Below are 82,755 nucleotides of genomic sequence, written 5' to 3' on the forward strand. Positions count from 1 at the left end.
GTTACTTGTCGGTCAGTTAAAAGATGATATGCGTTCTTTTCTCTTAAACATTACTTCTAATTCAGATTTTCAAATTGAAGTGTTTGAATCTGATTTAGACCACATCCATTTTCTTATTCGTTATATCCCTCGTGTTTCAATTACTTCTATTGTTCGGAAGTTAAAACAAGAATCTACTTATTACATTTCGCGTTCACCACACAGGTCATTCTTATTTAAACATTTTTGCAAAGAACATACTTTCTGGTCTGATGGTTATTTTGTTTGTTCAATAGGTGAAGCATCTCCTGATACTATTCATGAGTATATTCTCAATCAGGGTTAGTCGCTTACATCCCACAGGCTAAACACCTGTGGGTTTTACGCTCCGTTTTATAAAACTGCATTATTTTTTCCCAAAATGATAGTGGAATAATTTCCAATTCCAATTTTTCAATTTGAGTTTTTTGAAAAGTCTTATCCATATATAGTACCGCAGTGATGACAGTACGTCTTTTTGTATTTTGCACTTCTGGATTGATACCAAATTTGGCGAACATATTGAACATTTCTCTATCTGTAGTATATACGAATTCGGTTAAGTAGCTTGTGTCGAATGTTTATGAAGTTGATTCTCTTCCAGAATATTTCGTAGTAATACATGAAGATTGATTTTATAGGTGTCTTTACCTTTAATTTGCAATATTTTGCTATTACCCTTTTCTCGATAAACAAATAATTTCCTTGTATAAGCAAAACGCCTAATAATAGCATTATTTACACGTACCGCTTAATTTAAAATTTTATTTACCTTACATTCCGTATTTATAGTTTTAGGTATGAGTGAAGGTAATGTGTTTGGAACACATTGGGTATTTTTGTGATGCGATTGATTTCTCTGATGTTATAGACTATTAAAGTCTTGATTGCCGTCAGCTTTATTAACTAAATTAGTCTCTATTTTTGTATCGCAAAATTCAACTTCGTCTATACTTTCTGTTATAATATATAGTATACAGACACAAAAAAAATGTAATATATGATTACTAAATTTTAATTACTATCAGGTATTTTTTACAACCCTATTTTATTGTATACTAGAATAAAACTGAACGTTCTAGAAAATAATTTTATGGTTTTTACAACAGTGTTCTAAAGAAAGAAATAAACCTATTATCACATAAAATCTTTAATTTGCAACCGATTGCAAACTATGCACTTTTTGTGTAATTTAGAGTAAACCAAAAACCTAAAAATGGAGAACAAGGAAATAACAATTTATGACATTGCAAAAGCACTCAGTATCTCTCCTTCCACAGTAAGTCGAGGTCTGAGTAATCATCCCGCAATCAATGGGAAAACAAAGAATAAAATATTAAAAGTAGCTCGTGATTTGGGTTACCAATCCAATAAATTTGCCAGTAGTCTAAGAAAGAAAAAAACCAATACTATAGGTGTTATTATTCCAAGGCTGGATAGTTTATTTATGTCTTCCGTCATCGCGGGCATAGAGAAAGTAGTCAATACAGCAGGTTACAACCTAATTATAAGTCAATCGCTGGAATCCGAAAAAAAAGAAAAAAGTAATGCGATGATAATGTTCAATAGTCGTGTGGACGGATTAATCGTATCCCTTTCTAATGAGACAAAAGATTACAGTCATTTTGAAAAATTTATAAATAAAAATATTCCGCTAATCTTTTTTGATCGCATAGCCGAAGAATTACCCTCTACAAAAGTGATAATAGACAATCAAAAGTCTGGATATATTGCTACGAAACATCTTATAGACCAGGGCTGTAAGAAAATATTGCATATGACTAGTAACATCCATAGAAATGTATACCGTGATCGCTTTGCAGGCTACAAACAAGCATTACAAGAACACGGAATCCCTTTTGAGGAAGATCTTTGCGTACTGAATGACTTGAGCGAAAATGCTATTGTAAATTGTATCAAATCGAAGTTTATTGATACTGGCGAACAGCGACCTGACGGAATTTTTCTTACAAGTGATTCAGCTGCTGCAATTGCACTCACCACACTTCGAAATAATGGTGTCAGAGTCCCTGAAGATGTAGCCATCATTGGTTTTAATAATGATATAATTTCCAAGGTAACCGAACCAGCTATAAGCACGATAAATTATCCGGGAAATAATATGGGAGAAAGCGTAGCTCACATTTTATTGAATCATTTAAATGGAGTCGGAAATCTCAATATTACCAATACTGTCGTTTTAAATACTGAATTAGTCGTACGTAATTCAACGTTGCGGAAAAAATAACTTTTTGTTCGGATAATAAACGAAGATTAATAAAACAGAAACGGACATCATATTTGATGTCCGTTTCTGTTTTATTAGAATTACGTTGAACTCTAATAACCAGGATTCTGATATGCTTTTTTCTCTTCAGGAGTCATTAGCATAGATTCAATTTGACCTTGCGGTATTGGGCGTAAGTAATGATGAGGTGCAATAGTTCTATTTACGGTTACAGCTTGATGATCGCCTTTGTTTGTTCCTGCAATTCTGTAAGAAGAAGCGAGATCATTCCATTTCTGTGTACGTACCAAATCATACCAGCGGTATCCTTCACCGAAGTATTCACGTGAGCGTTCTGCCAATATATAATCAATAGTTATAGTAGCAGGAGTCAAATTAGTCAATACAGCGCTGTTGTCAGCAACTTTTGCGACATTACCATTATTATCCCAACTCCATTTTCCAGCACGTGCGCGAATCACATTGACCAGGTCTCTAGCCGATTTACCTGATTGAATATTAGCACCTTTTACTGCAGCTTCTGCCGCAACAAAATATAATTCTGAGAATTTTGCAATATTGAAAGGTCGAGTACTCGCTGCGTTTGGCTGCCCTAACCCATTGCCATTATCCGTACGATAAGGCCCCAATTTCCATAATCCTGGATATACAATTCGACTGATGCCTTGCGGACCAACAACATAATCTGCTCTTCCAGGTAATGTTCCTGCGCCAATATTGCTAGAGCCAGTTCCGGAAGGATAATTAATCGCAGTAGCAGGCTCATCGTTTAAGAATGTCAAAATAGGTTGACCTGGTGCTACCGGTAAATTATTGGCATTATACAAAACAGGGTTTGACACACCTCCTTTTGGCCAGTTACCTCTATATACAGTAACAAAAGTTCCATCATAGCGCGAGTCATTTGCTTTATCTGCAAAAGTATTAACAATTGCGCCAATGGTTGGTGCCATACGTGTCCAAGGTCGTCCCAGGTGCTGAGCAGCTTCTCGTTGTACCGAACTCACAGGTCCAGATCCATCTGAATTAGTTCCGCTTCGTATATCCGTATAATTCCAAGTCATCATCCAGCCTGCAAAATTCTCTGGAGCTCCGCCGTTAGAATAAGTTAAGCTACTACCATTATAGAATTCACTAGTTTCCGTATGATCGGCATACAAAAGAATCTCATTGTTGCGATCATTAGTCCCACGATTTACATCATAATATGTTGGCTGCAAACCAAAAGGTCCAGGGTTATTAATTGCTTCGACAGCGATATCATATGCCTTTTGGTAGTACCATTGTGCATTATGTCCATCGGGATCAACTCTATCCGTTTGCGGATATGTAGGAATATTATTCGGATTTTCGAGCCACCATGCATAGGTTAGATACGCCTTAGCTAGGTATAATCGCGCGAGTGTCTTTGTAGCTCCTCCTGTGACACGGGCTGTTGCAGGAAGTTCCTCAATAGCAATAAGAAGATCAGGAAAAATTCCTTGGGTATACACTTCAGAAACCGTATTACGAACAGATGTGCGTACCGGACTTGTATTGAATTTTAAAACTCCTGCTCCTAAATCCAAAGGCACACCACCAAAAGTTTGTACCAATTTAAAATAATCAAAAGCTCTAAAAAATCTTGCTTCTGCAATTAGCGCATTCGAAACCCCAACATCAGCAGCATTTTCAATAATACCACTTGCTGTATTGATATTTGAAAATGCGGCTCCCCATAACACGTCAGCTCTACTGCTGGCAGGTGTGATGTCGCCTACTCCAGACAAATCCATGTCTTTGAAATTACCATCGGCACTTTGTGCCCATGTTACTTCATCAGTACCTGTTAGCGTGGTATTATAAAAATATGCTTGACCGTATATATATCTTAGGTGGGCATACATGGATGTCAAACCACCATATACTCCTTTTTCAGTCTTAAAAAAACCAGGTTCATAAATGCTTCGAGGTTGCTCATCCAAAATCTTCGAACATCCTGATGAACACAGCAAAACAGCTGCTGCTAATATTGTTTTTGTACGTATATATTTCATGTCCAAAATCTTTAAAATGTTAAGTTGATACCCATCAAATAGGTTTTCGTAGCTGGTGCATTGGTACCGATCGTCAATAATCTTCTCAAATTCTGTGAATATGCGACTGCAGCGTTTTCATTACCAAAAGAATTTGTTTCTGGATCCATACCTGATACATCCTTATAAGGTGAGAAGAGTACAAATGGATTCTGTGCGGTAACATATAATCTTAGTTTTGAGACACCTAAATCTTGAATCCAACGGTTGTTATCAAAATTATAAGCTAGCGATATCGTTCGTATTTTAAGATATGAGGCGTCAAAATACCCCAATGTACTACCGTATTTCGGATTATCACCACTAGCAATTCCCCCAGGTTTTGGAAATGCAGCACCTGTGTTTTCAGGAGTCCAATAATCAACCTTTACATTGTTACGACGACCACTCATCATATTTAAATAGCCGGATGAAGAATAAAGTGTACTGATTAATGTACCGCCATTTTTGAAAGCCGCTACAGTAGACAAATCAAAACCTTTGTAGGAAACTCGGGTATTGAAACCACCTTGGAATTTCGGCTCAATACTCATGATTTGTCTATCATCAGGTCCGATAGCACGTACTGGAGTTCCATCGGCATTATAGTCTCCCGTATATTTCACTTTAATCATACCAACATTACCTCCTGGTTCTAAAACACTTAAATGTGGATCCCCTTCTTGCCATAATCCTATTTTTTCATAATCATAAATTACATCAATAGGGTGTCCTACAAACCACCAGTTGTTTTCATCTCTCTCAGCACCAGAAGCTAGACCTACCAATTTATTTCTATTTGCATAAAGGTTCAGTCCTGCCTCCCAAGTCCAACCATTTTTGTTATCCACTATTACTCCATTTAGAGACAGCTCAATACCTTTGTTTTGGGTCTGACCAACATTTGCTGTATAGCTTCCTACCCCTGATGTCGCAGGTAATCCAACACCAAGTAATAAGTCTTTCGTGTTAGTCTTATAATATTCAATCGTTCCTGATAAACGGTTGTTCAATATTCCATAATCAAGACCGTAGTTAAATGTCTCTGAATATTCCCAACCTAACGATGGATTTGGTAATTCAGTCACATAATAGCCTGTAGAATATTCATCACCAAAATTATACGGGCGCGTACTCAAGCGTCCAAGTGTAGCGTAAGGTGCAACAGATTGGTTAGATGTTTGACCATAACCTAGTCTAAGTTTTAATGAGTTTACTACTGAAGCATCTTTCATAAAAGATTCGTTAGCGATATTCCAACCAACTGAGACAGCTGGATAGGTATGCCATTGGTGTCCTTTTGCTAATCGAGATGATCCGTCCGATCGAAGTGTTGCGGAAACCATATAACGGTTGTCATATGCATACATTACCCTACCCATCACAGACATCAATCCGCTTACACGGTAATTTTGTTCATTAGGATTTACAGTGATTTCTCCCGCTGCCTGACCCAAGTTATAGAACTGAAATGCATCCGCAGGAATATCTCGCACATTAACGCGTGAATCGTTATATCTGTTTTCTGATGCAGAATATAAGGCTACTACGTTGAAATTATGTTTTTGGTTAAACGTACGATCATACGTCAAAATGTTTTCTATCGCCCAGTCCGTAGTCATTGCATTGCCTATAGAAGCGGTAGATTCCGTTTCAGGATTGGTACTATTAATTCCACTTCCTGTGTAGCTACCACTATTGCTTTGACGATAATTCAAACCAAGGTTAGCTCTATATTTTAGCCCTTCAATTCCTGGAACACTAAATTCTCCGTACAATGTGTTGTATGTACCATAGGCTCTATTTTGACTTAACCATTGCTCTTTCAAATTGTTTACCACATCTTTTGAATAAGACCAAGGTTCATCCAAAGGCATTCGAATTGTTCTTTTCCAACTGCCGTCTTCATTATAGGGGTTTGCTATTGGAGACATGCTCAGAATACCGTAAATACCTACATTGGATCCTTGATTAAGACTAAAATTACTATTCGTCGTAAAACCTACACGGATGTGACTACCGATATTTTGATCCAAACTTCCGCGGATAGAATAACGTTTGTAGCCTTGCGTAGGTATTACGCCCAAGTCATTTAAATAGCCAGCATTGAAAGCGTACATGCCACTCTGAGTTCCACCAGTGACACCTACGTCGTGGCTATTCATTAATCCAGTGGTATACAATAAATCTTGCCAATCGGTATCCGTATCATCCGATTCGTCCAATGAATTACTGTATTGTCCAGCTGCTTTACGCAAAGCAGCGAATTCAGGACCATTCATCATCGGGTAGCGAGCAAACAGCTCTCTTATACCCGCAAAACCATTATAGTTGAACTTTGCATTCTGTCCCATACTACCTTTGTCCGTAGTAACTAATATTACTCCATTTGCACCTCTTGAACCGTATATAGCTGTAGCAGAGGCATCTTTAAGTATGTCTATACTTTTTATATCATTGGGATTAATGTCTGCAATAGAACCTGGGAAAGGTATACCATCCAACACGATTAATGGATCGTTACTTGCTGATAGCGAACGAGAGCCTCTTATTCTTACTTGCATTACTGCTCCGGGCTGTGAAGAGGTCTGCGTCATTTCTACCCCAGGTAGACGTCCTTGAAGCGCTTGCGAAATATTAGCAGAAGGAACTTCTCTTAACGCATCTCCCCGAATGGAAGATACAGAACCTGTGACTGCTTCGGCACGTTGTGTTCCGTATCCAACTACAACAACATCCTCTAGGCTCGTAGTTTGTGACGCTAAGGTCACTACAATTTCTGTCTGATTATCAACAGTAAAATCTTGGCTTATGTAGCCGACATAAGAAATATTTAATATTGTTCTGCCAGAAGGAATAGTAAGTGTGAACGTACCATCAGAAGCACTTGATGTACTGGTCGTAGTGCCTTTTACCTGAATGCTGGCATTGGCTAGTGCTGTTCCTTCCTCGCTAACTACTTTTCCTCGAAGCGAGCGCTGTGCGAGGGCAAGATTAGGGATTAACAACACCAAAGCTATGACGAAAATCAGCCTTGATAGATTGTGGGTTTGTTTTTTTTTCATAAGGTAGTGTTTAAAATTTCATTAGCACCTACATTGCCCAATCAATATAATATGCTCACGAGTGAGATAGTCCCAATTGCTTAAAGTAGATGACTAAGGTTATAAAGTTTATAATCTTATTAATTGAATATTTTAACTGGTTATCCGCTAATAACAATCAATTGCTCTTTGACATTAAATTCAAAGGAATATTATATAGTAATACAACATTGCAACCGATTGCATTATTAAGATAAAAGTAATTTATATTCTCTATTGACCTAGCAGATTTAACAAAATAATTACGTAAACGATTGCATAGTATGCTAGGAGATTAAATTATGGAGATTACTAGCGAGGAATTGTTGTGAAAAGATATAATGGGAGAAAGGTTCATTTGCTAATGTAGATTATATAGCGATTGAACCTTAGAAAATCTTTTGGTATTTACGAAATCTGATTTAGTAAGTTAGAGAAAAAATTCTCTCAAAGAATCAGAAAGAGTAGCAGTTGGTCTCCCCAATAGCTTTTCCATTGTCTCATCCACAATTTCATACAGACCATTTCTGACATCTTTAATCGTACCGCTGTGTAGATATATTGCAAAATCTGTAAATCCTCGCTCTTTTAATTGCTGATGGTAAATGTCTGTTGAGATATCATTATAATCCACCTGCTTACACCTAATATCTTTTAAAGATTTAGAAATATCAGAAAAGGAAGAGGCATGACTTCCTGTAATATTTTAAATTACATTTTCATGATTTGGTTGTAGTAGTAAATTTGCAGTAGCCTCTCCCATTTCTCGACGTAATACAAACGAGTTGTAAAAGCTTGCGGCTTTAGCGAGACTAAAAATAGTTAATAGATATTTCACTTCGTTCAATATTACAATGATTAAATAAGGTTCTGCTAAGGCGATATTTAGGATTTGTAAGGATTGTACTGGTATTTAAAACTTTTAATGTCATTCCGACCAAAGGAGGAATCTCTCAATTAAATTTTTTAGTAGCACATGCCAGAAGAAACGGCCTAGGTTGGTTTGGCGTGAAGAAATCAACGAAATTAAAAAGCTTGCGAGTTGAGCGAGACTACAGAATATCGAAGGCTTTAGCAGAGCTAATTGTAATAAAAAAGGCTATAGATATTTCACTATAGCCCTTAAGGTTACTTTAGGTTTAAACAATAGATTCATTGCAATACTACCCATCGATTGAGGGTGTTATTTTTGGCTTTTAATACAACTTTATAAAATTTCTTATTTTGTAATGTAAGCGGTAGTTTAATTTCTGCTTTTCTAGCTTTACTCTCTATTGTATCTAAGCTTATGTACTCATCAGTGCCCTTTGATTTGAAGTTATTAGTCGTGCAGATTAGTATTTCAACGTTTCCTTCTACTTCTAGGGGGGTCCATTCGACAGCTAACGTATTGTCTTTTAAACTAGCCCGTCCATCGGCAATAGATACCTCATCAATAAAGGGTACGCCATCCAGTTCATATTGTAATTCTTGTGGAATGTCCAATTGCATATGTCTTGCTAAAGACGGATAGATGTCCACTATCCCTGGGTTATGGGCATGATAATGTTTATTCAATCGTGTAGAATTGGTCGAAAACCAAATTGTACGCTCTCTATCGGTTTGTCTGCCATGATTAAATCCCGTCGCGACATCACGGCCATGATCGGTTATTATCACGACCATCCAATCTTCATTATGGTACTGCTCTCTGTATTTTACAGCGTTATATATATCCCCGACTTGTCTATCAGCCTTATGGATGGCGTCAATCATACCTGCACCATCTCCAAACATATGGCCCGCATTATCGGTATATTGTAGATAGACCCAACTGAAATCGGGAGCATCTTTACGTATGCTTTTCGAAGTTTCTTCGACTACCTTCTCGTCAATTTTACTGATGTATTGACCCTTATTATCATGCGGAAATGCAACAGTATCGTACTCATAACCGTCATAATGAATATCAAATTTGAAATTGTTGGTCTCCGGTTTTTCAGCACCAACTAATTTAGTACGGTTATCAAGCCAAGTGGAGTAAATTGCTAATTTGGAATTCGGTTTCAAGTTACGCATAAGCTTATAAAAAGTAGGGTAATTGTAATTTGGCGCTGTCAATTCATTATTCCACACGTTGTGCTTATTGCCCCAAGTACCCGTAATCATGCTGGTATAGCATACGGCTGAAATAGTTGGTGTCTCCGAATAACCACCACGTTCGCCACCCATGTAGGCGCGTGTATAGCCTCCTATCTTGCTAATCGCATCGATATTTGGTGTTGCGGTACGTTCGATGAGATCCGCTGGGATACCATCAACGATTACCACTATAGATTTTTTAACTCTGTTATCTGATGTTTGCGCTTGTGCTGTAGCAAACAATGCAAAAAGACTGTATAGTATTGTTATTTTTTTCATTAGTTATAATTCCAAGTAAATTCACCATTTGAATAATTCACGATTAATGCGCCAGGTTTTGTACCGTGGTAGTCACCACTCCACCAATTACCCGATACTGCACCAGCCGTAATAAAAGTTGTGCCCTTTACTTTTATCTCTTCGTATAAATGCATGTGCCCTTGTAGCACTAATTTGAGATTGTGGTTTTTGAAAAGGTCAAAAACTTCCTTTTGGTTAGAAAAAGTATCTGTATCAGTATATTTACCTGTCAATACAGGGTAATAAACTGACAAAAAAGGCACATGTGTACTGATTACTATAGGCTGCGAAGTAGGGATAGTAGCGATAAGATTTTTTAACCAATCCAATTGTACTGAATCAATAGCATATTTACTATTCACCACTTGTACACTATTCAACACAATAAATCTAACGTGTTTGTGCTCAAATGAATAGTACGTCTTGCCAAACAAATCCACAAACAAACTATCTGAATTTGCTGTAATAGCAGAAGATAACCTATCGTGATTACCTATAGTGGGATAAAATGAAGTTCCCTCCTGTTGAAAGATTTTTTTTAGCCCTTTGTACCTTTCAATAGCTTGAGGCATACGCTGCGCATTTTGATTGTCTATGTCAACATTGTCACCACCAAGCATGATGAAATCAACATGAGCCTTTGTGTCTTTGACACGCTGATGCACCAAGCTTAATGTGCTATCGCTACTGATATGCATATCCGTGAAGAATGCAAATTTGAAATCTTGCGCACTACTTAGCTGTATCGTTATACAGTTAATAAGTACGAGTATGGATAATCTTAACATCATATTACCAACCAAATATTTGAGTTAAATTAGAATTTAATCGTGTATCTATTGCAGGAATAGGACGATAGTAATGCTTAGGGTGTTCGAATTTACCTACTTCACTTACCACATCAATATACCCTTTATTCCCTTCAGATAAAAATACAGATACATCTTCACCTATCTTACCCACACGGTAATAGCGCAATACCTCTCCTACAGAGTTTGTTTCTTTTTGCTCTGGAATAGATGCTGAAGCAGGCAATAGCTCGATGTCAGGCACTCCATCACCTGTCAAATCATGCTTTCCTAGACCACTGAAATATAGTCCTTGTGGCTTTTTCTCCAACAATGTACCAGCTTTCCATCGCATCAAATCATTAAAACGAAATCCCTCGAACGCTAACTCCACACGACGCTCGCGACGTATTTCTAATATTAAATTTTGTTGTGCGCCATTCACTAGAGTGTATTGATTCTTCAATAGCGGATCGACAGATACAGTAGTAATCAAATGTGGCATTCCAACGCGATCACGCAAAAGGTTTATAGTCTTGTCCAAGTCTTGCTGTGTCATCGTGCCTAATTCAGCTTTCGCTTCTGCATAATTTAACAAGACCTCCGCATATCGATATAGCGGGATATCATTGTTGCGTCGACGCTCTAGGCTTAAAGTATTCAGAAAGCCTTTTATTTGATGGTATCCAGAGAAATTTTTAGCCAATTGTTGTACATAGATACCCGCACCTTGGGAATAGGTACTCGAATAAATCAATTCCCAACCTGGGAAAGCATAGGTCTGACTTAAGCGAGGATCTCTATTTTCAAATTCTTTGACAAATGAATTCGTTTGGTAAGCATTAGAGCTTGTATACGGTGTGCCATCTTTCATCAAATAGCTTTGCAACAGATCTCTTAATGGATAGTATTCGTAATTGCCAAACATACCTGGCCATTCCGAACCATTCAAAACGTTATCTGAATAAAATCTTCCTAATACAACCTCCTTATTAGTCTCTAAGTTATCACTGAAGAATAATGAACCATAATCTTCATTAGGCTTACCCGTATTGTGGATCTGAAAACCACCGTTATCCATTATATTGTTGGCTAGGGTAATCGTTTTTTCTAAAAGCTCGTTTGCAGTACTTTGAAGATTGAGTTCGTCATGGTACTTTCTAAATGTTCCTTCGTACAAAGTAAAACGACTATACTCTTGCAAGACGACCCATTTGCTTACACTTCCAGTCGCGGCTTTGTGAAATACATGCTGAGCTGCAAACTCAAAGTCTTCCATAATCTTTTGTACTACAAAGTCTCGTGCATCTCGTTTACCCAACAAAATATCTTCATCTGTAGTGGTGACCACTCTATCCACCCAAGGCACATCCGAAAAACGCTGTACTTTTTCTACATAGAATCGTGCTCTAAAATAACGACCTAATCCTTCATAGTGATTTAATTCTTCTTCAGAAAGGCCCGTAGTGGGTAGATTTTCTAGTAGAAAATTAATATCACGTAACCTATTCCAAGACCATCCTGTGGTAATAGTTTCAGCTGTAGCTGTACCCAGCATAATATTTTTTATCTCCTTATTTCCTGTTGTACTTGCGTTGTCTGTCGTGGCATCAGACTCGTAAAATTCCGTACCCGAATAATTATAAAGGTTATAGATGTACATTTCTAAATCATTGGCTGATTTAAAAAAGTTTTCTTTTGTGATAGCCGTTTCAGGCAAACGCTCTAAGTAACTGTCATTACATGCGGTAGTGATTTGTAGACTGCTAACTACCAATGCAAAGTATATGTATTTTGATTTTATATTCATGATTAAAAAGTTAATTGTAATCCACCTGAAAAGCTTCTTTGGAACGGATAGGTTAAGCCATTTCCTGCACGACCAGGGCTGCTAGTGGGGTTGGTATATTGATTTTGATTAATTGTTTCTGGATCAAAATAGTTTTTGACAGCTGACCATTCGGTGATGTTCTCTGCACTGAAATAAATGCGTAACCCTTTGATGGAATATTTATTTAGCAATGTAGGTGGTACAGTATAGCCTATAGTTAAGTTTTTGAAACGTAAATAAGCCGCATTCAATAAGTAATTTGTTTGTGGTATTGCTAAACCTTGTGATTGATCAATACGTGTTCCCAAATTTCGATCGGCCAACCAAGACTGTAATATAGGATATTCGGCATTCAGATTCTGATCAGCTAAGCCCAAGTCAATATAAGATTGGGAATGTTTACCTCTGTCGATGTCCGAGTCATTTTCGGGTCTATAAAAGTCCAACAAGTGACCGTACATATTGCCATAAGGTTGTTGGTACGCTCCCCAGTATAAATAATCTAATGGGTAATAATCACGTTTCCCTATACCTTGAAAGAAGGTACGTACGTCAAATCCTTTGTAGTCAAAGCTTAAGTCCAAAGCGAACTGATAACGTGGAGAAGTATTGCCAATAATCTTGAGGTCCTTGGTGTCTGATAGCATATAGCCCTTTTCAATGATGCCATTGCCATCCTGGTCTACATATTTTGGCCAACCTGGCACAATTGATAAAGCTCCCCATGGAATAATAGAAGTCTGGTCTAATTGGGCGATCTCCGCGGTGTTTGTAAATAAACCATTGGACTCCAATCCCCATATTTCCCCTAGTTCCATTCCTTTGTAATACTGCAGAATGGAATTATTAGGGTTATCAAACTTCGTGATCTCACTGACAGAATTAGACAGTATAAATTTGGCTGAAAAGCCTAATGGACTATCTGCCACACTAAATCTTTTGTTATAACCGACAGCTAGCTCCCATCCTTTTGTAATTAAATCAGCAGCATTCTCGTTTGGTTCGGATGCACCTAAGATATTAGGCAAATCTCGGCCTAATGTCAACATGCCAATCGTACGTCTACTGTAGGCGTCTGCTGTCAAGGTGATTTCATTGTTTAAAAAAGCAAGGTCTAAACCAATGTTGCTGGTATTAACTTTTTCCCAGGTATAGTTATCCGATACTAATGCAGGACTGTATATGGATAATGGTTTTTTACCATCAATTAAATACCCCAATTCATATGTGCTCATCGCTGGAATATAGCCGTAATTGGAAACAGATTGATTACCCAATTCACCATATGAACCACGAATCTTAAACATACTCATCCATTGGACTTGGCTCATAAAATGCTCTCTATCTAAACGCCATGCTGCTGAAGCAGACGGGAAGAAACCAAAACGTTTATTTTTTGGGAAGCGGGATGATCCATCATATCTTCCGTTGAATTCAACTATGTATTTGTCATCATAGGTGTAGTTAAAGCGCATGAAAGCGCCACGCAAAGCATAAGAATTGATAGCTTCATCTACAGTTGCTAATCCAGTTGCTAACTTGATGGTCGGAAACTGATCGGATATTAAACCTTGCTTTTCAGCAATGAAAGATTCAATGCGGTAATCTTCTTGGTTAAAACCAAACAATGCGGATACTTGGTGCTTGACAGCATAGGTTTGGTTGTAACTACCAAATATATTGTACACATTGTAATAGCTGAAGGCCGCCTCTCTATAAGCCGAGCTTTGCCCCTCTGTTCGAATATCATTCGGTCCAAAACCTATGTTGTACTGTTTGGTAAACCAATTGTAATTCATGGAATTACGTTGATAAGTGTAGTCTGCACTGATTTTGAAGATGTTCTTTAAAATATCCAAATCAACATTAAAAGTTGACTGCACATCATTTCTTTTCACAGTACCCTCTCCTCCATCTATCATACGTGCTGCAATACGACCTACTTCTGAATTTGCCCATGTCCCATCTGGGTTTTTGTCGAATGATGTAGGGAAAGAATTATAGATGTCAAAAAGATTATACTGCGATGGATTCTTACGATTCGTATTGCTAATTATGGTGTTATTACCGAATTTTAAAAAGTCAGTAACGGTGTAATTTACTTTAGAGCGTATAGTATAACGGTCAAAGAAATCATCTGCCAGCTTGATCGGTGAGTTTTGTCTATTATATCCACCGCTGAAATAATAATTTACTTTCTCAGATGATCCCGACAGCGATAAATCATGGTTATGTGTAGAATTCCAATCCGACAAAAAATATCGCGACCAATCGCGATTCCCCATGTACTCCCATTCCTTAGGATTCGATGGGTTAATTCTTACGCCAGCTACACTTGGATTGTCCGAACGTTCTTTAGCATACGCATAGTATTGATCCGAATAATTGACGTTATCCCAAGGTGTATTATCCGTACTCAGTTCCAGAAGTCTTGAGAATACATACGGATCTACAATCTTATTAGGCATGACTGTGGGAGTATTCCACGTAAAATTATTATTATAGTTGACTTTTAGGCTGCCCTTACCAGATTTGGTGGTTATTATGATGACACCAAATGATGCACGTGCACCGTAGATAGCGGCGGCTGAAGCATCTTTAATGATCGAAAATGACTCAATATCTTGAGGAGATATTCGATTTAATTCTGCAGAGCTTACAGGTACATTGTCTATTAAAATCAATGGCGAACCGCCATTGATAGAGGTAATACCTCGAATATTGAAATTTGCAGCTTCCCCGGGCGCTCCAGAATTAAACTGAATATTTAAGTTGGGTACCAATCCTTGCAGACCTTGCGACACATTTGCTATAGGTCTACTCGCGATAGCTTTCGCATCTAGATAATCAACGGCCCCAGATAGATTAACTTTCTTTTGGGTACCATAACCAACCACTACCACTTCATCAAGACTATCCGTGCTTTCTATTAACACGAATTGAAGTTGCTTACCATCATAAGCTATAGTTTGGCTCAAATAACCTATCGAACTAAAAAGAATAGAATCACCGTTTTCGGCCTTTATAGTAAACTCTCCATTTGCATTAGATTCTACCGTTTGATTTGTTTTCTGATTCTTAATTGTCGCAAAAGCAATAGGTTTACCAAATTCATTAACTATACGACCATTCAAATCTAGTGTCTGCAAAGAAATATGCACTTTACTTGTAGACTCTGCTTTCAACTCTTGTAGTGAAGATAGACTTAAGAGCATAATCAAAAATAACTTTGATCGATTTCTGATATTCATTTTCGGGTTTTATTAATTAATCACAAATCAACATAAGCAGGATTATGTAAATATTACAGAGACGTTAATAAAACTTAAACATATAACAAACAGCTTAACAGAGTGTTAATGTAATCTAGGAAAAAAACATGTGTCAGTGGAGACTGGAGCGAGGTTAAAAAGAGTTTTGTCCGCTATACCAGACTACTAAAAGGCTCAAGCCAGACTATATGAAGTAAAGATGTTGCTTCATCATTTTTCATAGCAATGGCGCAGATTTAATACGCAATTGTGAACGCAAGAGATTATTTCATAATATACTTAGAACATAGTTTTATACATTTCACTACGTTCAATATGACATAATATTACTGAGCTTTCAGCAATAGAAATCCTTATTTATTCCATTTCTTAATTGTCCTTAGCAATAAGGGATAAGCTGGATAATCCATATCGTGTCCATAGCCATCCAACTCATATAATTCGACATTGGTATTGCCGTGAAGTTTTAGCATACGTTGTAGATACGCATTCTCTTCGTAACGTCCCATCATTTCCAATTCTCTATCGCCAGTCAATAACAGCATACGCGGTACACCCTTCCTTACCCAATACAATGGCGAGAGTTCATCAATCTTCGGTTGCAATTCAGGCATGTCCATCTCTTTACGGGCAGTAAAGTGCGTAATAGTTTGTGAGCTAAATGATACCACGCCAAATAACTGTTGTACATCTATTCCTCGTTTTTGGAGGTAGTCTTGATTCAAGGTTACCATTAAAGAAAGATAAGCACCTGCGGAATATCCTCCTATGATTATTTTGTGTTTGCTACCACCCAATCGTTCGATATTATCGAATGCCCATTTCACCGCATCCGCCGCATCTTCAATGATAGCAGCAACCTTGGCTTTGGGTGAGAAACGATACCCTACTGATATGACAGCAATATCGTTATTCTTCAAATAAGAAGGAATCTCTTTGTTTCCCCCGGTCAATCCTCCCCCATGAAACCACAGCACTGTAACAAAATCCTTTTTGTTCTTGGGATAATAAACATCCAACTTACACTGCGCCAAACTGTACGCATCCTTATTGGGCGTATAGGTAATATCATTTTGTTGGGTATAAGTTGTTTCCTGCGCATAAGTAATAGACATATTGGACACGAAACTCAACACTAGGCATATAAAAGCGATAGTAAAGATTCTCATAGGTGCAGTGTTATAACGATTCTATTTGTGAATATCTAAATTACGAATAAAATATTGAAAATGAATTTAAGTTTTTTAAGCTGATTCCGAACTAAATGGTTAGAGTTTTGTTCAAAATAAGAGAACTAAAAAAAGTATATTATGAGAAAATTAGATGGAAGACGAATCGCAATTTTGACAGAAGATGGATTTGAACAAATCGAATTGACAAGTCCAAAAGAGGCTCTAGTAGATGCGGGTGCTCAAGTTGATATCATATCTCCGCAAGAAGAAAAAGTACGGTCTAAAAAAGGCGATGATTGGGATGAGGACTTCAAAGTAGATTTTCCTTTAGCAAGTGCCAATGTAGACGATTACGACGGGTTACTAATCCCAGGTGGTGTGATTAACCCCGACAAACTACGTGTAAATCAAGACGCTTTATCTTTTGTAAAAGCATTCTTTAGTGCAGGAAAACCTGTTGCAGCTATTTGCCATGGGCCACAGGTACTCATAGATGCAGAAGTTGTAGAAGGACGTAAAATCACTTCCGTAGGCGCTATCAAAAAGGATTTAATTAATGCAAAAGCACTTTGGGAAGACAGTGAGGTGGTCACAGATCAAGGCTTGGTAACGAGTCGTACCCCGGATGACTTACCTGCATTCAACAAGAAGATCGTAGAAGAATTTGCAGAGGGTATTCATAAGGGTCAACACGCCTAATAATGAAAATATTCATTATCTAAATATATTGGTAAAAGCTGTTTCTTAATTGAAATGGCTTTTATTTTTAAGAAGTTTGTTACTTTGTAATTGCAATGAAAAATAAGCATACATTTGAAGCGACACTCACTTGGGAGAAAATACAGCAGACAGCAGCTGATGCGGTTGCAATTTCAACAAAAAGCCATACTGTTCATATCCAAGGGAAAGCTGATCTGGCAGTATCTGCCGCTAAAGCCTTCAAAGGTGATCCATCCATGTACAATCCCGAAGATCTACTCTTGAGCAGTTTGGTATCCTGTCATATGATGTCTTATCTCTATGTCTGCGCCCAACATCAGATTGAAATCATATCCTATACCGATCATGCACAAGCTATCCTTGAAACTTATCCAGATGGATCGGGCAAAATTATAGAAGTGATATTAGCTCCCAAAGTGGTTATACAAGATAGTGCTACCATTGAGCTAGCAAATTCCCTACATGCGAAAGCTAATAAATTATGTTTTATCGCTAACTCTTGCAATTTCCCTGTGCAGCACCAGTCACAGTGTACAGCGGAATACTAAAATGGCGCACATACCTAAAGATAAAGAGCTGAATTTCTGTACACTTAAGACAATGGAGATTTAGATTCTGAGAATTTTAATTCGCTGAATTAATTTAGCTTTGCATATCTTTACCGAGTCATGCAATGAAAGGTTGTTATAGCTAAAACTGCATGATCCAAATCTAACCTATTCTGTCTTAGAAAAAGTGAATACCGATAGTCCAAATATTTATGAAGAAGTTGATCTTTTGCTCGAACATTTAGCAAATGGCAATCAGACTGCTTTTGAATATATTTTCAACACCTATTATCCCCGTATTTGCCTGTATGCTGCTCCCTTTGCTACCGAAGATAAACAAGCAGAAGACATTGCCAAAGAAGCTTTTATACGCATTTGGAACAGCGACAAAAGATTTAAATCCATAGAGCATCTTAAAAACACGCTCTACCTGAGCACCAAACAAATAGGCATTAATCACCAAGTCGCGCATCAGCGCACGCTGCAACGTGAAGAAAAGTATTACAGCATACAGAAGCCCTATGAGGACCATCATCTGCAACATATGATTCAGTCGGAGGTAATGGGCGAACTGTATGAAGCGATAAATAAACTACCGGAGCAAGCAAAGGCTGTCATCGTCTCTACCTACTTGGAAGGCAAATCAAATCAAGAAGTAGCAGAGGAAATGAACATCTCTTTGCAGACTGTAAAGAATTATAAAATGCGCGCGCTAAAGCAATTACGGCAGCATTTAGCACCGGACACTTTTCAGCTATTGCTATCCGCATATTTTATTTTCGAAAAAATCACATCGGACTAGGTACTATTTCGTATTGGCGCGGTAATATACTACAAACAACTACCGCGTATGTACCTAAATGAAGATCCATTACGTATCAGTATACTCATCCAGAAAAAAATCAACAACAGTCTATCTGCTGCTGAAGAACAGGAGTTAGTAGAGTGGCTGGATGAGAAACCTGAACATGCAGCGCTATATGCCCGTTGTTTGGATAAGTCTGTGCAACAAGAATCTTATCGCTACTTTACTCATGTAGATACAAAAAGTGCTTGGAAAGACATTCTTCCTGCTATTGAAGCTAAAGAAACTAAAAGTAAGGCTATTCTTACGCGCAACTTGATACGCTATGTAGCTGCAGCTTGTGTGCTCATTATTGGGCTTTTTGTAGCACTACCCTACTTAACTAAAAATAGCATTACGGAAGAAACAGATCTAGCAACTGTGGATTATTCCCCTGCAGAGAATAAAGCCATATTAAAATTATCTGACGGTACGACATTAACATTAGACACGCAGCACGAAGAGGTAGCTATTGCTGGAAACAGTATCAAATACAGCGATGGCAAAGAGCTTGTTAATACGGATGACATCTCTTCCGCTGTTATATCTACACCTAGAGGTGGTTATTACCGCGTTGTACTACCTGATGGTACCAAAGTACAATTAAATGCAGGTAGCTCCCTGACCTATCCTCTTACATTTACGGGTAATACGCGCGAGGTATGGGCGACAGGTGAACTTTATTTTGAGGTTACACCTGATAAAGCGAAGCCTTTTGTGGTACATACAGAAGAGCAGGTGTTAAAAGTATTAGGAACTAAATTTAATGTCAATTCGTATGCTGAAGCGAAGACAGTTAAAACTTCATTAATAGAAGGAAAAGTACAAATCACTTCTCCAACACTAAAACCAATAGTACTTACCCCTGGACAACAGAGTATTGTGAAGCCTAATCGTATCCAAGTGAAAAACATAGACCCCGAGCAAGCAACAGCTTGGATTCATGGAAAGTTTAATTTTGATGGTAAACGTTTACGTGAAGTGATGCACGAACTAACGCTGTGGTATGACATTGATGTAGACATCGATGCAGATGTGCCAGAGGTCGAATTTTTTGGAGGTATCTATCGAGACAACAACCTATCGACTATACTATCGCTATTGGAACAAAACGAAATTGCCTATAAACTAACTAACGATAAAAAATTACTAATCACCAAAGTCAAACCGAAATAATATGAAGCAACAAATAAGAAAAGAATAATCTAAAAAATGGAAAAACAGAGAAGTGCTGCAACACCTCCCTGTTTAAAAGTTAGTTCAGTAAGTTATTGAGCTATCTACATGTGTAAGTAACAGAACTCAAAACTAAACCTTAACAAATTTAATGAATTTAAATTACTTATTACGAGTGATCAAATTAACCGCATTTCTGTATTTTATCGCATTCCTTCAGCTTAGTTATGCATCCTACTCCCAAACTATTACCTATACCTCTAATAGGGAGTCCTTGGAAAATATACTACAAGTCATCAAGAGACAGACACAATATGAAGTTCTGGGAACGAAGGCTATGCTGGAAGGAAGTAAAACTGTATCCATAGCGGCAAGAAATATGCCTTTGGATGCCTTTTTAAAACAAATATTTGATAAGCAACCTGTAGGTTACAAAATCGTTGATCGCACCATCGTATTGACCAAAAACAAAAATAGCTCCCCTATATCTATCTCCCTTCCCAAAGAAGAAGAAATCCAACAGGGAATTACAATCACGGTGACAGATCAAAAAAAAGCGCCTATCGCAGGTGCCACTGTGTCATCCACGCAAGCTGACTTGGGTAAGACTGACAATAAAGGGGTATTCAAATTAAACGAACGCCCACAAGATGGAATTGTCATCATCAAGATGCTTGGTTTCGAGAGTTTAAGTTATAAACTAAATGATAATCAGCAAACATTGCAGATTGCATTACAAGAAGATTTAAGTGAAGTGAGTGAGGTTATCATTACTGGCTACCAAACGATTAACAAAAACTCCTTTACAGGAACTGCAATCACAAAATCCGGGGAAGAGCTTAGACAAGTAAATCCACAAAACGTCTTGCAGGCCATGCAAGTATTTGATCCTTCATTCAAATTATTGGACAACAATCTTTTGGGATCGAATCCCAATGCAATGCCTAACATCACGGTACGTGGTACCTCTGCACTTCCTACGGGCAACAATGAAATCTTGCGTCGTGATAATATAATTACCAACACGAATATGCCGGCTTTTATTTTAGATGGCTATGAAGTTGGGGTAAGCAAAGTACTCGACTTGGATATGACGCGTATTGAGTCCGTAACGATTCTAAAAGATGCAGCTGCTACAGCAATCTATGGTTCAAGAGCAGCAAATGGCGTAGTAGTGATTACAACAAAGGTTCCACAAGAAGGAAAATTACGCGTAAGCTATTCGCACGAGACCAATGTGAATGCGCCGGATTTATCAGACTACAATTTGTTAAATGCAAGTGACAAATTGGAATACGAAAGATTAGCTGGACTATACAGTAACGTTAATCAAAACATCGCTCAGATCGAATTGGATAAAGTCTACAACAATAAGTTAGCGAATGTGGTTGGAGGTATCAATACGGATTGGATCGCTCAACCTGTACGTACTGCAGTAGGACAAAAGCATGCGCTATACCTTGAAGGTGGCGCATCGACATTCAGGTATGGTATTGATTTACGCTACCAGACACGTCCTGGCGTAATGAAAGGTTCTGCAAGAAATCAGTATTCGGGCGGTGTAAACTTAAGTTATAATCTGAATAATAAGATCAAGTTTCAAAATGAACTCACGATAGCAGCAGTACAAGGCATAGAGTCACCATATGGCAATTTTGCCAATTACGCACGTATGAATCCATACTACCGAATGACTGATGATAATGGAAATATACTGCAACAGGTGGACGAGTGGAACCGCTATTACAGCAATGGCTCTTCCTACGGTGAAAATGTTCTAAACCCTTTATACAATGCAACGCTAAGTAATTTTGATCAATCTAAATACACAGAGGTGATGAATAATTTGGCGGTAGACTACGAAATCACACAAGGTCTTCGTCTACGTGGTCAGTTAAGTTTATTAAAGCGTATGAGTCTTTACGACAGCTTCCTTTCGCCTAAATCAAACGAATTCTTTCACTACCCTACTAGCCAAACAGATCAAAAAGGAAGTTATACAAGTGGCAATAACGATGAAATCTACTGGGATGGAAACATCAGACTGAACTGGGTGAAAAACATCGGACAAAACAATATTAACATTGTAGCTGGATCAAATATCCGCAGTGATTTTTCGGATTACCGTTCATTCACAGCACATGGATTCGCTAACGATAGATTCACAAGTATTGGATTTAGTAAAGGATACCTTGAAAATGCAAAGCCCTACAGTAGTCTTAATCAATCTCGTCTACTAGGTGCATTCTTGAGCGCAAACTATTCCTTTGCAAACACGTATTTATTTGATGCAACAGTTCGCGCCGATGGTTCGTCAAAGTTTGGCTCGAACAATAGAGTTGCGCCATTCTGGTCAACAGGTATAGGTTGGAATGTTCACAATGAATCGTGGTTTGATGTGGCTTCGATATCTCAATTACGCTTTCGTGCGACTACTGGTGTGACAGGAGCTGTTCAGTTTTCACCTTATATGTCCCGTACGACTTACGCCTACCAACAAGACAATTGGTACTCTTCAGGTATTGGTGCTATTGTGAATAATTATGGTAATGACAACCTTAGCTGGCAAAAAACAAGAACTACGGATTTGGGTATCGATTTAGCCTTATTCAATGACAGAATTACTATTTCACCTCGCTATTACTACAAGCTTACCAAGGATATCTTAGCGGATATAAACATTGCACCATCTACAGGCTTCGTATCCTACAAAGAAAACTTAGGTGATATGCAGAATAAAGGCTATGAATTAAACTTTAATGCATTCGCGCTTAAAAAACAAGATTGGACATTAAGTTTTATGGCCAACTTTGTACGCAATGAAAATAAGATTGTAAAAATATCTAATGCACTGAAAAGTTATAATGACCGCGTTGATGATGCCCAAGGAGACAATTCATTGATGGGTGTTCCCCTATTACGTTATAACGAAGGTCAATCTATAGATGCAATTTATGCTGTACCGTCATTGGGTATAGATCCTGAAAATGGTAAAGAAATCTTCTTAACAAAAAACGGGACACTTTCCTACGATTGGGATGCTAAAGATATCACTGTAGTAGCAGTAGCTACTCCAAAGGCAGAAGGCTTCTTCGGAGCTACATTGCGCTACAAGCAGTTTACAGCAGTGACATACCTTCAATTACGTGTAGGTGGTAAATCTTATAACCAAACAATAGTGGATCGTGTGGAAAATGCTGACCCACGCTACAATGTTGACGATAGAGTATTGGCAGAAAAATGGAAGCAACCTGGAGATCATACATTCTACAAAAGTATCAGTGACCTCGGACAGACACGTGTATCTTCGCGCTTCATCATGGATGATAATTTACTCAATCTGCAGTCTCTGTTTATATCTTATGAAGCGAATCCAGAGTTTGCACAGAAACTAAGGTTATCAAACTTAAGAATCAGTGCGACAACGAATGATTTAATGCGATGGTCTTCTATTCAACAAGAACGCGGAATAAGTTATCCATTTGCTCGTAGCGTTAGCTTCGCATTACAAGCCGCTTTTTAACCACTTAAATTGTATGAAAATGAGAAAATCACTACCAATATATATTCTGCTCACGCTTTTACTAAGCACATCATGTGCAAAATGGTTAGATATACAACCCGAAACAGAAATCGACAAATCGGCACTATTCACAACAGAAGATGGGTTTAAAGAAGCCCTGTTGGGTGTTTATATCCGAGGGAGTAAAACCGATCTCTATGGCAAAGAATTGACTGTAGGTACGCCAGAAGTCCTAGCACAAAACTATACCATCTCTTCATTTGATCCGTATCGCTACAAAGCGACAGCAGAATTCAAATACGATGATCAATATTTCGTGGGCAGAAAAGATAACATTTGGAAAGGCTTATACCACGGTATTGTCAATGCCAATTTGATATTAGAGAACATAGATCAAAAACGTAACCTATTTAGAGGAGACAATTACAACCTTATCAAAGGTGAGGCCTATGCATTACGTGCGTATATGCATTTTGATTTGTTACGTCTGTTTGCACCTAGCTTCAAGCAAAGCGCTACTGCGGAAGCTATTCCTTACGTAACTTCATACTCGAATCTATCTACTCAGTTCGCTACTGTAACAACGGTTATTGATTCGGTAGTAAATGACTTAGAGAAAGCTAAGGTATTACTAGAGAAAGACCCAATAATATCAAAGCTTTACGTTATCGGGTATCCCAATGAAACCGATACATTGGCCAATTCAGAAATGACCAATCCGGATTTGTTCCTACAAAATCGTAGGCACCGCATGAATTATTATGCCGTATGTGCATCTTTGGCTCGCGTATATTTGTATAAAGGAGATTATACCAAGGCGCTTTTAAATGCGAAAATCATCATTGATAGCAAGAAATTTCCGTGGACAAATGCCACCGACTTTATTGCTGTTGAAGAAAAAAATAAGGATAAAATTCAATACAAAGAACTTCTATTTGGCTGGTATATTCCGACATTGAATGACGACCTTAACACCTATTGGTTTTCCAATGGAACAAGTGGAATGCACCTGGATCAGAATGATACACGCACAATCTATGAAATTTCTACTGTTGGTGCTACAGATATGCGTTATACGCAGTGGTTTTTGACAGTAAGTAGTGGAACCGACTATGTATCTGAAGTGGTTAAATACCGTAGAAATTCTCTTTCGGATGGTGCTGCTGCAAACTTACATTTCTTGATGGCCCCAGCTATCAAATTGAGTGAGGTGTATTTGATAGCGGCAGAAAGCAGTTTTGATACTAACCCTACCCAAGCGCGTCAATATTTGGATGAACTGCGTATCAATCGCGGAATTGAACAACCTACGACCATTACAACAAAGGATGCCTTTATTACTGAAATTTTGAAAGAAATTCGAAAAGACAATTACGGTGAAGGTCAACTTTTCTATGCTTATAAAAGATTGCATCGTGCAATAAATGGTCTAAAAGGAACTTTAATACAGCCAGACAACAAATTCTTTGTATTACCGCTGCCTGATGACGAGATCATATATGGTAACCAAAAAAAATAGAGTATGAAAATTGAAACTATAACTACCTACATATTGATAAGTATAGCTTTAAGCATACTTACTTTTTCCGCTTGCAAACAAGCCGAACCTTTACTATACGACCGTGATGCGAATATTTATTTTGATTTGCCTTCGGCACAGAAAGACAGTATAGTCTACACATTCGCATATAATATGAATAAGGCTTCTGATACGATTTACATACCAGTAAGCCTATCTGGAATTCGTGAACCAAAAGAGCGATTTTATTCGGCATATGTGGAGCAAGACTCCTCTACAGCTGTGGAAGATGTGCATTTTGAAAAGCTAGCTCTACAGTACAAATTAGATGTTGGAGCGGGTAAAACATTCTTACCCTTGGTGATTTACAATGTCCCTGATTTGGAAGAAAATTCCGTTTCGTTAATCATCAAATTAAAGGAATCAGCTGATTTTAATATTGAGAATCCTAAAATCATTAAAGCTAAAGTTGTTTTTTCAGCCCGCTTGGAACAACCTATTTGGTGGAGCATGTGGCTGCAAGAATATTCCAGAACTAAACATCAATTATTTATAATTGCTACTGATCAAACAACCTTGACCACAGAAGGTCTTGACGCACCGAAGAACCTATATTTTGCCGACATGTTACGTGCGATGCTGAACAATCCTTTTCAATGGGTGGATAGAAATCCGCAAAAAGGATATGAATTATCTACAAAAGATAATGGTGCTACCTATGACTTTTACCATAAGGATAACCCAAGTCGTACGATTACCTTGAAGAAAAATGTTGGATCTGGACAATATCAATTTATTGACGAATTAGGAAGGGAGGTTAGATAATGATAATACATGTAAACTATAAACTAAAACTAATTGCTGCGGTATGTTTGAGCGTATTTATCACACTCACGGCATGCTATAAAGACAAAGGTAATTACGAATACGATATGCCTGTTATTCCCAAAGTAGAGGGACTCGACACCTTGTATTATGCAAATGTAGGTGACAGCCTTATTATTAGTCCTATTTATAAAGATATAGCGCCTGAAGACATTGAAGCAAATTGGGAAATAGCGGTACCTGAAGCGGTAAACTACGATCAATACAAGTATACGGGAAATTCACTGCGCACGATTTTTGGCTTGCAAGCTAAACTATACAATGCGCGACTTACACTAACCAATAAATCAAATGGAATTAAATATTTCTACGACTTCAAAATTCAAGGGAATACCGAATTTTCTAAAGGAACTTTGGTTTTGAGTTTAGAAAATGGAAAGTCTCAACTTTCTTTTATCAAACCAAATGGAGACGTCCAGGCGCGCATTTACGAGTCCATTAACCTAAAGCCACTTCCTGATAATCCTTTGTCAATTCATTACATGACAAATAAATTTACAGGTAATACCCCATTAGGCTATTGGATCATAAGCAAAAATGGAGGCGTACGATTGAATGTGAATAACCTTGTACAAGAAGAATTAAAGCCTGGAACGTTGGAAGATAACTTCTTCCTGGCTCCTAGTCCATTAGAAGTAGGTAGTTTGCAAATGACACCCAACGGCGTACTTATGGGTGTGATAAATGGCAAATTCTATGGAGGTACCACCAATACATGGGATCAAGCTAATACCTACGGTATGTTTGGCTCCTATGCGGATGGCGACTATGAACTTCACAACAATTTTATTTTGACGAATGTGAATGACAACCTCAGTATGATTGCTTTTGAGAAGAACAAAAAGCAGTTTCTTCGATTAAACAATTATGGCTCGCCGATGTATTTTGGAACACAATATTCGGTAATGGTAACTGATATTTTTGATCCAATGAATCTAGGCCTAGAATTATTGCATATGGTTCAAATTAATAATACGGACACCTATGCCTATGCAAAAAACCAAGCAGGTGTGGTATATGAATTGAAGTTTAATGTGAATTTTAATGGACCCTTTACATTTACACCGGTCCATAAGAAGACGTTTTCCAATCAGCAGATCATTACCCCTAACAGTAAAATCGTAGCCACACGTATTGGATATATTTTTATTGCCAGCGGTAATAAAGTATTTCGCTACACACCGCTTAACGGTAATATACTTGAGATAGAAACTAAATTTCAAGACAACGTAACGATGCTTAAGTTATCGGATGATGAACAAACATTAATTGTGGGATCAGGCTCTACACTATTTTACACAAACATTTCGACAAGAAATAATGGAATACTCCTGAAAAAAATTGAAGGTATTCCAGGTACAGCAGTTGATATAACTTGGCGATAAACACTATTTAAAAAATACATATTATGAAATCATTATATACATTACTTGCAGCACTTTTGGTTAGTAATCTGTCGCTGGCACAAGACAACAATTTCCAAATCGACGGAAAAGCACCTAAAAGTTTGGATGGTAAAAAAATATACTTAGACTATGTCAACAACGGCTATTCTGTTGCGGACTCTGCCATAATCAAAAATGGTAAATTCGCTTTCAAGGGTCAAGTAGAAGAACCTAATTATGCCCGTATGATACTAGACAAGGAAGGTCTTGGCAAAATGAAAACGCAATACAACGGTGATCGTCTTTACTTTTATATCGGAAATGAAAAGTATAAATTTTCGGTAGCTGATTCGATAAAAACTGCAGCAATTACAGGATCTCCACTACATCAAGCATTTCAGGAATACTTGGATTTTATTGGCGGCGATTTTATGAATATTATTGATAAAGCAAATGCTACGTTTAATGCTGTACCACAAGATGCAGCCGATAAAAATGAACAGTATGCAGCCATCAAATCAAAATTTGATAAAATATTTGATGATAGAACAGATAAACAATTGGAGTTTGCGAAGATTAATACCGATTCATTTTTTGCTGCAGAAGCATTAACAGAAGTAGCAAATAAAAAAGGTACTCAAGCTATAGAGCCTACTTTCCTTGAACTGAATCGTGCAGTCAGAACTTCTATAAAAGGAAAAGAATTAGAATCACGCATCCTAGCAGAAAAAAATATTGTTGTGGGTAGTATGGCCCCAAATTTTTCGCAGCCAGACAAAGATGGAAAAATGATTCAGTTGGCAGACTTCAAAGGTAAATTTGTGCTCCTTGACTTTTGGGCGAGCTGGTGTGCGCCTTGTAGAGCTGAAAACCCCAATTTAAAGAAGGCTTATATTAATTTTAAACCAAAAGGATTAGAGGTTTTTGCCGTATCAATAGATGAAAACAACGGTCGAGAAGCTTGGCTAAAAGCTATTAAAGATGATGATTTGCCGTGGGTACATGCTGCAGACTTAAAGGGTTGGCGAAATGAGGCTGCGGTATTATATGGAGTTCGAGGCGTACCACAAAATTACTTAATAGACCCATCTGGTAAGATCGTTGCTATAAATCTAAAAGAAGAAAATCTGCATAAAGTATTAGCAGAACTCGTCAAATAATAGTGTCCAAAAACATATTCATTGGTTGAAATGTTAACCAGGTTACAGGCTAAGTCCAGTAATCTGGTTTTTTTTTAGAGAACTTTTTAAGGCAAAGGTTGTTCGACATTAATAAACAGAAAGGATTGAGAATGGGAATAAATGGAAATACAAATAATACTTTAAACTCAACAAAAAAAAACCTATCAAGAAATAAGCGAATTCCAAAAATTCTTGAAAATCAAATTCTAAAGGCTTTATCTTATTATCCAGAGTTAAAGCGTACCAATATACGATTTGTTTTTACCCGAAAATTGAAGTCATCTATTATGGCAGCTAGGCCTGTTGTTCATACCTTACTTGGCCCCAGGGGTAAAAGAGCATATGAAATCCTGATTAAACCCGTATTTAAATTGACGCATACCATACAACCAATTCACCGTATATCCGATGAAGTCTTGATTGGATGGATAGGCCATGAGCTAGGACATATTATGGATTATGAACAGCGTTCTACATTCAGTGTAGCAAAATTTGGTTTATTATATTTGATTTCTAGACCTTATATCCGTAAAGCTGAACGTGTGGCTGATACTTTTGCTGTTAATCGAGGAATGGGATCCTATATTCTGGCAACAAAAGATTATATTTTGAGCAACAGTGAATTACCTCAGAAATACAAAGATAAAATAGCAAAGTTATATTTATCACCCGATGATATTGTAGAATTGGTAGCTAAGATGGAAAAGAAAAAATCAAATGCAAATCGAGAAGAGCTAATAAAAGAAGAAACCGATATTGTGAAAGAAATTAAATCATAAAATTTCTTATACAATATCAGTTTACTACTAATTATAAAGTCTTAATATAATTTTCAAATTCCTGGAAATCTTCTTCTTTCATGACACGAGGAATTTTTGTTTGTCCTCCCAACTTTTTAAATTTCTCACTCCAAGCGTAGAAATGCGTGACTGGTATTACATTTACCTGAATTTCATCTAACGCTTGATTTCTTGCTACTTTGTAATTTTTATTGGAATCTTTCAATTCTTGATCTAAAGTTTCTTTAATTTCCGAAGACACTAAGATCTTATCTGCTCCCAAATACCAACGATTAATGTTTTTATCGCCATCTTTTATCGAAGCAACCGTAAATTCACTAATGTGAAGATTAAATTTTTCTTCCAATTTCTGAATGGCATTATTCATTTGATGAACTGAAAGCTGTTCACCTACTACATTTAAAAAATGCTTGGTGCGTCCACTGATAATAATTTCAGCACGTTCTTTGTCTCTAAACATTACTGTATCACCAATCATATATCGCCAAGCCCCCGATACAGTAGAGATTAAAAGCACGTATTCCACATCTTCTTCTACTTGATCTATGGTCAGCACTTGCGCGGATGATTTAACAGAGCCGTCTTCATCCATATTTTCGTCAACAAATGGTACAAATTCGAAAAAAACACCATTATTAACTATAAGTGCCATTCCGTTAGTATCTGGCCTTTTTTGAGTTGCTAGGTATCCTTCAGATGCCAGATAAGTATCAATATAAATCATGGGATGCGCGAATAGTTTTTCAAAACTTTTGCGATAAGGACCAAATGCTACGCCCCCGGTCGTATAGACACGCAAATTCGGCCAAATGTCATGAATTGTTTCAACCTTATTGTAACTAATAATTTCCTTCAATAAAATTTCAGACCACGATGGAATACCTGTCATACTGCCAATATCCCAATTTTTAGCTGCTCTAATTATTTTACCAAGACGTTCATCCCATTCCTTACTAGCTGCAATGTGACGCCCAGGCTTATAAAATTTTCGAAACCATAAAGGAATATTGGCAGCTGATATACCACTAATTTCACCCTCTAAAAATCCATTGTTATGCTTCAATTGTGTACTACTACCAAGCATCATAATATCCTTTTCGAAGAAATCAGCGGGTAAATCAAAGTTTTTAAGACTAAGAATTTGCTGAATGCCTGATTTTTTAATTGCATCAATCATGTCATCGGTAACGGGAATAGCCTTACTATTACTAGTTGTGCCACTACTCAAAGCAAAATACCTCTGCCCTCCTGGCCAAGTAATATTTTCATGACCCTGATGAAGATAATGCCACCACTGCTCATGAATTTTGTCGTAATCATAAATGGGAACTTCTGATTGAAAGGCTTTGATTGGGTCTGTTTCCAAAAGAATATTTGAAAAATTGTATTTTCTTCCAAATGCTGTTTCTTTTGCTCTGTTGAGCAAAGAAAGCAAAACTTCTTGTTGCGCTTTTATTGGATTAGGATCTGAACTAATTATACCAGAAACGCCAATTGCTCGTTTTATAATCTCACCAATTATTGCCATAATATAGAATTTTACTATAGAACAATCAAATTTTATGGCGGTTGAGCTCTGTAAGTATAATAGTAATTACTAATAAAATAATAGCACACTAATCATTATTATTCTTCCCAACAAAATATACTTACTGGAAATATAAAGAACCATATAAAAACTTCGTATACCCTTATTGTCATACAATACCATAACTCAGGATTCCTCATTTAATATAACCTAAAAATGCCTAAGACTGTTCTTAAGACATAAATACTTACATTTTTAAAATTCAAAATAGATGGTTCTTTAATTTGAATTAGAAAGGATCTTAATTACCTTAAATTTTAAAAAAATATTTTTCAATTTAAGAATGGACTTATTTATAATTTTTCAATTCTTGATGTACGCTATCTTTAAAATTTCGGCTTATAAAAAGATATGACTGTCTTTTGTTCCTATTAGAAGTATATCCCTCATTAAAAGATTTTATATGCTTATACTTTTCTTCCAGGTCATCTTTAAGTGTTATATATTCTTGGTTACCTTTCTTTACTATTCCTTTAATAAAAAATTTATTTATCCAAATCCACCTGTTGCATTGCAGCATAAAATCACTGTTTTTCAGCTCATTAATAATATCCCTATTTTCATAAGACTCCCAGGTGCCATCATGTTTAAATATTATTGTGGATTCTTTATTTACCTTTAAAACCGCTAGATTTAATTCAAGCTCAGCAAATTCTCTTTTAAAATCATTTGAAGACCACAAATCATTTTTGATCTCTATTTTTTCATTATTTTGAGACTTTAGAGTTTCTTCATTAGTATTATTTAACTCGATCTGATCATGGCTACCTATTTTTGAACTTGTTTTACTAGTTTTTAAGATTCTATTTTGATCGTAAAAATAGTATACCAAGAGCCCTAGTGTGGTAATACATAAAATATTAATTACCATGTAGTATTCAGTTTGCATGTAGCCACTACTATTAAAATCTAGATTTAATAAGGAAAAAATAATTTCCATCAATGTTGTAAAGACAAAAATCGGAAATAATATCCCTACAGCTAACCTTGTTACAATAAATAGTAATATGTGTTGATTTTCAGAATGATGAATATTATGGTGAAACCTTAAGGAGAGTTTAAAGTAGTAATACAATAAGCCAACACCAATTAGGAACATATACCAGAATTGAAAACTCTGCATTGCTTTTAATATAGGAATTGATTGACGCGCAACTAGGATATAAAACGACAAAATTGTAGATAATATTAAAAGTATAATGTTAATATGAATTTTTCTACACATAAAATATGCTGCCATAGGTTAGAAGTATTAAAATATAATTAAATAATATACTTTTAACAAATTTTTCCCAATAAAACCTAATCAGTATTTAACTAAAGTAAGTTCCAAAATTGTATTTGAGTAGAATTCTATTTCCAAAAATATTTGAAATTTTCATCCTATCATTGATAACATGCATTTGGGGATAAAATAATGCATTTGAGGCTATAATCCGAGATGCAGAATAGATTATTGGGGGCCATGAGTGCTAATTTTATCCTAATAATTTCATTTCAAAACAACTACATTATGGAAAAACACCCATTAACAAATCTCGGAATTGCTCAGCTAATAGCTGAACTTTACGCTTTAAATGACGCTCAATTGCAAGTAGAAATTGATTCAATTCTATTAGATTTTGACAGCTGGATATTAAATCATATTGAGCTAAATATTCATCAGCAAAATTATCTCTCGCAGCTTCCTGTTGAAGTAAAAACTTGCATTCAGGTACAAGTAGCTAATAGTATGACTCTACGCTCACCTATTATTTTTACCAAAGCTGTTCCAATGTCGAATCCATCTGATCCAGAACCTCCTAAAGAAGGAAGGGGAAAGCTAATTGGACTTAAAAGTACTACAGCTAATAATTATAATAGTGTTATTGGATTAGTAAATCAAGACATACTTGAAATTGATATTAGTTACGCTAAAGAAGAGGATATCAAGTAAACAACGAATTTTAGCTGGGAGATTGATTTAATATCTCCCAGCTAAATTCTTACTGAGGAACACTTAATAGAAGGCCGCAATAGTATTAAATAATTTCTTATAAATTACTTTTTATACTGTAATCTAGAACCTAAAATATCATGGATTTATTAAAAAGTTACACCTATGATTTGATGAAGATCTGTGAAAATGTAATTTTTTATTAGGTGATTAAGGGTAAATTATATTTACTTAAAAGTTCTGTAAAATAATTACTAGAAATAATACTTATTAAGTATCTATAGATTTTTCAATAATCATGTTAATGAAAAGGAGTCATCATTTAAAGCACTGATTTTCTTTAGGGAAAGAAGAACTTAAAATTTTCGAAATTAAATAAATAAAAATTCACAACATTCTTTTTTTAAGCATTTCTTAATTAAGCGCTGAGCTATCAGATCGAGCATCAATCTTTAATTACTTAAAAGATAAAAACTAAAAAATAGAACCAAATAAAAACCATCAAAAATGGTAGTTATAAGAAATAACAATCCTACATTTCGAGCACTTTTAGCTTTTTGGAAAAAGCATAGTACTATTGAAATGCATCACATAGAGTGGATAAAGGAAAATATAGAAATAATAAAACCACTTTCTAAGGGAGATATTATCTACTTACAGGGTCAAAAGCAAAAATATGTCTATTTCGTATCCCATGGCGCAATTGCAAGAATTATTTATGATTCGAATTACAGAATACACATACTAAGTATAGCACTGCCTGAAATGGCTTTAATGAGTACTGTACATTTATTTAGTTCCACTCCTTCCGTAGGTAATATCATTGCACTACATCCAAATACTAGAATTATTAAAATTCCATATAAAGCACTAAAACATGTACAGCAGGATATTCCAGAAGTCAATACATTAGTCAGCATACTGAATAACAAAAAGAAAAAACAACTGGCTCAACTACGTATTTTGAGTAGCATCAGCAGCACAATCGACAGATACTTATATTTTGCTGAAAACATGAAAAATCTAAAAGCTTCATTAACCCATAAAAAAGCGGCACAGCTATTAGGAATATCAATAAACTCAATTTACCGGGCATTAATTAAATGGAGAAATAGATAAAGTACTCTAAATTAATCCCATTAGTGAGTAGTTTTTTCATATGATACAGTTTCGAAATTTGAATTATAGGTCCTATCTCCTATTTTATAAAATTAGAAACTATGAAAAAACAGACATATATACTTGTAGCTATTACGTTTCTTTTACTAATACTATGGGTTCCAGTTAGTTTAAACAAGATTGCTGATTTTGAAACTTTCAAGAACAATATTTATAATCAGCCATTTAACAAATACGTAGCTAAATTTATTATTTACAGTATTCCATTATTAGAAATTACTACAGTAATATTAATTGTCGTTCCAAAATATAGGTTGTGGGGATTCATATTATCGACTTTATTAATGAGCGTGTTTACATTATATATTGCTGCAGCGCTGCTAAATGTTTGGGATAAATTACCATGTGGCTGTGGCCTTATAATTTCTGGAATGAACTGGGATGAACATCTATTATTCAACTCAATCTTTTTAATCCTGAGTGTGACAGCTTGGTATATACAGTTCTCACTTCAAAAAACATCTTCAATTAAATTATAAAATATCATCAATGAAAATAAAACTTCGGAATCTAGATTCTAGGTTAATTTAGGTAAAGGGCATCGCCAGCCAAATGGTTTTCAGAATATCCAAATGTGAACTTTCAGGCATCGAACAAAAAATGAGAGTTGTTGGATAACAAAAATGGACTATCCTATTAGATAGCCCAAATAAGCAAATAAAATTTTACTAACAATGTAAATCAAACACTATGAAAAACATTAAAAACTATGCAATGGCTTTGGTAGCCTTAGTCATTGCTGCTACAAGTCTGACGCTTATGTCATTTGTTAAAAAGGAACAATCTTCGAACTGGTATCCTGTGAATACTTCTGGTATCATTTCATCAACTCCACTATCTTCCCCGCCAAGTAATAGCCCTGATGATCCATGTAGTACTGCTAAAAACACCGATATGTGCGCGATAGAAATTGAATTGAACCCAGCAAATCCCTTCCCAACATCTGTTACTCAAGCTCAAACCGATCATAATGTAACCGATGAAGCATATAGCCGATTAGTTGAGTAAAAATTAAAAGAGAGCTCCAATAAAATTTGGAGCTCTTCCTTTAATTATCTTATATTTTGTTGCACTCCAGAAAATTTAATGACATATTCAGGAATTGGCATAGTATACCTATTATCAAATGGAGGAAGTGTATAAATTTGATTATCTAATTTCCTTGTTAATATCATTTTTGCACCAGAGGTGTTATTAAATCTTTTCAAGTCTTCCCATCTATTTGATCGCAAGACCATTTCTTTACGCTTTTCTTTCAATATCAATTCTATCAATTGATCTTTAGAAACTTCATATTGAGGAACATAACTTAATTTATTTATTCGTTTAATTTTCAGATTATTATACAATGATAATGCTACATCTAATTTATCAATTCTTGCGGCTGCTTCCATTCCAATTACATAAACTTCATTAAGTGATATTCCAGAGAACATAAACAAATTACCTACATAACTACCTTTGAAAGTCTTATTTCCGAGTCCATTATCTCTAAAAAACATTCCCAATCTAAGATCATCATTAGAGTATGTTACTAATAAATTTGTATCAATACATAATCTACTTTGAGCTAATGCTGAGATAGATGGTTGCCATGAATTAAATAGAATTTCTTTATTATTTAAACCATATGCAGGAAATGGATAAGATCTAGATGCATCTAATTCATTATAATCAATTAATTCAGCATTCATTTTTAAGCAAAGATCTGCATTATGAAAAGCTTTCTCATAATCTTGAAAATACAAATATACTCTTGCCAAAAGTGCCAATACACTTTGTTTTGATGGTCTTTCAATATTATATTTAGAGTCATCAAATAAAGTTTGAGCATTATTTAAATCTTCAATTATAAAATCATAAGCTGCTTTTACGTTTTCACGTGTTACTGGTATAGTAATATCTGATTCTTTTCTTAGAGGTATTCCAATTTTGTTACTTAAATCCTGTGATTCGGAACCATACTCACCAAACAAAACTAAAATATTAAAGTGGTTCCATGCACGATGAAATAACGCTCTTGCCATCACATCGTTCCATTTCTTTTGATCATTTTCTGATGGCACAATCTTATTCAAACCTTCAATCGCAATGTTAGAATAAAATATCCGCTCATACCCATTATCCCAATCTGCTGATTGAGTTCCTTCGAAAATCTCCTTATCCCATATATATACATTACGTTGAAAGGGTGTAACAATCGTTTCCCACGAGCTTTTGGTTAAAAAATAATCATCACTTGAAATTAGTGCGAGAGACTGTGAACCCTTCTCATTAAATATCGCTACACGATCAAGTAAAGCTTCAAAATCTTCTATAGTTGATAATACAACCAGATTTTTAGCAGGTTTTATATCTAAGAAACCTTGTGAGCAACTTAGGGTCAAAATACTAGTTATGAACATATATAATATTTTCTTAATCATAATCATATAATTTAAAAGTTAGCTCTTAATCCTAATGAAAACTGTTTGGGAGGATTATAGTAGTAAAGATGATATTCTGGATCTAAACCTTGTTTATTTTTTGTCCAAATCAAACCAAGATTTTCCATTACCCCTATTACATCTAACTTAAATAAGTTATTCTTTAAGGGCAAACTATAATTTATCTGAATACTTTGTAACCTAATATAATCTCCTCTCTCAACTAATACATCAGAATTCATATAATATAGTTCTCTATTACGATCAACTGTAGTAGGAATTGCAGGTATATATGTTTTATCTTCATCCCCTGGTTGCTGCCAACGTAAATAATAATCGTTATGCATATTCCAACTATCTAAAAGTTCTTGGTAATTTATAGAGCTTCTCCTAAAATTGTACTTACCTTTCCAAAGAATCAATGCACTTAAGGATAGCTGTTTGTAACTCAATACAGCTCGAAATGAACCATTCCATATTGGAAAACTGCTTCCTATATTAATAAGGTTTTCAGGAAGAAACTTGGGAACATTAGTATAATTAGTAGTCAGATTACCTTCTTCCATAATTAATGGGGCTCCAGTTTGGCTATCAAGCCCATACCAAGGAAATGCATAAAATATATCACGTGACTTGCCTGCAACGGCAGGAACGATATATTGAAAATAGTCTTGTATACCCAATGGTACAACGTTATAATCGACTACTTTATTCCAATTTTTACTAATACTAAAATCAGTATCAATTATGAGGTTATTCCCTATGTTATTTTTGCTAAACAATCTTACATCAAAACCTGAACTTTCAAATTTGCCATAATTGATCATTTGTTTAACTCCCGATAAAATTGGATTGATTCCTGTAGTAGGATCTGCTTCTTTTAAGCCCATAAGATCGTATGCATCCTTCTTGAAAAAATCTATACTTCCACCTAATGAACGTTTTAGTAGTGCCCAATCTACACCAATATTCCAGGAAAGTACACGTTCCCATTTAAGTTGTGGATTTCCTGCGGTTTTTAAAAGTGCCTCTCTTAATCCAGTACTACTATTAGTTGTAAATACTGCTGTTGGATAAGCTGTCGCATTCTTGTTGATATTACCATTCTCCCCTATTGTAGCTCTTAATTTTAATTCTGACAACTTTGAATTATTCAAGAATTTTTCATTGTGTAAAAGCCAGCCAGAAGCTAAAGACCATAATGGAACTCCTTTCTGATTGGTTTTTACGCCAAATAAATTAGAACCATCCCAGCGCAAACTAGTTGTTAATAAATATCTGTTATCCCACATCAGCGTTCCTAAGCCATAATAAGAAATAAACCTATCTGTAAGCTCATAGATTTGACTATTTGATGAAGGGATTCGTTGAGCTCCATCAGGATTCACTGTATAGTATTTGGTATAATCAAATATATTTTGCCCTATATAATTATCCTTACTGAAATTATACAATATCTGTAAAGGATCAAATATGGAAATATATGAGCTAATTTCACCTCCAACTAAAGAATTTATCGAAAGTTTATTAAATATATTTTTATTAAAATCCAGTTGCATACGCCCACCATACTTACGCGAAGAATCAACAGTTTTATGTCTTATAGCACCATTTGGAATAATGAATGAACCAGGACCTTGCATAAATCTGTTGACTAAGTTTCTTGTATAATACGAATCTGCAGTAAAATGATTAATTCTGTCCCCATTTGTGCTATTAAATATATAATTAGCTGAGATCGTTAAATCTTTTGATAACTTATAATTTAAATTGCTAAACATTCGAATGGAATTATTTTTATAAGTATTATCTCTAATATCTAGTTCTTCCAAGGGACTAAATAACCAATCTCTATTATGAGATTGATTAAATGAATCTAAAAAGAATGGGTTAAATGCAATTGCGCTTCTAGTTGGTTCTCCATTAATATCAATCAGAGATGCATAAGGGTATATCATATTCTTATCTGCTGGAACTATTCCTGACTGATCAAATAACGATACACTATTATTTCGTTCCATTCTATGGATATAATCTATCGAAAACTGTGCTTCAAATTTAGATGTGATCCTTATCTTATTATCTACCCTTAGTGATAGTCTTGAATTAGAATTCCCTACCAAAACAGGTTTAACATCATCATAACCAATAGAGAACAGGTAGCTATGTAAGGATGAGCCTCCACTCATATTAATATTCATTATTTTATCTATGGCATTTTGATATAAGTATTGATCTGCTTGCTTTCTTATATCCTGTTCCATAAATTTTGATTTTTCAAATTGAAATTCGTTTTCATCAATTAGGCCCTTATGCTTTTTGGACAATAGATGTACATATGGAGATAACAATATTGTTTTTTCATCACGATAATAATTTCGATTAAACATAATTTCCTCGAAACCCATATATTCAGGAGCAGATATAAATCTATTGTTAGCATATAAATTAGGTTTATTACTGATACGAGTTGTAAATAATGCATTTATTGATTTACTTTCTCCTATTTTAGATTGTTTGAGCTGAATTACGATAACACCATTTGCGGACTTAGCCCCCCAAATTGCAGATGCGGAAGCATCTTTTAAAAAAGATATCGATTCAATGTCATTGGGATTAATGTCAGATAATTTGCCTTCAAAGGGAAAATTGTTAACAATAATTAATGGTCGAGCATCACTCATTAACGTACTCATACCTCTTAACCGCAGTGAAACATCCGTTTTCCCTCCTTCTGTTTGCATTGCTGCTCTCCGATCCAAAGCAAGTGATCCAGAAAGTCCATCCAATCTATCTAGAATATTCGATGAGAGTGATTGATTTAACTTTTTTTTATCAAAAATCTCAAAAGATCCTGCCGCACGTTCCTTAGGTATCAAAGTATATCCCGTAGCGTATACAGCTACCTCTTGGATTTCTCCTTCATTCCTTTCCAAATGAATAATTAATTCGTCCAATTTATTATTGATTATAATAGTTTTGGATTTGTATTGAACATGACTTATATGGAGCATCATTGAGTCCCTTACCTGTGGAATCGTAAATCTTCCTTGTTCACCAGTAACGTAAAAAATTGTACGCCCGTGTATTTGAAGCGTTACTCCAGCAATAGGCTCATTGGTGCCTTCTGAGCGAATAATTCCAGATACATCTCTTATTGATTGCCCCTTAATTCCTGTTGCTAATATGCTTAGGAACAATAAAAAAAAATAACATTTTAATTTCATCATATTATTAGGTTAGTCTTGAAAAGGTGAAGTATATATTGGTTCATAACGATTTTCTTTTGGTATGTAGTTGATGTGACCATCTTTTAATTGATTAACAAATTCATATGATTCCTGTATCGGGTTTGAAGCTCCCAAATAATATCCGTCTTTAATCCACACATTAGGACCAACAAGTGTTTGTTTTAGAAAATAATTTGCTAGAAAATAAGATGCCGGACCGATGACCTGTGTATTTTTCCAATTCCGATCTTTAGCATATCGTATGGCCCAAAAATCAAATTCCACATTTACAGCTAATACGCTGATATTATCTTTTAGTGATTTGTGATTTGTTTCCCAATGCACTACAGAAGCTAAGCAAGGTTTACACCAATAAGCCCAAAAATCTAATACAACTATGCGATTCTCACTTAACTCACGAAGTGTTACAAATTCACGATCCAGTGAATCATTAAAAACCCTAATACGCATATCTAAAACATAATCATCAATTTTAGACTCTACTGGGAGACTTTGAATTAAGTTTGCTTTCGCCTTATACGATTTTACAGGATATTTATTGAAATCAATGTCTGAATGCTGCTGACGAAGCTTATTTTCTAATCCAGTGTCAATTCTTTCTGAAAGGAAATATGTAAATGGAATTTTAAATGATGTAGTGTCCTGTCGTACGGCAGCAAAAACTGCATTACTACTAAAGATCAATAGAAAAATGATGGTCAACATATTCATGTTGTGCGTAGGGATAATATTATTAAAATATTTTATAACATTTTTAACGAAATCTAAGTCTTTAACTTCATCAGAAGCCCCCTCTTTCTGTGAATACATTTTTCCTTCCGCGTCTTTTGAATACTTCAATCGTAATTGATACTCATAAATTTGTGAAGCCAGATATGAAGTATACCCTTCTAAATCTTCTGCACAAATTTCTTCATCCATATGTTGCCTCTTTGCCTTAAATATTTTAAAAATCGCGGGTGATTTAGCGGAAGATATGTACTCTAATAAAGGCATACTTCTTCCCTCTTGATAAAAATTCTTCATTTTCAAGTGTAATATATTTGGTTAATCGTAAAATGCTGATGTAGGATTTTTCAAAAGGAATAAAATCAATTCAATTTAATATCCTACATAACTCCAGCCATTACTAACAAAAATTAAGATGGAATTGTAAAATGCCGACTTCACAAAAGTATATTTGAAAGACAATATGTGCTTCAAACCACTTGTAAGATTGCATAAGGAGTAGTAAATTTAGAGTGCGAACAATAAAATACGATATTGATTATTAAATCTTACTATGTATATCTTTATCTAGTACAGAAGTCGGCTACAGTATACATAAGGTAAATAGGCATATTCCATAAATCAGAATAGGCACCCTTTTTCTTTATGCGCTGTATATTTTAAATCATCAACTATTCTGGTGATCGTTTGATGTTCTTATAGATAAGATTTAATGAAATCCGTTGTTGATCATGGATCAACATCATGGACTTGATGGTAGTTGGTTTCGTTTTCATAATAGTTTTTTTATGTAATGGTTATGAATACGCTGCAACTCTAAAAGCAAAAGAGAAAGGCTGTATAGGTAGGTAAATACCAATAGAGCGAGGCTCAATGCTTCCGAACAGGCACCGTCAAGAGCCCCATAATCAAGATTATGTTTCCACAGAAGTCTTACATGAGCTTCGCCCTATTGAACTTATATCTGTAAAGATAAAAAAATTCAATAGAAAGCGAGCTCACGATTTACTCATGTGGAATTTGACGGTTTCGTTCATGAGTAACACCGTTGTTAGCAGCGAATCATCACTGCTATATGTGTCGCTATAATAATTAACTAGAACAAATATAACAATAAAAATTCAAATGGACAACATCTCGTCCAGTAATTTTTAAATAATTAAAAATGATAATAATATGGTTAGTAAAGTTCAAATAGAAGCATACCAAAGAAGCTTTATTGAATTTCTTAAGAAAAAATTCTGTTCTCCTTACAAAATTAGTGGTAATGAAGTTTCTAGAAACGACTATGCTAATAAAAGCGGTATTTCAAGAGGAACACTGACGAGAATCAATGATGGCTCCCCATATGACATCCCACTGTCAACAATCTACAAACTTTGCACATTTGAAAATATTTCTGTACCTGAATTATTCCAAGAATTTGATAAATCTTTAAACGAATGATTACACAAAAGAGATGTCTAAAGTGATCGGCTGATGAATTGAATTTAATATTAGCTTAGTAAATTCAATCTCTTAGTTTCGATTATGCCACGATTATTACTAACAATGACTGGACGAATTACTTCGGTTGCTGTAGTCACTTTTAAAATTTATCTATATTGCTAAATGATAAAAAACTATAAATTCTGGTTCAGAGACACAAAATTAATTTGCTTTGAAAAGAAACATTGAGATTTTCTATGTTTGAGAACTATTTTCCGATACATAAAAGTATTAAAGCTTTATTATCAATTAGTTATTTTAAAATAAATACAAATAAAATTCAATTTTGTAACATTTTATTATCTGAGAAGTCGTTTTTAATTTTAATTGAAATTAATGTTACTTTTTTAATATAATGTATGAGTAATTATCAAATGCATTCAATTCCAATATTTCATTAATTTCCGTTAATTCTAACTCTAATAATTGAGAAGTGTTGATGCAATTATTTACCCCATCACTTGAAATAATCAACATATCAAAATCAGTGTTTTTAAATTCTTGATATCCGAAATCAATAATCTCACGTTTACCTGAAATACTTCTCGTTACGATATGATTGTATTTTTGAATCATTTCAATAGGGACTACTTCTAATTGTTTTTTCAAATCTTGTATTAAAGTATGAGATTCTGTTTTATAAACTAATTCATTCCCTTTAAATAAATCAACTTGAACATCTCCTATCCAAAATATTTGTGTTATTTCATTGTTTATGATTACACCAGCTATTGTTGCACCAGATTTAACAGCCATTTTATCATTGAAATGTTTTACTGCTAAATTTGCTTTTTTAATGGCATTCTCAATATCATTTTTAGCATACGAATTATTATTTAATGCACTAAAATATGTGAGCAAGTTTTCAATTATCAGTTCTGCTGCTTGTTCTCCATATTCATAACCACCCATGCCATCCGCAATTATAGCGAATAAGGAATTTGGATGCAGCTCTTTTACAAGAACTGCATCTTCATTACTTTTTCTTTTTCCTATGTTTGAATACGTGAAATATTCCATTTATCTATCTGCTTTTAATGTAGCCCCACCATGTTTAGAAAACCTTGGTCGTGTACTTATTTTTTGAGGCTGATTTGTTATTGCATTTTCTGTAGCTTTTGAAGCCCATAAGAAACCTTCCCCAGGTTTTAGCATACTCATATCATTAGGCGTTAAAGCACTTAATTGGGTAATCGACTTTTGAATATGTTTTAACCACTGAGGTGAATTGAACTTATGAATTAAAACCACCGAACTTAACTCAATTATTTCATTAGGTAAACTTGGTGGATCCTGACTCGCAATCATAATACTTACTCCTTTATGACGCATTTCACGAATAGCAGTTACAATGTTATTCGTTAAATCTTTATTGTCCATGTACTTATGCGCTTCATCAAAAACAATGAACTTATTAAATGAATGTCCATCAATTTCTTTTACACCAGAGAAAATATTTAACATGATGACGAATAAACCTAAAGCTTCATCCTTTTCAATAAATTCATCTCTAAGATCTACAATTACTAAACGACCTGGTTTAATCGCATCTTTTAAGAAAAACTCATCGTTAATGTATTCTTGTGCAAAAGATAATCGTTGTTTTGCTAAAGCTTTCTGAGCGTTTGATAATAATAACGAATCCTCAACACTTTGCTTTAGTCCTTCAAGCGTAATGTTACGACGAATTTCTTTCATAATCGCTTTTAACTGCTTGATGTAAGAAGATTCATTTCCTATTGCCCCTAATAAAAACATCCAATCTTGTACATTTAGTTCTTTCGAATTAAATCCAATAGGTCTTACTTCTATTGAAGGAAATTCAGTTCTACGTTCTTCCACTTTATCAAATGGCGTTAAAAGAATAACATCTTCAATATTATTAGGTTCAGCCCCATATCTTTCTTTTAAAATCGCTGTTTCACGTTCTACATCATTAGGATAAATCATTGAAGTAAACTCAGGCTCATAATCCATGCTTTCACTGTAATGGAAAATTACTCCAGCTAATGGACGACTTAATTTATTGATATTATTTATTTGTTTTAATACCATTTCAGATAATGTTCCGATGGTATAACTTTTACCACCACCTTGCACTCCAAATAAACTGATCGTATTAGTTTCAGATAAATCAATAGCAATTTTTTTATTATGAATAGAAGTCCCTAACATACCGTATTGAGAAGAATCTGATGATTTTCCAATTAAAATATCGTATTTAGGAATAGCATATTCAACTTGTTCCTCAGCTACATTTTGTGCTGCTGTAGCAGCTCCCTCGTCAACCAATCCTTTCTCAGTAGTTTCTATCTGAACAATTGGTTCAGGATTTGAGCTAATAGGAGTTTCTGTAGTTGTAGGAATATCTATTTCTTTGTCATCTTTACCTTCCTGCGCAATCTCTACCTCTTCTTGAGTATCGTTTTCTTTCGCCTTAAGTTTCGCCTTGTATTTCCCAACGAATTGTTTTAATTTATCGTTGTAATCTAACGATTTAATTAATTCTTCTTTTAATTTAGAGTCTTCTAATCTTAATGTATTCAAATCAGAATTAGGATCTAAAATATCTTTAATTAACCATTCTCCAAACGTAAAAATGGTAGTATTGTCATCAAAAACTTGTTTTAAATGCTTTTGATCAAAAGAAAAATCGAAAATAAACCCAAGCCTATTGAATTTAATTGTAAATCCATTATCAAGCGTTTGAATAAAATCTAAATAAGCCCTGTATGAATTTTCTTCTAAGGTATTGTATCGAAAAGCTCTTTCGATGTAAAACTCTAGAAGATTTTTAAATTCTTTGTTTTTTATCTCACGATCTAAACGATCTTTTGTTTTAAAATTATTTGGGTCAAAATGTGATTTTAATGCAAAAATTGTATTGTCAATTTGCTCCAACATTTTCAGTTTTAAATCCTCTCTTTCTTGTACATTTAAATAAGTACGGCACTTGATTTCTAAAACTGAACAATTAATTTCTCTTGATTTTGGATCTATTCTAATGAATAAATTATCCGCTCTACTTTTAGAATTAGTCTCTAATTCATTGAATAGGTTTTGGTGTAAATCAATAGGAATAATAAATGCGTTTTTCAACAAATGCTTTTTATCTAAGACACGTTTAGAGAATGCAGACCCGATTACTTCAAATGCTCTATTCTTAGACGAATTCAATTGTAAAATTAAAGAGCTGCTTAACGCACGAACATCTTCAAGGATATTTTGTATAGAAATTTTATCTTCTTCCCTTTCAATATCTACATTAAATATTTCAAAATGAGGTGCGATTAAACTATAAATTTCTTCATTCGGTTTTGTTGTCAGATAAGACGAAATACCCGAAATTTCTTCCCCAGGAATATAATCAAGTAAGAAAGGAATCTTGTTATCTTCTGACGGTTGATCAAAAATTTGAGGACCTAAGAACTTATCAAATGTAATAACCCAATCCGAAAATTCATGCAAATTGCTTAAAAGCACATTGTCTCTATTGGAAAGATTTAATTCAATAGCAGGAATGGCATCGGTTTGATGCGCTGCTAAAGTTGCTGCAATATTCTCTTGAATATTCGCAAATGTAGTATTGATTACTTTCTCTTTTTCTTTGGCTATGTTTTGATAGTTTACCCATTTGAACCCATTCGTTATTTCATCGAAACTACCATCGGTATTCGATTGAAAAATCAACCCATTTAAAAACTCATTTTTAGTTTTAAATACAGGTTTAGTAAGCGTAATTTTAGGAGAAAAAGGATTTATAATAAAACTTACATGTGCATTAAAAACACTTGGATTCGCTAAGAAATCTTCAATGTTATTGATTGAAAATCTAAGTTTAGGAAACAAACGATTGATTGATGCTTGTGAGAAAGCTTCAGCCTCTTCAGATACGTTTCTTTCAGGGTTTATCAAATCCTTTAACGCATCACCAGGTTCAATGATATTATTTTTCGCTACGAATAATCTTACCTCAAATTTTATATCAACGTATTCTTTAATCTTGATAATATCAATAAACGCTTCCGCAAACTTATTTGCATCCCCCACATTAAATAAGTTTAACACTAATTTGTCAACATAAGGATGCTGTTGTAAGTAATTTTTAAGGTGTTTAATGATTAAACTTTTACTTACGTTTGTATCTACTTCATTCCCATTTGGAATGTTCAACAAATTCGCTACATACTGTTTGATTTGGTATGTTTTAGGCGCTAAAGAATCGTCTTTTCCTTTATTTGCTTCGTTGACATAAATTCCCCATCCAAAAGCAATTTCACCTAGATATTCGTAATTGTCAAATGACTTAGGATCAGCAAAAACGAAGGGATTATTCGAAGGGATTAAATCGCCTAAGAACAAATTTTGCAACGCAGACCATTCTTTGTCATGATCTTTATAGATCAGTGTTTCTTTGTACCAAAATTCAAAACGCTCGATTAACTCTAACATCCAACTTAATCTTAACGGATGTAATGGCGATAATAAAAGAATTTCAATAGATTCTTTTGTTGGTAATAGCGTTTTTACTTTTATTAAATCTAAAAATTGAATATCCGCATATAAGGACTTTAATTGCTCCTTATCTTCTTGTTCAATTGATTTATTAATTCTATTATTTAACTCTTTAATCCACTTATTATAAGCCTCTAAGTATGTTTTGATCTCTTCTTTTAATTCGACTAAATTTACTGTTTCAACAATACCATTTTCTGTTTCGTTTGATTCTTTTATCGCTTTAAACAACTTACTACGTGCCTCTTTAACTTTTTTAGGTACGACTTCATTTAAAGGCGATAATCTAAACTCACATCCATCGAAATTAAGCGCACTGAAATTAGGATTCAATTTTGCGTATAAATGTCCAAAATTACCTTCTTGTTTTAACAATTCATTTTCTAAATATCTTAACTTAGAAGATATAATGATTTGGTAATTAAACTTTATACCATAATTGATATAAAAAGTTGAATTTAATTTTGGTTTTTCATCGTTTAACCAGCTATTAGAACTTTCTGCAGGAATAGGAAAATCGGCTTCAATTCCATTTTTTAAATTATCTAAATTGAATTTAAAATGCGCTTGTGTAACGTTATTTAATTTATCCTTACGGATATTTTTTAAATCCTCTTCAGCTTCATCAATTGCAAAATAAAAATCTTCTGAATCAGACTTTAATTTAAAGTTTAGATCAGCTTTAGCCTCTGGGGTTTTCCCTTGTTCTTCCCAAGCTTTTTGTATGGCATCACTTGCAAAATCGTCGTTAGCATTTAGAATATTTCCGTGTTCATCTTCCGCATATACTTTGAAGAAATATGTCATTTCTTCTGTTGTATTGGAATTAATTTCGATATCAGCCGAGCGAAAAATAGATGCTGCTTTCGAGTTTTTTAATTTTCTTAACGTTGTAATTTCTTGACCAGCCCCACCATCTGCTTCCATTAACACGATTCTAAAACCATGTAAACTTTCCACCTGATTTGGTGGAGGCGTAGTTGTAAATTGTACTTTTACTTTGACATTTGTACCTTCATTTGCTTTTAAAACCTTTACTCCATCTTCCATTACAAAATTAGGAGATGAGATATTTGTTACTTCTAGATTAAGATTGTCAAAATTTAGATTAGGAATCTTCCAATTTCCAAAGCATAAATTTTGATATTTATTGAAAATGGTTTCAACAATATCTGATTTATTGGCAATATTTTTTTCTTCTCTAAAGAATTGAATTAACTCTTTTTGAATGGAATCTTTTTCGATTTCTAAACTATCCACACGTTCGTAGATTGATTTATTAAAAGAAGCTAAAATATTAAGACTCTTTTGGTTTAAAATCAATCTCGCACGCGCAACTGAAGGATCTTCTAATAATTTATGGTCTGGTAATCCACCAATTAAAAATAAATACTCTCCAATTGCTTTATCAGCATAATTATTCTCTTCAAGTAAGATTAAATATTTGGCTAAAGCAGGATTATTATTTTTATTGATATTGAATATTTCAACAATGGTTTGTATGCTTCTCTTCTTTTCTTCTGGTATTTTTTTGAATATTTTATCTACTAGAATACGATCTATATTTTCTAATTGTAAATCTTTGAAGGTTGCATTACCATAAGAATCTTCCGCAGCTGTTCTTGAATTTGAAGGAATTAAAATTAAAATTGGCTTGGATTGATTGTTTCTTAACTCAATTAATTTAGTTGCAGAAATGTATTTATCCCCCACTTCGGCATCATTAATAATAAAGCTATCCATCTTAGGATAGTGGGTTCTTATTTTATCTAGCAAAATAAATAATTGCTCATCTGCCAAGCCTGTAATTTTCATACAATGTCCAGGTTTCGCTTCGGCAAATTCATGTTGAAACTGTTGTAGAATAATGTCTACTATGAAATCATAATATGTATAGTTTTGAGTCGTTGTCATCGTTGTTGGTTATTTTAGTTCGTATCTAGGTCTAACCTTTTGTAAAATATAGGCATCACTCATGTCATTGTAAAACCCAATTTGTCTTAATTTAGATTTAAAGGCTTCTACATTTTCTTTGAATGCCAAGTTTGTATTTACATCTGCATTACGATATTCCTCTTCATTCAATCCATTAATTATTAATCCGTAACGATTTTTTAGATTTTCCATTAAATCTTCAATCGATACATTTTTGGTGACAAACTTTTCCTTTTCTAAATGAAGCACCTGAATTTGTACTAAAGCTTCTAACAAACGTGTGCCTAAAACAAAACGTCTTGGATGTTTCTTGCTTCGTCCTTGTGCTAAAAAACCACGGTCGTTGTTCTTTTGTGAAATACTATCTAAAAACTGAGGATAATATTTTAACTGATACGGTCCTTTCACTTTCATTAAAGCTTCTACATACTTATCAAATGAAGTAGTTTCGTATTTTACCATATCATCCAATAGCTCATTATCTTCCTCCGTTTGGTTATTCCTCAACATACTCCAGAAGGCTGTTAATGTTGCTTCAACCAATGTATTTTCATTATTCAATTTATTTATTGCTTGTTCTAAACTCGATGATTTTGATTTATCTAAACTGAATGCATTAATAATCGTGTTAATCTGAAAACCGGCTTTTATATAATTATAAAGTGCATTGTAATTGATTTCTGCATCTTTGATTGCAAATTGCGATATTTTACTTTCAAAATTATCCGTAACATCAACCACCACTTTCCAATCGTCATCCACTTCAATGGAATTTTGATCCAACATTTTAGGTAAGTAGTTTATTACTTTAAAACTATATAAAGCTAAGTGAAATGATGTTATGGTTTTGATGTATTCAATTAATACCGATCGTGGTATAATCTCTTTGTACACCAATAGACGGTGAATATCTTCACAAAATAACTCTGCCTGTTTTGGTAATAAAGGTTTAATTTGATTTAATGACGTATTACTTTCAATTATCCCAATACTAATATTTTTTATTAAATGAAGGATTCCTAAACTATCCACATCTAAGTTATTCCCTTGAAGGAACTCGTTGGTTTGCGGATCCCATCCTTGTACTAAATACTTTTTTAATTCTTCTTTGATTGCAGGCTTTTGTCCAAGCATTAGATAGACTTGATCTGCACTGAAATAATCACGTGTATTTTTTGCATTTCTAATTCTATAACTTTCTAAATGAATTGGTTTTAAGGATGAAATTTTTTCTTTTTCTAAATTTCCTCTATTGACCAAATTCGCTAAGTTTTGTCTGATCCAAATTTCAACTGCTTGTCTGTTTTCGCTAATTCCCTTAAAGTGACCTTGATCTTCCAATGCCTTAAAATAATGCATGATTTTATCTATGTCCACTTCTAATGATTGATTTTTAGCTGCACGTTGTTTAGGTCGAATCCCATTATGTTTTAATAGCATAAAAAGATTCACCAATGTATTATCTATATTGGTTACTTTGGCGTCAGAAGTTAAAATCAATTCATTTCTGAAAACCCCTTCGCTTTTATTTATTTTAATTGCCATGTCTATACTACTAAAGGATTGATTTCAATTTTATTCTCAACTGATTTACTTATTTTGAAGAAATCTTTATTATTAGCGGTTACTACCACTTCGTTGTAATTCAGATTTTCTAATAAGTTTTTGAATACGATCAATTCAATGAATTTCCCTTTCATGTCATTTAATGAAGGACTAAAACCTTTGTGAATAAAGTATAACATTTCATATAAATCTAATGAAATGGTTAAAGCAATATTCGGCATTTTCTTATGTCTAAATATCAATGCATCTGTTTCGTATTCCAGGTATTTTGTTAAATGAGTTGTGTCGTAAACAATTAACTCAAAATCCTTTAATGGCAATAATTTAAATGCTTTACCGTAAGGATCTTTAATGTCATTGGATGATAAAATCAAATACTTTTCAGCAATCTTGGTATTGTTCGCTCCTTCGTTTATAGAAATGGCTTTTGAAAGCGAAACTTTCAATTCCTCTAAATTATCGGAAGCCTTAATGCTTTGTACAAATTCAAAAATAGATTGATATGGAATTCTATTTAAAAATGTTGGTTTTAACTGAATTTGTTCCTTCTGTTTTATTTCATCAAAATTGATGTTTCCTTCAAAATACTGATGGCGTACAAATGTTTTGTGTTTTTCTTTGGTTAAAGCAATTGTTTCTGCATTTTGTTGATGCACAGGGCTTAATGCTTTTTGTTCATTGAATTCCTCCAATAGATTATTCTCTCTTTCTCCAAAGATTAGATAATCTTTTGGCCTATGTGGACTAAAAAATAATTGACGATCCAATTTAGGAATAGCCACTTCACCAATATCTGTTTCACGAATTAGTTTGATTAAACGATCGCTATTTCCAGAGTCTTGAATTTTAGGATTCGAAATATTGAAATAATATAGATTCCAATAATTTACAATATCTTCTTCTGTTAGACGAGGAATTAATTTTAATTCTTCGCAAGCATAATCACGGGTTATGATAAATGCAATGAAAGATCTTAAATCACGCATGGTGATGTGCAACTCTCTTTTTAGACTAACTGTTCTGATTAACCATTCTAAACGATTGATAATCTCTGGACCAGCGGCAGAATCATTGATTGAATCTACATTGTACTTGATAAAACAGTGATGAGCAAACTCACACCCTTCACATTTCGTCCATAATTGTTTGTGGGTTAATGCACGTATTTGTTTTTTGAATAAGGATTCTTCGTTTTCATCTTGTGCAACGACCGAACGCAAGTTTAGATTGATGACTAATACCCCCTCTGGTAATTGCGAATAGCCTTCTTCGTAGAAATAATTCTCGATCGCATAGGCCAAACCTTTGTGCTTTTCTGAAGTCGTTAAGAACTCCACTAAACGTCCTTCGTTGATTGCTATAATCCTTCCTTCAGAAGCTTTGTTATAGTTCTGTAAATTTTCGAAAGGACTAAAGAACTTATCTAATACATCATTGTTTTCAAACCCTTTTTCATCTTGAGAACCATCATAATTACTTTCGTAGTTAACTCCATTGATTTTAAACTGTGCGCCGTTTTTGTGCTCGAAATGAGTTAACTCTTTCACATTGGCATTTTGTTCAATTTTTTTGACAAATGCAGTTTTTCCATCTCCAGCATTCCCTGTAATGATGACTAATTTGTATTTTCCATCTACTATGGCAGGTATTAATTTACGATCTAATTTTGTTGACGTATAGGTATCGTTATCTAATGTATTTCCATTAAGATTGACACGTGTACCAAAATTCCCGTATTTGGATTGCGAATATAAGGAGTTTAGGTAATCGACCATATTAACTCCTTCTGTACTTATCTTCTTAACTTTTAGCTCTTCTTTGTTTTTATCAAATAGTTCTGTTAAAGCTTGGTAAATACGCTCTACATTTCCTTCAGTAAATGATTTCGCGCCACCTTGCCAAAATACTTCATTTATAATGAATTCATCATCTACTTTCAATACTAATTTGATTGGTTTCCCTAAATCAAGAGACGATTTGTAATTGGTCAATTTTTCTTTGAATCGACTTAATACGTTCTGAATAGATTCATGTAAATCTACATATGTATTATTTCTGTTGTAAAGTTTGACATCAAAACCATTTATTTCTTGACGGATCGAAATTTGTGTATGGTATAAATGGGCACGATTGCTCATTTCACCTGTATCTTCCGATAATTCTAAAATATCATTTTCTATGCGCAATAATTCTTCTAACATTTCCGCTGCATTATGGAAACGTGTTTCCTTATTGGTTTTAATTGCCTTTAATATGAAATCAGCAAAAGCTCTTGAAACATTTGGTTCAAAATCTTTTGGATCTTTTGGTTGCCCATGAATCAATGGTAACTTACTTGGTGTCCAAGGGTATTTTTTCGTCAATAACTCGTATAAAGTTACCCCAAGCGAAAATAAATCGGCCGTTAAATCCCATTTTACTCTGTATCCATCGTAAATTAAATCTTGTGCTAAATATGGATTAGTCCCTACATAATCTTGGTTATTGTCAATTGCAGTAGCCACATTAAAGTCTATTAATACAAAACGCTCCCCTTTGTCCCAAATGATATTCTGTGGTTTGATGTCACGGTGAATAATTGGAGGATTCACTTTTTGCATTTCGACTAATGCTGATAAGATATCTTTGGCTACATTATATACCTGATGGATTGGTAATTTAGCTTCTGTACGTGAATACACGCCTAAATTATCTCCTTCTAAATATTCCATTAAGGTATAGAACTGCCCCGAGAAGGTTGTTCCGTTCCATTTGAACTTCACGATATTGGGATGATGAACTTGTTCTAATGCTTTAAACTCATCGATTACCGAATTGACATTCACGCTTTCGTTGAACATCTTTAAGGTATAAAATTCGCCTTGTAATTTATGTTTTACTTTAAATACACGCGAATACCCACCTCTACCTAACGTTTTATAAATGGTATAATCGCCTATGTCGTCTCCTTCTTTTAGCTCGTCGAAAGGAACGGCTACTGGTATAGTTGCAGGTTCTTGATTCCCGTTAAATCCTTTGGTATGTAGATTCGTGGCTTCTTCGATAAATTCATATAATTTTTCGATTTGTGTTTCACGATCCATTTCATTGGTCTGAATGGTTTTATTGATGAACTCATCAATCCATTGTGGTAAATGCGGATTGATCGTTGTAGGCATTAAATGCTTTGGTAGATGACCTCCTAATTGATTTAACTCGTATGGTGATTTGAATGGTTCTTTTTCTAAAAACATCCAGTACGCTAATACCCCTAAAGCATAAATATCTGTAACCGCCGATACATCACCTACTGTTAATTCAAGAGGTTGGTAAGGCGTAACATTTTGCTCGGTAATACTTGGCATTACGGTATAACCTTCTTCTTCGTGCTCAAAGAAATAGGATTTTCCAAAGTTGGCTAAATAAGCAAAACCAGAATTTAAATAAATGTTATCTGGGCTAATGTCGCGGTGATAGATGTTCTGTTCGTGCGCTGAACGTAAAGCTACCATGATGTTTTTAAGAAACTGTACCTTTTCGTTGAAGGTAAAGGTTTTGATTCTTGCTTCTGCTCGTAAGGAACGATCGGCTAAAAAATCAGAGATTTCGTAGAACAAATGGTTTTCTGGATCGAAACGGAAATCTACATTTAAAATAAATGGTTTACCATTTAGATTTTTTAAAGCATTGTATTGGTTACGGATTTTATCTTCTCGATTTTTTAAATCCATAGGAGATAAACCCGCTACTTGTAAAGCAAATTCTTTGGCTACACGAAAGGTTGAAGAAGCCCCAGGGTATTTGATTAAATACTCTGTATAGAAATTGGTTTGATCTAAAACTTTTACGATTTCGTACTCAAATATTTGTGTTTTTTCCTCTACACGTTTTTTATTTTGGTGCCCCGTTAAGTAGTCAACAATTTTATGTTGGATATCTGCTATGGCATCTTCTGTTTTATTAACCTCGGATGAATCGGTTAGGAAGTCGATTAGACGTTTGTCTAAGTCAAAAGTTAGTTTATCGTCTTCTGGGGTTAGGTAACGTTCTAACACATTATCGTAAGAAATGGTAAGCATGTTTTGCACCCATGCCTTACCCCAATACGGATTTTGCTCCTTCAACTTAGAAGCTAAAATAGCCGTTTTTTGACGATTGGTACGTAATGGATTTCTACGTGGGCGGTCATCTAGGTACCAGTTGGTTTCATCGCCTTCGATACGGCCACGCCAATCTTTGTTTTCTATGTTGAACACGGCATGGGGAGCCACGACCACTAAGTCGTACTCCCAATACTGCGTTTGGTTGTTATGCGGATTGGTTGAGACCAATTCGATATTTGGTATTAGATAGAAATCGTCTGGTAAATTGACTTCTAAGAATTTTAGTAGTTTTTCTTCCCCGGCATTTACTTGCTGGTTGAAGTATGTTGGTTGTTTAGTTATTGCCATGCATCAATTTCGTTTTCGATTAGATTTATTGCTTGGTTTTCTTTTAAAATTGCCTCATCAATTTTGTTTTTATATGAGATTACATCTAAGTTAATCTCTTCCATCAATTTTTCATCAATAATTGGAATTGGAATTTTTTCTAAATGATGTGGTTCTATCTGTGGAATTACAGAACCATATGTAAAACTTTTTATGATTTCAACTCCAACATCAGATGATAAAAATGCAAATAAATATCCATTTAGAATTTTGTTTGGAACTACTCTCAAAATATGTTGAGAAGCTAACTTTTTAGACAAATAATTATTTACATATACTGACGTTCCAATTGTACCACCACAAGTAACTAAAATCCAATCTTCCTCAAGCTTTAATTCATTAATATTTGAAGTTTTAGTTGGAGAAAGCTTCTTTTCGCTATCAGGTATTGATTTTGTAATATCAGAACCACCTAAAAAATCTATTCCATTACTAACATAATTTCTTTTAAAAATACCTGGTCTAAAAATACGTTCGGATAATTCACCTAAAAGAACACAATTATTTTGATTAGCAATAGTATCTTTCAACTTACTTCCCTTTGAAGTATAAAATGAGCTTTCAAACCTTACTTGATGACTTCTTTTAATATCTGATAATTTTATACGATTTGGAATATTCGTATTTATTCTTTCTTCTAAATCCAGATTTGATATTAAAACACTTTGAGCCTCTTTCAATAATTTATTAGCCTCTACACGAAGGTTGGCGCTGTCCACAATTAATTGATGGATTTGTTGTTGTTTTTCTTCGGGTAGGATTGGGACTGGGATATCTTTTACTTGATCTTCAGAAATATATGGCTGTACACCTCCTGATGCTATTTTATGAAAAAATGTATTTCCATACTTAGAAACTAGGTAACTATATATATAACCTGATTTATCCTTGTCCTTAGCTACAATTCTGATAATATTATCAGATCCCATAGCTTTCATTTTTTCAAGCTCTGAATTGATATATGCTGTTTGCCCAATTGCACCAACACGCCCCGTAACAATCATACCCTCCTTTAAAAAAGATGGTTCATCGTATGCGTATTTTATAGAGTTGTACTTACAACTTTCAAACGGATTATTTTTAGCCACATCAGAATTACTTAAATATGGAAATCCAAATTCTTTTTCTGTGTAAATCCTTTTACTACGACCAGCGGTAAAGATTTCATCTACTAATTCATCTAAGATTTTAAAATCCATCTTCTTGATTTTCTTCTCAAAAATTACAGATTCAGATAAATGGAATCCTCCATCGAATCTAACAGATGATTTTAAATCTATATGTTTAATTGTACCTATTTTCATTTCTATTTATTTAAAAATTCATAATAGGCTTCCACAATCATCGGTAAATCGTCGTCTAACTTTCTTAGTTTTTCGGTACGTGCTTTTACGATGGCGTTTTCTTCTTTGTCCTTCACCACATATTCTGTAGTGGTTGGGAATAAGATTTCGGCACCGTCTTCGTCGCGTACATAAATTGGGTTTCCACGGCGGTCTTTTCCTAATTTTTCGGCAATTGCCATAAATACGTCGTAGTCTTCGCTTACTTCGTTGGCAATGTTGCGTTGTAAATCGGTTTTCTTTTCTAAAAACAATAAAGAAGCTTGTACCCCCACTTGTGGTAAGAAGGCTTCTACGGCTAAATCGACAGAGGCTAAGATTTTAAAGTTTTCTAAAATCCACTCGCGTACAGGCAACGTATTAGGATTCCCTAAAATACCATCAGGCAATACAATTGCCATTTTACCGCCTGGTTTTAATAGGTTGTAGCAGGCTTCGATAAACAATACCTCTGGTGCATCTGAATATTTGGATAAGAAGTATTTTTCAGCAATCTCTGTATCTACTTTTACTTTGGCTCCGAATGGAGGGTTAGTAAAAATCATATCGAACTTGCCACGTGCATCTGAGGTATAATTCTCGATTATGTCTTGCATACGTTCGACACTGGTATCGATGGCTGATTTGATTTTAGCAATTTCTTCTGGATGCTCCCATTGTGGATAGGCCAATGAGTTGACGTGAAAAATATTCGCGTGACCGTCTCCTGCCATTACCATATTCATACGCGCAGCTTTCTTTAAATCAGGATCAAAATCGAATCCAAAAATATTGGTTTCCGCGTATTCACGCACACGCTCATTCACTTCATACGTATTGAATTTATCTGCCAAAAGTACCCCATCTAACTCAGGGTATAAATCTTTGGCAATTTTTTTACGTACGTGGTCTAATACCATGACTAAAAATCCCCCCGATCCACACGCAGGATCCAACACACGTGTATTTTCGCTTGGATCTAACATTTCTACCATTGCTTTTACAATGTTACGTGGTGTAAAGAATTGACCTGCTTCTTGTTTTAAGGTGTTACTTACAATGGTTTCGTACGCCATACCTTTTACATCGACAGTGGCATCTAAGAAGTTGTATTTGGCTAATTCTCCAGCAATAAATGCTACTCCTTTATCTGTTAAGTCGATGGCTTCGTTTCCGTCGAATACATCCGAGAAAGTCCCTGATTGTTTTAATTCTTCGAAGATGCTTTTGATACGATCAGCTACTTGTTTACGTCCTTCGTCTGTATTTTGTTCTTTAACCCCAACCCAGAATTTACGGCGATAAGATTCGCCAGATTCGTAGGCTAAGAAACGACGTTTTTCATCATACAACTTACAGAAGATAAGGTATAGTAACTGCCAAAAAGCATCTTTTTTGCGGCCTTCGTTTCCGTAAATGTAATCGTGCGAACGTTTGAAGACTTTGATTAAGGAATCGTTGGCAGGTTTACGTGCGTGCGAACGATCGGCACGATCCATGTCTTCTATGGTTTCACCTTCACCAGGAAAGTCGGCTAAGTCGATAAAGTTTTCGTTATCAAACACATCATATTCACGTTGCAAATATTTGATGTCTTGCCCATTGGTCCATAAACCAAATTCACAACTTTCGACAGCCCCTAAAGCATTTTCTAAGGTTGGTGTTACCCCTTTCTTTTTGTCGTTTTCTTTAACTTTTTCGTCTTGTACTACTGCAATACGAATGATATTTTCTTGCAAATGGTCTGTTCCTTTTTCGAAAACAACCACTTCTATTTTTTGCTTTTTATTTTTTCCTGTATCTGGCTCTACGTAAACGATGTTAAAATCACGTGCCATATCTGCCATTTCGAATCCATACTCTTCGTTTAACATACGAATGATGGATTGTATGTTTTTTTCTTGAGAAGAAGCCTTCTTAATATTTTCGGTTAGAATACAAATTAATTGATTGTCTTCTAAGATGATGTCTTGCGTTTCCATTGGATGGTTATTGTGTTATTTTTTGTTTATAATTAAAATTTATAATCCTTTGTCAAGAATTATTTGAGCAGTTTCACGGTTACGATCATTATTAGTTCCCATTAAATCTGCATAAATCAATAATTTTGAAGCTATTCGATTGATATTGGTATCTGTTTCATTTACCCAAAACTTATTGTAGATTTTAAGGTTGCCGTTTGTATCTGGAATTAATTTGAATAGCTTTGAGAAGTCAATTAATTCATCTGAATAATAAATTTCGTAATCTCTAGGTTTAAGATAATTTGTTATTTCAGCTGCTGCTAATTCCCCACCAATTTCATACGATGCAATTGAATTGTTCATCACTAAATCTCTTGCATTTTTTATTTGGTAAGCTTTTCGGAAAAGTTTTGGTTTCAATACTTCATTGTAAGCTGCCACCCATTTTTGAAGTAATTCTTCTCTATTTTTAAGCTTACGTTCTTTTGAAGTTTTAATGATAAAGTTTTCTTCCTCTAATTCTTTCATAATATTACTTACAGATCCCAATGCAATACCTGCTTTTGCTGCTAGTTCTCTTAGAGAACATTTGCTTGCCTCTGGATTAGTTAGCAATACATAAATTAATTTGATCCCAGCTTCTTGAAAAATCTTAGCACTAGAATTATTTACCTCATTTCTGCTTTTCTTTCTACCCTCTATAAATACCCTTAGCTTCTTTGAAAAAATAAAAGCGTTACCCGAAGTATCTAAATAATTTATTTTGTTGTTTTTAAAAACTTCTTTTGATTCGTTTGCTATAAAATCTGAAACAACGATGTAATTTTTAGTTGTTTTATAATTTGGATGATTTATAATCTCATTGACAATAAGATTTGCATGAATTAACCTTGCATCTTTGCGCGCAAACATATAAAACTGTTCTCCCTCTATATCTACAATACCATCGTATTCTCCACGATTGCTATAAAACTCTATAGTAAGCTTCGAAGAATCTTCTAATGAAGCAATTGCCTCGTAGATATAATCATTATCCTTATACATTTTGTTCAATATTTAAATATGTTCACTGACAATGAACATTTGAATATAATGAACATTTTGGTGTTTGCAAAATAATACTAAACATTTCCCAACACGGATAACTGAATATAAATTAACAAGATAAAGATCTATAAAATAGAGTTATTATAAGTACGGTTTTCCGTAAAAACTAATTATAATTCGACAATCAACTCTTTATCAAAGCCGTTATAAGGTTCGTCGATATAGCCATGAGGATTACATATAACCTCAGTCCTACCAATAACATATCGATTTGGTGTATGGATATGTCCATGAATCCAAAAATCAGGTTGATGATTTAGAATAAAATCCTCCATATTAGATGCATAAGCAGCCGTTACTAAATCGTTTTTATAGTGAGCCGATTACCTCTATTAATCGGCTCAAGAGAACTAAAAATTAATTTACGACCACTCAGTATCACCTTTTTGTCTAAATTAAAACCACCTGTTTCATTCTTGACGATAGAATAATCTATTCCACGATTAGCAAACTGATTTCTAAGAGCTTCTAAAAAATAAGCACGTGCACTCACCCATCCACGATTACCGACTTCACGATTAAAACGCGCTACTAATTGCTCATCTGACAGTGTTGATAATTCAGATTCAAATTTATAGGGCGCAAAACAAAATCACAATAAAACCCAACACACATATACAATAAACTTTGTTTAAAACATCATTTCAAAAATACAATTATAAAGTAATTAAATACATTTCAGAAAGCATATAACCTAATCTTTGAATAATTATAAACACCTTTTAAAAATCATTTAAATCCACTTTAAAATAAATAAAAATAGGCTGTTTTATTACAGCCTATAATCCAACACATAAAGCGCGCTGTCAATTCAGCCACCTAGAAAAACCTCCTGGATTTAGAAGTCTAACAGCTTTACCGAGACTTTATATGACATTTTATTAAATCTTATCTTCTTCATCAATAAGAATAAAAATACTTTTCCCTGTATCCCAAATAATAACTAATGAATATATCAACGTACTTAATAAAGTTGATTGAAATAAAAGCTCCTTATAAGGAAAAACAATGGAATTACTATTATAAAAAATTAATGACACAACCGCTAAACTGATATTAACTATAAACTCTACCATTGAAAACTTCATTTCATAACTAATCTCTGTAATATCTATTGATGCCAATTGTTTCTTTACATCACTCAATTTTGTTATCAGAATTGATAAAATAGCGATATTCAATCCAAATAATGCAATTAATATTGTCAGCACATCCTTTTTAAGAAACTCCCCTAAAAATGTTGATTCAATAAAATTACCTCCCAATACAACAATTAGTGAAATAAAGCAATACAATAATATATTCTTAAATATTCGCATTAGTCAATTATCTCTTTATATATTTTTATAAGTTGCTCAGGAGCACCCTCTAAGTCCAGTTCTTTGATTTGTAAAATTACAGGTTTTTCTTCTGTATTTAGTTGTTTTCTTAATCCCTTAACTTTTAACACAATATTTCCACCACCTTCAGAAGAATATTCAACCATTCCATTAATCTCTTTATTTGCTTTACTTATTTTCTCTAAATACCCGTGTTCTGGAGCTTCAATTGTTACTTTAGCTTTATGTGCATTAGTTTTCTCCTGAAGTCTTTTAAACGCATTAGGAATTACCTTAGAGATATTTGCCAAATTAGGTTTAATAAATTCAAATTCGATTTTCTTTATTTCGTTTTGATGCTTCTGCACATATGACCAAAAGTCCTTAACATCGAAAAGCTTTTCTATCTCGATATTTAAACCATATGCTTTTAACTCCTTATTAAGGACTCTTGCAAGAAGATTCTTCGTACCATCCACGGCATAAAATGCCTCAATATTTTCACTTATTGCTATTTTTTGTACGGTGTTGGAGTTGTTAATTAATACATAAACATACGGTTCGTGTTCTAAAACACTTTTTTTGAAATTTTTAACAATTTTTGTTTTTTTTGGATTTGCTATTTTTAAAAGAAAATAATTGCCAGTATGATCATATAAAGTCATTGGGTTATTAGCCGTTCCCACACTTAATTTATCAACAATTATTTTTTCAAAAAATTCATTTTTTCTTTCTTTAATCTCTTTCCTAGACAATTTTTCACCTGTAAATAATTCAAGTTGTTTAGAATTACTTTCAATAGGATTTAAATGAAAACGATAAATATTAAAATTAACTAGCTTATTTTCCATTAATTCAGTTTTACTAAAAGGTTTCTATAAATATAAGATAAAATAGCAAATCGTATAAAAAAGAAGCCCTATCATTTTTCAGGATAGGGCTTCAAAATCTGAATTAAGATATATTAAATGTTATTTAAAATAGTTTTTAAAGTATTATTAAAATTACCTAATTCACCAATATCTTTTTGTAAAACTACAGGGCATCCATTTTCAAGAAATATTTTTGTGTATTCAATTTTCCCTCCTATTGGTGTATTTTCGGAATCATCTTTAGATATATCATAACACTTCATAATGAAATTATATAATTCATTCTGAAATAATATATCTTTTTGTTTTTCTATCATAGCAATTGCACATTCTTTCTCAAACGTACAATCATTGGTGTAATCTTCAGACAATAAAATATCGTCAAAACTTTTGATGTTTTCATTAATTCGATTAGATGCTTCTCTAACTATCTGTTTTTCTTGTGAAAAAGGAAGATTATCATAATGTATTTCACCAATTATAGGGTCGAGAATTGTTTCTAGGCAGCCAATAGATTTGATTTCATTTTTGTAGACTAAAATTGTTCTAACACGCATTTTTTTTGGTAACGAACTAAGTTGCAAAATTTGATTGCTAGAGCCTAGTTTGCTTACAATAGAATCATTTGAAATAGAACTTTGACCGTAGATTGTAATTAGCCCCATAAAACCATCATCAAAATTATTTTCCAACACATAAGGACGCTCATTCAGCCAGTCTAAAAAATTTAAATGAATGAGTTTAATAATTTCATCTACAGTGGACACCCAAGAATATTCCCTTAAAAACCTTTCAAATAAATATTGTAAATTATCGTATCCTTTATATGATATACAACATTGTGCAAAAGGGTAATTTTTAGTTTTAGAAGCGTGCGCTGCAATTTTATTTTCGCCATTGTAAACGGCTGTATCTGATGCAATATGAATTGCATTTTCTGTTTTTAAATATGCGTATACTGACATAAGTGTGTATTTTTAGAATGAATATTTTTTTAATGAATATTGTAGAATTGTAGGAGCAGCAAGTGCTAAGTATTCCTCATAAATTTTCTTTTCCTTTTCGAACTGTTCTATCAAGCTTTTAGTGTTCTGTTTGTATTCAAGTTGGGCATTAGCTTTAACCTCAATATCATCTATTTTAGAAGTATTTATTAAATCGACCTCAAACTTGTTTTTCTTATTTGCAGAAGTTATTTTCTTGTTTTCTTCTTCGATGATTTTTCTTAGGTCAGTAAATTTTTGTTTAAGAAGTTCCTTTTCTTTTTCATTATCCGATAATTCAACTATAGAATACTCTTTATCCAGTGAGTAGATTTTTGCCAATCCTTCTTCACTTATTTTAAGAATTTCCTCATATTCCTTTTTCAAGTTTTTAGTTGAGGTATTACCCCCTGTTTTTCCAAAAACAGAGATTCCCATTTTGTTAGCAATATCTTGTGCTTGTTGGTTGAATTTGTTTGCAATACCTAGTTGAACTTTTCGAGCATCTTCTGAAGCTTTTATTTCAGCATCCTTTCTATCTTGACGTTGTTTTTCTATTGTTCTTTGTTGTTGCTTCCATTGATCTTCAGTTCTAGCAGCTGGCATTGTTTCTGATATTCTATTTTCAAAATCAGAAAGCTCTTTTAGTCTTGATTTTTCAGCCTCCAATGCACTTTTAGCAGCTTCCTCTAAAGCTAAATTAGCCGCCGCCTTATACAACGTCATTCTAACATATTCTTCAGCATGATCTGCTAAAAACTTTTCTACCTCATAGAGGCTTTTTACCTCTCCTGTAGTTTTACCAATGGACTGATTATATTCTTCGACAACTTTCTTTTTATCTAAAACACCTTTTTTTGATAATTCTACAGCTACACGAAGATTATCTATGTCAATTACAGCCTGCTTTACTTCATTGTTTTTAAAAGCATTATCTAAATTTTCTTTAGAAACTGTTAAACGATCAATTGCTTCTTTGCCTTTAAATAGTCCCTTTACAAAATCTCCGATTTCTTTTCCATATACGGCTAATAAAGTAACTCCAACTGTAAGGGCTGTTTGCCATGACAACAAACCACCTAGTATTTGTCTCCAAATTGGCACACCTTTTTGACCTGAAGCTGTTAGAGCTTCATTCTCCTTACGAAGCCTTGCAACTTCGTCAGCAAACATTGGGATATTATTAGATATACCCATTGCAAAGGTTTGAAAGCCATATGTTATAGCTGGTAACTCACGCCCTATTTGATTAATACTATTTTGTAAACCATTCCAACCTGATACATTTTTAATATTTGCACCATTAGTAAGTTTATTCATTTCAGCATTCACCAAAGCTAATTTTTGACTGTATTTTTCAATATTATCAACTCTAGTTGCCTCTAACATTCCTTTTTTATACACTTCAGCTGCTCTTTGTAGACGTTGCAAAATGCCTTCTGTATTTTGGAGCTTAGTAGGGATTTTATCTGATTCTTTACCTACATCTGAAATACTATCTTTTATTTTTTTGACTTCCTTTAATGCTTCTGAAGTATTAAACTCAAAGTCTATATTTAATTGTTCATCACCCATGATTTTAACTCTATTATTTTGTGTAATTAGTTTTTTAAGCCTGTGAAAGTTTTAGTGTAAAGTAGATCAAATAAGGCTAACGTTTTATTGGAATCTACGCTCCGTTTTAAAAGCTTTTTTAAAATGCTTTTAAATAACCAAAAACTCACATCATTAAAATGCTGTAGAAGAACAATAGCAGCCAATGCTGCTGTTTTATCATGATCCTTATTAGCATCAAGTGATTTATTTTGATCTAATTCCTTTTCAAGGCGCATCAAAGTTTGTGCTGTTAGAAATTTAGGGACTTTGAATATTAATTTCCTACCGTAAATAATAGGCACGGTAAAGTATTTGCCTGAATTATAGCTATCTTCAATTACAGTGACGTTATCTTGCAATCTTATAAGCCGAAGCCTTAATCTTTCTGCTAATGTTTTGTTTTCTTTCATTTTATTTTAACTCTATGTGTATATTTGAATTATAATACTACCTCGTGTAAACTTGAGACTGTTAATAAGGTTAGACAGTGGCTCGTGATTGGCATTCCAACGTGGTACTTTATATAACCTTAGTAATGCCACTATTTTTATAGTGGCATTATCATTTAATTCCAATCTAAGTGCGGATATTTTTTCTTAAGTTCTCGTTTTAGAGGTTTTTCATTAACAATCTTTTTTAGATCATTACTGAGGTTTGTAATAATGGCTGCAATTGTAGTAGATGTGATAAAAAACTCACTTTCTAAACTTTGTAAAGCAACATCAAATCTTATTTGCTTTATTTCACAATAGTAATAATACCTATAAAGAATACATTCATCACGCTCAATAGTATAAGCTCCTTTTTTACTTTTTCTATTTGAGTCAGATTTAACTGCTGGCTCAAAAGCTTTCATTATGGTTTGGTGTCCTCTTATCATATTATAAAGATGATTAGTATTATATAGTAGGAAAAATTAAGCTTGCAATTATTGCTGTTTAAAAGGGCAATTATGGACATAAAAAAAGGCAGCTTAAATTAATAAGCTACCTAAATCAAATTGAAATAGAACGTGGTGAGAGACTATTATTCTAATGTTTCATTTTCTTCGTTTTCTTCTTCAGGCAAAACATAATCTTCGTGGTTATCCTCCCAATTTCTTACATACTGTAAATCTGCAACGAATTTATTTTTGTTTGAGTCAAAAGTTATACCTGGTATTGGAGGAGCTGTCGATGATCCAGCCCAATCAGTTTTGAATTCTTTAGTTAAAGAATTAAGTTCATCTAAAGCCAAACAGACAGCATTTGTTTTTAACATTACCGCTATTCCAGCATCATTTCTAGTGTAATAAGTGTACTTGTTTTCGATTATGTTATCTGACTCTTCAGACAAAATAACAATACCATCTTCAATCACAAAACAACTTTCAATCATTCCAAAACCTTGCTGTCTATACGCCTCATGTCTATTTAACAAAGGTATAAGTGAATCCAACGAAGGAACGTCTATTAATTCTTTAAGTCTGTCTAAATTAATTGGAACTCCATTAAAAGAAGGTGTTCCTGCCTTAGTTAATAATTGGTTTTGTGCAAAATCAAAAATTCTTTGCTTCTGAATTTCTAATGAAGTATTACTAGCAAATTGTGATAAAGCAATAAGTTCTTTTAAAGTTACTTCGATACCCAGCTGTGTTAGTTGTGTATAAAAATCATTTAAATAGCTAAGATGAAGATTACACATCCTTTTTGCTTCTAGGATTTTTTGAGTGTCTGTAAAAATTAAAATCGGTTCCATTATGTTTTAAATTTTAAAAGTGATTAAATGTGTTTTTAATTAGTTGGGTATTTTCCATATTCCTGAAAGAATTTTTCACGATACAAATCAGGAGCATTTTTTTTTAGTTCACCTAGACCGTCCGAATTAAATAACTCTTCGTATGGTTTAGCAAATAATTTTAAAGCATATGGACTATGACCGCTATGCTTTGGTTTATAGTCTTTTGGATAAACGCCAAACTGCTCATTAAACTTTAAAGCATATGAATCATAGTCATTTACCTTTAACTCTACTAATTTGTTAGAACGCTCCAATTCTTCCCAGCTCTTACTTGCTAATGCTTGTATGTAAGCATTCCCCAAGTTTAATGTAGAAAGGTTTATGATGCTTTTATTCTCACTATATAGAGCAACAGCTAAAGCATCATTATTTGCACCTATATCAACCAAACTAACCTCCTCTAATATTGACTTTGAAAGTAATCTTCCATTATCTTCCCATACCAATGGAATTAGTCCAGCTGAAGCCATTCGAATTATTCCGCTTTCAACTTTATTGAAAATTGTTAATGCAAAACCATCTTTATCATCAAAAACAGGTGTGCCATATATATTACCATTAGACGTTTTAACATCCTCCCAATGACCTAACGGCAATACATCCTCTTTTGTGCCAAACGCTCGTTTATGCATCCATAGCATTATAGGGTTGCGTTTGAATTGGGATAAGTCTACACCACTTGTGCGAACGCTGAAGCCATACTTATTTTTAGCTTCGCTACTTATCAAAAATTGTTTACTACTTTTTACCATTATTATTAATGTTTTTATTTGTTGTTTTATCTTTTCTTGCTTCCTTGCAAACTATCTTAGATATGGTCTCTTCAGCGATGTAATATTTCTTTGATAGTTCACTATAGATTACTTCAGGTCTAAATCCTTTATTGAAGTAGGTTTTGAAATCACTTAGTATGTTTCTATTTCTAACCTCAATTAATCCGCGTGTTCGTTTCACCATAATCTTAATTTATTGGTTCATAAGTTTTAATACTAAATTTCTTTACAATGCTTTGAGTGGATACTTCAATCAAATAAGCTCTGTACGCTAATGTGCTGTTATCATATCCTAGAAACTGTAAATTTGATTCTATATGTTTCGCAATATTTTCTAAATCATCAAGAGAAGAACATTCCTCAATTGTCCAGCTGTCTGAAGGATTGAAATATATTGTTACACGTTTTATAGACAAATCTCTATTCAATATATCTACTAACAAAAAGTGAGTAGGCATTGCAGGAATAGGTCTGTTTTCGTTTTCAAGTAGGCGGCTGATCATAATTATTCTATTTTACTTGTAAATTGATTTCTTCTAATAAATGCTTAATGGCAGTACCAGCTTCTTTATTGGATTTGCTTCTTTGTTGGTTTCTTAAAATACCTTCAAACTGACGTTGTGTTTTCAGTAGCTCTTCGTAAGTCATGCCGTTAATCTCTTTCTTAACCGTCCCACGTTCTTTTAAAAACATATTTAGTTTAGCAACATTAATACGTTTATCTTCTGCTGTATCGCCGTATATGATCCCTGTTTGATAGGCTAAAGAGAATATTAAACTCTTCATTCGTTCTGAAGGGTCGAACTCGGATAAATTTCGTATTAGAAGCTTAGCTTCATCACAGCTTAATTTGCGACTACTCTCAGTTCTACCTTCTGAAATATTATAAATAATAGCTGCCTTATCCTCAATCAACCCCAATTGATTTAATAAAACATGAATCTTTTGTATTTGAGCTTTAGTTGCGTATATCATGATTTTGATTTTTTAGTGTTTTTAAATTCAATTATTAATGGTTTCACGGTAAAGTAGAGGTCTCGATGGTTTAATTCTATGTATTCTAAAAACTCATCTAATAACATCCCATCAAAATCCTTCTTAACGCTACCTAAAAGCCTATTTATTACATCTTCACGCTCTTTTTTCCAATCATTTACCCTTACCCATTTGCTGATAGTATTTGCACTTACCCCCACCTTTTCAGCTACCTGATTTCCTGTTAGCCCCTCATTTACATACAGTCTTTTTGCTTCCAGCCTAGCCTTTAGCAATTCATCTTTTGTATTTACCACCATAGCTTAACCGTGTTGAATTTTATATAACAATAGCTCATTAGTTAAGTCACCAAATCGCTTTTTATGCACAAATCTTTTCAATTCTGAAGGTTCTATAATACCGTTAGCCTCGCAGATATACTCGATTTCTGCTTTAGATAATCCTTGTAACTCATTCCATACTTGTACACGTCTCAAAAACTCAGATATACCCACTTTCTGTTTATTGGTTTTCTTGATGAGATTATTCTTGAAATAGGGCATACCACCCAGCACAATACCACAATTTTGAATTGTTTTATCTCGTAGCGTATGTAATGACAATAACATCGGATCAGTAAGCTTACCTGCTTCATCAATGATGATTAAAGGCTTATGAAGCGAATTAAGAACATCACAGGCACGATTCACCATATTGTACATCGTAGCATCATAATCATAGCCTAATTGCTTACCTAGCTCATGATAGAAGTGATTAGGGCGCATATTCGCATCGTAGTAGATATAAAATACATTTTCACGTCTAGCATAGTCCAGCAAGGCTGTAGTTTTACCCATTCCAGTATCAGCTACTAAGCCAGCCATCATATTATGCTCTTGAGCCGATGCACATAGATTGTAAGCGGTCTGATAATCATTAGTATTATACAGCTTAGGGATATTCATAGGGCGCACATAGTTCCATATCTTAGTCCACATCTTATCGTCAATGTTATCCCATTTATCATTTTCAATATTGCTCAATGTGGCATTACTTACACCGATACGAGTAGATAATTCTTTTCTACTAATACCTTTTTCACCGCAATATTTACCAATTGCGTTTTTGATTTCTGATTTATCCATTACTTTTGACATAGTTTTAGTGTTTATTCATTCAAACTTTTAACTCTTAGCCTAGTGCTGGAACACTAGGCTATTTATTTGTATTATGCTTTTTGACTATCTCTTTTATCTCAAATAGCATACTTGCATTTGCTCTAAAAGTTGCATCATCTTGCACACTATCTTGAATATTTTTACGCTCTAAATATTCTATAAACTCAATAAGCTTATTTGAATCATTCTTACCTTCTATTTGTTGGAACATTTCACCTTTACCGAACATTAACCATTCGGCAGATGCTCCAAAAATTAGGCTTAATTTCTCTATTGTCTTTTTAGAAACGGTTCTTCGATTATTTTCAATATCAGAATAATAGGATTTTGCAAACCCTAATTTTACCGCCATCTGACTTTGATTAAGATTGCATTTTAACCTTAATTCTCTCAACCGTTGTGAAGGAGTAGTATTTTCTATATTATTCATCATCTCTATTGATTACACTTATTTTATGATTCTTTGGTGCAAATGGTGATTTATCCTTTTTGCGTTGTTCAGGTGTTTTGAGTGCCGAAAGATTAAGTTGTGATTCTAATTTTACAAATGGTACTCTATTTTTGTCGATACCCATTTTAGCTGCTTCCTGTTGTAGCATCGCATTGTTTTCAAGCTCACGTTTTACATCTTTCGGAATAGCGTAGCTTTCCATCAGATGAGTGATACCCGGTCTTTTTGCTTCAGCACGATCACGCAAATCTTCTAGCTCTTTGCGAGCAGCTGCTTTGATGCCTTTACGTCTACCTTCTGCTTTATTCATCGCATCCAAATCCGATTCTGTTTGATTTGCTATAGCACCATGTATGCCTTGTTTAGTTTTTAGGCTACAGATAGCAGCATCCGTTTTCTTATCGAATAAGTATATCGTATCTAGGCTTTCATATCTAACGGTTACCTTACGCTCATTGTATTTGATAAAATGCTCCGCTTTGAGTTGATACTCATACTTTTTACCATTGGATTCAATGGTAATTTGACCTCTTGACACTTTGTATTCTTTGCAAGTGGTGAATAATTTTACTTTACTGAAAATGTCCAATTCTATTCGGTGAGGTTTAGTGCATTGCTCGTACAATTGATTTGGAGATAGTGTAAGCCCTTCATAAGGCGTATCATTAAATTCTAATATGGCACTGGCTATATATAGCTTAACCTCTTCCATAGACAAGACTTTGCTAGAATAATATTTCATAATCACCTCCTGAGAGATGCGTCCATGCTTTTCTTTAGAAATTATACTTTGGGCTAAAAACCCATAACGGTCCTTCAAATGGTTTTCAGAAAGTGTTTTGAAAAACCTTTCTATTTTTGACTTTCTCTGTGGATTGCTATCTACAGACCATACCATTCCTAGTTTTTCAGCATTTGTTCTAAAGTCCTTAACTAATTCAGTATTGTTATAAGAGTGGTTATCCGTAACAATTTCATAAGGCAATGCTCCTGTATTCTCAAAAGCATTGTATATAGCTTCGTGTAGCGTAAAGCGATTTTCACTTTCACCAATACTGTAGCCTACGATCTTACCGCTATGTGTATCTTTCACCGCTACAAGTACAAGCCTATCAACACGAGACTTCCCTTTATCATCATATATCCTACAGAAAAACGGAACAGTCCAACCATCTATCTGATACTGATCATCAGCATAGGTTGCATTGATGACCTTAGCGAATGGCATAAGCTTATTTGCCTTCGATAATCCAAACTTAGCTGCATATACCTCTATATTCTTTTCGATGATAGCCGCATATTTTTCTCCCCAAGATAGACTAGGAATTTCTAACCCTTGCTCTCTACAGACTTTTTGAAGCTCCCTAGCGGCTTGCTTATTGTTTAGGTTATTGATTCTAGCAACTATGGTAGTCAATATATAAACATGCACATCACCAAACTTTTGATAGTTCTTACCCTTGCGACTGTCTAATATCACATAGTCTATACCGTATTTCTTAGCATTGTTAATGTTGCGTGATACTTCGATGTCAGGCGTCTTGCATTTAGCCACTTCACGAAATGCTTCAGCTATAGGTTGTAGGTAGCCTTTTTTCAATCTTACCCCATCGCAATAGCTTTGGTGAATGTCAAGAAGCCCCTCGTATATAGCTCTTTTTACAGCGTATTTGGTCGCTTTATCTTGATTTACCCCCTCACTTTTCATATAGCCAGCTGTGTATTTACCAGCCTTTTTTACATTTGTCCTTAGGTAATTAGTAAAGGTTTTTGCAAGCCCAATATTAGTTTTATTCTCGACATTAGATATTAACTCATCAATAGAAGGAAGTTTTGCCCTTGTCGGAGCTGGTATTGATAGATATTTAACTAGAACGTTTTTACCGTATTTAATAGTAATAACTGATTCTAAGTCAGACCACTTCCAAAGAGTACGCTTAGAAATACCTAATTCCCTAAGGAAGGAATAGGATATATAAAGCTCATTTCCATCTTGAAAAATTTTCATACTATATCGTTTAAATAGGCTTCTTTCTCTCTTGTTAATTTAGAAACAGCACGCAGTACCGCCCGTTCTATTTTATAGCTATTAGTTCTACCGTTTAAAAAATCATATACAGCTTTTGGTGTTACCCCTAATTCTTTCGCTATAATTCTCCCATACCCATGCGGTAATTTTGCCTTTAACTCTTGTCTATCCATAATATTTATTTACATTTGTTAAACAATTCTGAACAAATATAGTAATATTTTAGAACCTTCAAAATATTATTGAAATATTTTAGAACTATTTTTATGTACGTAGGAAAAAAATTAAAGGAGCTAAGGGTTCAATTAGACATGAATCAAACACAAATGGCGGATACGCTAAGTGTCTCACAATCTTACTATTCTTCTATAGAGAAAGGTAAAAAGCCTATTACAAATAGATTAATGAATATGATTATTGAGAAGTTTGATTTAGATAGGGGGTATTTTGGATTAGAAAGTATATCTAAAAATATTACAAACGAAGGTATTTTACTAGGGGGTGATATGGGGGGTAATGGTGATATTATAGCGTTCAATAAAGCATATGAGGTAAATAAACTAGCTTTTTATCTAAACCACTCATCAAAACGATTAGAACGTATATTAAATACAATTAAAGACGATCTTAAATTAGCTATTGATACATATGATAAGGCTATTGATATTATGCAGTATTTTGATGCTCCAAATTTTATGAAAGAAGAGTATTCTAAGGTATTTGTAATTTCTGAACTTGAGAATGATATTGAAGATGAAATTAAAGAAGATTATGCTAATGTATCTGATTATAAGACTTTAATATGTTTAAAAATATTAAGGAATGAAGATAATATTCTTCAAGTCCAACGTTCTTTAATGTTACTTATTAATGATATTCACAAGTATAGAGATATGTTTACAAACAAAAAGAAAACCTAGGGAATATCTAAATATTTAATACCTATTAAAGCCTTGTTAAATTCTCTTTTAACGGGGCTTTAATATTCAATAATAATACAATTGATACGAATCGAATAATATTTAAAAAAGGCGTTTATTACAAGATAAATCCATCTATATACAAGATAATTGTATTTTTAACCTCTGCCACTTTTTAGCACAAAAACATCGTTAAAACCGCCTTAAATGCACATTTTTCGCACATTTTGTGTATTATCTATAATTGTGTTTTTGTTTTCCCCCCTACAAATTTTTCAATTAATTTTTTCATTGTTTTGATACTTTAAATTATTTAATAGTATCAATCATAAAGACTAAGGGAGTGACCAATTTTTTGACTGAACAGCCCTCATCGATTGACCACCGTGGTTGGTTAAACTCGGTTGGTGTACATAATTGTACTCTTGATGATTGAATTATGCCCTAAAGATAGAATTTTTTTTATTTTCAAAAAATGTCACACCCTAATCGTAATAATATCCTTCATATCAGTAGTATATTTTGGTGAAAGAAGATCTTGACGCATCTTCCATTTTTGCTTATCTTGAATACCTAGACGTACCGTATTAGTTCCGTATTTTTTGTTTAAATTGTCCAAAACATGCATGAGTGGATCGTGACGTTTATCTCTTTTATCGAATAATGTTTCTTGCTCTACCAATTCTGGAGAAAGGTCATGTACAATAACACCTGCTTTTTTATATAAATATCCAGGCTTGTAAATTCTTTTTAGAGCAACACCTGCATAATGCGCTAAATCAATACTCGAATTCGTTGAAAATGGTAAATCGATATTAATGCTGTTGTAATATTGTTTCTGATTTTCTCGAAAAGGATTAGTCATCACAAAAACTTGTAAGGATTTACAATGCGAATGTTGTTTCCTTAATTTCTCCCCACATATGACAGCGAAATTAATCACACGTTGCTTGAGGTCGTCAAATTTCTCTACCATAACATCAAAACTTCGTGTAGTAGCAATATTCTTTTTGTCTTGCACTTCTTCCAAATCTAGGGTCTCAATTCCTGATAAGTCTCTTTTCAAACGTAATCCAACTATAGATAAATTCTTTTTTACCCAAGCATCATCCATTTGTACAAAGTCATAAGCCGTGTCAATACCCAATTTGTATAACCTTAAAGCATGTTTACGACCTATCCCCCATACATCTTCAATATCTAACCATTTAAGCGTTTTATTTATCTGCTCTTGAGTTTTAATGATGTGAACACCTTGAGATTCTTTCGGATATTTCTTTGCTACTCGATTAGCAACTTTAGCCAATGCTTTTGTTGGAGCTATACCAACGGAAATTGGAATGCCTGTAGCTTTAAAAACCTCTGTACGCATTTGCTTACCATAATCTTTGAGATTAAAGAAATCATAGCCCTCCAGTTTTAAAAAACATTCATCAATACTGTATATTTCCTGTTCACAGCTATAATTACCTAATATGCTCATGATTCTATTACTCATATCACCGTATAAAGTAAAGTTTGCTGAAAATACTTGCACATTATTCTTTTCAAAGACTTCTTTATATTGAAAAGCAAATGCCCCCATAGGAATTCCACAAGCCTTTGCCTCATTGCTTCGAGCAATTACACAACCATCATTATTGGATAATACAACAATAGGCTTACCATTCAAATCAGGCCGAAAAACACGCTCACACGATGCATAGAAATTGTTACAATCTATTAAAGCATACATCATCAAACTGCTTTAATTACATATACCACTATACCCCAAACCACAAAATCATTTTCTTTAGTGACGATTATAGGCTTATAATCATCATTTTCAGGCATCAAGATAACTCTATCATTCTCAATTAAAATACGCTTAGCTGTAAATTCCCCATCAAGAAAACATACAGCTATTTTCCCGTGCGTTGGAGGTAGGGATTTGTCAATAACCATAATATCCCCATCTTCTATCCCTGCATTCTTTAAAGACATGCCTTTTACACGTCCATAATAAGTCGAAAGTGGATGTTTGATTAATTCTTTGTTTAAATCAATACGAGAATCTTCAAAATCAAGAGCAGGGCTTGGAAAACCTGCACTGATACCATTGATTACAAATGGTAGACTTAATGCCAATTCGTTTTCTGGATTAAATATCTCAACTTTCATTTTGCAATTTTACTAAAAATATTAGCAAATTAAATGTCAAAATTTGAAATTTTAAGAAACCATAATTATAATTTATTGTTTAATAATCGACTATGAATATAGATTTATTGAATCAACTAAAACAAGATGGCTTTAGGTATTTATTTAGAAAACACGATAAAGCTGCATTTTCTCCAATAAAGCAATTGCCTGAAAAAATATCAGACACGCCCTTAATGGAAGATGAATTGATTTCTATTGAGGATGCTATCGAATTCGCTAATTCATTAGCTTTAAAGAATTCTATAATTATTCTAAAATAGCGTATTTTCTTTTGGAGTATCATTACCTAATGTTGGCAAACCCTCCCATTTGAACTCTTCGTATCTTGGTTTGTCGTCTGGTCTATTTGGGTAACCCCTCAAAGTATATACAGGATGATAAATTAAGTCTTTACTGTCCATTTCAAAATTGAAAATAGGTAACATTTCTTCATCTGATAGATCAGATAACCATTCCCTTTCTAAATCTTCGGGAAGAAATAAAGGCATTCTATGTTTATTTGGACCATCATTATGAATATTCGCCATTACATCATTTGCCTCCCGTGTTAACATTCCAAAGCTTCCAACTCGCTCTACAACGCCATCTTCATCAACCGTTTCATGCCATTGGTATAATCCTGGGATATAAAATAAATCACGTCCTTTCTCCGAGATATAATAAGGCACTTTTTTCTTCCAACCATTAATCTTCCTATGTTCAAATGTTCCAGATACAGGGATTAAACAACGTTGATTTCGTAATCGAAACCAATAAGACTTTTTATCCGATAAAATTCGCTCACTACGAACATTGACCATATTACGACGTCTATCTGTTTGGAATTTTGGATCATCAATATAGGTTGGTAGCACTCCCCATTCCATTTCAATTAAACCAAGTCCTTCTTCACCTTTATCCTTATAAATAATAGGGTATTTAGGAAAAGTTATAGCTTGTACATTTTCAAAATAGGTATAATCATAATCTTTTTTCTTACGTTCATCTCTAATCTTTGGATAAGAGTTTTTTACTAACTCAATATCAGTATGTAATGAAATATCCCAACACATAATTTATAGTTTACAATGATGAAAGATACATATTATTTGATTATTTCGTACGCCTTTACTTTTTTGCGTACTCCTCCACTTTCAATGATAGCCCACACTCTGCCATATTCAAGAGTAAATAGTATTTCAACTGGGTCTTTACGCTTTAATCGAGTATTGAATCTTAAATAATTAACAATGTTATTTTTAAATAATCGCAACATTCTTTTCTCCCAATCAGCATCTTTAAATCTATCCAAAAAGATTCTATAACCCGAATTCACCTCCAATAGTATTATAATTTTCTCGTAATCTTGAGGCATTTGCAATAGCTTACCTTCTTTTGCATCCAATTCATAGGCGTGTGTATTAGCTTCTTCTTGATCTGAATATGCAGATAAATGGAAACCTTTACCATGTTCAACTGCAACCCATTCAAACCGTTGTAGAATGAAATATTTATATCCCCTCTCGATTAGCTCTTCGAATAATGAAATAGTTATTTGAACAAAAGGTATATACATAAAGGCTATATCTTTGATTAACGATAATAAATTAATAAAGTTTTATGTAAAAGTCATAAATGCTTATCTTTACTGTAATAATTTATTAAACGAATAAGCGTAAGCTATCGTATTGGTTAGACTGAAATTGCGACCTTCATTTGACAACCAACTTTCGATAGACTTACGCCCGTGCCTGATATTGGGCGTGGGCTAAGTCTTTCTGGTTGTCAGGCCGTCGCAAGCCTCAGTCTTGGATTGATCTTAGTTTCACGCCTTTCTTTATTTCTCAAAATAAACTTAAAATGGCACAAGAAAGATTTTATTACAGTTCTAAAAGTTCCCCCTTAATTTCAGCTGATGAGTCCATAGTAAATCAGATTTTAACGATGTATGAAGATGGAACTTCGGTTGGCTTGATTAAAGAAACATTCCCAGATATTAAGATTAACAACAATCTTTATATGTTTCTGCCTTATGTGATCACCGATGATATTTGTGACTGTGGTAAACCTTTGTACAGAAAAACAAAAGGCAGAACATCATTCGCTGCAGAACTCATTTATTGTCCAGCTTGTAGACATGATGAAACACCTGATTGTTTATGTAAAACTTGCATTTTAAAAAGAAAAAATGAGCTTGAAGCTAGAAAAATGCATTTTTATAAAACTTGGGATAGTTATTATGACAAAACTTACAACTCATCTATAGAATTAAGTAATCTTAATATTTATGAAGAAGTTCAATTAGTTATACTTATTCACGAATACTTTAATAAAGAATCAAAATCCTTCAATTTCATAAATGCTCGACTAATTGAAGTAAATTTCGGTGTACGCCAACTTCCTACGGAGATCTTTAAATTTACTAAGTCGTTTATTGACAAAAAGATTCTTATACCAGAAAAAGAAGTCGAATATTCAACCTCACTCGACCATTACGGTGATTTAGGTCTTTTTCAACCTAAACTTAGTATGGCCAATTGCCAATGGAACTCAATTTAGCGAAAGATGGTACTACTTTGACTGTAGGAGAAATCTTCAATTATCTTGTTAAAAAAGATTACACAGCTGCTCAACGTGAGATATTTTGGAAAGAATGCTATCAAGAAAGTATAAGCAACTACTTTGAATATAGCACCAGAAACTATGCAAATTTCGATCTTATTAAACAAAATTTAGAATTAATTTCAGATGAACTATTTAATCACTACAGCTTATCAAAAGCTTATAGACTAATTTATTATGGTATACAATCACTGTTAAATTACAAAGCTAAATATAGTGCAACTACCAAAAGTGCAAACACCTATTTACGAAACGTAATGTTATCGAATATTGAGAAGTACAACCTTCCTGAAAATAAGCCAAATTTAAAAGACTTCAATCCTGTAGAGTTATCAGAATCCTACTTCACGCATTATATCAAACGCTACATTTTGCGAAGTTGTCAAGAGTATTTTTATTACAACTTGGCTGACATTAAACACAAATTTTAATCACATAATACTATTAAATCATGAGAACAATTATCAAAATTTCATTCCTTCTGATCGCACTTTTCAGCTTTTCTTGTAGCAAGAGCGACAATGATACCTCTGTCCCGAATCAATCTTCTAAAAAGACCGTAGAAGTAAAAATTAATTACGGCTCCAACTATGCTGATTATGCAGCCAATTTAGGCTTACAAGTAGCAAGTGGAGATGCTAGTCTGAAAAATGATTTCAAATTTGTAGGTATAAATTCTACTTTATCGATATTTCATGAAGCTAGCATAATACATCAAGCCAACCTATCCCCGATCCCTAGTGCTACATCAAGCATTAAAACTTCCGTTGCTGTAAGTACATTCACTATTTCATCGGCGTTTACCAATTTGAAAGAAAATGCTAATCCCCTAACAGTGACGTATGAATTTTATGTAGACGGCAAAAAGACGGCTACTAAATCACTTGTGTATGAGCCAAATGATTATGCCGCTAAATCATTGATTTTAGATGTTACAAACCCTACACAAATCATAGCTAATTAAAATGATATAATTATCACATTATATAATTATAGCATTATTACATTATATAATTATAGCATTATCACATTATATAATTATAGCATTATCAAATTATATAATTATAGCATTATCACATTATATAATTATAGCATTATCAAATTATATAATTATAGCATTATCACATTATATAATTATAGAAAAGCCTCATAAATTAGTTATTTATGAGGCTTTTCAACGAAAAAATCTACGATTATTTAAAAATCAAATATTTTGGAACAAACAACAATTTATGCTCTATAATAGGGGCGTTAACAAAACATTCTTTAAGAGATAGATATAGATCCTGTCCATATAATGAAGATAAATGGATCCTTTCACCATTATCTAAATTAAACGCAATTCTATAATAAGTAACCTCATGTGCGGTATAATAGGTTCCGCTACCCCCAGCAAAATAGCTATATGAAGCGTAAACATCTATTTTATTAATATTTTTTGACACGTAAGTAGTATTATCTAATTTAATCTGATTCTGTGACAACACAACAGACTGGTAAACAGCATTTTTTAAATAGTTCAAATGTATAGTCAATACAGGATATAAATAAAAAAATAAATATGGAATTAAACCACATAATAGAACTATAATTAAGTCTTTAGTATTAAGATCAGTATATAATAAAAGGATTATTAAAAGAAATACAATAAAACATAAATAAAAAATTGTTGCGTTTAAAAAATCTTTCAACGCAATTTTTTGAGTTTGTTTTGTGACTTTAAATTCCTTCATAATCAAGCTTAAATTGATATTTAGACCAACCAATATACTGTTTTATTTATAAAGAAGCCTCATAAATCAGCTGTTTATGAGGCTTTACCCTTGCTAACGTCGTTTTCTGCGACGCTTTTGAATAGCTTCTTCATCTTCGCCTACTTGAGAGCCAAATGTATTAAGTAAGCCGCTAATAGTGCTAACAACGGTACTTGAACGGCTAGATGACTGATTAGAAATAGATTCGTCAACTTCTTGTATTGTTTCTTGATCTCCTGATTTTGAGCTAGAATTGGGCTTAGATCGACCTCTGTTTTCTTGCTGTTGTCCATCATAAGCTGAGGATTGTTCACTTCTTGATTTTTTAAAATCAGATCTAGTTTTTTCTCTAGAATTTGAACTCTGGAGTGAATTTTCGTTTGTTCTTCTTCCCAATAATTCTTTAAATCTAAATCGTGTTTCGCTTGTTGATTCGCGAACTGTTTCGCCATCTCTGCTTTGTTTGCCATAATTAAGTGTTTTTGATAAATTATTCCATTTATATTGATTACCTAATTTTTGTCCAGTGGCTATGAATCCACTTTCTGCATTTATATAAGTAACTCCTGAGACTCTTCCAGTTGTCTCTGACTGATTGAATAAAAGATAAATAGACTGCGCTTTACAATTACCAATAAAAGATTGAATATCATTAGATTTAGATAAAGCTTCTTTAACTTTTGCTTGCATTATTAAACGTTCAGAAACGACTCCTGTACGCTGAATCATCTCGAGCTCATCTTTTGTTGGCGCTCTATCTAAAGCTTCTTTAGAAGGTCTTACCTTTTCTAAATTGAAGCGCACTTCTAAATCTCTACATACAACCTCACTTCGTTGAAAATTATTAGAATCCGATACAACCCTAGCTTTCCCATGCTCATCAATAGACAAGCGATGAAGCAACAGATGGACATGAATATGTTCGTGATCCTCGCCATCATTATGTTTGTATAGTACAAACAAATGATCATCACTAAAGCCCATTCCCTTCTTATACGCATCAGCAATAGCTATCAAATCGGCATTAGTAAGATGATTATCCTTTTCAGAAAAGCTTAATGCCACGTGGTAACCATCATAAACAAGACTGGTATTACGCTGATTCAACATTTTTATATCTCTCAAAATCTCCTCCTTATTATATTCCAGAAAATTATGATCCAAGACTTCCGCTCGTTGGAATTCATCCTTTAGGTGCAGTTTGCTATCATTATAATCCAAAGCTGTCGCGAAACTGTGTACCTTTTGCATTGCTATCATATACTGTATATTTTAGATTTTACCATTTGCAGGATTGCATACAATTCAGTCATGATGGACTTATCAATCGCTGAAATTCTACTTTGATTTATAGCTTTTACATATTGATTGTAATTCACGCCAATACGTCTTAATTGTTGGTATGTTTGAACATCTAAAATAGGTTTTGGCGCTTCTGGAACCGTAGCTTTCATAAGCAGTGATCTGATTATTTCCGCGCTATTCTTTCCAGAAATTTTCACCATTAAATCCAACTTCTTTTTTTCCATAACATTTAATCGAACCTTCACCTCGAAGACTCGTTTTTCTTCTTTACTAAGCAATTTTCTTTTCATATTTATAGTGATTAAACAAAGTGCAATCATTAAAGCAAGCGTTCAAGAGGGACTCTGAACATGGCTTGCTTTCCTTCAAGCTATTTCTTATTTAGTAAGTAATCCCCTATATCTTTATAGTCTTTATAGAATCCATTTAATGGGATTACTTTATCAGGATATTTATTCATTAATGTATTCAAAACCTCTTCTCCAGCAGGATCATTATCAGTTGCACAATAGATCGTTTCGAATAAACTACGAGCCAAAATCTCTAAAACTTTATCCTTTGTAGAGACTGAATTCATGATGATAAAATCATTCTTAAATTCCATTTTTGGGTAAAGGCTTAATAAAGCCAAAAAATCACTCCAGCCTTCGAGAATAGCGACGCTAGAACAACCATTCTTTATATGAGTGAAATCTTTAGCCACAAGACACATTTTGTTCCGAACAAAGCCTTGTTTAGCTTTATTCCAATACTCCCAACTCAACTCGTAACCTTGACTGTCATTCTCAAAACCGACAGCATAGTAAACCTTACCTTTTAACTTAAAATGTACTTCAAAGAGATACTTCCAGTATCGCTCATCGATCTTTCTACGATTCAGATATTTTATGAGATTAGGGTTTTGGACTTTTTTAATAGCTAAGATTTCATAACGATCTTGGTCTTCTTTTTTAGAAAGCTGAGTATGTTCTTTTTTTTGCTTAACAAAAGAAAAACATAGATTAAAGGAATCCAGTAATGACAAAGCATGCTGAACTGAACAGCGATAATATCGAACCATGTAATCTACAACATTACCTGACTCTCCTGTCCCCCAATCCTTGTATGTGTTGTCATCCTCATTCACGACAAAACTAGCTGTCCGTTCTTCTCTAAACGGACTTATAAACCAATGGCATTTTTTGCCTTTATTATTTCTCGAATAAGACTCTTTGTATCCTTGTTTGTGGAGTATTGAAAGTAGAGATATTCTTGTATTAGCAATTGAGCAATTCATGATATTTAATTCTAATACCCTTATTTTGGGTCATTTTTTCTAAAAAGTTTGATGATTTGATGACAACCAAACATAACAAACTGAACAACAATTAATTAAAACATCATCAAATCGTCATCAAACCATCATTTTTTGATGATACTTGATGATTGATGACGATTAAACCTGTATAGTTTGATGATTGATGATACTTTGATGATAGTTTGATGACGATATAAAAAACTATAAATCAATACATTAATTATAAAAATCATCAAATCATCAATATTTTACGCAACTCGCAACCTTTTATGGTATAATACCTTCCTTTGAGGTGAGCCTGATAAATTATTCCTGAGGAATCATACTTATAAGTTGTGTAATTAAAAGTGTTATCCGACAAGGGAATCTTCCAATTATCTATGATCCTTTTTATATCACCTCTGGTGAGTTTTATGTTATTACTCCGTAGCAATTCTATTGCATCCTTATTTGTAAAATGAAACTCTTCCAAATTATAAGAATCCATTATTTCAGAAATTATATTCAAGAGCTCCATCTCGTTCTTATTGCGGAACCTACCTTTGATTCGGAGTAGAGCATCTGTTACCAAATCTTCAGGCTTAAACCACATTCTGCCTTGCTTCTTATAATTTATTTTTCTATTCTGAAGGAAATACATAAATGCAGGCACTTCGGCAATCATCTTATCAAGTAAAAAAGGATCTGATTTTTCTAAAGGTTTAATTTTTCTTATCCAGTAACGAGTTTCAAGTGGATCGATAGCCACGAAATCATCCTCGTTATTCGAACAAAGAATGAACTTGCCAAAAAACTCCACTTCAGTCCTATCTACACCCTTAGACTCAACTTTATAAGCTTTTGCTGTAGAAAGATTTTTAAGCTTTTCTGAATCTTCTCTTCTATCGAGCAATACTTCATCTACAGCTATTATCAATTTAGAAACCCAAGAGTCATTGAAGTTTGATCGGAAATCTTCATTGTTATTATAGGTCATATTAAACCCAAATATTTCTTTAAGCACTGCCAAAAGTGTTGTTTTACCAGTACCTCTTTCTTTGCTTAATAAACAAAGAATTGGAAGACGCTCATTAGGATACTGAAAAAGAATGGTTAAATAGTCCAATCCATACTTCAAATGTTCTTCAAAAATATGTTCCAAAAAACTATAGATATTGGAAAAATCACCTTCTTTAGGCTTATGATTTAAAGGTTCATATTGATTATAGAAACCATTAAACGAACGCTGATAGTTGATATGTGAAGGAATATTGCAGAATCCATCATATTTTGGTATCTCATCGAATACCTCTACCCATTTCCTCCCATAATCTTGTTTTATTACATCTAAAGACCAGGGAACTAATATTTCAATAAAATCGCCAGATAGCAAAGGTTTCTTAATAATTTTATAGTAGGTTGTTCTAACCCTTATAAAAGGGTATTTAAAGGTTTTATTCATAATAATATTGCTTTAAAAGACTGAAAACCTTACCTTTGCTTAGAGATATAAATAAAGGCAAGACTTTCGAGTCAAAAGAATTTCAAAGCAAACACGTGCAAGTGTTTGCTTTATTTTTTTAAATACAAATCGGATAATTGATCAATTTGATCATTGGATAATTTTCTACCAGCCTTTAAGTAGGCTTCTAATTCACTCTCAGAGACTGTAAAATAAACTGTGTCAAGGATAATAAACAGAAGTATTATTTTTGACATAGTAATTATGAGTATTAAGGAAAGCGATTTTGATTTTGAGTCCATGAAGGACCTAGCCCTAGAACAGTTACGTAGCGGTG

67 protein-coding genes and 1 riboswitch are annotated in these 82,755 nt (G+C 33.9%); of the genes, 22 read left to right on the forward strand and 45 right to left on the reverse strand.

Annotated elements, in window-relative coordinates; genetic code table 11:
- The coding region (gene tnpA / locus FLS47_RS01740) for an IS200/IS605 family transposase (protein WP_149912676.1) at positions 1-325 on the forward strand (325 nt) is incomplete at its 5' end.
- A 4-nt stretch (positions 326-329) separates the two neighbouring features.
- On the opposite strand, the gene FLS47_RS01745 is transcribed toward tnpA, so the two are convergent.
- Entirely contained in the window at positions 330-539 is a 210-nt protein-coding gene (locus FLS47_RS01745) for a hypothetical protein (protein ID WP_149912677.1), read from the reverse strand.
- Between the two features lie 695 nt (positions 540-1,234).
- Between FLS47_RS01745 and FLS47_RS01750 the strand changes: the two genes are divergently transcribed.
- Positions 1,235-2,266 (forward strand): LacI family DNA-binding transcriptional regulator, encoded by a 1,032-nt coding sequence (locus FLS47_RS01750; RefSeq protein WP_149912678.1) that lies wholly within the window; start codon positions 1,235-1,237, stop codon positions 2,264-2,266.
- Positions 2,267-2,358: 92 nt separating this feature from the next.
- Here the strand turns inward: FLS47_RS01750 and FLS47_RS01755 are convergent, their stop codons facing one another.
- The 7 genes from FLS47_RS01755 to FLS47_RS01785 all read right to left on the reverse strand — a co-directional run bounded on the left by FLS47_RS01755 (position 2,359) and on the right by FLS47_RS01785 (position 16,884).
- On the reverse strand, positions 2,359-4,302 hold the full coding sequence (locus FLS47_RS01755) for a RagB/SusD family nutrient uptake outer membrane protein (RefSeq protein WP_149912679.1): 1,944 nt from the start codon (positions 4,300-4,302) through the stop codon (positions 2,359-2,361).
- A gap of 11 nt (positions 4,303-4,313) precedes the next feature.
- Positions 4,314-7,385: a SusC/RagA family TonB-linked outer membrane protein gene (locus tag FLS47_RS01760; protein WP_149912680.1), complete on the reverse strand. Its 3,072-nt coding sequence runs from the start codon at positions 7,383-7,385 to the stop codon at positions 4,314-4,316.
- Between the two features lie 1,170 nt (positions 7,386-8,555).
- Positions 8,556-9,803 (reverse strand): alkaline phosphatase family protein, encoded by a 1,248-nt coding sequence (locus tag FLS47_RS01765; RefSeq protein ID WP_149912681.1) that lies wholly within the window; start codon positions 9,801-9,803, stop codon positions 8,556-8,558.
- The gene (locus FLS47_RS01770) at positions 9,803-10,615 is read right to left on the reverse strand and encodes a metallophosphoesterase family protein (RefSeq protein WP_149912682.1); all 813 of its coding nucleotides are present in this window, start codon (positions 10,613-10,615) and stop codon (positions 9,803-9,805) included. The genes FLS47_RS01765 and FLS47_RS01770 overlap by 1 nt, the downstream gene beginning before the upstream one ends.
- Before the next feature lies 1 nt (position 10,616).
- Entirely contained in the window at positions 10,617-12,422 is a 1,806-nt protein-coding gene (locus FLS47_RS01775) for a RagB/SusD family nutrient uptake outer membrane protein (protein ID WP_188347332.1), read from the reverse strand.
- A 2-nt stretch (positions 12,423-12,424) separates the two neighbouring features.
- The gene (locus FLS47_RS01780) at positions 12,425-15,694 is read right to left on the reverse strand and encodes a SusC/RagA family TonB-linked outer membrane protein (RefSeq protein ID WP_223225088.1); all 3,270 of its coding nucleotides are present in this window, start codon (positions 15,692-15,694) and stop codon (positions 12,425-12,427) included.
- A gap of 374 nt (positions 15,695-16,068) precedes the next feature.
- Positions 16,069-16,884, reverse strand: coding sequence for an alpha/beta hydrolase (locus FLS47_RS01785; protein WP_149912683.1), 816 nt, complete (start codon positions 16,882-16,884; stop codon positions 16,069-16,071).
- Positions 16,885-17,025: 141 nt separating this feature from the next.
- Between FLS47_RS01785 and FLS47_RS01790 the strand changes: the two genes are divergently transcribed.
- The 10 genes from FLS47_RS01790 to FLS47_RS01835 all read left to right on the forward strand — a co-directional run bounded on the left by FLS47_RS01790 (position 17,026) and on the right by FLS47_RS01835 (position 29,447).
- The gene (locus FLS47_RS01790; RefSeq protein ID WP_149912684.1) at positions 17,026-17,586 is read left to right on the forward strand and encodes a type 1 glutamine amidotransferase domain-containing protein; all 561 of its coding nucleotides are present in this window, start codon (positions 17,026-17,028) and stop codon (positions 17,584-17,586) included.
- 95 nt (positions 17,587-17,681) lie between these two features.
- Positions 17,682-18,155 (forward strand): OsmC family protein, encoded by a 474-nt coding sequence (locus FLS47_RS01795; protein ID WP_149912685.1) that lies wholly within the window; start codon positions 17,682-17,684, stop codon positions 18,153-18,155.
- Positions 18,156-18,342: 187 nt separating this feature from the next.
- Positions 18,343-18,957 carry an RNA polymerase sigma factor gene (locus FLS47_RS01800; RefSeq protein ID WP_188347333.1) on the forward strand — a complete coding sequence of 205 codons (615 nt, stop codon included), beginning with the start codon at positions 18,343-18,345 and terminating at the stop codon, positions 18,955-18,957.
- Positions 18,958-19,005: 48 nt separating this feature from the next.
- Positions 19,006-20,175, forward strand: a complete 1,170-nt coding sequence (locus FLS47_RS01805) for a FecR family protein (protein ID WP_149912687.1) — start codon at positions 19,006-19,008, stop codon at positions 20,173-20,175.
- A 151-nt stretch (positions 20,176-20,326) separates the two neighbouring features.
- Positions 20,327-23,698 (forward strand): SusC/RagA family TonB-linked outer membrane protein, encoded by a 3,372-nt coding sequence (locus FLS47_RS01810; RefSeq protein ID WP_223225089.1) that lies wholly within the window; start codon positions 20,327-20,329, stop codon positions 23,696-23,698.
- A 19-nt stretch (positions 23,699-23,717) separates the two neighbouring features.
- A complete protein-coding gene (locus tag FLS47_RS01815; RefSeq protein WP_223225090.1) occupies positions 23,718-25,217 on the forward strand; it encodes a RagB/SusD family nutrient uptake outer membrane protein in 1,500 nt (499 codons plus the stop codon).
- Between the two features lie 3 nt (positions 25,218-25,220).
- On the forward strand, positions 25,221-26,042 hold the full coding sequence (locus FLS47_RS01820) for a DUF4843 domain-containing protein (RefSeq protein WP_149912689.1): 822 nt from the start codon (positions 25,221-25,223) through the stop codon (positions 26,040-26,042).
- Positions 26,042-27,487, forward strand: a complete 1,446-nt coding sequence (locus FLS47_RS01825; RefSeq protein WP_149912690.1) for a PKD-like family lipoprotein — start codon at positions 26,042-26,044, stop codon at positions 27,485-27,487. The genes FLS47_RS01820 and FLS47_RS01825 overlap by 1 nt, the downstream gene beginning before the upstream one ends.
- Positions 27,488-27,510: 23 nt before the next feature.
- On the forward strand, positions 27,511-28,647 hold the full coding sequence (locus tag FLS47_RS01830) for a TlpA disulfide reductase family protein (protein ID WP_149912691.1): 1,137 nt from the start codon (positions 27,511-27,513) through the stop codon (positions 28,645-28,647).
- Between the two features lie 131 nt (positions 28,648-28,778).
- The gene (locus FLS47_RS01835; protein ID WP_149912692.1) at positions 28,779-29,447 is read left to right on the forward strand and encodes a hypothetical protein; all 669 of its coding nucleotides are present in this window, start codon (positions 28,779-28,781) and stop codon (positions 29,445-29,447) included.
- A 31-nt stretch (positions 29,448-29,478) separates the two neighbouring features.
- On the opposite strand, the gene FLS47_RS01840 is transcribed toward FLS47_RS01835, so the two are convergent.
- Both FLS47_RS01840 and FLS47_RS01845 read right to left on the reverse strand, forming a co-directional pair.
- Entirely contained in the window at positions 29,479-30,996 is a 1,518-nt protein-coding gene (locus FLS47_RS01840; RefSeq protein ID WP_149912693.1) for a GH3 family domain-containing protein, read from the reverse strand.
- Between the two features lie 349 nt (positions 30,997-31,345).
- Positions 31,346-32,296 carry a hypothetical protein gene (locus tag FLS47_RS01845; RefSeq protein WP_149912694.1) on the reverse strand — a complete coding sequence of 317 codons (951 nt, stop codon included), beginning with the start codon at positions 32,294-32,296 and terminating at the stop codon, positions 31,346-31,348.
- Positions 32,297-32,569: 273 nt separating this feature from the next.
- On the opposite strand from FLS47_RS01845, the gene FLS47_RS01850 reads away from it, so the two are divergent.
- The 4 genes from FLS47_RS01850 to FLS47_RS01865 all read left to right on the forward strand — a co-directional run bounded on the left by FLS47_RS01850 (position 32,570) and on the right by FLS47_RS01865 (position 35,179).
- Positions 32,570-32,992: a hypothetical protein gene (locus FLS47_RS01850; RefSeq protein WP_149912695.1), complete on the forward strand. Its 423-nt coding sequence runs from the start codon at positions 32,570-32,572 to the stop codon at positions 32,990-32,992.
- Positions 32,993-33,499: 507 nt separating this feature from the next.
- Complete coding sequence (locus FLS47_RS01855; RefSeq protein ID WP_149912696.1) at positions 33,500-34,111, forward strand: Crp/Fnr family transcriptional regulator; 612 nt, start codon at positions 33,500-33,502, stop codon at positions 34,109-34,111.
- A 101-nt stretch (positions 34,112-34,212) separates the two neighbouring features.
- A complete protein-coding gene (locus FLS47_RS01860; protein ID WP_149912697.1) occupies positions 34,213-34,650 on the forward strand; it encodes a MauE/DoxX family redox-associated membrane protein in 438 nt (145 codons plus the stop codon).
- Between the two features lie 211 nt (positions 34,651-34,861).
- Positions 34,862-35,179: a hypothetical protein gene (locus FLS47_RS01865; RefSeq protein WP_149912698.1), complete on the forward strand. Its 318-nt coding sequence runs from the start codon at positions 34,862-34,864 to the stop codon at positions 35,177-35,179.
- 44 nt (positions 35,180-35,223) lie between these two features.
- Here the strand turns inward: FLS47_RS01865 and FLS47_RS01870 are convergent, their stop codons facing one another.
- The 3 genes from FLS47_RS01870 to FLS47_RS01880 are packed head-to-tail and all read right to left on the reverse strand — an operon-like array spanning position 35,224 to position 40,874.
- Entirely contained in the window at positions 35,224-36,597 is a 1,374-nt protein-coding gene (locus tag FLS47_RS01870; protein ID WP_188347334.1) for a RagB/SusD family nutrient uptake outer membrane protein, read from the reverse strand.
- Between the two features lie 11 nt (positions 36,598-36,608).
- The gene (locus FLS47_RS01875) at positions 36,609-39,827 is read right to left on the reverse strand and encodes a SusC/RagA family TonB-linked outer membrane protein (protein WP_149912700.1); all 3,219 of its coding nucleotides are present in this window, start codon (positions 39,825-39,827) and stop codon (positions 36,609-36,611) included.
- 9 nt (positions 39,828-39,836) lie between these two features.
- Complete coding sequence (locus tag FLS47_RS01880) at positions 39,837-40,874, reverse strand: TlpA family protein disulfide reductase (protein ID WP_149912701.1); 1,038 nt, start codon at positions 40,872-40,874, stop codon at positions 39,837-39,839.
- 879 nt (positions 40,875-41,753) lie between these two features.
- Between FLS47_RS01880 and FLS47_RS01885 the strand changes: the two genes are divergently transcribed.
- Entirely contained in the window at positions 41,754-42,023 is a 270-nt protein-coding gene (locus tag FLS47_RS01885; RefSeq protein WP_149912702.1) for a helix-turn-helix domain-containing protein, read from the forward strand.
- A 381-nt stretch (positions 42,024-42,404) separates the two neighbouring features.
- On the opposite strand, the gene FLS47_RS01890 is transcribed toward FLS47_RS01885, so the two are convergent.
- The 23 genes from FLS47_RS01890 to FLS47_RS02005 all read right to left on the reverse strand — a co-directional run bounded on the left by FLS47_RS01890 (position 42,405) and on the right by FLS47_RS02005 (position 71,071).
- Positions 42,405-43,085, reverse strand: a complete 681-nt coding sequence (locus FLS47_RS01890; RefSeq protein ID WP_149912703.1) for a PP2C family protein-serine/threonine phosphatase — start codon at positions 43,083-43,085, stop codon at positions 42,405-42,407.
- Complete coding sequence (gene mads8, locus FLS47_RS01895; protein ID WP_149912704.1) at positions 43,086-48,494, reverse strand: methylation-associated defense system ATP-binding protein MAD8; 5,409 nt, start codon at positions 48,492-48,494, stop codon at positions 43,086-43,088.
- 9 nt (positions 48,495-48,503) lie between these two features.
- A complete protein-coding gene (mads7, locus tag FLS47_RS01900) occupies positions 48,504-50,060 on the reverse strand; it encodes a methylation-associated defense system protein MAD7 (RefSeq protein WP_149912705.1) in 1,557 nt (518 codons plus the stop codon).
- Between the two features lie 2 nt (positions 50,061-50,062).
- Positions 50,063-54,511 (reverse strand): methylation-associated defense system protein kinase MAD6, encoded by a 4,449-nt coding sequence (mads6, locus tag FLS47_RS01905; RefSeq protein ID WP_149912706.1) that lies wholly within the window; start codon positions 54,509-54,511, stop codon positions 50,063-50,065.
- Positions 54,502-55,854 (reverse strand): methylation-associated defense system restriction endonuclease subunit S MAD5, encoded by a 1,353-nt coding sequence (gene mads5 / locus FLS47_RS01910; RefSeq protein ID WP_149912707.1) that lies wholly within the window; start codon positions 55,852-55,854, stop codon positions 54,502-54,504. The genes mads6 and mads5 overlap by 10 nt, the downstream gene beginning before the upstream one ends.
- Positions 55,855-55,856: 2 nt before the next feature.
- Positions 55,857-57,854 carry a methylation-associated defense system DNA methyltransferase MAD2 gene (mads2, locus tag FLS47_RS01915; RefSeq protein WP_149912708.1) on the reverse strand — a complete coding sequence of 666 codons (1,998 nt, stop codon included), beginning with the start codon at positions 57,852-57,854 and terminating at the stop codon, positions 55,857-55,859.
- A gap of 39 nt (positions 57,855-57,893) precedes the next feature.
- Positions 57,894-58,880, reverse strand: a complete 987-nt coding sequence (locus FLS47_RS01920) for a type IV toxin-antitoxin system AbiEi family antitoxin (RefSeq protein WP_149912709.1) — start codon at positions 58,878-58,880, stop codon at positions 57,894-57,896.
- A gap of 944 nt (positions 58,881-59,824) precedes the next feature.
- Positions 59,825-60,208 carry a hypothetical protein gene (locus FLS47_RS01930; protein ID WP_149912710.1) on the reverse strand — a complete coding sequence of 128 codons (384 nt, stop codon included), beginning with the start codon at positions 60,206-60,208 and terminating at the stop codon, positions 59,825-59,827.
- A 53-nt stretch (positions 60,209-60,261) separates the two neighbouring features.
- Positions 60,262-61,113, reverse strand: coding sequence for a hypothetical protein (locus FLS47_RS01935; RefSeq protein ID WP_149912711.1), 852 nt, complete (start codon positions 61,111-61,113; stop codon positions 60,262-60,264).
- A gap of 113 nt (positions 61,114-61,226) precedes the next feature.
- Complete coding sequence (locus tag FLS47_RS01940; protein ID WP_149912712.1) at positions 61,227-62,099, reverse strand: hypothetical protein; 873 nt, start codon at positions 62,097-62,099, stop codon at positions 61,227-61,229.
- 12 nt (positions 62,100-62,111) lie between these two features.
- Positions 62,112-63,692 carry a hypothetical protein gene (locus FLS47_RS01945; RefSeq protein WP_149912713.1) on the reverse strand — a complete coding sequence of 527 codons (1,581 nt, stop codon included), beginning with the start codon at positions 63,690-63,692 and terminating at the stop codon, positions 62,112-62,114.
- A gap of 26 nt (positions 63,693-63,718) precedes the next feature.
- On the reverse strand, positions 63,719-64,123 hold the full coding sequence (locus FLS47_RS01950; protein ID WP_149912714.1) for a hypothetical protein: 405 nt from the start codon (positions 64,121-64,123) through the stop codon (positions 63,719-63,721).
- Between the two features lie 155 nt (positions 64,124-64,278).
- Positions 64,279-64,569, reverse strand: a complete 291-nt coding sequence (locus FLS47_RS01955) for a hypothetical protein (protein ID WP_223225091.1) — start codon at positions 64,567-64,569, stop codon at positions 64,279-64,281.
- Positions 64,570-64,739: 170 nt separating this feature from the next.
- Positions 64,740-65,450 carry a hypothetical protein gene (locus FLS47_RS01960; RefSeq protein WP_149912715.1) on the reverse strand — a complete coding sequence of 237 codons (711 nt, stop codon included), beginning with the start codon at positions 65,448-65,450 and terminating at the stop codon, positions 64,740-64,742.
- 35 nt (positions 65,451-65,485) lie between these two features.
- Positions 65,486-66,244 carry a hypothetical protein gene (locus FLS47_RS01965; protein WP_149912716.1) on the reverse strand — a complete coding sequence of 253 codons (759 nt, stop codon included), beginning with the start codon at positions 66,242-66,244 and terminating at the stop codon, positions 65,486-65,488.
- Positions 66,231-66,449: a hypothetical protein gene (locus FLS47_RS01970; RefSeq protein ID WP_149912717.1), complete on the reverse strand. Its 219-nt coding sequence runs from the start codon at positions 66,447-66,449 to the stop codon at positions 66,231-66,233. Before FLS47_RS01970 ends, FLS47_RS01965 begins: the two co-directional genes overlap by 14 nt.
- Before the next feature lie 4 nt (positions 66,450-66,453).
- A complete protein-coding gene (locus FLS47_RS01975; RefSeq protein WP_149912718.1) occupies positions 66,454-66,768 on the reverse strand; it encodes a hypothetical protein in 315 nt (104 codons plus the stop codon).
- Positions 66,769-66,775: 7 nt separating this feature from the next.
- Positions 66,776-67,240, reverse strand: coding sequence for a hypothetical protein (locus FLS47_RS01980; RefSeq protein ID WP_149912719.1), 465 nt, complete (start codon positions 67,238-67,240; stop codon positions 66,776-66,778).
- A complete protein-coding gene (locus FLS47_RS01985; RefSeq protein WP_149912720.1) occupies positions 67,237-67,560 on the reverse strand; it encodes a helix-turn-helix domain-containing protein in 324 nt (107 codons plus the stop codon). The genes FLS47_RS01980 and FLS47_RS01985 overlap by 4 nt, the downstream gene beginning before the upstream one ends.
- A 3-nt stretch (positions 67,561-67,563) precedes the next feature.
- On the reverse strand, positions 67,564-68,397 hold the full coding sequence (locus FLS47_RS01990) for an AAA family ATPase (protein ID WP_149912721.1): 834 nt from the start codon (positions 68,395-68,397) through the stop codon (positions 67,564-67,566).
- Positions 68,398-68,455: 58 nt separating this feature from the next.
- Positions 68,456-68,851 (reverse strand): helix-turn-helix domain-containing protein, encoded by a 396-nt coding sequence (locus FLS47_RS01995; RefSeq protein WP_149912722.1) that lies wholly within the window; start codon positions 68,849-68,851, stop codon positions 68,456-68,458.
- Positions 68,841-70,877 carry a DDE-type integrase/transposase/recombinase gene (locus tag FLS47_RS02000; protein WP_149912723.1) on the reverse strand — a complete coding sequence of 679 codons (2,037 nt, stop codon included), beginning with the start codon at positions 70,875-70,877 and terminating at the stop codon, positions 68,841-68,843. The genes FLS47_RS01995 and FLS47_RS02000 overlap by 11 nt, the downstream gene beginning before the upstream one ends.
- A complete protein-coding gene (locus tag FLS47_RS02005) occupies positions 70,874-71,071 on the reverse strand; it encodes a hypothetical protein (RefSeq protein ID WP_149912724.1) in 198 nt (65 codons plus the stop codon). Before FLS47_RS02005 ends, FLS47_RS02000 begins: the two co-directional genes overlap by 4 nt.
- A gap of 93 nt (positions 71,072-71,164) precedes the next feature.
- On the opposite strand from FLS47_RS02005, the gene FLS47_RS02010 reads away from it, so the two are divergent.
- Entirely contained in the window at positions 71,165-71,818 is a 654-nt protein-coding gene (locus FLS47_RS02010) for a helix-turn-helix domain-containing protein (RefSeq protein WP_149912725.1), read from the forward strand.
- A gap of 341 nt (positions 71,819-72,159) precedes the next feature.
- Positions 72,160-72,255: riboswitch (SAM-I-IV-variant riboswitch) on the reverse strand.
- A gap of 41 nt (positions 72,256-72,296) precedes the next feature.
- On the opposite strand, the gene FLS47_RS02015 is transcribed toward FLS47_RS02010, so the two are convergent.
- Together FLS47_RS02015 and FLS47_RS02020 are read right to left on the reverse strand one after the other, a co-directional pair.
- The gene (locus FLS47_RS02015) at positions 72,297-73,556 is read right to left on the reverse strand and encodes a Y-family DNA polymerase (RefSeq protein WP_223225092.1); all 1,260 of its coding nucleotides are present in this window, start codon (positions 73,554-73,556) and stop codon (positions 72,297-72,299) included.
- Positions 73,556-73,978, reverse strand: coding sequence for a LexA family protein (locus FLS47_RS02020; RefSeq protein WP_149912726.1), 423 nt, complete (start codon positions 73,976-73,978; stop codon positions 73,556-73,558). Before FLS47_RS02020 ends, FLS47_RS02015 begins: the two co-directional genes overlap by 1 nt.
- 92 nt (positions 73,979-74,070) lie before the next feature.
- Here FLS47_RS02020 and FLS47_RS02025 point away from each other — a divergent pair, with 92 nt between their 5' ends.
- Complete coding sequence (locus FLS47_RS02025; RefSeq protein ID WP_149912727.1) at positions 74,071-74,280, forward strand: hypothetical protein; 210 nt, start codon at positions 74,071-74,073, stop codon at positions 74,278-74,280.
- Here the strand turns inward: FLS47_RS02025 and FLS47_RS02030 are convergent.
- Together FLS47_RS02030 and FLS47_RS02035 are read right to left on the reverse strand one after the other, a co-directional pair.
- Complete coding sequence (locus FLS47_RS02030) at positions 74,272-75,072, reverse strand: SOS response-associated peptidase (protein WP_149912728.1); 801 nt, start codon at positions 75,070-75,072, stop codon at positions 74,272-74,274. The two genes, FLS47_RS02025 and FLS47_RS02030, sit on opposite strands and share 9 nt — an antisense overlap.
- A 32-nt stretch (positions 75,073-75,104) precedes the next feature.
- Positions 75,105-75,575 carry a hypothetical protein gene (locus FLS47_RS02035; RefSeq protein WP_149912729.1) on the reverse strand — a complete coding sequence of 157 codons (471 nt, stop codon included), beginning with the start codon at positions 75,573-75,575 and terminating at the stop codon, positions 75,105-75,107.
- A gap of 284 nt (positions 75,576-75,859) precedes the next feature.
- Between FLS47_RS02035 and FLS47_RS02040 the strand changes: the two genes are divergently transcribed.
- Genes FLS47_RS02040 through FLS47_RS02050 form a run of 3 tightly spaced genes read left to right on the forward strand, consistent with a single transcriptional unit; the run spans position 75,860 to position 77,585 of the window.
- A complete protein-coding gene (locus tag FLS47_RS02040; RefSeq protein ID WP_149912730.1) occupies positions 75,860-76,558 on the forward strand; it encodes a hypothetical protein in 699 nt (232 codons plus the stop codon).
- Positions 76,543-77,052, forward strand: coding sequence for a hypothetical protein (locus tag FLS47_RS02045; protein WP_149912731.1), 510 nt, complete (start codon positions 76,543-76,545; stop codon positions 77,050-77,052). Before FLS47_RS02040 ends, FLS47_RS02045 begins: the two co-directional genes overlap by 16 nt.
- A 20-nt stretch (positions 77,053-77,072) precedes the next feature.
- Positions 77,073-77,585 carry a beta-barrel fold lipoprotein gene (locus FLS47_RS02050; protein ID WP_149912732.1) on the forward strand — a complete coding sequence of 171 codons (513 nt, stop codon included), beginning with the start codon at positions 77,073-77,075 and terminating at the stop codon, positions 77,583-77,585.
- A 229-nt stretch (positions 77,586-77,814) separates the two neighbouring features.
- On the opposite strand, the gene FLS47_RS02055 is transcribed toward FLS47_RS02050, so the two are convergent.
- From FLS47_RS02055 to FLS47_RS02075, 5 genes are all read right to left on the reverse strand, one after another.
- Complete coding sequence (locus FLS47_RS02055; protein WP_149912733.1) at positions 77,815-78,354, reverse strand: hypothetical protein; 540 nt, start codon at positions 78,352-78,354, stop codon at positions 77,815-77,817.
- A 93-nt stretch (positions 78,355-78,447) separates the two neighbouring features.
- Positions 78,448-79,635: a relaxase/mobilization nuclease domain-containing protein gene (locus tag FLS47_RS02060; RefSeq protein ID WP_149912734.1), complete on the reverse strand. Its 1,188-nt coding sequence runs from the start codon at positions 79,633-79,635 to the stop codon at positions 78,448-78,450.
- Positions 79,632-80,000, reverse strand: a complete 369-nt coding sequence (locus FLS47_RS02065) for a plasmid mobilization protein (RefSeq protein ID WP_317131673.1) — start codon at positions 79,998-80,000, stop codon at positions 79,632-79,634. Before FLS47_RS02065 ends, FLS47_RS02060 begins: the two co-directional genes overlap by 4 nt.
- Before the next feature lie 50 nt (positions 80,001-80,050).
- Positions 80,051-80,956 carry a toprim domain-containing protein gene (locus FLS47_RS02070; protein ID WP_149912736.1) on the reverse strand — a complete coding sequence of 302 codons (906 nt, stop codon included), beginning with the start codon at positions 80,954-80,956 and terminating at the stop codon, positions 80,051-80,053.
- A gap of 253 nt (positions 80,957-81,209) precedes the next feature.
- Positions 81,210-82,418 carry a primase-helicase family protein gene (locus FLS47_RS02075; RefSeq protein ID WP_149912737.1) on the reverse strand — a complete coding sequence of 403 codons (1,209 nt, stop codon included), beginning with the start codon at positions 82,416-82,418 and terminating at the stop codon, positions 81,210-81,212.
- Positions 82,419-82,755: the final 337 nt, after the last annotated feature.

This window comes from Sphingobacterium cavernae (assembly GCF_008520265.1).
GTDB classification, from domain to species: Bacteria; Bacteroidota; Bacteroidia; order Sphingobacteriales; family Sphingobacteriaceae; genus Sphingobacterium; species Sphingobacterium cavernae.

Bases quoted from the DNA above. Each gene is read 5' to 3' on its own strand.
- FLS47_RS02045 (WP_149912731.1), top strand. From the start codon at position 76,543: ATGGAACTCAATTTAGCGAAAGATGGTACTACTTTGACTGTAGGAGAA.
- FLS47_RS01940 (WP_149912712.1), bottom strand. From the start codon at position 62,099: ATGTCAGTATACGCATATTTAAAAACAGAAAATGCAATTCATATTGCA.
- FLS47_RS02060 (WP_149912734.1), bottom strand. From the start codon at position 79,635: ATGATAGCAATGCAAAAGGTACACAGTTTCGCGACAGCTTTGGATTAT.
- FLS47_RS02040 (WP_149912730.1), top strand. From the start codon at position 75,860: ATGGCACAAGAAAGATTTTATTACAGTTCTAAAAGTTCCCCCTTAATT.
- FLS47_RS02000 (WP_149912723.1), bottom strand. From the start codon at position 70,877: ATGAAAATTTTTCAAGATGGAAATGAGCTTTATATATCCTATTCCTTC.
- FLS47_RS01950 (WP_149912714.1), bottom strand. From the start codon at position 64,123: ATGAAAGAAAACAAAACATTAGCAGAAAGATTAAGGCTTCGGCTTATA.
- FLS47_RS01875 (WP_149912700.1), bottom strand. From the start codon at position 39,827: ATGATGAAATTAAAATGTTATTTTTTTTTATTGTTCCTAAGCATATTA.
- FLS47_RS01990 (WP_149912721.1), bottom strand. From the start codon at position 68,397: ATGTCAAAAGTAATGGATAAATCAGAAATCAAAAACGCAATTGGTAAA.
- FLS47_RS01830 (WP_149912691.1), top strand. From the start codon at position 27,511: ATGAAATCATTATATACATTACTTGCAGCACTTTTGGTTAGTAATCTG.
- FLS47_RS01960 (WP_149912715.1), bottom strand. From the start codon at position 65,450: ATGGAACCGATTTTAATTTTTACAGACACTCAAAAAATCCTAGAAGCA.
- FLS47_RS01860 (WP_149912697.1), top strand. From the start codon at position 34,213: ATGAAAAAACAGACATATATACTTGTAGCTATTACGTTTCTTTTACTA.
- FLS47_RS01825 (WP_149912690.1), top strand. From the start codon at position 26,042: ATGATAATACATGTAAACTATAAACTAAAACTAATTGCTGCGGTATGT.
- FLS47_RS01785 (WP_149912683.1), bottom strand. From the start codon at position 16,884: ATGAGAATCTTTACTATCGCTTTTATATGCCTAGTGTTGAGTTTCGTG.
- FLS47_RS02075 (WP_149912737.1), bottom strand. From the start codon at position 82,418: ATGAATAAAACCTTTAAATACCCTTTTATAAGGGTTAGAACAACCTAC.
- mads6 (WP_149912706.1), bottom strand. From the start codon at position 54,511: ATGGCAATAACTAAACAACCAACATACTTCAACCAGCAAGTAAATGCC.
- FLS47_RS02055 (WP_149912733.1), bottom strand. From the start codon at position 78,354: ATGAAGGAATTTAAAGTCACAAAACAAACTCAAAAAATTGCGTTGAAA.
- FLS47_RS02010 (WP_149912725.1), top strand. From the start codon at position 71,165: ATGTACGTAGGAAAAAAATTAAAGGAGCTAAGGGTTCAATTAGACATG.
- FLS47_RS01865 (WP_149912698.1), top strand. From the start codon at position 34,862: ATGAAAAACATTAAAAACTATGCAATGGCTTTGGTAGCCTTAGTCATT.
- FLS47_RS01975 (WP_149912718.1), bottom strand. From the start codon at position 66,768: ATGATCAGCCGCCTACTTGAAAACGAAAACAGACCTATTCCTGCAATG.
- FLS47_RS01805 (WP_149912687.1), top strand. From the start codon at position 19,006: ATGTACCTAAATGAAGATCCATTACGTATCAGTATACTCATCCAGAAA.
- FLS47_RS01850 (WP_149912695.1), top strand. From the start codon at position 32,570: ATGGAAAAACACCCATTAACAAATCTCGGAATTGCTCAGCTAATAGCT.
- FLS47_RS01920 (WP_149912709.1), bottom strand. From the start codon at position 58,880: ATGTATAAGGATAATGATTATATCTACGAGGCAATTGCTTCATTAGAA.
- FLS47_RS01810 (WP_223225089.1), top strand. From the start codon at position 20,327: ATGAATTTAAATTACTTATTACGAGTGATCAAATTAACCGCATTTCTG.
- FLS47_RS01985 (WP_149912720.1), bottom strand. From the start codon at position 67,560: ATGGTGGTAAATACAAAAGATGAATTGCTAAAGGCTAGGCTGGAAGCA.
- mads8 (WP_149912704.1), bottom strand. From the start codon at position 48,494: ATGACAACGACTCAAAACTATACATATTATGATTTCATAGTAGACATT.
- FLS47_RS01955 (WP_223225091.1), bottom strand. From the start codon at position 64,569: ATGAAAGCTTTTGAGCCAGCAGTTAAATCTGACTCAAATAGAAAAAGT.
- FLS47_RS01835 (WP_149912692.1), top strand. From the start codon at position 28,779: ATGGGAATAAATGGAAATACAAATAATACTTTAAACTCAACAAAAAAA.
- FLS47_RS01995 (WP_149912722.1), bottom strand. From the start codon at position 68,851: ATGATGAATAATATAGAAAATACTACTCCTTCACAACGGTTGAGAGAA.
- FLS47_RS02065 (WP_317131673.1), bottom strand. From the start codon at position 80,000: ATGATTGCACTTTGTTTAATCACTATAAATATGAAAAGAAAATTGCTT.
- FLS47_RS01765 (WP_149912681.1), bottom strand. From the start codon at position 9,803: ATGAAAAAAATAACAATACTATACAGTCTTTTTGCATTGTTTGCTACA.
- FLS47_RS01775 (WP_188347332.1), bottom strand. From the start codon at position 12,422: ATGAATATAAAATCAAAATACATATACTTTGCATTGGTAGTTAGCAGT.
- FLS47_RS01840 (WP_149912693.1), bottom strand. From the start codon at position 30,996: ATGGCAATAATTGGTGAGATTATAAAACGAGCAATTGGCGTTTCTGGT.
- FLS47_RS02015 (WP_223225092.1), bottom strand. From the start codon at position 73,556: ATGATGTATGCTTTAATAGATTGTAACAATTTCTATGCATCGTGTGAG.
- FLS47_RS01820 (WP_149912689.1), top strand. From the start codon at position 25,221: ATGAAAATTGAAACTATAACTACCTACATATTGATAAGTATAGCTTTA.
- FLS47_RS01945 (WP_149912713.1), bottom strand. From the start codon at position 63,692: ATGGGTGATGAACAATTAAATATAGACTTTGAGTTTAATACTTCAGAA.
- FLS47_RS01885 (WP_149912702.1), top strand. From the start codon at position 41,754: ATGGTTAGTAAAGTTCAAATAGAAGCATACCAAAGAAGCTTTATTGAA.
- FLS47_RS01780 (WP_223225088.1), bottom strand. From the start codon at position 15,694: ATGAATATCAGAAATCGATCAAAGTTATTTTTGATTATGCTCTTAAGT.
- FLS47_RS01755 (WP_149912679.1), bottom strand. From the start codon at position 4,302: ATGAAATATATACGTACAAAAACAATATTAGCAGCAGCTGTTTTGCTG.
- mads5 (WP_149912707.1), bottom strand. From the start codon at position 55,854: ATGAAAATAGGTACAATTAAACATATAGATTTAAAATCATCTGTTAGA.
- FLS47_RS02020 (WP_149912726.1), bottom strand. From the start codon at position 73,978: ATGAAAGTTGAGATATTTAATCCAGAAAACGAATTGGCATTAAGTCTA.
- FLS47_RS01750 (WP_149912678.1), top strand. From the start codon at position 1,235: ATGGAGAACAAGGAAATAACAATTTATGACATTGCAAAAGCACTCAGT.
- FLS47_RS02005 (WP_149912724.1), bottom strand. From the start codon at position 71,071: ATGGATAGACAAGAGTTAAAGGCAAAATTACCGCATGGGTATGGGAGA.
- FLS47_RS01760 (WP_149912680.1), bottom strand. From the start codon at position 7,385: ATGAAAAAAAAACAAACCCACAATCTATCAAGGCTGATTTTCGTCATA.
- FLS47_RS01980 (WP_149912719.1), bottom strand. From the start codon at position 67,240: ATGATATACGCAACTAAAGCTCAAATACAAAAGATTCATGTTTTATTA.
- FLS47_RS01935 (WP_149912711.1), bottom strand. From the start codon at position 61,113: ATGGAAAATAAGCTAGTTAATTTTAATATTTATCGTTTTCATTTAAAT.
- FLS47_RS01790 (WP_149912684.1), top strand. From the start codon at position 17,026: ATGAGAAAATTAGATGGAAGACGAATCGCAATTTTGACAGAAGATGGA.
- FLS47_RS02030 (WP_149912728.1), bottom strand. From the start codon at position 75,072: ATGTGTTGGGATATTTCATTACATACTGATATTGAGTTAGTAAAAAAC.
- mads2 (WP_149912708.1), bottom strand. From the start codon at position 57,854: ATGGAAACGCAAGACATCATCTTAGAAGACAATCAATTAATTTGTATT.
- FLS47_RS02050 (WP_149912732.1), top strand. From the start codon at position 77,073: ATGAGAACAATTATCAAAATTTCATTCCTTCTGATCGCACTTTTCAGC.
- FLS47_RS01745 (WP_149912677.1), bottom strand. From the start codon at position 539: ATGTTCGCCAAATTTGGTATCAATCCAGAAGTGCAAAATACAAAAAGA.
- FLS47_RS01815 (WP_223225090.1), top strand. From the start codon at position 23,718: ATGAGAAAATCACTACCAATATATATTCTGCTCACGCTTTTACTAAGC.
- FLS47_RS01870 (WP_188347334.1), bottom strand. From the start codon at position 36,597: ATGATTAAGAAAATATTATATATGTTCATAACTAGTATTTTGACCCTA.
- FLS47_RS01855 (WP_149912696.1), top strand. From the start codon at position 33,500: ATGGTAGTTATAAGAAATAACAATCCTACATTTCGAGCACTTTTAGCT.
- FLS47_RS01965 (WP_149912716.1), bottom strand. From the start codon at position 66,244: ATGGTAAAAAGTAGTAAACAATTTTTGATAAGTAGCGAAGCTAAAAAT.
- FLS47_RS01770 (WP_149912682.1), bottom strand. From the start codon at position 10,615: ATGATGTTAAGATTATCCATACTCGTACTTATTAACTGTATAACGATA.
- FLS47_RS01890 (WP_149912703.1), bottom strand. From the start codon at position 43,085: ATGGAATATTTCACGTATTCAAACATAGGAAAAAGAAAAAGTAATGAA.
- FLS47_RS02025 (WP_149912727.1), top strand. From the start codon at position 74,071: ATGAATATAGATTTATTGAATCAACTAAAACAAGATGGCTTTAGGTAT.
- FLS47_RS01970 (WP_149912717.1), bottom strand. From the start codon at position 66,449: ATGGTGAAACGAACACGCGGATTAATTGAGGTTAGAAATAGAAACATA.
- FLS47_RS02035 (WP_149912729.1), bottom strand. From the start codon at position 75,575: ATGTATATACCTTTTGTTCAAATAACTATTTCATTATTCGAAGAGCTA.
- FLS47_RS01880 (WP_149912701.1), bottom strand. From the start codon at position 40,874: ATGAAGAATTTTTATCAAGAGGGAAGAAGTATGCCTTTATTAGAGTAC.
- mads7 (WP_149912705.1), bottom strand. From the start codon at position 50,060: ATGGCAATTAAAATAAATAAAAGCGAAGGGGTTTTCAGAAATGAATTG.
- FLS47_RS01795 (WP_149912685.1), top strand. From the start codon at position 17,682: ATGAAAAATAAGCATACATTTGAAGCGACACTCACTTGGGAGAAAATA.
- FLS47_RS01845 (WP_149912694.1), bottom strand. From the start codon at position 32,296: ATGGCAGCATATTTTATGTGTAGAAAAATTCATATTAACATTATACTT.
- FLS47_RS02070 (WP_149912736.1), bottom strand. From the start codon at position 80,956: ATGAATTGCTCAATTGCTAATACAAGAATATCTCTACTTTCAATACTC.